The organism is Microbacterium sp. SLBN-111 (assembly GCF_049739645.1).
Taxonomy (GTDB): domain Bacteria; phylum Actinomycetota; class Actinomycetes; order Actinomycetales; family Microbacteriaceae; genus Microbacterium.
In genome coordinates this window covers 1-114,390 of the sequence record NZ_JBMGQH010000001.1, presented here as the reverse complement: position 1 = coordinate 114,390, position 114,390 = coordinate 1, and the positions used below count along the sequence as shown (strand labels likewise).

The window sequence follows — 114,390 nt, the reverse complement described above, 5'->3', positions numbered from 1 at the left end:
GGCCGCCGGCTTCGACGTGTTGTACGACGACCGCCCCAAGGTCTCGCCGGGCGTGAAGTTCGGCGACGCCGAGCTCGTCGGCATCCCGCGCATCCTCATCGTGGGCCGCGGCGCCGCCGACGGAGAGGTCGAGCTGTGGGACCGCCGGACGGGCGAGCGCGACACGCTCCCCGTCACCGAGGCGCTCGCACGCCTGCAGGGCTGACGCGGCGAGGCCCGACGACTCCCGGCGGCGGATAGCGTGGATGCCATGATCGCAGCGCCCCGCGTGCCCCTGTCCGACGGCTCCTCGATTCCGCAGCTCGGTGTCGGGACGTACAAGGTGCCCGCCGAGGTCACCGCCGATCTGGTGGCCGGTGCGCTCGCCGCGGGGTACCGGCACGTGGACACGGCCGCGCTGTACGGCAACGAGCGCGAGGTCGGCGAGGGCCTCCGGGCGTCGGGTCTCGCGCGCGAGGACGTCTTCGTCACGACCAAGGTGTGGAACGACGACCAGGGGTTCGACGAGACGCTCCGCGCGTTCGACGCGAGCGCCGAGCGCCTCGGTCTGGACCGCGTCGATCTCTACCTCATCCACTGGCCCATCCCGAGCGCCGACCGCTACGTCGACACCTGGCGCGCCCTGGTGCGTCTGCGGGAGGAGGGTCGCGTCACCTCGATCGGCGTGAGCAACTTCTCGCCCGTGCACATCGAGCGTCTGCGTGACAAGACCGGCGTGCTCCCCGTGATCGACCAGGTGGAGCTGCACCCCCGATTCCCACAGCACGAGCTCGTCGAGTGGAACACGCAGCACGGGATCGTCACCGAGTCGTGGGCGCCCCTGGCCCGGGGCGGCCTGCTCGACGCGCCGGTGCTCGCCGAGATCGCTTCACGACACGGCAAGACGCCGGCCCAGGTCGTGATCCGATGGCACCTCGATCGCGGCCTCGTCGTGTTCCCCAAGTCGGTGTCGCTCGATCGTCTCCGTGAGAACGGCGACGTGTTCGACTTCACCCTGGATGCCGACGACCACGCGCGCATCGCGACGCTCGACACGGGCGAGCGCACCGGACGCAACCCCGACCTCGACTGAGTTCCGTCGTCCGGTTGCGACCGACCGGACGTGCGGCGGCGGGGTGAAGATCCTGTGTCGATCCCGTTGCCTCTTGGCGCGCGCGGGCGGTTCTGATTACGGTCGAACCGTGCCCGACAACTCTTCCTCCGCGTCCGAGCTCCGCCTGACTCACCCGCTCGCTCTCGCCCCCGTGGCGGCGCCTCCGGCGTCCGTCGACGGCTTCGTCCGCCGCTTCCTGCAGAACCTCAATTTCGATCAGGGCGTGGCGCTGTCGGCATCCGACGACAACGACCGCTACCTGGCGCTGGCGGGAACCGTCCGCGACTACCTGATGGCCCGCTGGCTCGACGATCAGGCGCAGCAGAGCCGTCAGCAGTCGAAGACGGTCTGCTACCTCTCGGCCGAATACCTGCTCGGGCGCCAGCTCGACAACAACCTCCTCGCCGCGCGCCTGACCGACATCGCGACCGAGGCCCTCGCGCAGTGCGGCATCGACATCGACGAGCTCCGCGCGCTCGAGATCGAGCCCGGGCTCGGCAACGGCGGTCTCGGTCGCCTCGCCGCGTGCTTCATCGACTCGCTCGCGACGATGAGCATCCCGACGATCGGGTACGGCATCCGGTACGAGTACGGCATCTTCCGTCAGGCCTTCGCCGACGGCCAGCAGGTCGAGCAGCCCGACGCGTGGCTCCGCCTCGGCTCGCCGTGGGACTTCCCGCACCCCGAGGCGGCGCAGACCATCTCGTTCGGCGGCCGCACCGAGACGTACGACGACGAGGGCGTGGAGCGCACCCGCTGGGTGCCGGACTGGAACGTGCTCGCCGTGCCGTACAACATGATGGTGCCCGGCTACCACAACGGCCGCGTCAACACCCTCCGCCTGTGGCGCGCGGTGGCCACCAACGCCTTCGACCTCCACACCTTCAACTCGGGCGACTACGTCGAGTCTGTCCGCGCGCAGACATTCGCCGAGAACATCTCCAAGGTCCTCTACCCCGAGGACTCCACTCCCCAGGGCAAGGAACTGCGCCTCCAGCAGCAGTACTTCTTCGTCGCGGCATCCATCGCCGACTTCGTCGAGAACGTCCTCCCGGAGGGCTTCGACCTCGAGAAGCTCCCGGATCGCGTCATCTTCCAGCTCAACGACACCCACCCCGTGATCGGCGTGCCCGAGCTCATGCGCGTGCTTGTCGACGAGAAGCACATGGAATGGGATGCCGCGTGGGCGATCACGCAGAAGTGCTTCGCGTACACGTGCCACACGCTGCTGCCGGAAGCGCTCGAGGTGTGGTCGGTCGACCTGCTGGGGCGTCTGCTCCCGCGCCACCTGGAGATCATCTACCGCATCAACGACGAGTTCCTCCTCGAGGTGCGCGAGCGCTTCGGCGACGACGAGATGCTCATCCGCGACATGTCGATCATCGGCGAGCACCCGTTCCGTTCGGTGCGGATGGCCTACCTCGCCACGGTCGCGGGGTCGAAGGTCAACGGCGTCGCGGAGCTGCACTCGCAGCTCCTGCGCGACAACGTGCTGAAGGACTTCGCGCGCATGTGGCCGGAGAAGTTCACCAACGTCACCAACGGCGTGACGCCGCGCCGCTTCCTGCGGCTGGCGAACCCCGACCTGTCGGAGCTCATCACCGAGACCCTCGGCGCCGGGTGGACGGTCGACCTCGAGCGCCTCCGCGGTCTCGAGGCGTTCGCCGACGACCCCGAGTTCCGCGAGCGGTTCGCCGCGGTCAAGGCGGCGAACAAGCGACGCCTCAGCCGGGTCCTGGAAGCACGCGACGGCTCCACGCTCGCCGACGACCACCTGCTCGACGTCATGATCAAGCGCCTGCACGAGTACAAGCGCCAGACGCTCAAGGTCCTACACATCGTCAGTTCCTACGACGGCATCGTCTCGGGTCGTGTCCCGGTCGAGGACGTCCAGCCGCGCACGTTCCTCTTCGGCGCCAAGGCCGCCCCCGGCTACGCGATGGCGAAGCACATCATCCACCTCATCAACGCCGTCGGCGAGGTCGTCAACGCCGACCCTCGCATCGAGGGGCGCCTGAAGGTCCTGTACCCCGCGAACTACAATGTGACGCTCGCCGAGAGCATCATCCCGGCGGCCGACCTGTCCGAGCAGATCTCGCTCGCGGGCAAGGAGGCGTCCGGCACGGGCAACATGAAGCTCGCGCTGAACGGTGCGCTCACGATCGGCACGGACGACGGCGCGAACGTCGAGATCCGCCAGCTCGTGGGCGACGACAACTTCTTCCTGTTCGGCATGAGCGAGCCCGAGGTCGAAGCGCTGTGGGCCGAGGGCTACCGACCCGCCGACTTCTACCACGAGGACGAGCGCCTCCGCCGCGCGATCGACCTGATCGCGGCGGGCGCGTTCTCCGGCGGCGACCGCACGGTGTTCGAGCCCCTCATCTCAAACCTCCTGTACGACGACCGCTTCATGGCGCTGGCCGACTTCGGCTCGTACCTCGACGCGCAGGAGCGGGTCGACCTCGCCTACGCCGACAAGGACGCGTGGGTGCGGTCGGCGATCCTCAACGTCGCGCGCAGTGGCTTCTTCTCCTCCGACCGGGCGATGCGCGACTACCTCGACCGCATCTGGCACGCCACTCCGGTCAACTGAGCACCGGATGCCACGGCCCCCGGGTCGTGGCATCCGTCGTTCCGGGGTGTTCCGGGTTGGCGGGAAGCCGGCGGAAGGTGGCCGTCCCGCGCGGGTGCGCGGTGGCTGTGAGCGGAAGAGTGGGAACCCCACCCCAGGAGGTCCCGTGCGCATCGCCGACATCCGCGTCCCCGACACCCTCGCCGGCCGCGGCGCTCTCGCGCTCGCCGAGGAGTACCAGTCACCCGCGATCACCGCGCACGCGCTGCGGTCCTGGCTGTGGGCCGAGGCGTTCGCGCTCGTCGACGGCATCTCGGGCATCGACCACGAACTTCTCTACGTCTCGGCGGTGCTGCACGACGTCGGCACCGTGACGGAGTTCGACAACCACACGCTGTCCTACGAGCACGCGGGCGGTCACGTCGGCATCGCCCTCACGGCCGGGGCCGGGTGGGAGCGCGCGCGACGGGAGCGCGTGCTCGACGTCATCGTGCGGCACAACTGGCCCAGCGTCGACCCGGACATGGATGCCGAGGGCTACCTGCTCGAGACCGCGACCGGACTCGACATCTCAGGGGCGCGGCCCGACGCGCTGCCGCGGGAGTTCGTGCGGGAGGTGCTTACCGCGTATCCACGGGGCGCGCTCGCGGCGGAGTTCGGCGCGTGCGTCGTCGATCAGGCGCGACGCAAGCCCGACACCGCGGCGCGGCGCCTCGTCGACGGGGGAGTGCTCGACAAGCTGGCCGCCAATCCGCTGGAGCGCGTGGCCGGGGAAGGTCGCGGGGGAGTCGGCATCCGGGTATCGTAGGAGGGTTGTCGGCGCCGTTCGCGCCGACGAGAGCTGAATACGGAGGGTCTTGTGGACATCGATCTCGCACTTCTGAAGACGATCGAACGCGAGAAGGAGATCCCCTTCGACGAACTCGCGCGGATCATCGAGCAGGCGATCCTCACCGCCTACGCCAAGCACATCTCGCCCAGCGGCGAGATCGCGGCCGGCGCGCGCGCCGAGCTCGACCGCAAGACCGGTCACGTCGGCATCTTCACGCCCGTCCTCGACGACGAGGGTGCCGTCATCGGCGAGGAGGAGCAGGCTCCCGACGACTTCGGCCGCATCGCCGCGTTCGCCGCGAAGCAGGTCATCAGCCAGCGCCTGCGCGACATCGCCGACGACGCCGTGCTCGGCGAGTTCAAGGGCAAGGAAGGCGACATCGTCGCCGGCGTCGTGCAGCAGGGGCCGAACCCGCGCATGGTGCACGTCGACCTCGGCACCGTCGAGGCGATCCTCCCTCCCGAGGAGCAGGTTCCGGGCGAGACGTACGCGCACGGTTCGCGCCTGCGCGTCTACGTGACGTCGGTCGCCAAGGGCAACAAGGGTCCGCAGATCACCGTGTCGCGCACGCACCCGGGCCTGGTCCGCAAGCTCTTCGCCCTCGAGGTGCCCGAGATCGCCGCGGGCCTCGTCGAGATCGTCTCGCTCGCCCGCGAGGCCGGGCACCGCACGAAGATGGCCGTGAAGGCCAACGACCCGACCGTCAACGCCAAGGGCGCCTGCATCGGCGAGCTCGGCCGCCGCGTGCGCGCCGTCACCGAGGAGCTGGCCGGCGAGAAGATCGACATCATCGACTACGACGCCGACCTGCCGAAGTTCGTCGCGAACGCGCTGTCGCCGGCGAAGGTGACCTCGAGCTTCGTCCTGGATGCCACGACCAAGGCCGTGCGCGCCCTGGTGCCCGACTACCAGCTGTCCCTGGCGATCGGCAAGGAAGGTCAGAACGCCCGTCTGGCGGCCAAGCTGACCGGCGCGAAGATCGACATCCAGCCCGACAGCATCCTCGAAGACAACTGAGCGTCCGTCGTCCGGACGACGGCGAGGTGTACGATGGAACCTGTACGAACGTGCGTCGGATGCCGCGCACGTGCCCCCCGATCATCGCTCCTGCGCGTGGTCGCGGAGGGGTCGGTGCTCGTCAGAGACGAGCGGGCGATCCTGCCGGGACGGGGTGCGTGGGTGCACGAGACGGACGCGTGCGTCGGGAAAGCTCTCGCGCGCCGCGCCTTCGTACGAGCATTGCGTGTGTCAGGCCCGCTTGACACGCAGACCTTCGAATCAACCCTCCAGCGAAACGGCTGAACGGCTATGGACACGAAGTGAACGGCTCGAAATGAGACCCGTCCGCAACTAACGGTCTGCCCTGTCCGGGGTAGGCCCTCAGACAGGAGAATTGTGGCAAAACCACGCGTGCACGAGATCGCTTCCGAGCTCGGCGTCGACAGCAAGGTCGCGCTTGCGAAGCTCAAGGAGCTCGGCGAATTCGTCAAGAGCCCCTCATCGACCATCGAACCCCCGGTCGCCCGTAAGCTCCGCGCTGCCTTCGCGGCGGAGGGTGCGTCGGGATCCTCGGATGCCAAGCCCGCCGCCGCTGCGGCGCGCCCCGGCGCCCGTCCCGGCCCGGCTCGCCCCGCGGCGACCCCCGGTGCCCGTCCGTCCGGCCCCACGCCCGGCCCGGCTCGCCCGGCGGCTCCCCAGAGCACTCCGGCTCCGGCCGCGCCCGCGGCATCCGCCCCGGCTCCGGCTGCTCCGGCGGCCTCCACGCCCGCTGCTCCGGCCAAGCCCGCCTCGTCGGCTCCGGCTCCGTCGGCTCCCACGGCGCAGACCCCCGCGTCGCAGGCGCCCAAGCCCGGCGGTCCGAAGCCCGGCCCCAGCGCGCCCCCGCGTCCGGGTGGCGCACGCCCCGGCAACAACCCCTTCGCCTCGTCGCAGGGCATGGGTCAGCGTCCCGCCGGCCCGCGTCCGGGTAACAACCCCTTCGCATCCGCGCAGGGCATGGGCCAGCGCCCGACCCCCGGCAACATCCCCCGCCCGCAGGCTCCGCGTCCCGGTGCCCCCCGTCCCGGCGCTCCGCGCCCGGGTGGTGCGGGTCGTCCCGGCGGCGGCGGTCGTTCCGGCGCTCCGTTCCAGCAGCGTCCCGGCGGCCCCGGTCGTCCCGGCGGTGCCGGTGGCGGGTTCCAGCGTCCCGGTGGCGCTCCCGGTGCTCCGGGTGGCGGCGGTTTCGCCGGTCGTCCCGGCGGTGGTGGCGGTCGGGGCCGCGGTCCCGGCGGTGGTACCGCGGGTGCCTTCGGTAAGGGCGGCGGCAAGTCCAAGCAGCGCAAGTCGCGTCGGGCGAAGCGGCAGGAATTCGAGATGCGGTCGGCGCCGGTCGTCGGCGGCGTCAACGTCTCGAAGGGCAACGGCGAGATCATCCGCCTGCGTCGTGGCGCGTCGATCGCCGACTTCGCCGACAAGCTCGAGGCCCTGCGCGGTTACACCGTGCAGCCCGGCACGCTCGTGACCATCCTGTTCAACCTGGGCGAGATGGCCACCGCGACCGAGTCGCTCGACGAGGCCACGTTCGAGGTGCTCGGCGCCGAGCTCGGCTACAAGATCCAGATGGTCTCGCCCGAGGACGAGGACAAAGAGCTCCTCGAGGGCTTCGGTCTCGATCTCGACGCCGAACTGGAGGCCGAGAGCGAGGACGACCTCGAGATCCGTCCTCCCGTGGTCACCGTCATGGGCCACGTCGACCACGGTAAGACGCGACTGCTCGACGCCATCCGCCAGACGAACGTCGTGGCGGGCGAGGCCGGCGGCATCACGCAGCACATCGGTGCGTACCAGGTCTGGACCGAGCACGAGGGCATCGAGCGCGCCATCACCTTCATCGACACCCCGGGTCACGAGGCGTTCACCGCCATGCGTGCCCGTGGTGCGCAGGTGACCGACATCGCGATCCTCGTGGTCGCGGCCGACGACGGCATCATGCCCCAGACGGTCGAGGCCCTGAACCACGCCCAGGCGGCGAACGTGCCGATCGTGGTCGCGGTCAACAAGGTCGACAAGCCGGATGCCAACCCCGCCAAGGTGCGCCAGCAGCTCACCGAGTACGGTCTGGTCGCCGAGGAGTACGGCGGCGACGTCATGTTCGTCGACGTCTCGGCCCGTCAGGGCACGAACATCCAGGAGCTCCTGGACGCCGTGCTGCTGACCGCTGACGCCGGACTCGACCTGACGGCCAACCCGAACAAGGCGGCGCGCGGTGTCGCGATCGAAGCGAAGCTCGACAAGGGCCGCGGTTCGGTGGCCACGGTGCTCATCCAGTCCGGAACGCTGCGCGTCGGCGACGCGATCGTCGCGGGTACGGCCTACGGCCGCGTCCGCGCGATGATCGACGAGAACGGCGACGCGGTCGAGGAGGCCTATCCCTCGCGTCCGGTGCAGGTGCAGGGTCTCAACTCGGTCCCGCGTGCCGGCGACGTCTTCATCGTCACCGAGGAAGACCGCACCGCGCGTCAGATCGCCGAGAAGCGCGAAGCCGCCGAGCGCAACGCCCAGCTGGCCAAGGCCCGCAAGCGCATCTCGCTCGAGGACTTCACCCGCGCTCTCGAAGAGGGCAAGGTCGAGTCGCTCAACCTCATCATCAAGGGTGACGTTTCGGGTGCCGTCGAGGCGCTCGAGGAGTCGCTGCTCAAGATCGAGGTCGACGACAGCGTCCAGCTGCGCATCATCCACCGCGGCGTGGGTGCGATCACCGAGTCGGACATCAACCTGGCCACGATCGACAACGCGATCGTCATCGGCTTCAACGTCCGCCCCGACACCAAGGCCCGTGAGCGTGCCGCCCGCGAGGGTGTGGACGTCCGGTTCTACTCGGTCATCTACAACGCGATCGACGACGTCGAGCAGTCGCTCAAGGGCCTGCTCAAGCCGGAGTTCGAAGAGGTGCAGTCGGGTGTCGCCGAGATCCGCGAGGTGTTCCGCTCCTCGAAGTTCGGCAACATCGCCGGTGTCATCGTCCGCTCGGGCACGATCACGCGCAACGCCAAGGCGCGCGTCATCCGCGACGGCGTGGTGCTGGCCGACGGTCTGCAGATCGAGTCGCTCCGCCGGTTCAAGGACGACGTCACCGAGGTCCGCACGGACTTCGAGGCCGGTATCGGACTGGGCAAGTACAACGACATCCAGATCGGCGACGAGATCGAGACCACGGAAATGGTCGAGAAGCCGCGAGGCTGATCAAATCGGGCGGGGGTCGCATCTTCTGATGCGGCTCCCGCTTCGGCCTGCGGGGTGTGCATCTCCGAGAGCAGAGCAGGGCCCCTACCCCGATGCTCTCGGAGATGCACACCCCTCCGGCCTACGCTGGGGCGGCGTCCTCGATGGGACGCCCACCCGCTGCACCATCCGCGGCGGCATGAGAGAAGGAGAAGGCAGTGGCAGGGGAACGACAGGCACGGGTGGCCGACCGCATCCGCGTGGTTCTGGCGGAGCGCCTCGAGAGAGGGCTGCGCGACCCGCGGCTCGGATTCGTCACCATCACCGACGTCCGCGTGACGGGCGACCTGCAGCGCGCGTCGGTGTTCTACACCGTCATGGGCGATGAAGCGCACCGCGCCGACACCGCGGCCGCGCTGAAGTCGGCGACGGGGATGCTGCGCAGCGAGGTCGGCAAGAACCTCAACACGCGGCTGACCCCCACGCTCGAGTTCATCCTCGACGCGATCCCCGAGAACGCCGACCACATCTCGGCGCTCCTGCGCGAAGCGCGTGAGCGCGACGAGTCGGTCGCCGGTCTCGCCGCGAGCGCGTCGTACGCCGGCGACGCCGACCCGTACCTCAAGCCCCGCGACCTCGACGACGATGAGGACGACCTCGACGACGATGAGGACGACGACGAAGACGAGGACGACGAGCGCGACTGACGCACGACGTTTCGACGGCCGGATGCCACCCCGCACGGGGTCGCGTCCGGCCGTTCGTCCTTCCGGCTGACGGTGGAACGGCATTCTCCGTCGTACGGGGGAGGTCGTGGCATCCGGGAATTCCTAGGCTCGGGACATGACCGCTTCGTCTCGCCCGGACTGGGTCTCCATCGGTGTCTTCGCGGTGACCTCCGTCGCCCTGTCGTGGCTCGTGGCACTGCCGCTGTGGATGCGGGGACAGGGTCTCGCGGATCCGTTCCTCGGACTCGTCGCCGCCGCGATGATGTTCACGCCCACGCTCGGTGTGCTCGCCGCGCTCCTCGTGCAGCGGCGCACGCGCGGGCGCCGCGGTGCCCGGGCGGTGCTGCGGGAACTCGGGATGTGGCCGCTGCGCCCGGCCGCGCGGACGATCTGGACCTGCGTCGCGGTGATCGTCGCCACTCCGCTGCTCATCGCGCTCGGGCTCGTCGTGGTCGGGGCGCTGGGGCTCGCGACCTTCGACCCGGTCGGGTTCTCCGGCTTCCAGAAGACGCTCGAGGCCGCCGTCCCGCCCGGGACCCCGCTCCCGCCGGTCGCGGTGCTCGCCGCAGTCCAGCTGGCGATGATCCCGGTCGGGGCGATCATCAACGCGCCCTTCGCGTTCGGCGAGGAGCTCGGGTGGCGGGGCTTCCTCCTGCCGGCGCTGCGACCGCTCGGCGTGTGGCCGGCCCTGATCATCTCGGGCGCGTTCTGGGGGTTCTGGCACGCGCCCCTGATCCTGCTGGGATACAACTTCCTCGAACCCAACGCCTTCGGCGTCGTCCTGATGATCGCGGCCTGCGTGCTGTTCGGCATCCTGCTCGGGTGGACGCGGTTGCGCACGGCATCCGTCTGGCCCGCGGTCTTCGCGCATGGGGCGTTCAACGCCTCGGCCGGCCTCGGCGCCCTCGTCGTCGCCGCCGATTCGGCGACCCCGTCGCCGGTGGTCGCGGGACCGCTGGGCCTGATCATGTGGGGCGTGTTCGCGGTCGTGATCGCGGTGCTCGCGCTCACCGGTCAGTTCCGCGCGGACCGTCTCGACGTCCGGCTCGGGCCGGACCCGGTCGTCGCACCGGCGCCCGCGGCGGCCTAGCGGGGGAGGAGGAGGGCGCCGCCCTCGGCTTCGGCGAGTCCGTCGGCGATCAGCGAGTCGATCGCGCGGTCGCGCTGCACCGGGTCGGGCCAGTCGGGCACGACGTCGTCGAGCGGCACGGCAGCCGGCGCCGCCTCGCGCAGCACCTTCAGCACCGCGCCGCGGGCTTGGCGGTCGCTGCCCTCGTACTTCGCCTGGCGTCGGCGCCGATCCTCGGATGCCGGATACCCGGCCGCCCGCCACGCGCACTGCGCCGCGAGAGGGCAGATCCCGCACTTCGGCGTCCGTGCGGTGCACACGATCGCCCCGAGCTCCATCGCGGCGGCGTTCACGATCGCGGCCTCGCCGATGTCGGCGGGCAGCTCGGCCGTTTTTTCATGCGGGCGAGGTCGGACTTCCCCGGCGGCCCCGGCTGCGCGACGCCGTCCACGACCCGCGCGAGGACGCGGCGAGTGTTCGTGTCGACGACCGGATGCCGATCCCCGTACGCGAACACCGCGACGGCGCGGGCGGTGTAGTCGCCGATCCCGGTGAGCGCGAGCAGCGCGTCGACGTCGCGCGGGACGACGCCGTCGTGCCGGTCGCGGATCTCGACGGCCGCGCGGTGCAGCCAGAGTGCGCGCCGCGGGTACCCCAGGTTCGCCCACTGCGTCACAGCCTCCGCGGGGGCGGCGGCGGCGAGGTCGGTGGGGGTCGGCCACCGTCCCAGCCACGCTTCGAGGTGCGGGATGACGCGGGCCACGGGCGTCTGCTGCAGCATGAACTCGCTCACGAGCGTGCCCCACGCTCCGAATCCGGGCCGACGCCACGGCAGATCCCGCGCGTTGTCGCGGTACCAGGCGATGAGCGGCGCGGCGATCCCTGGCATCCCTCCACCCTATGAGCCCGCGCGACCGCCCCGCGCCTCTGCTGGGCAGCGTCGCGGCGTGCGTCCGCGCCCCCCACTCACACCGATAAACGCGATCCGCGGGTGGAAACGCGCTGCCGCGCCGTCTCTCCCCGTGGATCGCGTTTATCGCGGGGAGGGGCGGGGGCATCGCGGCAGTGGCAGAGCAGGCGGCGGCGGCGGCTCGGGGCGGGGCACAGCGGACGACCGTAGGCTGGAGGCATGTCGAGCGAGAACCCCGTCGAGACCCTGCAGCGGAGCCTGCGCGACCTCCTGCGTCAGAACGCGGGCAACGGACGTCTCGTCGTGGCGATCGACGCGCTGGATGCCACGGCCGCCACGGCCTTCGCGGACGGTTTCGCCGCGGCGGTCGGCGAGGACGGCACGGCGGTGTTCCGCGCGACCCTCGCCGACGACGCCGGCGACGTGCGCGAGCGACTCGTCGTACCCTTCCGCGCGGGCGAGCCGTTCGACGGCAGCAGCACGCCCGCTCCCGAGCGCGCGGTTCTCGTCGTCGACGGCCGCTTCCTCCACGCCTCGGGTCTCCGGGGCCTGTGGAACTGGTCGGTGTGGCTCGAGTCGAACCCGCCGATCGGCGCTCCGCGCCCGGAGCTCCCGGATGCCGAGAAGCAGTACGTCCGCACCGCGCGGCCGCGGGTCGCGGCATCCGTCATCGTCGAGAACTCCGACCCCGCGCACCCGGTGCAGGTGTTCGGCGACTTCTGCTGATGGTGCGCGCCGGCATCCTCCTGGTCGACAAGCCGGGAGGCATCACCAGCCATGACGTCGTGGCGCGAGCGCGCCGCGCGCTGGGCACCCGCAAGATCGGGCACGCCGGGACGCTCGACCCGATGGCCACGGGCCTGCTCGTGCTCGGCGTCGAGGGCGCGACGCGTCTGCTCACCTACATCGTGGGCGCCGACAAGACCTACGAGGCGACGATCCTCCTCGGTGTCTCGACCGACAGCGACGACGCCGACGGTGAGGAGACGGCACGGTCGGATGCCACGGCCGTCGACGCCGTGACCGACGAGGCGATCGCCGCCGGCATCGCCGACCTCACCGGCGAGATCGCGCAGGTGCCCAGCACGGTCTCCGCGATCAAGGTGCAGGGCCGCCGCGCGTACGACCTCGCTCGCGCCGGCGAGACCGTGGAACTGAAGGCCCGCCGCGTGACGGTGTCGCGGTTCGACGTGCGCGCGACGCGACGCGAGGGCGGGACGATCGCGCTCGACGTCGTCGTCGACTGCTCGAGCGGCACCTACATCCGCGCGCTCGCGCGCGACCTCGGTGCCGCGCTCGGCGTGGGCGGGCACCTCACCGCACTCCGCCGCACCCGCATCGGGTCCTTCGACGTCGGCTCCGCGGCATCCGTCGACGACATCGCCGAGGCCGCGCTCGTGAACCCCGCCACCGCCGCGGCGACCGTGGTCGGCGCGCTCGCGGTCGGCGCCGACGACGCGCGCGACCTGCGCCACGGCAAGCGGATCGAGGGCGGTGGACGTCTCACGGGGGAGCGCGCCGCGGCGATCGATCCGGACGGGCGTCTGGTCGGGATCGTGGAGCGGCGGGGGAGTCAGCTGAAGAGCGTCATGAACATGCCCGAGGAGGTCGCGGGATGATCCTGTGGTTCACACTCACGCAGGTGGGCGTCGCGGTCCTCGCGGGGCTCATCGCCGTCGTCGCCGGCCTCGCCGGGCGCCGCCCGTCCGACCTCACCGTCGGCGCGCTCGCGCTCATCGAGTTGCTGCTCATCGTGCAGATCGTCGTCGCGATCGTGTCGCCGTTCGCCGGCAACCCGCCGTCGGGCAGCCTCCTGGAGTACTGGACGTACCTCGTGTCGGCCGCGCTCCTGCCGCCCGCGGGCGCGGCGTGGGCGCTCATCGAGCGCAGCCGGTGGAGCACCGTCATCATGGGCGCGGTCGCCCTCGCGGTCGCGGTCATGGTGTGGCGCATGCACGTCATCTGGACGATCCAGCTCGCCTGACACGGCCCCGAGCGCCCGAGGCGGCGCGACGCCGACCGAACTAGACTCGGAAGGTCATGGCATCCACCACTCCCGCCCGCACCCGCGGAATGACCGGCATCGGCCGGGTCCTCGTGATCGTCTACGGCATCATGGCGCTCGCCGCCACCGGCCGCTCGTTCGTGCAGATCGTGCGCGAGTTCGACGACGCGCCCGTCGCGTACACGCTCTCGGCGCTCGCCGCGGTGGTCTACATCGTCGCGACGCTCGCGCTGATCTTCTCGGCGCGGCCCGCGTGGTACCGCGTGGCGTGGGTGGCCATCGGTTTCGAGCTCGTGGGCGTGCTGGTCGTCGGCACCCTCAGCCTCGCGCTGCCGTCGCTGTTCCAGCACCCGACGGTGTGGTCGGTGTACGGCATCGGCTACGTGTTCATCCCGCTCGTGCTGCCGTTCCTGGGCCTCTGGTGGCTCGTGCGGCACCGTGGAACGGCGTCGTGATCGTCTTCCGCGATCCCGCCGAGGTCCCCGCGGGGTTCGGGCCGTCGGTCGTCGCGATCGGCAAGTTCGACGGCGTGCATACCGGCCACCGCGCCGTGATCGATCGCGCGCGAGTCGAGGCGGCCGACGGCGCGCAGGTCGTGGCCGTGACGTTCGACCGCAACCCCTTGAGCGTCCTCCGGCCGGAGAAGTGCCCGCCCGACGTCATCGGTCCGCACCAGAAGCTCGAGCTGCTCGACCGGGCCGGAGTGGATGCCACCCTCCTGCTGACCTTCGATGAGACGCGGGCTGCGCAGCCCGCGGCGGACTTCGTCCGAGAGGTGCTCGTCGACGCTCTCGCGGCCCGGACCGTGCTGGTGGGGCGCGACTTCCGCTTCGGCGCCGGGGGAGCGGGCGACCCCGACCTGCTCGTCCGACTGGGGCACGAGTACGGCTTCCGCGTGGAGGTCGTGGACGACGTGCGCGCCGTTCACGCCGACCGCCGGGTGTCGTCGACGTGGATCCGCGAGGCGCTCGCCGCCGGCGACATCGCCACGGCCGCGCGACTGCTCGGCCGCGCGCCGTCGGTATGGGGCGAGGTCGTGCACGGGCTCCAGCGCGGACGCGAGCTCGGCTACCCCACGGCGAACCTGTCGCCCGATCTCGAAGGGTTCGTGCCCGCGGACGGCGTGTACGCCGGCTGGCTCGTCGACGTCGACGGGTCGCGACGGATCACGTATCCCGCGGCCATCAGCATCGGGACGAACCCCACGTTCGACGACGTGCACGCGCGGCAGGTCGAGGTGTACGTGCTCGACGAGACGGGCCTCGACCTCTACGGGCACCACGTCGAGGTGCGCTTCGTCGAACGCATCCGCGGCATGGCGGCCTTCGACGGCATCGACGCCCTGCTCGTGCAGATGGCCGACGACGTCGAGCGCGTCCGCGGCATCCTGTGCTGACGTTCACGGCGTCCGCCAGGGGCCTCCGAGCGCGTCCGCGGCATCCTGCGCTGAGGTTCGCGTCCGGTCTGGTCGGGGCGCGACCTCTCGCGCTGCAGCGCGCCCCGGCGTGAGCCCGCGCAGCCCGCCGTCAGTCGCGTCGCGACAGGTGGTTACGGATGCCGAGGAACGACGTCGCGGCCCCGAGGAGCATCAGCACGGCGGTGAAGATCGCGGCGCGGTGGAAGCCGTCGAGGTTCAGCGCGCCGCCCGCGACGGCCGACACCGCCGCGATGGAGAGCAGCCCGGCGATGCGCGACACGGCGTTGTTGACGGCGGAGGCGATGCCGGAGCGTTCCGGGTCGATCGCACCGAGCACCGCGGCGGTCAGCGGTGACACGGTCGTGGTCACGCCCAGGCCGAAGATCAGCACCGCGGGGAAGACCTGCGTCCAGTAGTCGAACTCGGGGCGGACGAGGAGGAGCAGCAGCGCTCCCACCGCCATGAGCGCGGGGCCGAGCGTCATGAACAGGCGCGGTCCGAAGCGGCCCGAGAGCGCCCCCGCCCGCGAGCTCAGGGCGATGGAGATGAGCGTCGCCGGTAGCGACGCGAGGCCCGCGAGGGTGGCCGGTAGCCCGGCGCCCTGCTGCAGGTAGACGCTGAGGACGAAGCCGTACAGCGAGAGCGCCGCGTAGACGAACATCGTCGTGAGGTTGCCCGCCCAGAAGTTGCGCGAACGGAACAGGTCCAGCGGCATCATGGGTTGGCGGGCGACCCGCTGGCGCAGGAGGAACCCCGCGAACGACAGGACGCCGACGGCCGCCGGCGCCCAGATGACCGGCGACCCCCAGCCGAGGTTCGGCTGCTCGATGAGGGCGAACACGACGCCGCCCAGGCCCACGGCGCACAGGACCGCGCCGAGGAGGTCGACGCGTGCGCCCGGGCGGCGGTGATCGGGCTGCGAACGCCGGGCGAGCAGCCACAGCGTCACCGCGATGGGGAGGACGTTGACGAGGAACACCAGCCGCCACGACAGCGCGTCGACGAACACACCGCCGATCACGGGCCCGGCGAGCATCGCCACGGTGGTCGCGCCCGTCCAGATGCCGATCGCGCGCGCCTGGCCGGCGCCGCGGAACGTCGACGTGATGAGCGCCAGCGAACTCGGCACGAGCAGCGCGCCCGCGACGCCCTGCAGCGCCCGCGCCACGATCAGGAACTCGGCCGTGGGCGCCGCGGCGATCGCGACCGATGTCACGCCGAACCCGATCAGTCCGATCCGCAGGACGAGCGTGCGGCCCAGCACGTCGCTCATCGACCCGGCGACGAGGATGAAGGCGCCGAGCGTGACGAGATACGCGTCGACGACCCATTGCTGCGTCGACAGCCCGCCACCCAGGTCCCTCGAGATCGCGGGAAGCGCCACGTTCACGACGGTGCCGTCGAGGAACGACACGAAGGATGCCAGAACCGCGACGGTGAGCACCACGCGCTGGTCGCGCGACATCGGTTCGGCCATCGCACCAGCGTAGGCGTCGCGGAATCGCCGGGGGAGGGGTACGGCAGGACCACCCACCGACGCGCTAGACTGGTGGCGGCCCCGTCACCCGCCTCCTTGCGAGCCGTTCCGGTGAAGACGCGTTGCGGGTCGCAGACGCTGCCGCTCCGGCGGTGAGTCTCGCGGCATTCTCCGGGGTCACTGATCCACCGGCCATGGGCCGGGACGTTCCGGACACATCCGGACGACACGCTCAGGAGGAGCATGCCGACCACGGCAACCGCCGCCCGAAGCTCGAGCCAACGGCGCCGCAAGACCTCGTCATCCCGTCGGGACGACGAGGCCCCCGTCATCCCCATCCTCGCCCGCAAGGTGCGCGAGGTCGAAGCCAAGGCCCAGCGCGGCAAGCTCGGCCCGACCAACCGGGTGAAGTTCCAGGTGATCGCCTTCCTCGTCCGCGAGGAGCGCGCCCGCGTCAAGGCCGACACCGAGATCACCGACGCCGCCCGCGCCGAGCTGCTCAAGCGCCTCGACGGCGTGGCCACGATCCTGGCCAAGACCGCCGCGCGCGACACGTCGCTCATCCAGCTGCTCGAGGTCGACCAGGCCACGTCTCCGGTCGCCCGCCGCATGCGCCGCGACTGGCTGCTGGAATCCGGCGCCGAGTTGCCGCCGGACGAGCTCATCATCACCGACAGCGCTCCGGCCACGGCTCCCGTCGTGCCCGCGGCGCTCGCCGAGAAGCAGGTCATCCCGCCCTCCATCGAGGCGCGCCAGATGGCGAACCCGTTCCTCGCGCCCGACCTCACGCCGCGCCCCACCGGTGACGCGCCGCGTCGGCGCCTCGACGGCTGGGAGCTCATGGGCCCGCTGTACAAGGCGTTCGAGACCGGCGCCGGCGGCTCGGCCGCCAGCATGGACCTGCCGCCCGTCCCCGAGTTCGACCGCGTCTCGCCGCGCGGACTCGAGGTCATGCCCCACCAGTCCCGGTTCCTCGAAGCCGTCCGGCAGGGCCACCGTCAGTTCCTGCTCGCCGACGAGCCCGGTCTCGGCAAGACCGCCGAGTCGGTGCTCGCGGCCTCGGTCGCCGACGCCTACCCGCTGCTGGTCGTCGTGCCCAACGTCGTGAAGATGAACTGGGCGCGCGAGGTGCAGCGCTGGACGCCGCACCGCCGGGCGACCGTGATCTCCGGCAGCGGCGCCGACATCGACGCCTTCGCCGACGTGTTCATCGTCAACTACGAAATCCTCGACCGGCACCTGTCGTGGCTGTCGTCCATCGGCCTCAAGGGCATCGCGGTCGACGAGGCGCACTTCATCAAGAATCTGTCGTCGCAGCGTTCGCAGAACGTTCTCGCGCTGGCATCCCGTGTCCGCCAGCAGACGCGCGATCCGCTGCTCCTGGCCCTCACGGGTACCCCGCTGATCAACGACGTCGAGGACTTCGACGCCATCTGGCGCTTCCTCGGCTGGACGAACGGCGAGAAGCCGGGTCCGGAGCTGATGGAGAAGCTGGATGCCACGGGCCTCACGCCCGCGGACAAGGCGTTCTATCCCGAGGCGCGCGAGGCCGTGATCTCCATGGGCATCGTCCGTCGGAAGAAGAAGGACGTCGCCGCCGACCTGCCCGACAAGCTCATCGCCGACCTCCCCGTCGAGCTCGACGACGAGTACGGCCGGTCGATCCGTCACGCCGAGCGCGAGCTGGGCGCCCGCCTCGCGGCGAAGTACCGTCGCATCATCGAGGCGCGCGGCGATCGCGGGCTCGCGCCGGGCGAGATCGACGAGGACATCGTGCGCCTCGTCGCCCACGGCGAGCTCGAGGAGAGCAAGGCCGCCGGCACCGGGTCGGAGAACGTCTTCACGATGGTCCGCCGCATCGGTCAGGCGAAGGCCCAACTCGCCGCGGACTACGCCGTGCAGCTCCAGCGCTCGGTCGGCAAGGTGGTCTTCTTCGCCAAGCACATCGACGTGATGGATGCCGCGGAGGCCCACTTCAAGGCATCCGGTCTGAAGGCGGTGTCGGTGCGCGGAGACCAGACCTCGACCGCGCGCCAGGCGGCGATCGACGCGTTCAACACCGACCCGTCCGTCGGAATCGCGGTGTGTTCGCTCACCGCCGCCGGCGTGGGGCTCAACATGCAGGCCGCGTCCAACGTCGTGCTCGCCGAGCTGTCCTGGACGGCCGCGGAGCAGACGCAGGCGATCGACCGCGTGCACCGCATCGGTCAGGAAGAGCCCGTGACCGCGTGGCGCATCATCGCCGCGCACACGATCGACACGAAGATCGCCGAGCTCATCGACTCGAAGGAGGGCCTGGCGCAGCGCGCGCTGGACGGCCTCGCCATCGAGCCGGGGTCCAGCGACTCGGTGCAGCTGTCGGCGCTCATGCACCTGCTGCGGCAGGCGCTCGGGGCCTGACCCGTCCCCTCACGAACGCCCCGGTCTCGCCGGGGCGTTCGTGCGTTGCCGCGTCGTGAGCTGTCCCCCATTTGGCGAGCGCGCCGGGTGGGGCACTAATGTCGAACGCGGCAGCGTCGCCGACTCGATCATCCCCAATAGCGAGGTTCCAGCATGAAGATCGGCATCCTGACCAGCGGCGGAGACTGCCCCGGGCTGAACGCCGTCATCCGTGGCGTCGTGCTCAAGGGCACCACGAATCACGACATCGAGTTCGTCGGCATCCGCGACGGATGGCGCGGCGTCGTCGACGGTGACTTCTTCCCCCTGACGCGCCACGAGGTGAAGGGCCTGTCGAAGGTGGGCGGCACGATCCTCGGCACGAGCCGCACCAACCCGTACGAGGGCGTGCGCGGCGGAGCCGAGAACATCTCCAAGACGCTGTACGGGCACCGCATCGACGGCATCCTGGCCATCGGTGGCGAAGGCACGCTCGCGGCGGCCGACCGCCTGTCGAACGACGGCATCAACGTCATCGGAGTCCCCAAGACGATCGACAACGACCTGCGCGCCACCGACTACTCCTTCGGTTTCGACACCGCGGTGAACATCGCGACGGATGCCATGGACCGCCTCCGCACCACCGGCGACTCGCACCAGCGCTGCATGGTCGCCGAGGTCATGGGCCGTCACGTCGGCTGGATCGCGCTGCACGCCGGCATCGCCGCGGGCGCGCACGTCATCTGCATCCCCGAGGTGCCGATGTCGATCGACGAGATCGTCGAGCAGGTCACGCGTGCGCACGACCGCGGCCGCGCACCGCTCGTCGTCGTGTCCGAGGGCTTCAAGCTCACCGGCATGGAGGAGGCCTTCAGCGACAAGGGCCTGGATGCCTTCAACCGCCCCCGCCTCGGCGGCATCGGCGAACTGCTGGCCCCCGAGATCGAGCGTCGTACCGGCATCGAGACCCGCGCGACAGTTCTGGGACACATCCAGCGCGGCGGTTCGCCGTCGGCGTTCGACCGCGTGCTCGCCACCCGCCTGGGGCTGCACGCCGCCGACGCGCTCGCCGACGAGGCCTGGGGCCAGATGGTCGCGATGCGCGGCACCGACATCATCCGCGTCCCGTTCGCCGACGCCCTCGGCGAGCTCAACAGCGTCCCGCTGTACCGGTACGAAGAGGCCGCCGCGCTCTTCGGCTGAGCCGCGCTTCCGTCGCCCCGTCCCGCCGCCGCGGGGCGGGGCGTCGTGTTTTCGGTGCCGGCGCGTCTTGCGGCTCGGCGTCGCGGGCAGCGCCGTTGCATGTCCCACTTATGGCGGTGCTCGTCCCAGTTGTGCCGATGCATGTCCCACTTCTGGCTGGTTGGTGGGCTCCAAGACCGCAATAAATGGGACATGCATTCTGCAGCGACCGGAGAGACGTCTCCTCCACAGCCGCCACACGAACGAAAAGCGTTGTGGACAACCCGGAATCGCGTCGACGCGTCCGGGACCCTGGAGCATGACTCGACCTCGCCCGCTTCCCACCGATCTCCCCGAGCGCTTCCATGTCGCCCATGCTCTGGGGAAGGGAGTGAGTCGCGCTCGATTGCGCGCCTCCGACCTCGCGGTGCCCTTCCACGGCGTGCGATCCCGCTCCCTCGGCGATGATGGTGGATCGCTCGTCGATCTATGTCGCGCGTACGCACCCAGACTCACGCCCGGACAGTTCTTCAGTCACGAGACGGTGTTCGCGTTGCGGGGCCTCAGCACGCCCGAGTGGCCCTACTCACCTCGCATCCATGTGTCGACCCACCGGCCCGCGCGAGAACCACGCACCGACGGCGTCGTGGGCCATCGGTTGCAGACGCGCGAGCCAGCCATCCAGATCGGACCTCACGGGATGCCGATGGAGAATGCGGTGCGAGCATGGCGACAGTGTGGTCGGCTCTGGCATCTCGATGACCTCGTGGCGGGTGCCGACGCGCTCCTAGGGGGTCGACGGCCGCTCGCCACCATCGACGAACTGGAGGCTGAGGTGGCTCTCATGGGGGATGTACGTCGCGGCATCCTGCGCCACGCCCTCGCTTTGGCGCGGCCCGGCGTGCGCTCTCCGAAAGAGACGCAGCTGCGCTTGCTGCTCGTTCGGGCCGGACTTCCGGAACCGGAGGTCAACGCCGACATCTTCTCGACGGAGGGCGAGTTCGTCGCGGAGATCGATCTGGCGTTCCGTGCGTGGAAGGTCGCTGCCGAGTACGACGGCCGTGTGCATGCGGAGGACCCGCGTCAGTTCGCGCGAGACGCCGATCGGTGGGCGGCGATCCGGGACGCGGGGTGGGACCACGTCCGCATTCTGAACCACCATCTTCGCGACGGTGGCGGTTCGGCCGTGGCGATGGTGCGCGATGCGCTGATCAGAGCAGGGTGGCGGCCGGGGCTCTGACTCGCATGTCCCACTTATGGCTGTCGCCGAAGGCTCTGGGCAGCAACCCTCGGGACATGCACCCGCCAAAACTGGGACATGCACCGCCATAAGTGTGACGCGTGCGCCGCCGGCAACCGCCCCTACTCCGCCAGGCCCAGGACGTCGAGCAGCCACGCCAGTTCGTACGCGCGCTCGCGCCAGGCGTTGTAGCGGCCGCTGACGCCGCCGTGGCCGGCGACCATCTCGCATTTCAGCAGCGCATCGGCGCCGACCTCGCGCAGGCGCTGCACCCACTTGGCGGGCTCCACGTACAGCACGCGGGTGTCGTTGAGGGAGGTGACGGCGAGGATCCGCGGGTACGCGACCCCCTCGCGCACGTTCTCGTACGGCGAGTACGACTTCATGTACGCGTAGACGTCGGCGTCGTGCAGCGGGTCGCCCCACTCGTCCCACTCGATGACCGTGAGCGGGAGCGACGGGTCGAGGATCGTGGTCAGGGCGTCGACGAACGGCACATCGGCGAGGATCCCGGCGAACAGCTCGGGCGCGAGGTTCGCGACGGCGCCCATGAGGAGACCTCCCGCACTTCCCCCCTCTGCCACGAGGCGGTCGGGCGTGGTGTATCCGGATGCCACGAGGTGACGCGCGACCGCGACGAAGTCCGTGAACGTATTTCGCTTGGCCTGCAGCTTGCCGTCCTCGTACCACTGGCGGCCCATCTCGCCGCCGCCGCGGACGTGCGCCACCGCGAAGACCACTCCCCGGTCGAGCAGCGACAGGCGCGGCACCGAGAACCCGGGCTCGATCGAGTGCTCGTACGAGCCGTATCCGTACAGGTGGACGGGCCGCAGGGACGCCCCGGGCTCTCCGAACGAGCGCTTCCACACGAGCGAGATGGGAACCTGCGTGCCGTCGTCGGCCGTCGCCCACGCGCGTGCCTGGCCGTAGTCCTCGGGGTCGAAGCCGCCGAGCACCGGCTGCCGCTTGCGGAGCAGCAGCTCGCCGGTCTCGATGACGTAGTCGTACACCGTGCCGGGCGTAACGAACGAGCCGTAGCCCACGCGGAGCACGGGCGGTGCCCACTCGGGGTTGCCGCCGGTGCCGACGCTGTAGAGCGGCTCGTCGAACGCGATCTCGGTGACCGCTCCGTCGGTGTACGACAGCAGGCCGAGACGCGCGAGCCCGTCGCGGCGGTAGGCGACGACGCCCCAGTCGCGGAACGTGTCGACGCCGAGCAGGCGCTCGCCGGCGCGGTGGGGGATCACCGTCTCGCGGGCGCCTTGCGGGTCGGATGCCGACACCCGGACGAGCTCGAAATCGAGAGCGCCGTCGTTGTGCAGGATGTACAGCACGTCCTCGCCGTCGACGACGGCGTGCTCGCTCGAGTACTCGACGCCCTCTCGCCGCGGCCAGACCACGCGGGCTTCGCCGCGGAGGTCGTCGGCGTCGATGAGTCGCTCTTCCGAGGTGATCGAGGATCCGACGCCGATCACGAGGAACCGGTCGCTGCGGGTGAAGTCGGCGCCGACCCAGTACCGCTCGTCGGGTTCGTGGAACAGCTGCACGTCGGCATCCACTCCCGTCCCGATCTCGTGCAGCCACACGGTGTCGGGGCGCCACGCGTCGTCGACGGTGGTGTACACGATGAAGCGGCCGTCGGGGGAGAAGGTCGCGCCCGAGAAGGTGCCGGGGATCTCGTCGGCGAGCGTCTCGCCGGTCACGAGGTCGCGGACGCGCACGGTGTACCGCTCGTCGCCCGCGACGTCGATGCCGTAGAGCATGCGCGCGCCGTCGTTCGAGACCTCGAAGCTCCCGAGCGAGAAGAAGTCGGTGCCCTCGGCCTCGACGTTGCCGTCGAACAGCACCTGCTCGCCGGGGACGGGCTCGTCGGGCGAGAGCACGGGCGGGGTCCAGTCGTCCGGGGACGCCAGGGGAGCGCGGCACTGGATGCCGTACTGCGCGCCGGCGACGGTGCGGCCGTAGTACCACCAGTCGCCGCGGCGGGCGGGCACGGACAGGTCGGTCTCGAGCGTGCGGCCCTTGATCTCGCCGAAGATCTCGTCGCGGAGGGATGCCAGGTGCGCGGTGCGCGCGTCCGTGTACGCGTTCTCGGCCTCGAGGTGTGCGATCACCTCGGCGTCGTCCTTGGCGCGGAGCCACTCGTACGGGTCGTCGAACGTGTCGCCGTGGTGAACACGGGGAGTGGGGCGGCGGGCGGCGACGGGGGCGGATTCAGCGGAGTCGGTCACCGTTCCACGCTAGTCGGCTCCCACCGTCCCGGTCCCGGTCTCGGGCCCCCCGTTTGACCGACGACGGTGCCGATGAAATGATGTCGTCGGCCCGGTGAACGCGGGTCTAACGTCAGGTGAACTCTTCGTTCTCCGCGCCGATCCCGTCGGCATCCCTCCCTTCCCCCTTACGGAAAGCGATCGGTGGAGAGCGCAGCCCTCATCATCGTGCTGGTCATCGTCCTGGCACTGTTCTTCGATTTCACCAACGGGTTCCACGACACCGCCAACGCGATGGCGACGCCGATCGCGACGGGCGCGCTGAAGCCCAAGGTCGCCGTTCTGCTCGCGGCGAGCCTCAACCTCGTGGGGGCGTTTCTGTCGACGGAGGTCGCGAAGACGATCTCGGGCGGGATGATCCGCGAGGACCAGTTGAGTCCCGACATCTTCCCGCCGATCATCTTCGCCGGCCTCATCGGCGCGATCACGTGGAACATGCTCACGTGGCTGCTGGGGCTGCCCTCGAGCTCGTCGCACGCCCTCTTCGGCGGTCTCATCGGCGCGACGCTCGTGGGCGTCGGAGCGTCGGCGATCGACACCGGCGTGGTGCTCAGCAAGGTGATTCTGCCGGCGCTGATCGCCCCGCTCACCGCCGGCATCATCGCGTTCACGGTGACCAAGATCGCCTACGGCGTCACGCGCCGCTACGACATGAAGGCGGACGGCCGCGACGGCTTCCGGTGGGGGCAGATCTTCACGTCGTCGCTCGTCGCTCTGGCGCACGGTACCAACGACGCCCAGAAGACGATGGGTGTCATCACCCTCGCCCTCATCACGGTCGGCTGGCAGTCGGCATCCGAACCCGATCCGCAGATCTGGGTCGTGCTGGCGTGTGCGCTCACGATCGCGCTCGGCACCTACATGGGCGGCTGGCGCATCATCCGCACGCTCGGCAAGGGCCTCACCGACGTCAAGCCGGCGCAGGGCTTCTCCGCCGAGACGTCCACGGCCGCGACGATCCTGGCATCCAGCGCGCTCGGCTTCGCGCTCTCGACCACGCAGGTCGCCTCGGGATCCGTGATCGGCTCGGGCCTCGGTCGGCGCGGGTCGACGGTGCGCTGGGGGACCGTGGGGCGCATCACCGTCGGGTGGGTGCTCACCCTCCCCGCGGCGGGCGCCGTCGGAGCCGCCGCAGCGCTCATCGTCGTGTGGCTGGGGGGCTGGGGCGTGGCGGTCGACGCCGTCCTCGCCGTCGCTATCATCCTCGGCCTGTTCCTGCGCTCGCGCCGCGACGAGGTGACGTCCGCGAACGCCATGAGCGAGGTCGCCGATTCGGGGGCCGCGGTGAAGGTGCCGCGCAAGCCCGGTCCGACGCGTCGGCAGCTGCGCCTCGAGCGCGCCCAGGCAGGGAAGGACAGCGACGCATGATCATCAACTGGGAAGCCTTCCTGCACGTCTTCGTCGCCGCCCTCCTGGGCGCCGCGATCGTCGTGACGTTCTACGCCCTGGGCCTCCGGCTCCTCGTGCGGGGCGGGCGTCCGCCGCTGGTCGCGCCCGCGGAGTTCACGGATGCCATCACCGTGCTCACCGACAAGCAGAAGCGCCGCGCCGAGAAGGCGGTGGCCAAGGCGGCGGCGCGCAATCCGCTCAGCACGGGCCAGAAGCGGCTCGCGCTCGCCGCGGCGTACGCGTGCTTCGCGGTGTGCGCCGCGGCGGTCCTCGCGGCGCTGCTGCTGATCCTGTTCCACTGACGCGGCTGTCGGTGCCCCCTCGTAGGCTGAGGGCATGGCATCGGTGCAGTTCGGTCAGCACACGCCCGCGCGGCGCGTGATCCTCCATCTCAGCGACACGCATCTGCTGGCCGGCGACCGGCTGCTGGGTGAGCGCTACGACACCGCAGCGCATTTGCGGCGGACCCTCGAGGCCGCCGAGGCGACGGGCGTCCGTCCGGATGCCGTGGTCTTCACCGGCGATCTCACCGACCTCGGCGAGCCCGACGCGTATCGCGCGCTGCGCGAGGCCGTCGAGCCGTGGGCCGCGCGCCTGGGCGCGCCGGTGGTGTGGGTCGCGGGCAACCACGACGAGCGTCCCGCTCTGCGGGCGGGTCTGCTCGACGGGGAACCGACCGAGGAACCCGTCACGGGCTTGTGGGACCTCGACGGCCTCCGCCTGATCGCGCTCGACTCCAGCGTCCCGGGGTGGCACCACGGCGACCTCGACGCCGCTCAGCTGGAGTGGCTGCGCGCCGAACTGGCCGAACCCGCGCCGTTGGGCACCATCCTCGCGCTGCACCACCCGCCGCTGCCGACCCACATCCCGTTCTTCGACATCCTCGAGCTGCGCGATCAGCCGGGCCTCGCCGCGGCGATCGCGGGCAGCGACGTCCGGGCGATCCTCGCCGGGCACCTGCATTACTCGACATCCGGCACGTTCGCCGGGGTGCCCGTGAGCGTCTCGGCCGCCTCCTGTTACACGATGGATCTCGCGCGGCCCGCCGACGAGGTCAACGGCATGGATGCCGGGCAGTCCTTCCACCTCGTCCACGTGTGGGACGACACGATCACCCACGCGGTCGTGCCGGTGGTGGATGCCGAGCCGGCCGGGTATTTCACGCCCGAGTGGACCGCGCGGATGGCCGCCCTGACCCCCGACGAACGTCTCGAGGCCTTCTCGCGCAAGCGGTGAGACGCTGTACGCCGGGGAGGGGAGGAACCCGGCGACAGGCCGTGGCGTCCAGCGACGCTCGTGCGGGCGGTGGTTAGGCTCGGGGGATCCCTGACCGCCGTGAACGACCCACGAGGACATCCCCCATGGCTTTGGACGCAATGACGCGCACCCGCATCGAGACCGACTCCCTCGGCTCGCTCGAGATCCCCGCCGATGCCTATTGGGGCATCCACACGGCGCGGGCTCTGGAGAACTTCCCCATCGCGAAGCGACCCATCTCGGTCTACCCCGATCTCGTCGTGGCTCTCGCGATGGTGAAGCAGGCCTCGGCGCGCGCGAACCGTCAGATCGGCGTCCTCGACCCGGGCAAGGCCGATCTCATCGATCGGGCCGCGCAGCGCGTGATCGACGGCGAGTTCCACGACCAGTTCACCGTCGGCGTGATCCAGGGCGGCGCGGGCACGTCGACCAACATGAACGCGAACGAGGTCATCACCAACATCGCGCTCGAGATGGCGGGGCGGGAGAAGGGCGACTACGCCTTCCTGTCGCCGATCGACGACACCAACCGCAGCCAGTCGACCAATGACGTCTACCCGACCGCGATCAAGATCGGTCTGTCGCTGACGCTGCGGAGCCTGCTGGAGGAACTCGCGCTTCTGCGACAGTCGTTCCTCGGCAAGGCCGAGGAGTTCCACGACGTCCTCAAGGTCGGACGCACGCAGCTCCAGGATGCCGTGCCCATGACGCTCGGGCAGGAGTTCCACGGTTTCGCCACGACGCTCGGCGAGGACTACAGCCGTCTGACCGAGAACGCGTACCTGCTGTTCGAGATCAACATGGGCGCGACGGCCATCGGCACCGGCATCACCGCGCACCCCGAGTACGGTCCGGCGGTGCTGCGTCACCTCCGTGAGATCACCGAGCTCGACCTCGCGACGGCCACCGACCTGGTGGAGTCGACGAGCGACACCGGCGCGTTCATGTCGTTCTCGGCATCCCTCAAGCGGAACGCGATCAAGCTCTCGAAGATCTGCAACGACCTGCGGCTGCTCTCCAGCGGTCCGCAGGCGGGTCTGGGGGAGATCAACCTCCCCGCACGTCAGGCGGGGTCGAGCATCATGCCCGGCAAGGTGAACCCGGTGATCCCCGAGGTCGTGAACCAGGTGGCGTTCGCCGTCGCCGGCGCCGACCTCACCGTGACGATGGCGGTCGAGGGCGGCCAGCTCCAGCTCAACGCGTTCGAGCCGGTGATCGCGCATTCGATCTTCCAGTCGATCACCTGGATGCGTCAGGCCATGTGGACGCTGCGCGTCAATTGCATCGACGGCATCACCGCGAACCGCGAGCGTCTCGGCGCGATGGTCGGGTCGTCGGTCGGCGTCGTGACCGCCCTGACGCCCTTCATCTGGGTACGCCGCGGCCGCCGCGCTCGCCAAGACCGCGCTCCTCACGCACCGCAACGTCGCGGACCTGGTCGTGGAGGCCGGCCTCATGACCCGGGACGAGGTCATGAAGCAGATCTCACCCGCACGCCTGTCGGGTCTGCAGGCGATCACCGAGGCGATCCCGGTGATCCGCGCGGCCGACAGCGTCGTCGAGGACTGAGCGCCGCGGGGCGCTGCGCCGCGCCGCCGCGCCGCGCCGCCGCGCTGCGCCGCCGCCGCTCTGCCCGCGAGACTGCATCCGCCTGACATCTCCACTGCACGCTGCAATGGTCTTGTCAGCCGGATGCAGTCTCGGCGATCGGGGCCCGGGATGCCGCGGGCGCGGCGCCGCGACGCGAGCGCGGGGTCAGCCCAGGATGCGGCAGTGCGTCGTGAGCTCGCCGATGCCGTCGATGCCGACGGTCACGGTCGAACGGTCGCGGAGGAAGATCTGCGGATCGCGGGAGTAGCCGGCGCCGCCGGGGCTTCCCGTCGAGATGAGCGTGCCGGGGAGCAGCGTCGCCGACTCGGACAGCTTGTGGATGAGGGTCGCGACCGACCGCACCATCTGTCCCGTCGAGGCATCCTGCACCGTGTGGCCGTCGACGACCGTCCAGATGTGGAGGTCCTGCGGGTCGGGGATCTCGTCGGCCGTGACGACGAAGGGGCCGGTCGGGGTGAAGCCGTCGAACGACTTGCAGCGCGACCACTGCGCCTCCGAGAACTGGATATTCCGCGCCGTGATGTCGTTCACGACGGTGTAGCCCCAGACATGGTCGAGGGCGTCGGCTTCGGCCACGTCACGCCCGGGGCGCCCGATGATCACGCCGAGTTCGGCCTCGTAGTCCACGGCCTCGCTCAGGGTGCGGGGCCACGAGGTCGTGCCTTCGTGCGCGGTCAACGAGTTCGGCCACAGCACGAACACGGTGGGTCCGGCATCCGTCTTCAGCCCGAGCTCGCCGGAGTGCGCGGCGTAGTTGAGCCCCACGGCGAGGATCGTCGGGGGAGCGAGTACCGCGGAGGCGAAGGTCACGCCCGGGAGGGGATGCCGCGCCCCGGCGTCCGCGCTCTCCCGTACGCGCGCGAGCAGGTCGTCGCCGCCGGCGATGAGCTGCTCCAGGGTCGACGGAGCGCCCGGGAAGAGTTCGTCGACGAACGCGTACTCCTCGCCGTGCACGGTGATCAAGCGAGGGGCATCCGCCGCCTCCGGGGAACGGACGTGGGCGAAACGCATGCCTCCACGCTACCGGTCCGGTCGGCGCGGGATGCCGTTCCCGGCTGCCGCAACCCTCCCCGGGCCGCTCCGCCGACGCCCCTAGGCTGTCCGCATGAGCTACCCCTCGCCCCTGTGGCAGCCGGGTCCGGGTGAGCCCGCCCGCATCGCCGACGCGCCGGCCTCCGCGACCGCCGCCGCCGTCCCTCCGCGCCCCCGCCGCGGCGGGGCCATCCTGTGGGTCGCAGCGGCACTCCTGGTGCCGGTGCTGGCTCTGCTCGTGCTGTACTTCCTGCGGTTCCTCGGGCCCGCGGCATCCATCGTCGGGATGATCCTCGCGGTGGTGCCGTTCGTGATCGTGTGGTTCGCTGTGCGGCTCATCGACCGATGGGAACCGGAACCGCGCCGACTCCTCGTGTTCGCCGTCGCGTGGGGCGCCATCGCCGCCGTCGCGATCGCCCTGGGCGTCGACGCGCTGCTGTCGTTCCTCACCGGAGGCCTCGGCGACGTGTTCCGCTCCGTCGTGCAAGCTCCGATCGTCGAGGAGATCGCAAAGGGGCTGGGGCTCCTCCTGCTGTACGCGGGTGCCCGCCGGTACCTGGACGGTCCCGTCGACGGCATCGTCTACGGGGCCCTCATCGGCGCCGGATTCGCGTTCACCGAGAACATCCAGTACTTCGCCGTGAGCTTCATCGAGGGCGGGACGGTGCAGGTCGTGAGCGTGTTCTTCCTGCGGGCCGTCCTGTCGCCGTTCGCGCACGTGATGTTCACGAGCCTCACGGGCTTCGCGTTCGGGCTGGCCGCACGTCGAGCGCTGCGCACCGGGCCCGCGATGCGGTACGCCCTCCCCGGACTGGTCGGCGCGATGCTGCTGCACGCGCTGTGGAACGGCTCGGCGACGTTCTTCAACTTCTTCGAGGTCTACGCCACGCTGCAGGTGCCCCTGTTCGTGCTGTTCATCCTCGGCATCCTGGCCCTCCGTCGCGAGGAGGCGCGGCTCACCCGGGCGCGCCTGGGGGAGTACGCCGCGGCGGGCTGGTTCACGCCGCAGGAGGTCGACATGCTCGCGACCGGCCCCGGGCGCCGGTCGTCGGTCGCGTGGGCGCGTTCTCTGCCGGGCGATCGGTCGGCGGTGATGAAGACCTTCATCCGGGATGCCACGGCGCTCGCCGCCGCGCGACAGCGCGCGCTCTCCGGTCGAGACGCCACCGCGCCCGCCCAGGAGCGTGAACTGCTCCAGCGCACCACCGCGGCCCGGGCCGCGCTCCTCGCCCGCTGAGCGGGGGTCTTGACACACGTCGGGGAGCGGGCGCACCATCGTTGTAGGCCAACTCAGCGCCCGGGAGACACGCAGGCATCGCCGCGGCACCGGGCGCTGAGTCTTTGTCCAGGGGGTTCGCGGGTGCGCAGTGCGTGCTTGGATGGTGTCATGACTGATCGCACCAAGCCGGAGTTCGACGCTCCCAGCGGCCCCGCCCCCTCCGACCTCGTTATCCGCGACATCATCGTCGGCGACGGCGACGAGGCCAAGCCCGGTGACACCGTCACCGTGCACTACGCCGGAGTCGAGTACGAGTCGGGCGAGGAGTTCGACTCGTCCTGGGGTCGCGGCGAGAGTATCCAGTTCCCGCTGCGCGGCCTGATCCAGGGCTGGCAGGACGGCATCCCGGGCATGAAGGTCGGCGGACGCCGCGAGCTCGTGATCCCCCCGCACCTCGCGTACGGTCCCGCCGGCGGCCACTTCCTCGGCGGCAAGACCCTCATCTTCATCATCGACCTGCTGAAGGTCGGCTGACCGAGCGTTTCACCGCCTGTTCACGCACCCGAGGGAGCTCCGGCCCCCTCGGGTTCGTGTTTTTCGGGAATCGTGGAATACATTCGGATGAATGCGAGTTGGACCCCGGCAGGACGCCGATCTGGCTCCCCAGACCTCAAGGAGTGACATGACCGACACGACCACGCTCGAGATCCCCGGCTACAAGGCGGGCACCTGGGTGCTCGACCCCTCGCACAGCGAGGTGACCTTCACGGTCCGCCACATGATGATCTCCAAGGTGCGCGGCACCTTCGGCATGAAGAGCGCCACCCTGGTCGCCCCTGAGAACCCGCTCGAGGCCACGGTCGAGGCGTCCGTCGACGTCACCTCGGTCGACACCAAGGACGAGGGTCGCGACCAGCACCTCCGCTCGGCCGAGTTCTTCGACACCGAGACCTACCCCACCATGGACTTCCGCTCGACCGGTGCCCGCGTCGAGAACGGCGACTTCCTCGTCGACGGCGAGCTCACCATCCGCGGCGTCAGCAAGCCCGCCACCTTCGCCATCGACTTCGGTGGCTTCGGCACCGACCCGTGGGGCAACTACAAGGCCGGCGCGACCGCCAAGACGGTCATCAACCGCGAGGACTACGGCCTCACGTGGAACGCCGCCCTCGAGACCGGCGGCGTGCTGGTCGGCAAGGACGTCACCATCGAGCTCGACCTGCAGTTCGCCCTCCAGGCCTGATCGCTCGACCCTTCACGACGGCCCCGGATGCTTCGGCATCCGGGGCCGTCGTCGTTTCCGGGTGTGCGGGGGCGCGGCTGTCCGGCGCGGGCGCGGCCCCGAGGCGCCGCGGTCAGGCGTGTGCCCGGCGCCCGAAGCGCACGCGCTCCTGCACGAGCAGGATGCCGAGGAACACGATGACCGCACCCGTGGGCTCGTTCCACGTGAGCCGCTCGTTCAGGACCAGGATGCCGAGGGCGACCCCGACGACCGGGGTGATGTAGGTCACGGTCGATGCGCGGGTCGGCCCCCACGCGCGCAGCGTGTTCTGGTTCCAGACGTAGGCGAGGCCCGTGCCGAGGACGCCGAGCGCGACGATGCTCCCGATCACCGCGGGAGTGAGGGTCATCGGCTCGGCGAGGATCAGCGGCGACAGCAGCAGCATGAGGAGCGCGGCCGGGCCGATGTAGCCGAAGGCGAACGCGATGCCCGACAGCCCGGCGTTCCCGAGGAACCGGCGCATGTACGCGAGGCTGAACCCGTAGCAGGCGGTGGCGCCGAGGAGCGCGAGCTGCGCGACCGTGCTGCCACCGAGGTCGGCGAGCGCGCCCGGGGCGATGATGACGACGACCCCCAGGATGCCGAGCGCGATCCCCGCGAGCTGGCCCGCCCGGAGTCGCTCGACGCGGAACACCGCCCACGCCATGATCGCCGTCATGATCGGCGTGGTGGCGTTGAAGATGCTCGCGAGTCCCGACGACACGTGCTGCTCCGCCCAGGCGAACAGCAGGAAGGGCACGACGCAGAACGTCACGCCGAGCACGCACAGGTGCGCCCAGATCCGCAGGTCCCGTGGCATCCGTTCCCGCCGGATCGCGACGACCGCCGCCAGGGCGAGCGCGCCGAAGAGCAGACGGCCGCCGGCGACCTGCGCGGGCGTCATGCCGGTGAGGGCGACGGCGATGAAGAGGAAGCTCGACCCCCACACGATGCCGGTGAGGACGAACTGCACCGTTACGGAGACGGGAGAGGGGGACGGAGCGGATGTCACGATCCCGACCCTAGGCCCGGGCTCCGACACGTGCCGGGGCGGCCGGCTCAGACGTCCGGAATCCGCCGGTCGTTGACCTTACGGCACCGGGTTCAGGGCGTCGTACTCGCGGAACCGCGGCGAGAAGCGCACGAGCACGCCGACGAGGGCGAGGATCAGGATGCCACCGAACAGCGGCGGCACCCACAGCGACGTGAGGGTCGCGAGCGTGCCGGCGTAGAGCGCGCCGACGCGGGGACCGCCGGCGACCACGACGATGAAGATGCCCTGGAGGCGTCCGCGCATGGCATCCGGAACCGCCGCCTGCATCATCGTCGAGCGATAGATGGCGCTGACGTTGTCGGATGCCCCGGAGACCGCCAGGACGATCGCCGCGAGCACGATCAGCACGACCGCGCCGGCGTTCTCGCCGGTGTCTGCCGGGCGCATCCACCCGAGCGTCGCGGCGAGGAGGATCACGCCGAACACCCCGATCGACAGACCGTAGACCTGGATCGCCCGCTCGATTCCGAGACCCTGACGGCGGACGCGGCCGACCGGTCCGGAGAAGAGGCTGGACAGGAACGCCCCCGCCGCGATCGCCGCGGTGAGGATACCGGTCGTGATCGCGCCGCCGCCGAGGAGGACCGCACCGATCGCGGGGAACAGGGCGATCGGTTGGCCGAACGTCATCGCGATGATGTCGAGCAGGTACTGCAGGCGGATGTTCGGGGCGCGGCGCAGGAACCGGACGCCGTCGCGGAACGACTCCAGGCCCGGCCGGACGATCTCACCCTCGGGCCGCAGGCGCGGCAGCGACCACAGGCCGAGGAACAGCGAGGTCATCAGCAGCACGTCGAGCGAGTAGGTCCACGCGTAGCCCGCGAACGCGACGAGGACGCCCGCGAGCGCCGGACCGGCCATCACCATGATCCCGACCGTGACGCCCTGCAGGGCCGCCGCGGCGGGCAGGAGGTTGCGGGGGAGGAGGCGAGGCGTGATCGCCGAGCGCGTGGCCATGACGATCGAGTTCGCGGCCGAGTTGACGACGCTGAGGACGAAGAGGGATGCCACGTTCTCCATGCCCGTCCACGCCAGGGCCGCGAGCAGAGCGGTGGACAGGAACGTCACGGAGGCGGCGAGGAGGGCCACGGTGCGACGGTCGAAGGCATCCGCGAGCATGCCGCCGTAGAGCCCCGCGAGGACCATCGGGACCAGGCCCGCGACGGCGATCATCGACACCGCGAACGTGCTCTGCGTCAACTCGAACACGTGCAGCATGACCGCGACGACCGTGAGCTGTCCGCCCATGCCCGACAACGTGGAACCGATCCACAGGCGCGCGAACGCCGGTGAGGAGGTGAGGGGGCGCAGGTCGATCAGCGCGCCGCCCCGGCTCACTCTCCGACCTCGACGCGCTTCACGCGGGCGGTGTGGCCGCGCAGGATCTCGACGTCGCGCGGCGGGACGCCGAAGTGTTCCGCGAGGGCGCGGACGACGCCCGCGTTCGCCGCACCGTCGGCGGCGCGCTCCCGCACGTGCACGAGGAGGCCGTCGGGTCCGTCCTCGACGAGGGGGCCGCGCCGGCTGCCGGGCTTCACGCGGACGGTGATCTGCACCCATCGAGGCTACGGCACCCCCGGGGCGTAGGGTTCGCGGACGGGTGGGTGGTGGCATCCGGATGCTGGTAGACTCATGCGGTTGCCGTTCGATCGGCCGCGGATAAAGAGAGCCCACGCATCAGGCGTCGGGCGCCGCGCAACGAAGAGGAAGGGGATCACCTATGGCACTGGAAGCAGACGTCAAGAAGGCGATCATCGAAGAGTACGCGACGCACCCCGGTGACACCGGATCCCCCGAGGTGCAGGTCGCGATGCTGACGCAGCGCATCAAGGACCTCACCGAGCACCTCAAGGCACACAAGCACGACCACCACTCGCGCCGTGGCCTGTTCCTGCTCGTCGGTCAGCGCCGTCGCCTGCTGGGTTACCTGCAGGAGGTCGACATCAACCGTTACCGCTCGCTCATCGAGCGTCTCGGTCTGCGTCGCTAATCGCACCAGCGTTCAATCGCGCAAAACATTCTTGGAAGGCCGCCCCACGGTGTGGGGCGGCCTTCGTCATTCCCGGGCGGCGTTGCGAAGCGCGTGCGCGGCGTTGCGAAGCGCGTGTGCGGCGCGATGTCGTCGCGCTGCGCAGCGCGTGCACGCTGTGCGCGTGCGACGGCGCCGGGTCGGTGGCATCCATCGATAAACGCGATCCACGGGCAGAAACGCGTCGTCAGCGCGTTTTCTCCCGTGGATCGCGTTTATCGGTAAGGGGGGCGGGAGTCTCAGGATGCCGCGCGGGCGGCGACCAGGTCCGGATGCCAGCGCTCGGCGACGTCGGGGTGGGCGCGCAGCCGCGACTTGAGGGCGTTCTCGCCGTAGGTGGCGTGGATCGGGTTCGTCGGGTCGTCCTCGACGCCGCGGGCCTCGGCGGCCAGCTCCGCGGGCAGGTCGATGATCGGGAGGACCGCGTCCAGGGCGGGGTTGAAGAAGAACGGCACCGAGATGCGCTCGTCGGGGAACCGCGGCGAGACGACGCGGTGGTTCGTCGCCGTCAGGTACCCCTGCGTGGCGTACTCGAGCAGCTCGCCGATGTTGACGACGAACGCGCCGGGCACCGGGGGAGCGTCCACCCACTCGCCGTCCCGGAGGACCTGGAGCCCGCCCTTGCCCGGCTCGACCCACAGCAGCGTGAGGACGCCGGAGTCCTTGTGCGCGCCGACGCCCTGCTGCGGCGTCGGGTCGTCCTTGCCGGGGTACCGCACGATCTTGATGAGCGTCTGCGGGTCGCCGAAGTGGCGGTCGAAGTACTCCTCCTCGGCGCCGAGGGAGAGCGCCCACGCGCGCAGGAGCGTCCGCGCGATCTCGGTCAGACGGTCGTGCCACTCGGTCACGACGTCGCGGAGCTCGGGCTGCGCGGCGGGCCACAGGTTGGGCCCGACGAGCCGGTTGTAGCCCGGGCCGTCCGGGTCGTTGATGGCCTCGCGCTCGGGACCGATGTCGATCTGCTCGCGCCAGTCGACGCGGCCCTGCGTCAGCTCGCCGCCGACCCGCGTGTATCCGCGGAAGTGGGGGCTCGTGACATTCTCGATCGCGAGCTTCTCCTCCTCCGGCAGGGCGAAGAAGTCCTTCGCGGCCTGGAGGAGCCGCGCTTCGAGTTCGGGGCTGATCCCGGTGCCCGTCAGGTAGAAGAAGCCCACGTCGCGCGTCGCGGTGCGCAGTTCGTCGCGGAAGCGGGCGGCGGCCTCGGGCCCCTGGTCGAGGAGCGAGAGGTCGAGGATCGGGAGGTTCAGCTCGGACATGGTTCGAGGCTAGGTCGGCCCGCGCCGACCTCGGGCGAATGTTGCCGACGGTTACCGCTTTCCGGTTGTCCGACGGCTGACCCGCCGGGCGGCGGGGTGCGAGGAGGGGCCGACATTGCGTAATCTAGACGAGTCAGGTGAGGCTGTCCTTACCTTCCGCGATTCCGCGGTCCCCACTCGAAACTCCGAAAGTCGGTCTTCGCCCGTGCTTGCCTCCTTCTTCGCCCCGTTCATCATCGGGCTGCGCGAGGGGCTGGAAGCTGCCCTCGTCGTGGGCATTCTGGTCGCCTACCTCACCAAGCTCGGGCGGCGCGACGCCCTGCCCCGGCTGTGGGTCGGCGTGGGCCTCGCGATCGCCCTGGCCGTGGTCATCGGCGCGATCTTCACGTTCGGCGCCTACGCCCTCACGACCCAGGCTCAGGAGCTCATCGGCGGCGGCCTCTCGGTGCTCGCGGTGGCGATGGTGACCTGGATGATCTTCTGGATGCAGAAGGCCGGGCGCACGCTGAAGTCGGGGCTCGAGGGCGGCATCGACCGTGCGCTGCAGGGCAGCGTGTGGGCGCTCGTTCTCGTCGGTTTCGTCTCGGTCGCCCGCGAGGGAGTCGAAACCACGCTGCTGCTGTGGTCGATGGTCCAGGGCCTCGGGAGCGAACCGCTCGCTCTCCTTGGAGCCCTCATCGGTCTGATCGCCGCGGCGCTGCTGGGCTGGCTCATCGCCCGCGGGATGCTGCGGCTGAACATCGGGCGGTTCTTCACCTGGACCGGCGCGTTCCTCGTCGTCGTCGCAGCGGGCGTGCTCGCGTACGCGGCGCACGATCTGCAGGAGGGCGGTGCCCTTCCCGGTCCGTTCGGAGCCGGCGCCCCGATCGACCCCGCCACCGGCGCCGTCGCGATCGGCTGGGCCGGATTCCCCTTCGGCTGGGCCTTCGACCTGTCCGGTGTCATCGCCCCGAGCGGCGGACTCGCCGCCCTCCTCCAGGCGACCGTCGGGTTCATGCCCCAGATGACCTGGCTCCAGGTCATCGCGTGGGTCGTGTACGTCGCCGTCGTGGTCCCCCTCTTCATCCGCGGTGTACGGGCGGGTCGTCGTCCCGCCGCGGTCGCCCCCTCCGCGCCCGCCTCCGCCGCAACCGCCCCCACCGCGGCCGCCCAGACTCCGGATGCCGCGCCCGCCGTGGCATCCACCGCCCACCCGAACGGAGCATCATGAACCCGACACGCCTCCTCGCGGCCACCGCCGCGGCCGGCGCGGCCGTCCTCGTCCTCTCGGGCTGCGTCGCCAAGACCGACGCCGCCTCCGCCGGAGCCCTCACCGTCACCTCGACGGCGGACGGCTGCGACGTCTCCGCAGCGACCGCGAGCAGCGGCACGCTCGCGTTCGACGTGGTGAACAAGGGCGACCAGGTCACCGAGTTCTATCTGCTCGCCTCGGACGGTCTGCGCATCGTCGGTGAGGTCGAGAACGTCGCTCCGGGAGCGTCGCGCAGCCTCACGGTGACGGCGCAGCCGGGCGATTACTTCACGCTCTGCAAGCCGGGCATGGTCGGCGACGGGGTCGGGAAGGCCGGCTTCACGGTCACCGGCGACGCGGTGGCGATCGACGGCGCCGACGCCGAGCAGAAGCAGCAGGCCATCGACCTGTACGCCGCGTTCGTGAAGGACCAGGTCGGGCAGCTGCTCCCGGCGGTGCAGACGTTCGCCGGCGTCTACGAGTCCGGTGACGATGCGGCCGCGCGCGACCAGTACCCCCGCGTGCGCGCGTACTACGAGCGCATCGAGCCGATCGCCGAGGCGCTGGGCGACCTCGACCCGCGCATCGACTACCGCGAAGTCGACGCGGCCGCCGAGGGACTGTCGTGGACCGGCTTCCACCGCATCGAGAAGGACCTGTGGGTTCCCGCGCAGGACGCGCTGAACGCCGACGGTGAGACCCCGGCCTGGAAGAACTGGGCGCCGTCCACCCCCGACGAGCGCGCGACCTACGGCCAGACCCTGATCAAGGACACGCAGGAGCTCTACGACTACGTCCACTCCGACGCGTTCGAGCAGGCGCTCACCGACCAGGGCGTTGCGGGCATCTCCAACGGCGCCATCGCGCTCCTCGACGAGGTCGCGACCGGCAAGATCAGCGGGGAAGAGGACTGGTGGTCGCACACCGACCTGTACGACTTCGCCGCCAACGTCGAGGGCTCGAAGATGGCCTTCTCGCTCGTGCGCGACTTCGCCGAGTCCAAGGGCGACAAGGGCGCCTCGCTCGTCACGCGGATCGACACCGGATACGCCGATCTCGAGGCCGCCCTGGCCAAATACGGCTCGGCCGACGCCGGCTTCGTGCCTTACACGCAGCTGACCGACGCGGACAAGCGCCAGCTCACTGATCTCATCAACGCGCTCGCCGAGCCGCTGTCGCAGCTCACCTCCACCGTCCTGGAGTGACCGTGACCGAAGAGCAGCCCGAGAAGGATGCCGATGGCGGCGTGTCCCGGCGCGACCTGATCGGCCTCGCGCTCGGCGCAAGTGCCACGAGTCTCGTCGTGGGCGCCGGCGCGGGTCTGGTCGGTGGCGCCGCCTACGGCCAGACGCAGGCGCGACAGGCGATGGATGCCGTGGCCTCGGCATCCGGCATCCATCAGCCGGGCATCACCACGCCGGTGCAGGAGCACCTGCACTTCGCGGCGTACGACATGATGGCGCGGACGACGCGCGACGACCTCGCGTCGCTGCTGTCGGACTGGACGTACGCGGCGACGCGCATGATGCAGGGTCTCGAGGTGAGCGCGACCGGTGCGGTCGGGGGCTCGCCCGAGGCTCCGCCGGACGACACGGGCGAGGCGCAGGGGTTGCCCGCCAGCAACCTGACGATCACGTTCGGGTTCGGCCCGTCGCTGTTCGACGACCGCTTCGGTCTCGCGGCGCAGCGTCCCGCCGGGCTCGAGCGTCTGCCCGCGTTCCTCGGCGACGACCTCGACCCCGAGCGTTCGGACGGGGATCTCTGCATCCAGGCGTGCGCCGACGACCCGCAGGTTGCGGTCCATGCGATCCGCAACCTCAGCCGCATCGCCTTCGGGCGCGCGAGCATCCGGTGGTCGCAGCTCGGGTTCGGCCGCACGTCGAAGACCACGGCCGACCAGTCGACCCCGCGCAACCTGTTCGGGTTCAAGGACGGCACGGCGAACATCCTCGCGAACGACGCCGCCGCCCTCGACGAGAACGTCTGGGTCCCGGCATCCGAGGGTCCGGCGTGGCTCGCGGGCGGGTCGTACCTGGTCGCGCGGCGCATCGCAATGCTCATCGAGACGTGGGACCGGACGCGCCTCGCCGAACAGGACCGGGTCGTCGGACGCGACAAAGCGCAGGGTGCTCCGCTCTCCGGCGGCGACGAGTTCGCGGCGCCCGATTTCACCGCGACGGATGCCACGGGCAAAACCCGCATCGACGCGCGCAGCCATGTGCGACTCGCGCATCCCGACATGAACAACGGCATCCGGATCCTCCGTCGCGGCTACAACTTCGTCGACGGGACCACGGATCTCGGGCGGCTGAACGCGGGTCTGTTCTTCCTGTCGTTCCAGCGGAGTCCCGACCGCTACATCACGCTGCAGAAGTCCCTGGCCACCGACGCGATGGGGGAGTACCTCAAGCACGTCGGCTCGGGTCTGTGGGCCGTGCCGCCCGCCCCGCAGGCCGGCGCGTCGATCGGCGCGGGGCTGCTCGGCGCCTGAGGCTGGGGCTCTCTTTCTCTCGCATAAACGCTCGGGCTCGGCGGAAACGCCGCGTCCGAGCGTTTCTGCTGAGCGGGAGCGTTTACGCAGGGGTGCCGGCGACCACCGGGAATAGATCTCGCGGTTCTGCGTTTCACGATGTATATTCAGATGCATACAAACAAGAGGGGCTCTGAACACGATGAACGCAGCGAACGAGACGAACAACTGGCCCGGGATGCAGTTCGGTGTCATGACGGTGAGCGACATCACCCAGGACCCGACCACCGGCAAGACCCCGAGCGAAGCCCAGCGCATCAAGGACACGCTCACGATCGCGAAGCACACCGAAGAGGTGGGGCTCGACGTCTTCGCGCTCGGCGAGCACCACAACCCGCCGTTCTGGTCGTCGTCGCCGACCACGACGCTCGCGTACATCGCGGCCCAGACCGAGCGTCTGATCCTCACGACCTCCACGACCCTCATCACCACGAACGACCCGGTGAAGATCGCCGAAGACTTCGCGATGCTGCAGCATGTGTCGGGCGGTCGCGCCGACCTCATGCTCGGCCGCGGAAACACCGGCCCGGTCTACCCCTGGTTCGGCAAGGACATCCGTCAGGGCCTGCCGCTGACCATCGAGAACTACGACCTGCTCCACAAGCTGTGGCGTGAGGACGTCGTCGACTGGGAGGGCAAGTTCCGCACCCCGCTGCAGGGCTTCACCTCGACCCCGCGTCCGCTGGACGGCGTTCCGCCGTTCGTCTGGCACGGGTCGATCCGTACGCCCGAGATCGCCGAGCAGGCCGCCTTCTACGGCAACGGCTTCTTCGCGAACAACATCTTCTGGCCCAAGGAGCACTACCAGCGCCTGATCATGCTGTACCGCGAGCGCTTCGCGCACTACGGTCACGGCACGCCGCAGCAGGCGATCGTCGGTCTCGGCGGCCAGGTGTTCATGCGGTCGAACTCGCAGGACGCCGTCAAGGAGTTCCGCCCGTACTTCGACAACGCGCCCGTCTACGGCCACGGCCCGAGCCTCGAGGACTTCAGCGAGATGACCCCGCTGACCGTCGGCTCGCCGCAGCAGATCATCGACCGCTACGCCGCCATGCGCGACACGTTCGGCGACTACCAGCGGCAGCTGTTCCTCATCGACCACGCCGGACTCCCGACCAAGACGGTGCTCGAGCAGCTCGACATCCTCGGTGGCGAGGTCGTGCCCGTGCTCCGCAAGGAGCTGCAGAAGAACCGTCCGGCCGAAGTGCCCGACGCTCCGACGCACGCGAACCTCGTCGAGAAGATCTACGCCGGCGCCGCTCCGCGCCAGGCCGTGCCCGGCGCGAACCGCGGTGACAACCTGACCGCCGGCAGCCCCTACCAGGACGCCCCGGCCAAGGCCGGCAGCTCCTTCGGTGCCGCCGCGACGCGAGTGGGGGCCTGACATGACCGCCCGTCGTATCGCGGTCGTGACCGCGGGACTCTCGACCCCCTCCTCGACGCGCATGCTGGGCGACCGGCTCGCACACGCGGCGCTCACCGAGCTCCGCGCGCGCGGGATCGACGCCACGAGCGACGTGTTCGAGCTGCGGGACTTCGCGCACGACCTGACCGACAACCTGCTGACGGGGTTCGCCCCGCCGGCACTCGAGCAGATGATCAACTCCGTGGTCTCGGCCGACGGCCTGATCGTCGTGACGCCGATCTTCTCGACGAGCTACTCGGGCCTGTTCAAGTCCTTCATCGACGTGCTCGACCCGCAGGCCCTGAGCGGCACGCCGGTCCTGCTCGGAGCGAACGCGGGCACCGCCCGCCACTCGCTCGCGATCGACTACGCCATCCGCCCCCTCTTCACCTACCTGCACGCGAACCCGGTTCCGACCGGGGTGTTCGCGGCATCCAGTGACTGGGGGTCCAACGCGGACGAGGTCGCGCCGCTGGGCGCGCGCGTCGACCGCGCCGCTCGGGAGTTCGCCGACGCGATCGCCGCGCGCGAGCCCGTGCAGGATGCCGACCCCTACGACCCCGCGTCGTACCTCGGCGCCGGCAAGTCCTTCGGTCACCTGCTCGGCGGTCTCGCCGGGGAGTGACCCGTTCGAAGCCCCGCTCTCCTCCGGGAGGGCGGGGCTTCGTGCTGCGCGTGATGCGCGTGCTGCACGGGCTGCACGGGCTGCGCGGGCGGCGCTGGCTCAGCCATCCGCGCAGCTTCGTCCGGTCGCGGGGATGCGGGCTGAGGTCGTGCGAATCGCTGAGCTTGTGCGGCCGAAGGGGGCGTCGCACGGATCACCCAGGTCCCGCGGCGGCCCTAGGGTGAGGGCATGGATGCCGCGCAGTGGGACGAGCGCTATCGAGCCTCGGCCGGAGGGGTGTGGGCGAGCGAGCCGCCCGCCGTCGTGCGGGAGATCGCCGCGCCGTTGACGCCGGGGACGGCCATCGACGTGGCTACGGGCGACGGGCGGACGGCGCTGTGGCTGGCCGCGCGCGGCTGGGACGTCACGGGCGTCGACTTCTCGGCCGAGGCCCTCGCGATTGCGGCGGACCGACTCGGTGGCGACGCCGTGTCGTGGGTCCGCGCCGATGTCCACGCGTGGGAGCCGGTGGCATCCGTCGATCTCGTGGTGTCGTGCTACCTGCACCTGAACGACAACGCCGCGGCGATCGCTCGCATCGCCGAGTGGGTGACGGTCGGCGGGACGCTCGTCGTCGTGGGACACGACGTCGAGAACATCGCCGCAGGCGGGCACGGACCGTCCGACCCCGCGATCCTCTACACGCCCGAGTTGTTGCGCGGGGCGCTCGGCGACCGGTTCCGCCTCGAGCGCTGCGAGCGCCTCACCCGCGACACGGCCGACGCCGAGCTCCGGGGCGGCCACGCCCATCCCGCGATCGACACGCTGCTTCACGCGGTGCGGGTGGGCTGAGCCGCGGCGCCCGCTCAGAGCACGATGTCGTCCGCGTCGCGCAGCTCGCGCACGCCGGTCGGCCGGACGCCCGGTCGCGCGAGGACGTCCGCGCCGGCGAGCTGCCCGACGTCCACGCGTGCCTCGACCGCGATGTCGCGGATCGGCACCTGGAAAGTCCGGAACGCGCCGAGCGGCGGCACGCGCAGCCCTCGCCGGGTGTCGACGAGCGCGCTCTGGTCGAGCACGAACCCGGCGGCGGCGAGCCCCGCGTCCGACCGCCAGGCCGCGATCTTCCAGAATCGCAGCGGAACCCGGATGCCACGGTACGGCGGATCGTCCGGACCGAGTACCGGCGCGGTGAACACCGCGAGCCGCTGATCGGTGCTCTCGGCGTAGGTGAGGACGTGATCCTCGAGCCCCAGCCACAGCTCCTTCGACTGATTGAAGCCCGCCGCCTGCGGGGCCGCGTTCGGATAGACGAACGTCGCGGCCGTGGCATCCCGAGCCTCCGCCACCGTGCCCCAGCCAGGGTCGCGACGGCGCACGAGATGCCCGCGGTCGAGGTCGTTGTCGGCGTACACCGCCGGACCCGCCTGCGCGTCGACGGCGACCCGCGGGTCGAGGTGCCACTCGCCGGTGCGCGGGAGGTCCTGCACGGTAGACCCGTCGATCACGACGCCCGTGACCGCGGCGAAGCGCCGCGCGGGGTCGAGCAGCACGGAGAACCGGGGGTAGTCGAGCCGTACCGTCTCGACGGCGGGGGAGGGAAGGGGCAGGGGGATGCCGAGGAACTCGGGGTCGAAGCCGTCGCTCATCGCTCCATCGTGCCCGGGCCCTCCGACATCGCGACAGACTGGGGCGATGGAACGGCTGGTGAAGACCCGGGACGACGCCCCCGCGGGATTCTTCGCGGCGGAGGCCGCGGGACTCGCGTGGCTCGCCGCCGCGGGCGGTGTCCGAACCGTCGAGGTGCTCGAGAGCGGGCCGACGCGAATCGTCCTCGAGCGCGTCGAGACCGTGCGCCCCACCGCGGCCGCCGCCGAGGAGTTCGGTGCCGCTCTCGCCGCGACCCACGATGCCGGCGCCCCCGCCTTCGGCACGCCACCGCCGGGATGGACGGGCGACATCTTCATCGGTCGCCGGACGCAGCCGGCGCGGCCCGCGCCGACGTGGGGCGCGTTCTACGCGGCCCAGCGCGTCGAGCCGTTCCTCGCTCCCGCCGTCGCGGCCGGGAACCTCACGGCATCCGGTGCCGAGGTCGTCCGGCGGGCGTGCGCGCTGATCGCCGCCGGGGCCTTCGACGACGCGGACGCCCCCGCGCGCCTGCACGGCGACCTGTGGGCGGGAAACGTGCTGTGGTCGGCCGAGGGTGTCGTGCTCATCGACCCCGCGGCGCACGGCGGCCACCGCGAGACCGACCTCGCGATGCTCGCGCTCTTCGGCTGCCCGTTCCTCGACCGCATTCTCGCGGCGTACGACGCTCGGCATCCGCTCCGTCCGGGCTGGCGCGAGCGCGTGCCCGTGCACCAGCTGCATCCGCTCGCGGTGCACGCGGCGGGGCACGGTCCGGCGTACGGCGACGAACTGGTCGATGCCGCCGAGCGCACGCTCGCGCTGGGGTGAGCCCGCTCCTGCTCGCAGGATCCGTGGTTCTTCGCAGCTTCGCGCCGAAATCCTGCGAAGAACGTGCGATTCTGCGAACTTCGGCGGCGAGACTCGAGCGGCCCTACGCCGATACGCCCCGCGCGGCCCGGCGCCGCGCGCGCCGCGCGAGCAGGAGGTCGATGCCGACGCCGATCCCCACGGCGACCACGATCGACACGATCACCGCGACCACCGGTCCGCCCGGGACGAGGGCGGCCACCACCGCGCCGATGACCGCCTGGTACGCGGCCCACGCCATCGCAGCGATCGCCGCCACTCCGAGGTACCGCGCGGGATTCACCCGCGCCGCACCCGCGGCGAGGTTGACCGCGAGCCGGGCGAACGGCACGAACCGGGCCGTGAACAGCACGACCGCGGCGTTGCGCTCCAGGCGGGCGCGCGCCCATTCCAGAGCGGAACGCACGCGCGGTCCGCGCATCCACGCCCAGCGTTCGACGCCGACGGCACGCCCGACGAGGTAGCAGCACAGGTCGCCGCAGAAGGCCGCCGCGCCCGCGACGAGGATGACCGCGAAGAGCGGGGGAGTGCCGTTGGCGACGGCCAGCGCGCCGAACGCGGTGACGGCCGCCTCACCCGGGATCACCACCAGGAACGCGTCCGCGAACACCAGCGCGGCCATGGCCGGCAGCGCCCACGGGCTCGCCGCGATCAGCCCGAGCCACGCATCGATCCCGTCCACGACGTCACTCTCCGTCGCGAATCGAGACGGGATGCCGACCGTGCGGTGACCCGGCGCGGAGCATCCGGTGAACATCGCGAACGTCGGGCCGCGATCGACGCCGCGGCGAGTCGCGGGGTCCCACCCTGGATGCGTGAGAGTCGCGCTGCTGGCCGAGTCCTTCCTCCCGCACATGAACGGGGTCACCGGTTCCGTTCTGCACGTCCTCCGCCATCTGGCGGAGGCCGGTCACGAGACGCTCGTGATCGCCCCGAAGTCCGGAGACGTCACCGCCGATCTGCACGGTGCCCGCGCCGAGCTCCTCCGCTCCGTGCCGCTGCCGTCGTACCCCGAGGTCCGCGTGGTGTTCGCACGCGCGGCACGCCTCGGCGCGCTGCTGCGGGAGTTCCGCCCCGACGTGGTGCATCTGGCATCCCCGTTCGTGCTCGGCTGGCAGGGACTCGCCGCCGCCGAAGCGCTGAAGATCCCGTCGGTCGCGGTGTACCAGACCGACGTCATCGCTTACGCGCAGAAGTATGGCCTGCCTCAGGCCACGGCGCTCGTCGCCGGACACGTCACGCGGCTCCACCGCCGTGCGACGCTCACCCTCGCGCCGTCCTCCGCGTCGTCGCGGCAGCTCGAGGAACTGGGCGTCGACCGGATCCGTCGCTGGGGCAGGGGAGTGGATGCCATCCGCTTCGCGCCCGAACACCGCGATGAGGCCTGGCGCGCCGAGGTCGCGCCGAACGGCGAGCGCATCGTCGGGTACGTCGGCCGTCTCGCGCCCGAGAAGCAGGTCGACGACCTGCGTGCGCTCGCCGATCTCCCGGGCACGCGTCTGGTGATCGTGGGCGACGGCCCGTCGCGTCCTGCCCTGGAGAAGGCGATCCCGGATGCCGTTTTCACCGGCCATCTGTCGGGCGGCGATCTCGCGCAGGCGATGGCGGGCTTCGACGTCTTCGTGCACCCCGGTGAGAGCGAGACCTTCGGTCAGACGATCCAGGAGGCGCTCGCGAGCGGCGTCCCCGTCGTCGCAACCGGTGTCGGCGGTCCCCTCGACCTCGTCCGCTCGAGCGTCGACGGGTGGCTGTACAAGCCGGGCGACCTCGACGACCTCCGCGACCGTGTCGCCGACCTCGTCGGTGACGAGTCCAAGCGGCAGGCGTTCGCGCGCGCGGCGCGGGAGGCGGTGGCGGGTCGCACGTGGGAGGCCCTCACCCGCGATCTCGTCGGGTACTACCGCGAAGCGGCGGCGCTGCGCGCGATGGACGAGGGCATGCTCGTCCGCGGCGGCGAGCGGCCCGAGGTGCCCGTGCAGCGGACCCGCGGACGGTGGACGCGCTTCGTGGCGCTCGGGGATTCGCTGACCGAGGGGCTGTGCGACGCGTCCCGGATGCCGTCGGGGCAGTTCCGCGGCTGGGCGGACCGCCTCGCGGAGCTCCTCGCGCACACGAGCGACGAGGGAACGTTCCAGTACGCCAACCTCGCGGTCCGCAGTCGTCGCGTGCGGCACCTCATCGACGAGCAGATCCCCGCCGCGCTGGCGATGCGGCCCGACCTCGTCTCGATCCTCATCGGGGCGAACGATCTCGTCGGACCCGCGCCGGTCATTCCGGCGCTCGTCGCCGAGGTCGAGTCGGCGGTGCGGGCGGTGCGCCGGACGGGCGCCGACGTGCTGCTCGTGACGACGTTCCTCCCGCGCCGGGCGGCCGCACGGATCTTCGCCCGCCGCTTCTCGGCCTACAACGTCGAGCTGCGGCGCATCGCTCGCGCGCACGGCGCGATCCTGCTCGACCTCGAGGCCGTGGCCGAGATCGGCGATCTCCCGCTGTGGGCCGACGACCTCGTGCACCTCCGTTCCCGCGGGCACCGGCTCGTGGCGTACCGCGCGGCCGAGGCGCTGGGCGTCCCCGACGCCGATGCGCTGCTCGGCCTCGACGAAGCGCTGCACGCCGACGACGACGTCCCGCAGGGCGGCTGGCTGATGCGCGACGCGCTGCCGTGGGTGTGGCGCCGGGTGCGCGGCCGCACCGCCGGCGACGGCATCCTGCCCAAGCATGACGGATACGTCGAGCTGCCCACGCGCGGTGACCGCCAGCGCCAGCGCGCGACGTCCTGAGGCGTGCCGACCGCTCAGTACCAGCCGGTCGCCTCGGAGTGCGCCCACGCACCGCACGGGGAGCCGTAGCGAGACCTGATGTACGACAGGCCCCAGGCGATCTGCGTCGCGGCGTTCGTCCGCCAATCGGGACCGGCGGCGGCCATCTTGTCTCCGGGAAGAGCCTGAGGGATGCCATAGGCACCGCTTCCGGGGTTGTAGGCGTCCGCGCGCCAGCCGGATTCGCGGTTCCACAGCGAGACCAGGCACGAGAACTGGTCGTCGCCCCAGCCGTAGCCGCCGAGCGCGCCTCGCGCGTAGTCGCGCGCCTGGGCGGGGCTCATCGTCGGACCCGCCGGCGCCGTGGACCCGCCGCCCCCGCCCGAGCCGGAACCCCCGCCGGAGCCGGAACCGGAGCCCCCGCCCGAGCCGGAGCCCCCGCCGGAACCGGAGCCGCCCGAGCCCGACCCGTCGCCGGAACCCGACCCGCTCGAGCCCCCGCCCGACGAAGCCCCGCCCCCCGACGAAGCCCCGCCACCCGACGAAGACCCGCCCCCGGAAGTCGCGGCCCCGCCGCCGGTCGCGCCCCCGGGCTGGGCCGCCTGTGCGGCGGTCTGCTGGGCCAGCCGGGCCGCGCGCTCCTGTGCGGCCGTGGTCTCGCGCAGCGCCGCGAGCTGCGCGAACAGCGCGTCGAGCCGGCCCTGGGTCTCCGTGACGACGGATGCTTCGGCATCCGCTTCCGTGTTCGCCGCGGCGGCGGTCGTCTCCGCCTCGGTCGCGAGCCGCGCGGCCTCGGCCCGCGCGTCCTCCGCCTGCGTGCGGAGCGACGTCGCGACATCGGCGGCGCTGCGCGCCTCCCCGACGGTGCGCGCCGTCAGCGTCGTCACCCGATCCAGGATGCCGAGCCGGTCGAGCAGCGAATCGGGGTCGGCCGTCGTCAGCAACTGCGCCACGAGCGGGCCGTCGACGGTCGAGCGGTAGAGCCGGGACGCACTCGCGCCGGCGCGGGCGCTCGCCGCGGCGAGGGCGGAGTCGGCCGCGGTGCTCTGCGCGGTGAGGGCGTCGGCGCGTGCGGCCGTGCTCGCGGCGAGCTCCCGCGCGCGTTCGGCGGCGGCGGAGGCGTCCAGCGCCCGGCTCGACGCCGCCGCGGCCTGGGTCTGAGCGGCATCCAACTGCTGTTCGATCGCGCGGACGGCGGGATCGTCGTCATCGGCCGCGGTCACGTGCAGGGGAGTGGCCGTCGCGCCGCCCGCGGGGGTCGCCACAAGGGCTCCGCACACGAGCACACACGCGGCCAGCGTGTGACGCGTGTGACGTCTGAGGCCCATGAGGCGAGGGTACGGCACTCCCGCGAGCCGAACCAGCCGGGAAAGCGGGGCACTGATAGGCTCTCGGAGGGTGCCGCCATGGCATCCGCTCAATTACACATGAGCTCACGGAGCAGGCCGGCAGACGCTGGTCCCCTGTGGTGGACTCCCCGTCAGATGCCGGGTGGTCGTCTACTGGTGGCCAGTCGCCGGGATTTCCGGGCCGACGAGTCGGCGCGCCCTTTCTGCCTGTTCCTGCTCCTTCGCATGTCAGCTCGTCGCCCACACGGGGCGCCGAGCCTAAACAAAGAAGGAGGGACCTCTTGGAAGGTCCAGAAATCACCGCCGCTGAAGCCGTTCTCGACAACGGCCGCTTCGGCACCCGCACCGTTCGCTTCGAAACCGGTCGTCTCGCGCAGCAGGCGCAGGGCTCGGTCGCCGCGTACCTCGACGAAGAGACCATGCTTCTCTCGGCCACCAGCGCCGGAAAGCACCCGCGTGAAGGCTTCGACTTCTTCCCGCTGACCGTGGACGTCGAGGAGCGCTCCTACGCCGCCGGCAAGATCCCCGGCTCGTTCTTCCGCCGCGAGGGTCGCCCGTCCACCGAGGCCATCCTCGTGTGCCGTCTCATCGACCGCCCGCTGCGTCCGTCGTTCGTCGACGGTCTCCGCAACGAGGTCCAGATCGTCGTGACCGTGCTCTCGATCGCGCCGGGCGAGTTCTACGACGCCCTCGCCATCAACGCCGCGTCGCTGTCGACTCAGATCTCGGGTCTGCCGTTCTCGGGCCCGATCGCGGGTGTCCGTCTCGCGCTCATCCCCGGTCACGGCGAGCACGCCGACCAGTGGGTCGCGTTCCCGACCGCCGCGCAGCTCGAGGACGCCGTCTTCGACCTGATCGTCGCCGGTCGCGTCCTGGAGGACGGCGACGTCGCGATCATGATGGTCGAGGCCGAGGCCACCGAAGGCAGCTGGAACCTCATCAAGGGCGGCGCCACCAAGCCGAACGAGCAGGTCGTGGCCGAGGGCCTCGAGGCCTCGAAGCCCTTCATCCGCGAGCTCGTCGCCGCGCAGAACGTCGTGGCGAACACCGCGGCGAAGGAGATCCAGCCGTACCCGGTCTTCCCCGCGTACAGCTCCGAGGTCTACGACTTCGTCGCCGGCCGCTCCTACGACGACCTCGTGGGCGTGTACCAGATCGCCGACAAGCAGGAGCGTCAGAACGCCGACGACGCCGTCAAGGACCGCGTCAAGGCCGAGCTGATCGCCGCCGTCGAGGCGGGCGAGCTGCCCGCCGGGGCTCCGCTGGAGTTCGCCGGCGCGTACAAGTCGGTCACGAAGAAGATCGTGCGCGGTCGCATCCTCACCGAGGGCGTCCGCATCGACGGCCGCGGTCTGGCCGACATCCGTCCGCTCGACGCCGAGGTGCAGGTCATCCCGCGCGTCCACGGTTCGGCGATCTTCCAGCGCGGCGAGACCCAGATCCTGGGCGTCACCACGCTGAACATGCTCAAGATGGAGCAGCAGATCGACTCGCTGTCGCCCGTGACGCACAAGCGTTACATGCACCACTACAACTTCCCGCCGTACTCGACCGGTGAGACCGGTCGCGTGGGTTCGCCGAAGCGTCGCGAGATCGGGCACGGCTTCCTCGCCGAGCGCGCCCTCGTCCCGGTTCTGCCGAGCCGCGAGGAGTTCCCGTACGCGATCCGTCAGGTCTCCGAGGCGCTGGGCTCCAACGGCTCGACCTCGATGGGCTCGGTGTGCGCCTCGACCCTGTCGCTGCTGAACGCGGGTGTGCCGCTGCGCGCGCCCGTCGCCGGTATCGCGATGGGTCTCGTGTCCGACGAGGTCGACGGCCAGACGCGCTACGCCGCGCTGACCGACATCCTCGGCGCCGAGGACGCCCTCGGCGACATGGACTTCAAGGTCGCGGGCACGAGCGAGTTCGTCACGGCGATCCAGCTCGACACCAAGCTCGACGGCATCCCGTCGTCCGTGCTGACCGCCGCGCTGCAGCAGGCCCGTGAGGCGCGCCTCACGATCCTCAGCGTCCTCAACGCCGCGATCGACGCTCCCGACGAGATGGCGCCGACCGCGCCGCGCGTCATCAGCGTGCAGATCCCGGTCGACAAGATCGGCGAGCTGATCGGCCCCAAGGGCAAGACGATCAACGCGATCCAGGACGAGACCGGCGCCGACATCTCCATCGAGGAGGACGGCACCGTCTACATCGGCGCGACCGACGGCCCCTCGGCCGAGGCCGCCCGCGCCCAGGTCAACGCGATCGCCAACCCCACCAACCCCGAGGTCGGCGAGCAGTTCCTGGGTACGGTCGTCAAGATTGCGACCTTCGGTGCGTTCATCTCGCTCCTGCCCGGCAAGGACGGCCTGCTGCACGTCAGCGAGGTCCGCAAGCTTGCCGGTGGCAAGCGCGTCGAGAACGTCGAGGACGTCCTGTCCGTCGGCCGCAAGATCCTGGTGCGCATCACCAAGATCGACGACCGCGGCAAGCTGTCGCTCGAGCCCGTGCTCGACGAGGCCGCCACGACGCCCGAGCCCGCGGACACGCAGAGCTCGGCCGCCGCGAGCGAGGGCCCGGAGGCTCCCGCCGAGGGCTGATCCCTCTTCACCGGATGCCCGTCCCGCTTCGCGCGGGGCGGGCATCCGTGCATTTCGCCCTCTTCGCGGCCGATGCTCCCGCCGGAACCAAGCGTTATGCAATGTTTACCGCCGAGCCGGGCGAATCGGGAGCGGTCGTCCGGGGAGGCCCTACCCTCGAACTACGCGTCGGGGGGCGCAGCGGGTGCCGTCGGCATCCCGTCCCCGGCGCATCGAGGAGAGGCCCATGAGCGGCTCGGGCGTCGAGGAGACGACCCCGCCGCCCCTGCGCCGGAACCGGGTGGTGCAGCCGCCCGCCCCCGCTCCTCACCCCTCCGCGCCCGTGACCCTCCAGGGCCCAGGTCTCGGCTCGCACGTCCGGGTCGCACTCGGCGAGACCGGTTTCGACGTCTTCCCCCTGTTCCTCGGGGGCGGCGAGTTCGGCTGGAACGTCGACGCGTCGGCGAGCCACGAGATCCTCGACACGTACGTCGAACTCGGCGGCAACGCGATCCACACGGCCGACAGCTACGCGGCGGGCCGCAGCGAGCACATCATCGGTTCCTGGATGAAGGACCGCCGCATGCGCGACGACATCGTGCTCGCGGTGCGTGTCGGGCGGCATCCGGACAATCCCGGACTCGGCTCGGTGAACCTGGTCCGCGCCGTTGAGGCGTCGCTGAGTCGCCTGGGCACCGACCGCATCGACGTCCTCTCGCTGGATGCCGTCCGCGGCGACACCGCGGTGCTCGAGGACACTCTCGCGACGTGCGAGTGGCTCGTCGAGAGCGGCAAGGTCCGCGCGATCGGCGCGCACGGCTACACCGCGTCGCAGTTGGTGGAGGCCCGCATCCTGTCCTCGGCGGGGTACCCGCGCGTGACGGTGCTCGACGTGCCGTACAACGTGCTGCGGCGCGAGGAGTTCGACGGGGATCTCCGACTCATCGCCTCGGCGCAGGGCATCGCCGTGACGCCCTCGCACCCGCTCGCCCACGGCTTCCTCGCGGGCGAGACGCGCACGCGCGGCCAGCGCGCCACCTCGGTGCGCGGTTCGCAGCTCGCCGCCCACCTGAACCGTCGCGGCTCCCGCGTCCTGCGCGCGCTCGACGCGATCGGCGACGAACTGGGGATCCCGGATGCCGCCGTCGCGATGGCGTGGTTGCTCGCGCAGAAGGCGGTCACCGCTCCGATCGTGAACGCGTTCGCGCCGCGCCACGTCGTGGAGTGCATGCGGGCCGTGGGCGTGCGGCTCAGCCGCGCCCAGCTGTCGGACATCGCTCGCGCCGCCGAGTGAACGGCCGTCGGTCGGGGGCGTGACGTAGGCTGGAAGTGTTCTGCGGGGGGCCCGCACACTGACAACGAGGTGAGCCGACGTGACGCATTACATCTACCTGGTGCGCCATGGTGAGCACCAGGATGCCGAGCACGGGCTCACCGACGGGCCGCTGTCGCCGCGCGGACAGCGTCAAGCCGCGCTCCTCGCCGACCGCCTGTCCGGACTCCCGCTGGATGCCGTGTGGCACTCGCCCCTCGAGCGTGCCGCGCAGACCGCCCGTGCGGTCGCCGAACGTCTCCCGTCCGTCACGCCCGAGGCATCCGCTCTGCTCTTCGACTGCGTTCCGACGGGCATGACGCCCGAGACGCCCGCGGCGTACGAGCCGTTCTTCGGCGGCGTGACCGAGGCCGAGATCGAGGCCGGGCGCGCGCAGATGGAGGATGCCACGGCCGAATTCCTCGCGCGGAAGACGGGCGAGGTGCACGAGCTGCTGATCACGCACAACTTCGTGATCGCCTGGTTCGTGCGCGAGGTCCTGCAGGCCCCGGACTGGCGTTGGATGACGATCAACCAGGCCTACTGCGGTCTCACCGTCATCGCGCAGAAGAAGGGCCGCCCCTGGACGCTGCTGTCGCACAACGACCTGGCGCACCTCCCCGTGGAGCTGCGCACGGGTCTCGTGGACCCGCTCCCGGTCTGAGCGGGCGAGGGAACTCGCAGAATCCGACGAAAATCGCAGCATTCGCCGCGAGATCTGCGAAGTTCGGGCGAATCTGCGAATTTCGCTGTCAGGCCAGCAGCTTCCCGTACCAGCGCGTCGCGTTGGCGTTGTCGTTGTACGGCGGGATCGCCTCGAACCCCGACCGCGCGTAGAGGCCGCCCGCGGCCTCGAGCGTGTGGTGGGTGTCGAGGACGAGTTCCGCGGCGCCGCGCTCGCGGGCCCGGCGCTCGAGGTCGTCGAGGATCACGCGGCCCCAGCCGCGTCCGCGTCCGCTGTCGCGGACGAACAGGTGCTTGACCTCGTCGCGCGGGCCGTGCGGGCCGTCCTCGATCCGGCGGATGCCACCGCACCCGGCGGGTCGGCCCTCATCGTCGTCCAGCACGACGAAGACGCCGGCCGGCTCCGCGAACGTCGCCGAGGAGGGGAACACCGTGCGGTACGCCCCGCCGGGGAAGATCGCGGCGCGCAGGCCGAAGTACTCCTCGAGGAGCGCGTGCGCGTCGGGGGCGTCGACGGGAGACGTACGAATCGAGACCATCCGTCGATGCTAGGCGAGCGGCACCCCGGCGCGTCTGTGGACAGCGCCGCTCCCGGCATCCCCCGTCCGCCTAGGCTGGCTGCATGACCACACGCGTTGCCATCGTGGGCGGAACCGGAAAGCTCGGCGGAGTCATCCGCGAGGTCGTCGAGGCCGAAGAGGGGTACGAAGTCTCGGCGGTGCTCGGTTCGGGCTCCGACTTCTCCGAGCTCGATGGTGCCGACCTCGTGATCGACGCGTCCACGCCGGCGGTGTCGATCGACGTGGTGCGGGCTGCCATCGAGCGCGGGATCAACGTGCTCGTCGGCACGTCGGGCTGGTCGAACGAGCGCATCGCCCTCGTCCGTCCTCTCGTGGATGCCAGCGGCACGGGCGCCGTGTTCATCCCGAACTTCTCGCTGGGATCCGTGATCGGCAGCGCGCTCGCCGCCGCTGCCGCGCCGTTCTTCCCGTCGATCGAGATCGTCGAGGCGCACCGCGAGTCCAAGGTGGACTCGCCGAGCGGCACCGCTGTCCGCACGGCGGAGCTCATCGCCGCCGCGCGCGAGAAGGTCGGTCCGGTGCAGTCGCCGCACGTGGACCAGCGCGCACGCGGGCAGCAGGTCGCCTCGGTCGCGATCCACTCCCTGCGCCGCCCGGGTGTCGTCGCGCGTCAGGAGACGATCCTCTCCGGCGCGGGCGAGTCGCTCACGATCGTCCACGACACCATCGACCCGACCGCGGCGTACGCGCCCGGCATCCGGATCGCCATCGCCGCCGCTCGCGAGGCGCGGGGCGTCGTCGTCGGACTCGACAGCTTCATCGACATCGGCGTGCGGACGCGTCCGGCCCGCCCCGAGGCGCCCATCGCCGACGGGGACGTGTCCGGCCAGGTCGCGGGCGTCACCAGCGCATGAGGACGCGCGTCGCCGTCGCGGTCATGACGGTGCTGCTCCTGCTCTACATCGTGCTGGCCGGCCAGCGCGCGGTGATCCTCCTCACCAGCGGAGACGGCGTCGCCGTGGCGATGGGCCTCGCGCTCATCGTGCTGCCGCTCATCGCCCTGTGGGCCATCGGCCGAGAGCTCTGGTTCGGTGTGCGCGCGCAGAAGCTGGGGGAGACCCTGGATGCCGAGGGCGGCCTGCCCGAGGAAGAGATCGAGGTGCGTCCGAGCGGTCGTGCCACCCGCGACGACGCCGACGCGCTGTTCCCGACGTACCGGGCCGACGTGGAGGCGCACCCCGCGGACTGGCGGGCCTGGTACCGGCTCGGGCTCGCGTACGACGCGGCGGGTGACCGCCGTCGTGCCCGCGCGGCGGTCCGAAGAGCGATCGCGCTCGAGACCGCGGACCGCCGGGCCGCCTGAGCTCGTCGGAACGCTCGGGGCGATCCGGGGAGTCGGGCGACCCGGGCCGAGCCGCGGTCAGCGCGCGGCGGGAACCGCGGACGCCACGGCGTCCTCGACGGTCTCGTGCAGGAACGTGAAGCCGCTGTCCTGCAGCACGGCGGGGCGCACGTCGGCATCCGAGGTCAGCAGCGCCTCCGTCGCGTCGCGGCCGAGGGCGAGCTTCATGGCCCACACCGGTGCGCGCAGAACATAGGGCCGGTTCATCCGCCGGGCCAGCGCGAATCCGAGGTCGTTCGCCGTCGCACGGGTGGGACCGGTGAGGTTCACCGGACCGTCCAGGTCGGAGTCGATGACGTGGCGGATGGCGCGCACCTCGTCCTCGAGCGTGATCCACGGCCACACCTGGGTGCCACGCCCGATCGGACCGGACGCGCCGAGCTTCGTGAGCAGCAGCAGCGGCTTGAGGACACCCTGTTCGTGGACGATCGGCGCCGTCCGGAGCAGAGCGACCCGGGCGCGGGAGCCGGCGTCGCGCGCGGCGTGCTCCCACTCGACGCAGATGTCCACGAGGAGCCCTTCGCCGCGCGGCGAGGATTCGGTCAGAACGGCGCCCGGCTGCGAGCCGTAGAACCCGGTCGCCGAGGCGTTCACCAGGGCGGGGGCGTCATCGCCGAGTTCGCGGATCGCCGCGGCGAGCGTCCGCGTCGGGGTGATCCGCGACCACAGCAGCTGACTCTTGTACGCCGGCGTCCACGGGAATCGCCCGATAGAGGCGCCGTTGAGGCACACGACCGCGTCGGCGCCGGCCAGGACGCCCGGATCGAGCGGGGTGGCATCCTGCAACCACTGCACCTCGTGGGACCCGGATGCCGGATGCCGCACGAGCGACGTGACCTCGATGCCGTCGGCCCGAAGCGACTCCGCGAGGGCGGAACCGATGAGGCCCGACGCGCCGGCGAGGACGATGCGTCGGGCCCCTCCGGCAGTGGGCTCAGGCAAGCGTCGCCTCGAGCGTGATGTGGATGCCCGCGAGCGCCTGCGAGACCGGGCAGTTCGCCTTGGCATCGTTCGCGATCTTCTCGAACGTCGCGGCGTCCAGGCCGGGGACGACGGCGTTGACGTTCAGGTGGCTGCCGGTGATGCCGGTGCCGGGCTTGAAGGTGACCGAGGCGGTCGCGTGGATCGACTCGGGCGGGGTGCCGTTCTCGGCGAGGGCGTTCGAGAGCGCCATGCTGAAGCACGACGAGTGCGCACCGGCCAGGAGTTCTTCAGGGGTGGTGACCGAGCTGGAGCCCTCGCTGCGGGCCTTCCAGTTCACGTCGAACGTGCCGATCCCCGACGAGGTGAAGGTGACCTCACCCGATCCCTCGAACAGGCTGCCCTTCCAGGCTGTCGTGGCTTCGCTCGTGACGGACATTCGAACCTCCGCGGTTTCCGCGCAGCCCGGGATGGCTGCCGCGGAAGTCAGCCTAGCCAGGGGCTCCGACCCGTCGGGGGTCTTGACAGCAGCTCCAGAAGAAGGGCGTCAGGCGGCCGACGGACGGCGTCGCCCGATGAGCCCGGCACGCTGCAGGAGCAGGTAGAGCTGGCATCCGAGGCACAGTCCGAAGACCGCGTTGAGGAAGGCCGCGATGAATGCCGCGGCCGCGGCGATCGGCAGCGCCCACGGCACGCCCGCGAGGTGGAGGAGCAGGCCGACGACGGTGACGAACAGGCCGACGCCCTGAGCGAAGCGCGGCGGGCGGGGGTCTTCGAACTCGGTCGGGGGAGCGAGGCGCGGCTGCACGACGCGACGGTAGAGGACGCCCCACGGCGCGGTGCGGGGAGAGACGACGCCCCACAGGAACAGCGCGGCGATCACGAGCACGAGGAGGAACCCCGGGTCGGCGACGCGGGCGCCGAGGGACGCCGACGCGACGGCCCAGGTGTCGATTCCGTAGGTCTTATCGGCCAGGGGCTGGTACGCGAAGAACCCGGTGGCGCGCTGGGTGGAGATACCGATCAGCGACAAGAACGTCGCTATCAAGAGCAGGACCGCGGTGATGGATGCCGCGAACCGCGGGCCTCGGACATCGATGCGCTGGACCTCAGGCACGGGCGGACTCCTCTTGCAGGCGGGTCAGTTCGAGTTCGACCACGGCGCGACCGGGCGTGCCGCCGAAGCGGGTGCGGATCGCGCCGTTCCGGTCGAGGACGAGGGTGGTGGGGGTCTGCAGCACGCGGAAGTGCTGAGCGATGTCGGGGCGGTGGGTGAGGTCGACGTCGAGGTGACGCACGCCGTCGCGGCCGTCGGCGATGTCGGACAGCATGCGGTGGACACCGGGGCAGCGCGAGCACATCTCGGTGCTGAACTGCAGGAGTGTGGCTTCTTCGCCCAGCCCGTCGGCACCCAGACGGCGCGGGTCGACGACCTCGGCGGAGTCCACGGTGCGGGCACGGCCCTGGGTGCGGCGGTAGACGACGCCGGCGCCCACGGCGACCACGACGAGCGCTGCGGTCACGAGGAGAGCGATGGTCAGGTCCACGACCGACAACGCTAACGCGCGCACGGAAGACAGGGGCCGATGAGTCGCCGAATGACGCTCCTGCCCGGTGTTTCCGCAGCCATCGCTCAGACAACGCGGCCGACACCCGGGCAGAGCAGCCGCGCGCTCCGCCCCGGTGTCGGAGGACCCCGGTATCGTGAGGGCCGTGACCGCCGACATCCCCACGCCGTACGAAGACCTCCTCCGCGACGTCCTCGAGACGGGCGTGCACAAGTCCGATCGCACCGGCACCGGCACCACCAGCGTGTTCGGTCGCCAGATCCGGTTCGACCTGGCGAAGGGATTCCCGCTCGTCACGACCAAGCGGGTGCACCTCAAGTCGATCGTCTACGAACTGCTGTGGTTCCTGCGCGGCGAGTCCAACGTCGCGTGGCTGCAGGAGAACGGGGTGACCATCTGGGACGAGTGGGCGGATGCCGCCGGCGAGCTGGGACCGGTCTACGGCGTGCAGTGGCGCTCCTGGCCGACCGCGGACGGCGGCGAGATCGACCAGATCTCGCAGGTCATCGAGCAGATCCGCCGCGACCCCGACTCGCGTCGCCTCATCGTCTCGGCGTGGAACCCGGCCGACATCCCCGACATGGCGCTCGCGCCGTGCCACGCGCTGTTCCAGTTCTACGTCGCCGACGGCAAGCTCTCGTGCCAGCTGTACCAGCGCAGCGCCGACATGTTCCTCGGGGTGCCGTTCAACATCGCGTCCTACGCGCTCCTCACGCTCATGATCGCGCAGCAGACCGGGCTCGAACCGGGCGAGTTCGTCTGGACCGGCGGCGACTGCCACGTCTACGACAACCACCGCGAGCAGGTGCAGGAGCAGCTCTCGCGTGACCCGTACCCGTACCCAACGCTGCGGTTCGCGCGGAAGCCCGCGTCGATCTTCGACTACACCTACGACGACATCGTCGTCGAGGGGTACCAGCACCACCCCGCCATCCGAGCGGCCGTCGCGGTATGACGACGCTGGGGCTCGTCTGGGCGCAGGCTCACGGCGGTGTCATCGGCGCCGAGGGCGGGATGCCCTGGCACGTGCCCGAGGATCTCGCGCACTTCCGCGCGGTGACGGGGGAGTCCGACGTCATCATGGGGCGCCGCACGTGGGAGTCGCTCCCGCCCCGATTCCGTCCCCTGCCCGGTCGTCGGAACATCGTCGTCTCCCGCTCGGCGGACTGGGCGGACGAGGGCGCGGAACGCGCCGATTCGCTGGATGCCGCCCGCGCGCTGTCGACCACACCCGAGGTGTGGGTGATGGGCGGCGGGCGCCTGTACGCCGAGGCCATCGGGCAGGCGGACGTCCTCGAGGTCACTCAGCTCGATCTCGAGGTCGACGGCGACACGTTCGCTCCGCCCCTCGCGGGTTGGACCCGGACCGCCGCCGACCCGGTCGACGGCTGGCACGTCTCGCGCACCGGCATCCGGTACCGCTTCGAGACCTACGCACCGGCGGAGCGTCCATGACGCGCACCGCGCTCATCACCGGCGCGAGCTCCGGCCTCGGCGCCGAGTTCGCGCGTCAGCTCGCCGCCCGCGGCGCGGACGTCGTCCTCGTCGCGCGCGACCGCGAGGCGCTCGCCGCGGTGGCCGACGGCATCCGCGCCCTCTCCCGCAGCCGGGTCGAGATCCTCCCCGCCGATCTGCTCGACGACGCCGATCGCGCGGCGGTCGAAGCGCGCCTCGCCACCGGCGTCGACGTCCTCGTCAACAACGCCGGATTCGGCCTCGACCTGGCCTTCGAGAAGAACGACGTCGCCGACGAGGTGCGGCACCTCCGGCTGCACGTCGAGGTCGCGATGCGGCTCATGCGCGCAGCGTTGCCCGCGATGCTCGAGCGCGGTGGCGGCCGCATCGTCAACGTCGCGTCGGTCGCCGGGTTCGTCCCGCGGGGCACCTACGGCGCCGTCAAGGGCTGGCTGATCTCCTTCAGCCGCTGGGCGAACGTGACCTACGCCCCGCGCGGAGTCACCGTCACCGCGGTCTGCCCCGGATTCGTGCACACGAACTTCCACGAGCGCCTCGGACTCCCGCCGGGGGAGGAGGGCGTGCCGCCGGGCATGTGGCTCGACGCCGAGACCGTGGTGCGCGAGGGCCTGCGCGACGCCGCCCGCGGCCGGGCCGTGTCGATCCCGTCGTGGCGGTACAAGCTCCTCGTCGCCGCGTCGGGGCTCCTGCCCGACGCGACCGTCGTGCGCGCCGCGTCCCGAGGGCGCTGAGCTCAGTGGAAGCGACCGGCGTGGATGCCGGCGAACGCCAGCGCCGCGATCGTCTCGCCGTCGGTGATGGTGCCGTCGGCGATGAGCCCGAGCGCCTCGGCGAACGGCACCCAGCGCACGGCCTCGATGCCTTCCTCGCGCTGCGAGGACGTGGCATCCGCGATGCTCAGGTCGCGCGCGAGGAACACGTGCTCCGGCGCGTCGGCGATGCCGTTGAGCGCGTTCATCCGGCCCAGGTAGTCCCAGCGCGCGGCGGTCACGCCGCTCTCCTCCCGGAGTTCGCGCTGCGCGGCGACGAGCGGGTCCTCGCCGTCGCTCCCGCCCGCGGGCACCTCGAGCGAGCGTCCCGTCGTGTAGCGCTCGAGTTCGACGAGGCAGACACGGTCGTCGTCGTCCAGCGCGACGACGAACACGGCGGGTTGCTGCATCTGCACGACGCCGTAGATCCCGTCGCCGTCGGGCCCGGTCACCTCGTCCTCGCGCACGCGGATCCAGCGGTTCTCGTACACGGTGCGGGAGGAGCGGGTCGACCAGGCCATGAGCCGAGCCTAGGGCGGGGCGGGTCCTCGTTCCTCCCTCGAACGCGACAGGCCGGAGGGAGGGGTGCCCGAACCGATAACCTGAGAGCATGACGCACTCCGGCAACCCCTTCGGTCAGGTGCTCGTCGCGCTCGTCACTCCGATGACGGCCGACGGCGAGGTCGATTGGCCCGCCGTCGAGAAGCACATCGACGACGTCGTCAGCGCGGGCGCCGACGGTGTCGTCGTCACGGGCACGACGGGCGAGACCTCGACGCTCACCGACCCCGAGAAGCTCCGTCTCGTCGAGGTCGGCAAGGACGTCGCGGCCGGCCGCGCCAAGATCATCACCGGTGGCGGGTCGAACGAGACCGCGCACGCCATCGAGCTGTACAAGGCGAGCGAGAAGGCCGGCGCCGACGGCATCATGATCGTCACGCCGTACTACAACAAGCCCACCCAGGCCGGCATCCTCACCCACTTCCGTCTCGTCGCGGATGCCACCGACCTCCCGGTGATCCTCTACGACATCCCCGGCCGCACCGGCGTCGAGATCAAGTACGAGACGATCCTGCGCCTCGCGAAGCATCCGAACATCCTCGCCGTGAAGGACGCCAAGGGCGACTTCAGCGAGGTCAGCCGCGTGCTCAACCAGACCGACCTCATGTACTTCTCCGGCGATGACGCCAACGTGCTGCCGCACCTGGCGATCGGCGCCGCCGGTCTCATCGGCGTCACGGCGAACATCACGGCCACGCCCTATCGGACGATCGTGGATGCCGTGAACCGCGGTGACCTCGCCACGGCCACCGCCGAGCACAAGCGCCTCGAGCCGCTCGTCCGCGCCGTCATGACGCACGTTCCGGGTACGGTCGCGGCGAAGTACATCCTGCACGGCCTCGGCCGCATCGGCAGCCCGCGCGTGCGCCTGCCGCTGGTCGGCCCGGAGGAGTGGGAGGCCGCGACCATCGAGGATGAGCTGGCGCTGGTCCGCGACGTCCCGGGCGCCGACTTCTCCAACTTCCGTCCCGACCGCAACGCGGCGGCCGGCGGTGCTCTGCCCAAGGTGCATGGCACCACGAGATAAGACATCGGCGTCCGCCGAACCGCGGCCAGGGACGCCACACGAAGGGATGCCGCACGGCGGCATCCGAGGAGGCACCATATGCCCACGACCGTTTACGATCCCCCCGCCCTCGCCCCCGGAACCCTCCGCGTCGTCCCGCTCGGCGGGCTCGGCGAGGTCGGTCGCAACATGACCGTGTTCGAGTTCGAGGGCAAGCTCCTCATCGTCGACTGCGGCGTGCTGTTCCCCGAGGAGCACCAGCCCGGGGTGGATCTGATCCTCCCGGACTTCGACCCGATCCGGCACCGTCTCGACGACGTCGTGGGCGTCGTGCTCACGCACGGTCACGAAGACCACATCGGCGCCGTCCCCTACCTGCTCAAGCTCAAGAGCGACATCCCCCTCATCGGCTCCGGCCTGACGCTCGCGCTCATCGAGGCGAAGCTCAAGGAGCATCGCATCCGCCCCTACACCCTCACGGTGAAGGAGGGTCAGCGCGAGCAGGTCGGTCCGTTCGACCTCGAGTTCGTCGCGGTGAACCACTCGATCCCGGATGCCTTGGCCGTCGCGATCCGCACCCCGGCGGGCCTGGTCCTCGCCACCGGCGACTTCAAGATGGACCAGCTGCCGCTCGACGGCCGGATCACCGACCTGCGCGCGTTCGCGCGGCTCGGCGAGGAGGGCGTGGACCTGTTCCTCGTCGACTCCACCAACGCCGACGTCCCCGGATTCACGCCCACCGAGCGCGCGATCGGTCCGGTCCTCGACCAGGTGATCGCTCGCGCCCCGCGGCGCGTGGTGGTGGCGAGCTTCTCGAGCCACGTGCACCGCGTGCAGCAGGTTCTCGACGCCGCGCACGCCAACGGCCGCCGGGTGGCGCTGCTCGGACGCAGCATGGTGCGCAACATGGGCATCGCCGCCGACCTCGGCTACCTCAACGTGCCGGACGGTGTCCTCATCGACTACAAGAAGGCGCGCGACCTGCCCGACGACAAGATCGTGTACATGTCGACCGGGTCGCAGGGCGAGCCGATGGCCGTGCTCAGCCGCATGGCGAACCTCGACCACGCGATCGAGCCCGGCGAGGGCGACACCGTGATCCTGGCATCCAGCCTCATCCCGGGGAACGAGAACGCGGTGTACCGCGTGATCGACGGGCTCACGAAGCTCGGTGCCACGGTCGTGCACAAGGGCAACGCCAAGGTCCACGTCTCGGGCCATGCCGCGGCCGGCGAGCTGCTGTACTGCTACAACATCCTGAAGCCCAAGAACGTGCTTGCCCGTCCACGGGGAGTTCCGTCACCTCATGGCCAACGCGAAGCTCGCACAGGAGACGGGGATCCCGGCGGAGAAAACGATCCTCGGCGAGAACGGCACGGTCGTCGACCTCCGCGACGGTCACGCCCAGGTCGTCGGTCAGCTCGACATCGGTTTCGTCTACGTCGACGGATCGTCGGTGGGCGAGATCACGGATGCCGACCTCAAGGACCGCCGGATCCTCGGCGAGGAGGGCTTCATCTCGGTGATCGTCGTGGTCGACCGCCAGACCGGCAAGATCATCTCCGGCCCCGAGGTGCACGCGCGCGGGTTCGCCGAGGATGCCGCGGTGTTCGAGAGCGTGAAGCCCAAGATCGCGGCCGCGCTCGCTGAGGCGGCGCAGTCGGGAGTGCGCGACACCCACGCGCTGTCGCAGGTCGTGCGCCGCACGATCGGCCGCTGGGTCAACCAGTCGCTGCGTCGTCGGCCGATGATCGTTCCCCTCGTCATCGAGGCGTGAGGTTCCGGTCCGCTCCTCTGCACAGGTGGGGGAGCGGACCCGCGGGGCGACCGCGCGGATCGGTATCATGCGGGCATGCCCGCCATCCCGATCCGCGCGGCGCTCCCGTCCGACGGCGCATTCCTCGCCGACATGACGGTCGAGGCCGCGAACTGGCGCGCCGGCAGCGCCCGGCCGCGTCACGAGGTGCTCAGCAGCCCCGACCACGTGCGGTACATCGCGGGCTGGCAACGGCCGGGGGACGCCGGTTTCGTCGCGGAGTCGCCGGCGGGCGAGGCGATCGGCGCAGCCTGGTACCGCATGCTGCCGCGCAGCGAGCCCGGATTCGGGTGGGTCGGCACGGGCGTTCCCGAGCTGATCATCGGGGTGCGTCCGGTGTGGCGCGCGCACGGGGTGGGGCGGGCGCTCCTGCAGCGCCTCGTGGCCCACGCCCGCGACCAGGGCTATTCGCGCATCAGCCTGAGCGTCGAGCGCGACAACTTCGCCCGCACCTTCTACCGCAGCGAGGGTTTCGCCGTCACCCGGGCCGGACAGGGTCGTGACGTCATGGTGAGAACCCTCCGCTGAGGGGATCCTTCCGACGAACCCCGCGTCGGTCCGTGCGAATGTCGGGGGCTCGGCCTACCGTGGGGGAATGCCCCGCAGTTCGTCCACGTCCGGCGGTCGCGCCCCCGCGAAGGGACAGGCGCGACCGAAAGCGTCGGCACCCGCGCCCAAGCGGTACGTCGACGAGCCCGAGAAGCCCCCGGTCGCCGTCCGCGCCTGGACGGCGCTCGCTCACGGAGTCGGCGGCATGTTCCGCGTCTTCGGCCCCGAGACCCTCGAGCGCGACCAGCGGCGCGACGGGTTCCCGTTCTTCCTCGTCGTCCTCGCCGTCCTCGGCGCGGTCGTCGAGTGGTTCTTCATCGGCAACGACGTGGCCGCGGCGATCAGCGCCTACAGCTTCGGTGGGCTCATCGGGCGGGTGGCGTTCGTCTTCCCCGTGCTGCTCCTGCTCCTCGCGGGGTGGCTGTTCCGGCATCCCTCATCGGTCCACGACAACGGCCGCATCGGCATCGGCTTCGCGCTGTTCGTCCTCTCGATGGCTGGGTTCTGTCACGTCGCGGGTGGCGGACCTGCTCCGAGTGAGGGGCTGCCGCGCCTGAGCCTGGCCGGCGGGCTCGCCGGGTGGCTGCTCGGTGAGCCGCTGTCGCTGCTCACCGACGTCGGCGCCTACATCGCGCTCTCGGTCCTGACGCTCCTCAGCGTCCTCATCCTCACGAAGACCCCGCCGAATCGGATCGGTCAGCGCCTCGGCGACCTCTACGCGTGGATGTTCGGCGCCGAGCGCGTCGAGAAGGACGCCGCGACGCCGGTCCTCCCGGTGGATGCCGAAGACGAAACGCCCGCCGAGAAGTCGCTGCCGTGGTGGCGCCGGAACAAGTCGGGCCGCGAGGAGGACGCCGATGGCGACCTCGGGTCCGACGACCTGACCGCTCTGCTCACGCCCGGAACCCCGCAGGGCGGGTTCGAGTCGGCGTTCGTCGCGCCCGCCGGACCCGCCGCGCCCCCGGTGCGCCCGCCGCTGCCGCCGGCTCCGGACGCGCTCACCGAGATCATCGACCCGTCCGCGCTCGCGGGCCTCCCGACCGGTCGCGGACTGCGCGACGACTCGCCCGCCGAAGACGAGGGCGACGACGACCTCCCCGGCATCTCCGGTCTCGGCGGCGACAACGCGGGCCTCCCGCCGTCGGCGAACTACCGTCTGCCGTCGGTGACCGCCCTGGCGGCGGGAACCCCGCCGAAGGAGCGCTCCGCCGCGAACGACGCGGTCGTCGCCGCCATCGAGAGCGTCATGGAGCAGTTCAAGGTCGACGCACGCGTCACCGGCTTCTCCCGCGGCCCGACAGTGACGCAGTACGAGATCGAGGTCGGTCCGGGCGTGAAGGTCGAGCGCATCACCGCGCTCACCAACAACATCGCTTACGCGGTCGCCTCCAACGAGGTGCGCATCCTCGCGCCCATCCCGGGCAAGAGCGCGATCGGTGTCGAGATCCCGAACGCCGACCGCGAGATCGTGACCCTCGGTGACATCCTCCGGTCGGATGCCGCGACCGGCTCGACCCATCCGATGACGATCGGTGTCGGAAAAGACGTGGGCGGCGGGTTCGTCGTGGCGAACCTCGCCAAGATGCCGCACCTCCTGGTCGCCGGTTCCACGGGTTCCGGTAAGTCGAGCTTCGTCAACTCGATGATCACGAGCCTCCTCATGCGGGCGAAGCCGTCCGAGGTGCGGATGGTGCTCATCGACCCGAAACGCGTGGAGCTCACCTCCTACGCGGGCGTGCCCCACCTCATCACCCCCATCATCACGAACCCCAAGAAGGCCGCCGAGGCGTTGCAGTGGGTCGTGAAAGAGATGGACATGCGGTACGACGATCTCGCGTCGTTCGGCTTCCGCCACATCGACGACTTCAACAAGGCCGTCGTCGCCGGCGAGATCCAGCTGCCGGCCGGCAGCGAACGGGTCCTCAAGCCGTACCCGTATCTGCTCGTCGTGGTCGACGAGCTCGCCGACCTGATGATGGTCGCCCCTCGCGACGTCGAGGACTCGATCGTCCGCATCACGCAGCTGGCCCGCGCCAGTGGCATCCACCTGGTCCTGGCGACCCAGCGTCCCTCGGTCGACGTGGTCACCGGTCTCATCAAGGCCAACGTGCCGTCGCGCCTCGCGTTCGCGGTCACGAGCGTCACGGACTCCCGCGTCATCCTCGACCAGCCGGGCGCCGATCGCCTGATCGGTCAGGGTGACGGTCTGTTCCTGCCGATGGGCGCCTCGAAGGCTCTGCGCGTGCAGGGCGCCTGGGTGAGCGAGCAGGAGATCGAACGCGTCGTCGCCCACGTGACGCAGCAGGCGCGGCCGGAGTACCGGTCCGACGTCCAGGCCGCGGCCGAGAAGAAGGAGATCGACGCCGACATCGGGGACGACCTCGAGCTGCTCCTGGCCGCCGCCGAGCTGGTCGTCTCGACGCAGTTCGGATCGACGTCGATGCTGCAGCGCAAGCTGCGCGTCGGCTTCGCGAAGGCGGGGCGTCTGATGGACCTCCTCGAGTCCCGCGAGATCGTCGGACCCTCGGAGGGTTCCAAGGCCCGCGACGTGCTCGTCACGAACGAGCAGCTTCCCGCCGTCCTCGCGCGTCTCCGTGGCGAGGAGCCGCCGGCCGGTGCGGACGACGACCCCTACGGTCCCGACCCCGTCGAGGCCCAGTTCGACGGTCTTCCCGTCGTCGGCGACGACGAGGACTCCGAAGACGCCTGGCAGCTGACGGGACGCGACTGATGGCGGTGCACCCGCAGCTTCCCAACGCGATCACGATCGCGCGGATCCTGTGTGCGCCGGTCTTCCTGTGGCTGCTGCTCGCGGACGCGGGCGCCGGGGGAGGGCTGCGCTGGGCCGCGGGGATCGTCTTCATCGTGGCGATCGCCACCGACGGCGTCGACGGGTACATCGCCCGTCGTTACGAGATCGTCAGCGATCTCGGCAAACTCCTCGACCCGATCGCGGACAAGGCGCTCACCGGCGTCGCGTTCGTCGGGCTGTCGATCCTCGGGGAACTGCCCTGGTGGGTGACGATCATCGTGCTCGTCCGCGAGATCGGCATCACCATCTATCGCTTCCTGGTCGTCAGCGACCATGTCCTCGCGGCAGCCTGGATGGGCAAGCTCAAGACCGTGGCGCAGGCCGTGGCCCTCTCGATCGCGCTCCTGCCGCTGGCATCCCTCTCGGATGCCACCGCCTGGCACGCCATCGTGTGGTGGGCCGGGACGGTGACGATGACCATCGCGGTGATTCTCACGATCGCGTCGGGCATCGACTACGTCGTCTCGGAGGTTCGCGGGGCCCGCGCGAAGCGGGCGCGCGGATGATCGACGGCGTGCCCGACGATCTCGACGAGACCGTCGTGCGCGTTCCGCGCGAGAGCGCGGCCGTGCTCCTCGAGCGCCTCGTCGAACTCGGCTGGACGGTCGCCGTCGCGGAGTCGCTCACGGGCGGGATGGTGGTGTCTTCGCTCGTCGACATCCCGGGTGCCTCCCGCGCCGTCCGGGGCGGTGTCGTGGCCTACGCGACCGACCTCAAGCACAGCGTGCTCGGCGTCGATCCCGCTCTCCTCGAGGCGCACGGCGCCGTGCACCCGCGCGTCGCCCGCCAGATGGCCCGCGGTGTCCGTGACGTCCTCGGGCGTGACGGCACCCCCGCCGACGTCGGCATCGCGACGACGGGAGTGGCAGGACCGGAGCCTCAGGACGGACAGCCGGTCGGGACGGTCCACATCGCGGTCTCGACGCCGCTCGGCACCCGGGTGGACTCGCTCGTCATCGCGGGGGACCGCGATCGCATCCGCCGCGAGGCCACGCACATCGCGATCCGCCGCGCTCTCGCTGCGTTGTGAGGTCGAGCCGGCGACGGCTCCCGCGGGGGAACAAATGATGACACACCGGGGTTGTTCCCAGCGATTCCCATCCAGTGCCCAGCGCGCGGCATTAGGGTGACCTGAAACGGTGTTGTACCGTTGTCCACCCGGGCAGCGGGGGAATCGGTAGTGAGGAGGGGTTCACATGATCCTGGTCCGTCAAGAGATCGGCGAGGTCCTGCGTGAGCTCCGCCAGCAGAAGGGCCGTACCCTTCGTCAGGTCGCGAGCCGTGCGAGCGTCGCACTCGGTTACCTGAGCGAGGTCGAGCGCGGCCAGAAGGAAGCGTCGAGCGAGATCCTCGCGTCCGTCGCCGAAGCCCTCGATGTTCCCATCTCGACGATCATGCGCGAGGTCGGCGATCGGCTTTCGGTTCTCGAGGGTCTGCAGACCTTCCCCGACGTCGTTCCCGACGACCTGGTCGCGGCGGTCGAGCCCGAGCTCTCCCTTCGCTGATCCCGGAGTATGCGTCGTAGCGAATTCGAGCGCGCCGTCGCCGACGAGTTCGGTCCGCGTGGCGGATCGCTTCTGACCGATCTCGTGCTGTCGGCCGTCGGCGGGCGGACGAGCGTGGATGCTCTCGCCGCCGGGGTCGACCCGCGCGAGGTGTGGCTCGCTCTGTGCGAGGAGACCGACGTCCCTTTCGAGCGTCGGTACGGCGTGGGTCGTCTCGACCCGCGGCGCCGCTGAGCCAGGCGCTGCCGTTCTCGCTCGGCGCGGAGCCGCGAAGAGTTCGGGACTCCGGCCATGACACGCGGCGTGTCATCGAATCTTCGTTCGATTTCGGCGTAGGCTCCTGCACATCGGAGTTTCGGGCGTTTTCGTCCACAGAAGACCGGGTTCCTCCCACCGATGTCGGAGGCCCTCTCTAATGTGAGCGATGTCGAACGACACTCTGAACGCCTTGTCGGGCATCGCCACCGTCGGTGGTGAGCGCGACAGCCTATAGGCGACGGAACGCGAGCAGAAAGAAGACGTCATGCCCTCACCCGCAGAGCGCGAGAAGGCCCTCGAATCGGCCCTCGCCCAGATCGACCGGCAGTTCGGAAAGGGCTCGGTCATGCGACTGGGCAGCGACGAGCGTGCGCCCATCGAGACGATCCCGACCGGATCCATCGCCCTCGATGCGGCGCTGGGGATCGGCGGGCTCCCGCGCGGTCGCATCATCGAGATCTACGGCCCGGAGTCCTCGGGTAAGACCACGCTGACCCTGCACGCGATCGCCAACGCCCAGCGCGCGGGCGGTATCGCGGCGTTCATCGACGCCGAGCACGCGCTCGACCCCGAGTACGCCAAGAAGCTCGGCGTCGACATCGATGCCCTGCTCGTTTCGCAGCCCGACACGGGCGAGCAGGCGCTCGAGATCGCCGACATGCTGATCCGCTCCGGCGCCATCGACCTCGTCGTCATCGACTCCGTGGCCGCTCTCGTCCCCGAGGCCGAGATCAAGGGCGAGATGGGCGATTCCCACGTGGGTCTCCAGGCCCGACTGATGTCGCAGGCGCTTCGCAAGCTCACGGGTGGACTGAACACCACCAAGACCACGGCGATCTTCATCAACCAGTTGCGCGAGAAGATCGGCGTGTTCTTCGGTTCCCCCGAGACCACCGCCGGCGGAAAGGCGCTGAAGTTCTACGCGTCGGTCCGTCTCGACATCCGCCGCATCGAAACGCTGAAGGACGGCACCGAGGCCGTGGGCAACCGCACCCGCGTCAAGGTCGTCAAGAACAAGATGGCTCCGCCCTTCAAGCAGGCCGAGTTCGACATCATCTACGGTGTCGGCATATCGCGCGAGGGGAGCCTCATCGACTTCGGCGTCGAGCACGGCATCGTCAAGAAGTCGGGTGCGTGGTACACCTACGACGGCGAACAGCTGGGACAGGGCAAGGAGAACGCCCGGGGCTTCCTCACCAAGAACCCCGACGTCGCGGCTGAGATCGAGTCGAAGATCAAGACCAAGCTCGGGATCGGTGCCCCCGCCGTTACCGCGGCCCCGACGACCGACGAGCTGGCCGCCCGCCGTCCGGCCTGATGACCGACGACGCACGCCGTCCGGGTCGCCGCTCCGCTCCATCGGGGAGCGACTCGGACGGCGCCGCGCCCGCGGACGACCTTGCGCCGGTGATCCCGCTGTTCGGAGCCCGCACGCCGACGGAGCGACCGTCGTCCGCGCATCCGGCCGGTCGCACACGACCGGCCGTCGCCGGGCTCGCCTCGTCCGCGACCGGCGACGGCCGAACGGCGGTCTTCCCATCGCGGTGGTCGTCGCCCGACGATGAGCGGAGTGACGCGGCTGCGGAGTGGGCGCGACCGGGCTCGGATGCCGGGCCATCCGAGGAGTCACCCGACGAGACCCGCGACCGCGCCGAGGCGATGCTTCTGCGCAGGCTCCGCGGCCGGTCCCTCTCGCTCGCGGAGGCTCGGACGGCCCTCGGCGGTGTCGATGGCGTCGATGACGTCCTGATCGACGAGGTCCTGGCGAAGTTCGTCGACCTCGGCTACCTGAACGACGAGGCGTTCGCGGAGCAGCTCGCGATGTCGGCCATCGAGCGACGTGGTCAGGGGCGCCGCGCCGTTGTGCAGACGCTCCGCAAGCGCGGCATCTCGCGCGAGGTGGCCGACGCGGCGATCGCCGAGCTCCCCGACGACGATGCCGAACGTGCGCTGGAGTTCGCCCGCTCGAAGGCGCGCAGCGTCGGGGGCAAGGACTACGACGCGAGCCTGCGTCGGCTTGCCGGTCAGCTCGCTCGGAGGGGGTACTCGTCGTCCGTGTCGCTCGACGCCGCACGCCAGGCCCTCGCCGAGGCGGGCGTGCGGCGCGCGCCGTTCTCCCGACCCGCGCCGTCCAGCGGCGTCCGGTTCACTCCGGACGAGTAGCCCGGGTCCCTCCCGCCGACGAGTCCGCGGCTCCGGCGTTGGCGGAGGCGCTTGTCCGCGTCTCCCAGCGGCGGGGCCCGTGCGGCGGAGGGGAGACGTTGATCCGCCACGAGGGCGAGCGAACCCCTGCGGCGCGGTGGGAGGCGTCCATCCGCCCACCCCGGCGGGCGAACCCCTGCGGTGCGGTGGGAGGCGTCCATCCGCCCACCCCGGCGGGCGGGCGGACCCCTGCGGCGCGGCGCAGGCGCCGATCCGCCCACCCCGCTCCTCTCCACACCGGCGCTTAGAATGGCACGCATCATGACCACCCCTGTAGCCACGCCGACGCTCATCGCGCCCTCCCTCGCCGCTCGCACGGCCGACGGACGCGCGCGCACCTACGAGGTGCGGACATTCGGCTGTCAGATGAACGTGCACGATTCCGAGCGCCTGTCCGGCTCGCTGGAGAGCGCCGGCTATGTCCGCGCGGAGGCCGGTACCGACGCCGACGTCGTCGTGATCAACACGTGCGCGGTCCGCGACAACGCCGCGGGCAAGCTCTATGGCACGCTCGGCCACCTGAAGTCGCGCAAGGATCACCATGACGGTATGCAGATCGCCGTGGGTGGCTGCCTCGCGCAGATGGACAAGGAGGCGGTGCAGCAGAAGGCGCCGTGGGTCGACGTCGTCTTCGGCACCCACAACATGGGGTCGCTCCCGGGCATGCTCGAGCGCGCGCGCCACAACGGCGAGGCCGAGCTCGAGATCCTCGAGTCGCTCGAGATCTTCCCCTCGACGCTCCCCACGAAGCGCGACTCGGTCCACAGCGGATGGGTCTCCATCTCGGTCGGCTGCAACAACACCTGCACGTTCTGCATCGTGCCGAGCCTCCGGGGCAAGGAAAAGGACCGTCGCCCGGGCGACATCCTGAACGAGATCCGTCTGCTCGTCGATGACGGGGCGATCGAGGTCACCCTGCTCGGGCAGAACGTGAACTCCTACGGCGTCGAGTTCGGCGACCGCCTGGCCTTCGGCAAGCTTTTGCGCGCGGCCGGCGAGATCGAGGGGCTGGAGCGCATCCGCTTCACGAGCCCGCACCCCGCGGCCTTCACCGACGACGTCATCGCCGCGATGGCGGAGACGCCGTCCGTGATGCCGCAGCTCCACATGCCGCTGCAGTCCGGCTCGGACCGCATCCTCAAGGCCATGCGCCGCTCGTACCGCAGCGAGCGATTCCTCGGCATCCTCGACCGCGTCCGCGACCGCATTCCGCACGCCGCGATCACGACCGACATCATCGTCGGCTTCCCCGGCGAGACGGATGCCGACTTCGAAGAGACGATGCGGGTGGTCGAGGCCTCCCGCTTCGCGAGCGCCTTCACGTTCCAGTACTCCATCCGCCAGGGCACGCCTGCCGCGACGATGGAGGACCAGGTGCCCAAGGCCGTGGTCCAGGAACGCTACGAGCGCCTCATCGCACTGCAGGAGCGCATCTCGCTCGAAGAGAACCAGAAGCAGCTCGGACGTTCGCTCGAGGTGCTCGTCTCGACGGGCGAGGGCAAGAAGGACGTGACGACGCGTCGTCTCACCGGCCGCGCGGAAGACAACCGTCTTGTCCACTTCGAGGTGCCCGACGGCTCCGACCTGCCGCGCCCGGGCGATGTCGTCTCCGTGGAGGTCACGCACGCCGCGCCGTTCTACCTGCTGGCGGATGCCCCCACCGGTCAGCCGCTGCGCATTCGTCGGACGCGTGCGGGCGACGCCTGGGACCGAACGCAGGCGGAGTCCTGCGGCGTGCCCGCACCGGCCGGCGAGGCGGGCGCCCCTCGGGCCGTCTCGCTCGGGCTGCCGACACTCCGCATCGGCGGGTGACGACGGGCGATATCGCCGCGCCGCGGGTGAGCACGGGCGAGGGCGGCGCGCCGCGGCTGTGGGCGATCGTCGGAGCGACCGGAACCGGGAAGACGGGCCTGTCGCTCGACCTCGCCGATGCCCTCGCGCGCCGCGGGCGTTCTGCGGAGATCGTCAACGCGGATGCCATGCAGCTGTACCGCGGGATGGACATCGGCACCGCCAAGCTTCCCGAATCCGAGCGGCGCGGCATCCCTCATCATCTGTTCGACGTTCTTGCGGTGACGGAGGAGGCCGCGGTCGCCTGGTATCAGGGAGTCGCGCGTGAGACCGTCGCGCAGGTGCATGCGCGCGGGGCGGACGCGATCCTCGTCGGCGGCTCCGGGCTGTACGTCTCGAGCGTGCTGTGGGATTTCCGCTTCCCGCCGCGCGACCCGGCCGTGCGCGCGGAACTCGAGCGCGAGCTCGACGACCTCGGTCCCGGCGTCCTCTACGAGCGACTGCGTGCCGCCGATCCGGCCGCGGCGGAGCGCATCGACCCGCGCAACGGCCGACGTGTCGTCCGCGCGCTCGAGGTGCTCGCGCAGGGCGAGGACACCCACGGCGGTGCTCTCCCGGTGGCGCCGGAGCTGTGGCATCCGCTCACGTCCGTCATCGGCACCGCGATCGAGCGGGAGACGCTCGTCGGACTCCTCGACGCACGGGTCGAACGCATGTGGGACCAGGGGCTGCTCGACGAGGTGGCCCGGCTGCGGGCCGAGGGCATCGAGCGGGGAGTGACCGCGTCCCGTGCGATCGGCTACGCGCAGGCCCTGGCGGAAGTGCGCGGGGAGATGACGCGCGCGGAGGCGATCGCCGAGACGCAGGCGCTCACGCGACGGTACGCGCGCCGTCAGGTGTCGTGGTTCCGTCGGTATGCGGACGTGCGGTGGCTCGACCCCCGCTCCGTCCGCGCGGGGGAACTGATCGGGGAGGTCGGGGCGTGACCGTGGACATTCGTGCGTTCGCGATCGAAGACGAAGACGCGGTCGTGGCCCTGTGGGAGGAGGCGCGGCTCACCCGGCCGTGGAACGACCCGCGCGCCGACATCCGCCGCAAGCTCACCGTTCAGCCGGAGCTCTTCCTCGTCGCCGTCGACGGGGGCGTCGTCGTCGGCACCGTCATGGCCGGGTACGACGGACACCGCGGGTGGCTGTACTACCTCGCTTCGGCCGAGTCGCACCGCGGCCGCGGTGTCGGCCGCGCGCTCGTCGCCGAGGCGGAGCGCCTGCTCGAAGCGCTCGGGTGCCCCAAGGTGCAGCTGATGGTGCGCCCCGACAACGCCGGTGCGCGCGGGTTCTACGACGCGCTCGGCTACGAACCGTTCGAGACGTGGGCCACCGGGCGCCGGCTCATCGTCGACGGTCCCGAGGTGCCCGGAGTCCCCGCCGCTGCCGCCGATCACCCGCCCGCCTCCGATCCCTAGACTGGATGCCATGGCGACTCTCGCGTTCACCAAGGGGCACGGCACGGGCAACGATTTCGTGGTCGTGTCCGACCCCGACGGCGAACTCGACCTCTCCGACGAGCAGGTCGCGATCCTCTGCGACCGCCACTTCGGCATCGGCGCGGACGGTCTGCTGCGCGTCGTGCGTTCGTCGGCGATCGATGAGGGAGCGGATGCCGCGGCCTCGGGCGCGGAGTGGTTCATGGACTACCGCAACGCCGACGGGTCGAAGGCGGAGATGTGCGGCAACGGCACGCGGGTCTTCGCCCGCTACCTGACCGACACCGGGCTCGCCGACATCTCCGGCGGTCTCCGCATCGGCACCCGCGCGGGCGTCAAGACGCTGACGCGGAGTGACCGCGGCTTCGAGGTCGACCTGGGCGAGTTCCGTATCGAGCCGGGCGAGGTCCTCGTGCGCGCCAAGGGGCTGCCGGTGGCGCGCCCCGGCGTCGGGATCGACGTCGGCAACCCTCACGTCGTCGTCGCCCTCTCGTCGGAGAACGAGCTCGACGGGCTCGAGCTGGCCTATCAGCCGGTGCTCGACCCGGCGCCGGCCCGCGGCGCCAACGTCGAGTTCGTGGTCCCGGCCGATCCGCTCGTTCGCGACGGGGTGGGGGCGATCAGCATGCGCGTGTTCGAGCGCGGCGTCGGAGAGACGCTGAGCTGCGGGACCGGCGTTGCGGCGGCGGCCCTGGCCGTGCGCCACTGGGCGGGACCCGCGGCACCCGACTCGTGGATCGTCGAGACGCGGGGCGGGACGCTCGGTGTCCGCGTCGCCGACGGGCGCGTGTTCCTCTCCGGACCGGCGTCCCTCGTCTTCACCGGAGAGGTCGCGCTCGCCTGAGAGCCTTCGCGGCCGGAAGCTCAGACCGCGTCGGTGATGACGTCGATCGGTTCGCTCGGCGGCGAGCCGTGGTGGCGCACGCGCAGCACCCGGTAGCCGCGGCCAGTGGCGGCGCGGTGGATCGAGAAACCGGTCGTGAAGGTGGCGGCGAGCCACCGCTGGAGCGAGTCGGATCCGAGGTTCCGCTGCACGACGAACCATCCGTCCGAGCGCTCTTCGAGGCGCGGGATCCAGTGCTCGAGCATGCCGTGCAGTTCGTTCTTGCCGACCCGGATCGGCGGGTTCGAGCGGATCGTCCGGAAGGAGATGCCCTCGGGAACATCCTCGGGCCGGACAGCGTTGACATTGGTGAGGCCGAGGCGCTCCGCGTTCTGCCTCACGAGGTCGAGAGCTCGCTCGTTGACGTCGACCGCCCAGACCGTGGCGTGCGGCGCATCCAGGGCGAGGCTCAGCGTAATCGGCCCCCACCCGCTCCCCAGGTCGAGGAAGTTTCCACCGGCGGGCGGAGCGGGGGTGTTGGCCAGCAGCACCGAGGTGCCGGCATCCAGTCGGTCGGGGCTGAACACGCCGCCGGCGGTCACGACTTCGAGCTCACGCCCGGCGAGGGTGACGCGGAGGCGGCGGAACTGTTCGGGACTCGACGGCGACGCGCTGAAATAGTGGTCGCTCCCCATGCGGGAAGCGTACCGGACCGGAGCCTCCGACGTGGGGGCGACTAAAGTGCGAGGATGCCGCGGCACTGCTCGCGGCCGAAAGGAACACATGACCGAACAGACCACACCCCCGAGCACCGACGAGTCGCCGGTGGACCCGGTCGACCGCGTGCTCGCGCGCGCCGATGCGCACCGAGGGGTCCGGGTCTTCGGGGCGGCGCAAGCCCTTCAGGATGCCTCGACGGCGTACGGCGGATCGAGCGACGGAGATCAGTGGGATCGCGAGGAGCGCGCCGCGCTGCGGCGTGTCCCCGGTCTCTCCACCGAGCTCGAGGACGTCACCGAGGTCGAGTACCGCCAGCTGCGCCTGGAGAACGTCGTGCTCGTCGGCGTCCACCCCCAAGGGGAGCAGACGGATGCCGAGAACTCCCTCCGCGAGCTGGCCGCCCTGGCCGAGACGGCCGGTGCGGTCGTGCTCGACGGCGTGCTGCAGCGTCGGCCGCACCCCGACCCCGCGACCTACGTCGGTCGAGGAAAGGCGGAGGAGCTGCGCGACATCGTCGCGGCGGTCGGCGCGGACACCGTCATCGCCGACACCGAGCTCGCCCCCAGCCAGCGACGCGCCCTGGAGGACGTCGTCAAGGTGAAGGTCATCGACCGCACCACGGTGATCCTCGACATCTTCAGCCAGCACGCGAAGAGCCGCGAGGGCAAGGCGCAGGTCGAACTCGCGCAGCTCGAGTACCTGCTCCCGCGCCTCCGCGGCTGGGGTGACTCGATGTCGCGCCAGGCCGGTGGACAGGTCGGCGCCGGCGGCGCGGGTATGGGATCGCGCGGTCCCGGTGAGACGAAGATCGAGCTCGATCGTCGCCGCATCCGCACGCGCATGGCCCAGCTGCGCAAGCAGCTGCGCGACTTCGCGCCCGCCCGCGAGGCCAAGCGCGCCGAGCGCAAGCGCCACACGATCCCGTCCGTCGCGATCGCCGGGTACACCAACGCCGGCAAGTCGAGCCTGCTGAACCGGCTGACCAGCGCCGGTGTCCTCGTCGAGAACGCCCTGTTCGCGACCCTGGATGCCACCGTCCGCCGCTCCGAGACCACGGACGGCCGTGTGTACACGCTGACCGACACCGTGGGCTTCGTGCGCAACCTACCGCACCAGCTCGTCGAGGCGTTCCGGTCCACGTTGGAGGAGGTCGGCGGCGCCGACGTCATCCTGCACGTCGTGGACGGCTCGCACCCCGACCCGGCCGCGCAGCTGTCGACGGTGCGTGACGTCATGGGTGACGTGGATGCCGATTTCGGTCACGAGATCGTGGTGTTCAACAAGGCCGACCTGTTGAGCCCGGATGACCGGCTCGTGCTGCGCGGGCTCGCGCCGGCGGCGCTGTTCGTGTCGTCGCGAACGGGCGAGGGCATCGCCGAGCTCCGCGCCGCCATCGAGGCGGCGCTACCGCTCCCCGCGGTCGAGGTCCAGGCGGTCGTGCCGTACGACCGCGGGGACCTCGTGTCGGCGGTCCACGAAACCGGCCTCATCGTCGCGCAGGAGCACCGGGAGCAGGGCACGTTCCTGCACGCACACGTCGGGGCTCGCCTCGCCGCCGAGCTCGCACCGTTCGCCGGCTGACGCACGTTCCCCGAGGACGCCCCGCCGCACCGGCGGGGCGTCTTCGCGTCCCCGGCCCGGCGCTCAGTCCAGCGAGACCGGGGCGATCCCGGGCGTCTCGAATCCGAACACCGCGCCCAGGAAGCCGAGTTCCCGGCTGAGGGAGTCCACGACGGTCTCGGCCCGGCGGAAGCCGTGCCCCTCGCCCTCGTACAGGACGTAGGCGTGCGGGATGCCGTGCGCCGCGAGGGAGTCGCGGATGGCCTCGGCCTGGGACGGGGGCACCACCCGGTCTTCCGAGCCCTGGAGGATCAGGAGCGGCACGCGGAAGCGTTCGGGGTGCGAGAGCGGCGAGCGATCGACGTAGACGGCTTCTGCGTCGGGCAGCGGGCCGATGAGCCCGTCCAGATACCGGGCCTCGAAGTCGTGGGTGTCCTCGGCGAGGGCGCGAGCGTCGCCCACGCCGTACCGGGAGATGCCGGCCGAGAACACGTCGGTGTTCGTCACGGCCGCGAGAACGGTCCAGCCGCCCGCGGACCCGCCCTCGATCGCGAGACGTTCGGGATCGGCGAGACCCGCGGAGGCGAGAGCGGATGCCGCTGCCGCCACGTCGTCGACGTCCACGACGCCCCACTGGCCGAGGAGGCGCTCGCGGTACGCGCGGCCGTAGCCGGTCGAGCCGCCGTAGTTGACGTCGAGGACGCCGATGCCGCGGCTCGTGAAGAACGCCGTCTTCGCCGAGGGCGCCGGGCCGACGTGGGAGGTCGGACCGCCGTGCACGAAGACGACGTACGGCGGCCGCTCGCCCTCGGGAGCGACGGCGTCGGGGTGCGTGGGCGGGTAGGCGAAGGCGTGCACCGGGCCGTGCGGGCCCTCGGTGGTGAGAGCGCGGGCGGATGGCATCCATTCGGCTCCCCAGGAACCCGCGCCCCCCGTGACGAGGTCGGCGGTGCCGCTGTCGAGGTCGAGGGACCACAGGCCCGCGCTCCCGGTCGCGGTCGTGCCGGAGATCAGGGCACGCGACCCGCGGACGTCGTCGACGGCCGCGCCGGCCACAGCCGGGACGCCCGTCGGGCGGACGCCGCTCGGTGCGATCTCGACGACCTCATCGCCTCCGTCGGTGCGCACCGCGACGATGCGACCGTCCGTCGTGGCGCCGTACCACCGCGTCCCGAGGACCCAGACCGGCCCGCCCGTGTCGGCGTCGACCGGGGCGACGGGCTGCGGGTCGCCGTCGAGCGCGCGCCGGTAGAGGTTCCAGCGTCCGTCGGGGTCGTCGGCGTAGAGCAGTTCGTCGTCGCCGATCCACACCGGCTGCAGGGGCGCCCGTCGGCCGCCGCCCGTGAGGTCGTGCGTCTCGCCGGTGTCCAGGGTACGGACGCGGAGAGTCGTCGCGTCCCACGGCATGTCGGGGTGGTTCCAGGCGATCCACGCCAGGCGGCGACCGTCCGGCGAGAGCGCCGGGTGGGCGAGGAAGTCGCTCCCGTCCGCGAGCACGACGGACTCGGAACCGTCGAGCGGGATCCGGACGATGGCACGGGACGGGACACGGCCGCGCCCGTGGGTCTCACGGATGGCGAGCAGCACGCCGTGCTGCCAGGCGAGTCCGCCGTGGCGCACGTCGCCGCTCTCGGGCGTCAGAACCCGCGCGGAGCCTCCGGGGGTCAGGGCGTAGACCCGTTGATCGGCCTTCTCGACGTAGAACAGCTCACCGGCGTCGGACGCGGTCCAGGCACCGCCGCCGTACTCGTGCACGGACGAACGAGCGTTCGCCGGTGCGGGGAGGACGGTCTCGACGGACCCGTCGGCGCGGCGCCGCCGCACCGCGACGCGTCCGCCTTCGCTGGGGACGGACTCGCCCCACCACACCTCGTCGCCGACGAAGCGGGCTCCGTCCACGCGCGGCGACGACTGCGACACGGCCTCGGGCGTCAGCGGCGAGGGCCAGGATCCATAGGGGAGCGTCTGAGGCATGGCATCCACCCTACGGACCGGGTCGGACATCCCGGGGGCGGACTCCCTGGCGGCCGGACCGCTCCGACTCAGCCCCCGACGGTCTGACGCGTCACGCCCAGACGTCCCACCCAGTCGCGGATGACCTGGCGCTGGCCCGCGTCGCACGTGTAGCCGTATCCGACGCTGACCTCGTAGTACGAGTATTCGTCGATCGACACCTCATGGTCGAGAGACCAGCCGTCGAGGAACGTCAGCGCGTAGCAGTCGGCCATCGTCTCGACGTCGCCCCCGAAGGACGCGAGGGCGGCGTCCGTCGGACCCGGGTTGGTGAACTGCAGGACGTGGGCGTATTCGTGGTACGCCGCACCGGTGCGGATCCAGTCCGTCATCGTCGGATCCGCTCGCGTACCGGCCCGCACGTGGACGGTGAAGGGGTCGGTGCTCGTGACGCACGCCAGGGCCGTGTCGCCGCAGGGTGTGGCGTCGTCGAAGACGGTGGACACCCAGCCCCGTCCGAGGCTGTCGAGCGTGGCCTCCCACGCGGTGCCGGAGGCGTTCGACGCCGCCTGATCCGCCACACCCGCGGACTGTTCGGAGATCTCCGTCGTCAGCTCCTTCAGCACCTCGACGTCCTGACCGAGACCGGTGGCGTTGCGGCGGTGGTTCCACGCGCTCTCGGCGAGGTTCTCGACGCGGTTCCACGGGACGACGGTCGAGTACGGAAGCCCCACGAGCGGGTCGACCGTCGCGTACAGGTCGTCCATCGCGGCACCGAACTGTTCCTTGCGGTCGATCATCTCCTGCTGCTCGTCGAGGCGTTGCTGCTGATCCGTGATCTTCTGCTGCTGATCCTCGATCTGCGTCCGCGCCTCCTCCAGCTGCGTGACCACCCAGAAGAAGCCGAGCCCGCCGGCGACGACGACGAAGAAGAGCAGGACGGACAGGATCACGACGCTCGTCCGCGGGCGCCGCGCCCGTGCCGTCGGGGACGGTTCGCCGTTCGGCACCGCGGGCGAAGGAGTGGCGGCCGGGTCCGGCACGGGGGAGGCGGGGGAGTTCGACGACACGGGACTCGCTCTCTCGAGGTGTCCTGTCATGCTAGGGGCCGCTCACCCGGGGCCGAGATGGGCCTGTGGACAAACGCCCCGGGAACCACGAAGGCCGGATGCCGCCTCGAGGGGGCATCCGGCCTTCCGGATCGTCGTACCGACGTCAGACCGTGCGCAGGACCGCGACCACGCGCCCGAGGACGACGGCTTCGTCGCCCAGGATCGGCTCGAACGCGGAGTTGCGGGGGAGCAGCCACGTGTGCCCGTCGCGGCGGCGGAACGTCTTGACGGTCGCCTCGCCGTCGAGCATGGCCGCGACGATCTCGCCGTTCTCCGCCGTCGCCTGCGCGCGGACGACGACCCAGTCGCCGTCGCAGATGGCCGCGTCGATCATCGAGTCGCCGGACACCTTGAGCATGAACAGTTCGCCCTTGCCGACGAGCTGGCGGGGGAGCGGGAAGATCTCCTCGACCTGCTGGTCCGCCGTGATCGGGACTCCCGCGGCGATCCGCCCGACGAGGGGCACGAGGGCGGCGTCGCCCACGGCGGGTGCGGTGTCGGCGGGGTTCTCGGCAGCCGTGCCGGGCAGGTCGATCAGCACCTCCATCGCGCGCGTCTTCCCGGGGTCGCGGCGCAGGTATCCGCTCAACTCGAGCTGGTTGAGCTGGTGGGTGACGCTCGAGAGCGACTTGAGCCCCACGGCATCGCCGATCTCGCGCATGCTCGGCGGATAGCCGTGCCGTGCGATCGAGCGCTGGATCACCTCGAGGATCGCGAGCTGCTTGTCGCTGAGGCTCTTCCGGCGCCGGGTCTGCGGCCGTTCGCGGCCGGCTGCGGTCGTCGCGTCGGTCATGTGTGCTCCCCTCGCGCCGCGCTTCCGATGCGGCGGAAATTCGAATGTCGGAGGTCCGTGATGAGGTCTCCTCGTCGAAACCGTATCCGGTAGATCACTCGAACAAGGCGGAGCGCTCCGCGTGTCGCGTTCGATCGGTCTCCGAGAACCCCGGTGTTGACACTCTCACAGTATCGAAGATAGATTCGGAATACAGATTCGCACCACCGCCCTCCCGGCCGAGGGTGGGGTGCGAATCTCTCCCCACTGAGGAGCACACCATGAGCAGCATTGCCGTCACCACCCCCACGACCCGCCTGCGGCTGACCGCGCGCGGGCGCCGCGTGTTCGCCTTCCTGGCCGCGCTGCCCGTGGTCGTCGCGCTCGCCATCGCCGTCGTCGGCGGGGGAGCGGCTCTCGCCTCCAACGAGTCGGGCGCGCCGGCGGGCGCGTTCACCGAGATCACCGTCATGAGCGGCGAGACCCTGTGGTCCATCGCCGAAGACGTCGCACCGGGTTCCGATCCCCGCGACGTGGTGGCCGAGATCACCCGGTTGAACGCGCTCGAGAACGGGTCCGTCACCGCCGGCCAGCGCATCGCGATCCCCGCGGAGTACGCCCCGAGTCGGTGATCCCCGGGTACGGAGCCGCCTACGATGGGTGAGGTGACCGTTCGCCTCGATGACCTGCCTCTTCGCGACGACCTGCGGGGAATGACTCCATATGGAGCACCCCAGGCTGCGCTTCCCGTCGCTCTCAACGTGAACGAGAACACGCATCCGGTTCCCTCCGAGGTGGCCGACGACATCCTGGATGCCATCGCCCGGGCGCTGCGCGACGTCAACCGGTATCCCGACCGGGAGTTCACCGGACTCCGAGAGGCGTTCGCCGACTACCTGGGCAACGGGCTGACGCGCGAGCAGATCTGGGCGGCCAACGGCTCCAACGAGGTCCTCCAGCACATCCTGCAGGCGTTCGGCGGTCCGGGCCGACGCGCCCTCGGCTTCACTCCGACGTACTCGATGTATCCCATCCTCACCCGCGCCACCGGTGCGGAGTGGGTCGCGGCCGAGCGTGAGCACGACTACACGTTGAGCCCGGCGTTCGCCGCCGAGCAGGTGGTGCGCGAGAACCCCGACATCGTCTTCCTCTGCGCGCCCAACAACCCGACGGGAACGCCGCTCGGCCTCGACGTCATCGAGGCCGTGTACGCCGTGACCGACGGCATCGTGATCGTTGACGAGGCGTACCACGAGTTCGCGCCGCACGATGCCCCGTCCGCGGTGACACTCCTGCCCGGCCGTCCGCGTCTCGTCGTCTCCCGCACCATGAGCAAGGCGTTCGCCTTCGCCGGCGCTCGCGTGGGCTACCTCGCCGCGGATCCGGCGCTGATCGACGCGCTGCGCCTCGTGCGCCTGCCCTACCACCTGAGCGCCCTCACGCAGGCGGCGGCGACCGCTGCGCTCGGCCACGCCGAGACGATGCTGTCCATGGTCGACGAGATCGTGGCCCAGCGCGACCGTATCTCCGCCACGGTGGCGGCCCTGGGCTACGTCGCGCACGAGTCGTGGACGAACTTCGTGCTGTTCGGCGGAGTCGACGACCCCGCGGCGACGTGGAAGGCGCTGTACGACCGCGGCGTGCTCATCCGCGATGTCGGCATCCCCCACCACCTCCGCGTCACCGCCGGGACGGCGGACGAGACCACCGCGTTCCTGGACGCCCTGGCCTCGGTAGGATCGCGAGCATGACCGGCCCCGTCACGCCCCGCACCGCCACGATCGTCCGCGAGACGAGCGAGTCGCGGGTGGAGCTTTCGCTGGACCTCGACGGCACCGGTGCGAGCGAGATCTCGACGAGTGTGCCGTTCTTCGACCACATGCTCACGGCGTTCGCGAAGCACTCGCTGACCGATCTGCGCGTGACGTCGACGGGCGACACCCACATCGACGCGCACCACACGGTGGAGGACACCTCGATCGTCCTTGGCCAGGCGATCCGTCAGGCCCTCGGTGACAAGTCCGGCATCGCTCGCTACGGCGATGCGCTCGTCCCGCTGGACGAGGCGCTCGCGCAGGCCGTCGTCGACATCAGCGGTCGCCCCTACCTCGTCCACACCGGCGAGCCGGTCGGCTTCGAGCACCACCTCATCGGCGGCCACTTCACCGGGTCGCTCGTGCGTCACTCGTTCGAGGCGATCTCGATCCACGCGGCCCTGACCGTGCACGTCCGCGTCCTCGGGGGTCGTGACCCGCACCACATCGCCGAGGCCGAGTACAAGGCGCTCGCTCGTGCGTTCCGTCAGGCCAAGGCTCTCGACCCGCTCGTCGACGGCATCCCGAGCACGAAGGGTGCGCTGTGAGCAAGCCCGTCGTCGCCGTCCTCGACTACGGTTCGGGCAACGTCCACTCGGCGGTCAAGGCGCTCATCGAGGCCGGCGCCGACGCGCGTCTGACGTCCGACCGCTCCCTCCTCCTCGACGCCGACGGACTCCTCGTCCCCGGTGTCGGGGCGTTCAGCGCGGTCATGGGCGCTCTCAACGCCAGCCGTGGCGGCGAGATCATCGACCGGCGCCTCGCGGGTGGCCGTCCGGTGCTCGGCATCTGCGTCGGCATGCAGGTCATGTTCGGCCGCGGCATCGAGCGCGGCACCGACACCGAGGGACTGGGGGAGTGGCCGGGTACGGTGGCCGAGCTGTCCGCCCCCGTGCTCCCGCACATGGGCTGGAACACGGTGTCCGCGGGCGAGGGCTCGCGTCTGTTCGACGGCATCGCCGACGAGCGGTTCTACTTCGTGCACTCGTACGCGGCGCAGGAGTGGTCGCTCGAGGTGACGCCTCCGTTCCCCGAGCCCGTGCTCACGTGGTGCACGTACGGCGCTCCGTTCCTCGCGGCGGTCGAGAACGGCCCGCTCGCGGCGACGCAGTTCCACCCCGAGAAGTCGGGCGAAGCCGGCATCCGGCTCCTCGCGAATTGGATCGACGGGCTGGGCGCGACTACTGTGTGACCTCGTGCCCGGGGCTGGCGAGAGGCGCCTGCCGGCACGAGGAGCCATGAACGATTTCGCGTCCACGCCCGAGCTTGTCCTTCTCCCCGCGGTCGACGTGGCCGACGGCAAGGCCGTCCGACTGACCCAGGGAGAGGCCGGCACCGAGACCAGCTACGGCGACCCCGTGGATGCCGCGCTGGACTTCGCGCGCCAGGGTGCCGCCTGGATCCACCTCGTCGACCTGGATGCCGCCTTCGGTCGCGGCAACAACACCGCCGTGATGCGGAAGGTCATCAAGCAGGTCAAGGGTGTGCAGGTCGAGCTGTCCGGTGGCATCCGTGACGACCGCTCGCTCGAAGCCGCGCTCGAGAGCGGCGCGACGCGCATCAACCTCGGAACCGCCGCCCTGGAGAACCCCGAGTGGGCCGCCCGACGTCATCAACCGGTACGGCGAGGCCATCGCGGTGGGCCTCGACGTGCGCGGCACGACGCTCGCCGCCCGCGGCTGGACGCGTGACGGCGGCGACCTGTGGACGGTCCTCGAGCGACTCGAGGACGCGGGCTGCAGCCGTTACGTCGTCACCGACGTGACGAAGGACGGCACGCTGCGCGGCCCGAACCTGGAGCTGCTCCGCGAACTCACGCAGCGCACGCCCAAGCCGATCGTTGCGTCGGGCGGCGTGTCGAGCCTCGACGACATCGCCGCGCTCCGCGAGCTCGTGCCGCTCGGTGTCGAGGGTGCGATCGTGGGCAAGGCGCTCTACGCGGGCCAGTTCACCCTGGCCGAGGCGCTGGATGTCGCCGGACACTGACGATCCCCACGGCCACGGTCCGCACCTCGGCGGTCCGCGCGCCGATTCGGCCGGCGTCCCCTGGGAGGGGCGGCGTTTCGAGGCGAACCCGCACTCGGGCGACGACGGCTCCGCGGACCCGGCCCTGCTCGCCGCGCTCGAGGCGTTCTCTGCGGGGAGCGGTGACGCGACCGACGTCGTCGAGGCCTACCGCACCGCGCGTCTGCTGATCCCGCTCGTCGCGGAGAAGGGTGACCACGGCGTCGGACCGCACGGGCTCGAGGTCGACAAGACCCAGGAGCTTTCGATCGTCACGGTCGCCGCGCCCGACGGACGCAAGGTGCTGCCCGTGTTCAGTTCCGTCGCCGCGATGCAGCGCTGGGATGCGACAGCGCGCCCCGTTCCGGCCGACGGCCGCCGTACGGCTCTCGCCGCGGCCTCGGAGGACACCGAACTGATCGTGATCGACCCGACCTCCGACACGGAGTTCGTGCTGCGCCGACCGGCCGTGTGGGCGATCGCACAGGGCGAGTCGTGGGAGCCGGCCCACGTGGCCCCGGCCGTATTCACGGGGCTGCAGGAGAGCATCTCCGGCGAGCTCGCGGTCCTGGATCTGGCGGTCCAGCCGGGCGACCCGACGGGTCGCCTCCGCGGCCCCGAGCTGGTCGTCCATCTCCAGTTGATGTCGGGTCTGGAGCAGGAGGAGTTGGATGCCGTGCTCGCGCGTCTCGCGCGCCGTTGGGCCGCCGACGACCGCATCGCGGTGCTCGTGGATTCGCTGACGGTGAAGCTGCATCGCAGCACCGACGTCTGACGCGAGGACTCACGCGGGCGTGCGGGCGTCCGCCCATCGGGCCCACAGTCCGCGCAGCGCGGTCTCGAGCCACGCGCGGTAGCGGTCGTCGGTCCACCCCGACTTCGTGACGAAGAACGCGTGGGTCTCGGGGCCGACAAGGTGATTGAGCTCGTCCGCGGCCTGGTCCTGATCTCGCGGGTCGAGCAGGCCGCGCTGGCTCATCCAGGCGGCAGCGAGGCCGAGGTCCGCACGTCGCCGGGCGTCGAGGTCGGCGATGGCTGCCGCGGCGAGCTCGTCGGTCTCCGCGGCCACGGCCATCGCGCGCACGATCCCTGCGGTGGCCCCGGTTGGCAGCCGCGACGTAGTCCAGCCATGCGCGCACGGCATCGTCGGTGTCGGGCCGTGCCATGATCTCGGCGATCGCCGGACGCTCCGCGAGACTGTGGGGGCCATCGTCGCCGGCGAACGTCCGCTCGAACGCCGCCACGAGCAGGGCTGCTTTGGTCCCCGCGAGGTGGACCGACTGCACCGACACCCCGGCGGCCGCCGCGATGTCCTTCATGGTCGTGCGGGTGTACCCGTCCCGGGCGAAGAGCTGCGCCGCCGCGTCGAGGATGGCCGCGCGCGTACGCTGCGCCTCCGCCTGGCGGGCGGGGGAGGAATAGGGGCGCGGGGGCATGGCATCCTTCCACTATCGTTAGAGTCCAAATCTAACGAAATGGATGCGCTCATGGCGACTCTCCTCCTGGCGTCGAACCCGATTCACGGTCATGTCGGCCCGATGCTGCAGGTCGCGGGCCATCTCGTGCGCGAGGGGCACGACGTGACGATGGTCACCGGCACGCGGTTCCAGGAGCGGGTCGAGGCCGCGGGCGTGGGTTTCCGTCCCCTCGGCGGCGCGGCCGACTATGACGACCGTCGCCCCGACCTCCACCTCCCCGACCGGGCGAAGTACTCCCGGGGTGCGGCAGGCGCAGTACGACATCCGCACGATCTTCGTCGACACGATCCCGGATCAGTACGCGGCCGTGGATGCCGCGATCGACGCGACCCGTCCGGATGCCGTGCTCGTCGACGGTGCCTTCGGCGGGATCCTGCCGGTCCTCTACCGGGGTCGCGCGCGGCCGCCGGTGCTCGCCCTGGGCGTCACACCCCTGTCGCAGTCGTCGCGTGCGCTCGGACCGTACGGGATGGCGCTCCCGCCCGCACGGGGAGCGCTCGACCGCGCCCGGTACGCGGTCCTCGACGTCCTCGCGCGTCGACTCGTGTTCCGTCCGACGCAGCGGGCCGCCGTCCGGGCACTCGCCGCTTGCGGCACGCGACCGCACGGATTCGTCATGGATCTGTCGCGGCGCTTCGATCGATTCCTGCAGACCGGGCCGGCGAGCCTGGAGTATCCGCGCCCGGATCTCGCGGCGAACACGCACTTCGTCGGCGTTCTGCCGCAGGCGGGATCCGACGTGCCCGTGCCCTCCTGGTGGGGCGATCTCGACGCGGCGGAGCCGTCGTCCACGTCACGCAGGGCACGATCGACAACCACGACTTCGGGCGCCTGGTCGGCCCGACCCTGGCGGCGCTGGCCGACCGCCCGGTCACCGTGGTCGTCAGCGCGGGCGGACGCGCGGTCGAGGATCTCGGCCCGCTTCCGGCGAACGCGCGAGCCGCGAGCTACCTGCCCTATGACGCTCTGCTGCCGCGCACGGACGTCTTCGTAACGAACGGCGGGTTCGGGGGAGTGCAGGCGGCTCTCGCCGCGGGCGTTCCGGTCGTCGTGGCCGGCGACACGGAGGACAAGCCCGAGGTCGCGGCGCGCGTCGGCTGGACGGGCGCGGGCATCGACCTGCGGACGGGGACCCCGAGCCCCGCGGACGTCGCCCGGGCGGTGGACGCCGTCCTGGCCGACCGTTCCTATCGGGCGGCGGCGAGCCGTCTCGCCGCGGATGCCGCCCGCCACGACGCCCTGGCCGAGATCACGCAGCATCTCCTTGAGGCTCAGGTCCTGTAGCCACCGCTCACGTGCTGCCGCATCCGTCGGTCGCGGCCGTCGAGCGTTGTTGCTCGGGCAGATCGCGGAGGGATGCCGTCCTCCCGAGCCAAAACCCCAACCCGCCGCTCTCATGCTCCCGCGGGTGTCACCGAGGAGCCGTCCTGCGGCACAGGGCGGAGGGATGCCGTTCTCTCGAGGCAATCGGGGTAGGGGCCCTGTTCTTGCCTCGGGAGGACGGCATCCCGGAGCCCGGTACCCCAGAACGAGCGACCTAGTTGACGGGACCCGTCCACTTTTCGCCCGGCCCCTTACCGATGGGGTCGGGGATCACCGAGGCTTCACGGAAGGCGAGTTGCAGCGAGCGGAGGCCGTCGCGGAGAGAGCGCGCGTGCATGTCGCTGATCTCGGGGGCTCCGGCGGTGATGAGGCCGGCCAGGGCATTGATGAGCTTCCGGGCCTCGTCGAGGTCGATCTGCTGCTGCGGGTCGTCGGCGAGTCCGACCTTCACCGCGGCGGCACTCATGAGGTGGACGGCGGTCGTGGTGATGACCTCGACAGCGGGGACGTCGGCGATGTCGCGGGTGGCGGAGGCGGAGGCGCGCTCCTGCTCCTCCCAGCGCGCGAGGCGCTCGGGATCCTGTGCGGCGCGGGCGTCGTCGGGGGAAGTCGTGTCCACGTGGTTCTCTCTGCTAGACTATGGCGGGCTTCGGAGCGTTCTGCTCCGTACGAAAGAGGATCACATCCCACCCGCGCTTGCCGCTCCAGGCTACCGGGTTCCCGCACTCCGCTCCGTCTCGCACGGGGTTGCTCGGGTGCAGAAGCCGGTGCTCAGGGCACCGTGCCGGGTGGCGTGTACTCCTCTTCGCCCGTGGTCCCCCAGGATCGCGGCGGCCGTCATCCGCAGACAAGAGGAGTTCCGCATCAGCGATCCCCGCACCAACGAGCGCATCCGAGTCCCGGAAGTCCGACTCGTCGGACCCAACGGCGAGCAGGTCGGCATCGTCCGCATCGAAGCTGCGCTGCGTCTGGCCCAGGAAGCGGACCTCGACCTGGTCGAGGTCGCGCCGAACTCGAGGCCGCCCGTGGTCAAGATCATGGACTACGGCAAGTTCAAGTACGAGGCTGCCCAGAAGGCCAAGGAAGCGCGTCGCAACCAGGCGAACACCGTCCTCAAGGAGGTCCGGTTCCGTCTGAAGATCGAGGCGCACGACTACATCACCAAGCTCAAGCGCGCCGAGGGGTTCCTGCAGGCGGGCGACAAGGTCAAGGCGATGATCCTGTTCCGCGGTCGTGAGCAGTCCCGTCCCGAGCAGGGTGTGCGCCTGCTCCGTAAGTTCGCCGAGGACGTCGCCGAGTTCGGCACGGTCGAGTCGAACCCCACGATCGACGGCCGCAACATGGTGATGGTGATCGCGCCGCACAAGAACAAGTCCGAGGTCAAGACCGAGCAGAACGCCCAGCGCGCTGCGAACCGTGAGGCGGCCCGGAGCGCCGCCCGCGGCGACTCGGCCCCTGCGGAACAGCCCACCTCGGCACCGGCCGAGTAAGGCCCCCCGAACTCCCGCCCGGCGGGAAACACAACGAAGGAAGAGACATGCCGAAGCAGAAGACCCACTCGGGTGCCAAGAAGCGCTTCAAGGTCACCGGCAGCGGAAAGATCAAGAAGCAGCAGGCGAACCTCCGCCACAACTTCGAGGGCAAGCCCACCAAGCGCACCCGTCGTCTGTCGGCGGACAAGATCCTCGCGCCGGGTGACGCCAAGGTCGCCAAGAAGCTGCTCGGTATCTGAGCGTCCGCGAGATTTAAGGAAGATTAGTCATGGCTAGAGTCAAGCGGGCCGTCAACGCCCACAAGAAGCGTCGCGTCATCCTCGAGCGCGCCTCCGGTTACCGGGGTCAGCGTTCGCGTCTGTACCGCAAGGCGAAGGAGCAGGTCACCCACTCGCTCGTCTACGCGTACCGCGACCGTCGCAAGCGCAAGGGCGACTTCCGTCGTCTGTGGATCCAGCGCATCAACGCCGCGAGCCGCCAGAACGGCCTCACGTACAACCGCTTCATCCAGGGCCTCGGCCTCGCGGGTGTACAGGTCGACCGTCGCATGCTCGCCGAGCTCGCGGTCAACGAGCCGGCCGTGTTCGCGTCGCTCGTCGCGACGGCCAAGGCTGCGCTGCCCAGCGACGTCAACGCCGCCAAGACCGCGTAATACCGGTTTCCTGAACGGGCGTCCTCTTCGGAGGGCGCCCGTTCGGCATTTCTCCGCGGGTTCCCGGGGTTCATGCCTCTCGCGCCATACACTGGGACCGTGCTGGAGAACCCTCGTTCGCCGCGTGTGCGCGCCGTGGCCAAGCTGAGCAAACGCGCCGCTCGGCAGGAGACCGGTCTGTTCCTCCTCGAGGGTCCGCAGGCCGCGCGTGAGGCGCTCGCGTGGGCGTCGGAGACGGTGCTCGAGCTGTATGCCACTCCGACGGCTCTCGAGAAGCACACCGATGTGCGGGATGCCGCGATCGACGCCGGTGTCGACCTGCAGTACACGACCGAGGCGGTCCTGGATGCCATGGCCGACACGGTCACGCCGCAGGGCATCGTCGCGGTGGCCCGGCAGTCGCCGACGGCGCTGAAGGACATCCTCGCGGAGGGCCCGACGCTGCTGGCGATCTGCGAGGAGGTGCGTGATCCGGGGAACCTGGGCACGATCATCCGTGCGGCGGACGCCGCCGGCGCCGATGCCGTGATCCTCACGGGCCGCACCGTCGACCTGTACAACCCCAAGGTGGTGCGTTCCACCACGGGCTCGCTGTTCCACCTCCCCGTCGCGGTCGATCTCGAGCTCGCCGACGTCGTGGAGCGCGTGCACGAGGCCGGTCTGCGCGTGGTGGCGGCCGATGTCGGGGGCGATGACTTCGTGGCATCCCGAGGCCTGCTGTCTCAGCCGACGGCGTGGCTGTTCGGCAACGAGGCGCGCGGTCTCGACGAGGCCGCGCTCGCGTTCGCGGACCAGTCGTTGCGGCTCCCCATCTACGGCCGGGCGGAGTCGCTGAACCTCGCCACCGCCGCGAGCGTGTGCCTGTACGAGACCGCGTTCGCCCAGCGCGCGGGCTGAACCCCGGCTGTTACAGAACGGTTAAGGCCGACGCCACGAGGTGGCGCATTCTTATCCATCTCATAGGGTGGGTGGATGGCATCCGTTCCCCCGGCGGGCCCTGAGCCCCTTGTCGTCCTCTCCGACGCGCAGAAGCACTACGGCCAATTCCAGGCGCTGAAGGACATCGATCTCTCCGTGGACCGCGGCGAAGTCGTGGTCGTCATCGGCCCGTCCGGCTCCGGCAAGTCGACCCTGTGCCGCACGATCAACCGCCTCGAGACGATCACGAGCGGAACAATCACGATCGACGGTGCACCGCTGCCCGAAGAGGGGAAGGGGCTCGCGAAGCTGCGCGCCGATGTCGGCATGGTCTTCCAGTCCTTCAACCTCTTCGCCCACCTGACGATCCTCGAGAACGTCACGCTCGGCCCGATCAAGGTCCGCAAGATGAAGAAGGCGGATGCCGAGAAGGAGGCGCGTGCGCTCCTCGACCGGGTGGGCGTCGGGCACCAGGCCGACAAACTGCCGGCGCAGCTCTCCGGCGGTCAGCAGCAGCGCGTGGCGATCGCCCGCGCGCTGGCGATGAAGCCGAAGGTCATGCTCTTCGACGAGCCGACGTCCGCGCTCGATCCCGAGATGATCAACGAGGTCCTCGACGTCATGGTGGGTCTCGCCGCGGACGGCATGACGATGATCGTCGTCACCCACGAGATGGGCTTCGCCCGCAAGGCCGCGAACCGCGTGGTGTTCATGGCCGACGGTCAGATCGTCGAGCAGGCGACCCCCGAGCGCTTCTTCACCCAGCCCGAATCCGACCGAGCGAAGGACTTCCTCTCGAAGCTCATCACCCACTGACTCCGCGGCGGAACGACGGCGTTCCGCTGCCCGCATCGCCTCCGGCACACGTGCCATCCCCCCGTATCCCCTCCGCACAGCACACGTAACCAAGGAGACATCACATGCGTAGAACCCGGCTTCTCGCGGGCGTCGGCGTCATCGCCGCCGGCCTGCTCGCTCTCACCGCCTGCAACAGCGGCACCCCCGGTTCGCCCGACGCCGGCTCCGGCGAGGGTTCGTCCGACGCTCCCGTCTGGGGCGAGGTCGCGTCGAACGTGACGATCGACGGCAGCCCGACCTTCGAGAAGATCAGTTCGGCGGGCAAGGTCGTCATCGGTGTGAAGGAAGACCAGCCCGGTCTCGGCTACCTCGACCCGGTGACGGGCGAGCGCAAAGGCTTCGACGTCGACATCGCGCGCTGGATCGCCGCCTCGCTCGGCTACGACCCGGCCGACGAGTCGAAGGTGGAGTACAAGGCCATCGCCTCGGCCAACCGCGAGCAGGCGCTGATCAACGGCGACATCGACTACTACGTCGGCACGTACTCGATCACCGACAAGCGCAAGGAGCAGATCTCCTTCGCCGGCCCGTACTTCCTGACCGGTCAGGGTCTGCTCGTCGCGGCCGACGACGACAAGATCACCGGCAAGGATTCGCTCACCGCCGACACGACCGTCTGCTCGGTCACCGGCTCCACGCCCATCCAGCGCATCCGCGAGCAGACGCCCGCCAAGGTGGTCGAGTTCGACACCTACTCGCAGTGCGTCGAGAAACTCAAGAACGGCGAAGTGGATGCCGTCACCACCGACGAGGCCATCCTCCTCGGCTACGCCGCCCAGGACCCCGACAACCTCAAGATCGCGGGCGAGCCCTTCAGCGAGGAGCGCTACGGCGTCGGCCTCGCCAAGGGCGACACGGCGTTCCAGGAGTTCGTGAACACGCTGTTCACCGACGGCGGATCGACCTGGCAGGCGATCTTCGAGAAGAACCTCGGTGCCTCGGGCGTCGAGGGCAAGCAGCCCGCGGTCGACGCCGCCGGTTGATCACGCGGTGCGGGCGGCGTGAACGCGCCGCCCGCACCTTCGACCTCGTCGATCACAAGAAGACAGGAAGCAACCGGTGAATCAGATTTTCGACTACCCCGACCTGTGGGCGCAGGCCCTGTGGGGGACCGTCGTCCTGTTCCTGGGCGGTGGCGTCATCGCCATCGTGCTCGGGTTCGTCGTCGCGGCCATGCGCGTCTCGCCGGTGCCGATCGCGCGAGCGGTCGGCGCGGTGTACGTGAATTGGATCCGCAACACCCCGCTGACGCTGGTGCTGTTCTTCTTCGCGTTCTGCGTCCCGCTCCTAGTCGACGTTCCGCGGGGGTTCTTCCTCCCGCTCGCCGTCTGCGGCCTGGGGATCTACACCGCGACGTACGTCGCCGAGACGATCCGCTCCGGCATCAACACGGTGCCGGTCGGACAGGCCGAGGCGGCACGGGCACTCGGGCTGGGGTTCGGTCAGGTCATGACGCTCGTGGTCCTCCCGCAGGCGACCCGGTCCGTCATCCCGCCGATGGTCAGTGTCTTCATCGCCCTCCTGAAGAACACCACCGTCGCCTCGGGCTTCTCGGTGGTCAACCTCGGGAACATCCGCGCCAACATGAGCGAGAACGGCGAGAACCAGCTCGTGACGATCGTCCTGGTGATGGTGATCTTCGTCCTCCTCGTGCTGGTGTTGTCGGCTCTGCAGAGCGCCGCCGAGAAGAAGTGGAAGGTGGCCCGATGAGCTCCTCCGTCCTCTACGACCTGCCCGGCCCCCGCGCGCGGCTGCGCAACCGGGTCCTCGGCATCCTGACCCTCGTCCTCGTCGCCGCCGTCATCGCGTTCGTGGTGTGGCGCTTCGTCGACACCGGACAGTTCTCGGCCGCGAAGTGGAACGTCTTCACGTACAGCGCCATCTGGGTGCGCTTCGGCGAGGCGACGCTGGCGACCCTCGCGGCGTTCGCCGCCGCGGCGGTCGGGGCGCTCGTCCTCGGATTCGTCCTCGCGATCGGGCGTATGTCCGACCACGCGTGGGTGCGGCTCCCCGTCGGATGGATCGTCGAGATCCTCCGCGCCGTCCCGGTGCTCGTCTTCATGCTGCTGCTCTACTACGGGCTCCCGGTCATCGGCATCCGGATGTCGTCGTACTGGGCCGTCGTCATCGCCCTCATCGCGTACAACGGCTCGGTGCTGTCCGAGGTCATCCGTGCCGGCGTCGAGTCGCTGCCGCGCGGCCAGCGGGAGGCCGGCTACGCGATCGGCCTGCGCAAGGCCGGGGTCATGCGCCTCGTGCTGCTGCCGCAGGCGATCCGGGCGATGCTGCCCGTGATCATCGCTCAGCTCGTGGTCACTCTCAAGGACACCGCGCTCGGCTTCATCATCACTTATCCCGAGCTGCTGTACTTCGCGCGTCTCCTCGGCTCGAACGGCGAGTACGGCTCTCCGCTGATCCCGGCCGCCATGATCGCGAGCGTGATCTACGTCGCGATGTGCCTCGCCCTCTCGTACGCGGCTCACCGCGTCGAGGTCGGTCTGCGCCGCTCGCCGAAGGCGACCCGCGTCGCCGGCGCCGAGCCTCCCGGCCAGACGGGTACCGACACGGAGCTGATCGTCGCTCAGCGTGGGCTCGGCAAGCACGACCCCGGTTCGCCGGCGTAGTGTCCGACGGGCGGGGGAGTGTCCCCGCCCGTCGGTAGACTCGGTTCTCGTGTCTGACGCACCCGAGATCACCCCCGAGGCCGTCGCCTCCGCCGTCGATGCCGCGCTCGCGGCCGTCGCCGACGCCGCGACCACGGCCGACCTGAAGGCCGCCCGCTCCGCGCACGCCGGGGAGCAGTCGCCGCTGTCGCGACTCAACGCCCAGCTGCGCAACGTCGCCCCCGAGAACAAGGCCGAGTTCGGCAAGCTCGTCGGGCAGGCGCGGGGGCGCGTGAATCAGGCGTTCGCCGCCCGCGAGGGCGAGCTCGCCGAGGCCGAGACCGCGGCCCGGCTGGAGGCCGAGCGCGTCGACGTCACGGCCCTCCCGCAGCGCGCGCGCATCGGTGCGCGGCATCCCATCTCGCTCCTCCAGGAGCAGGTCTCCGACATCTTCGTCGGCATGGGGTGGGAGATCGCCGAGGGCCCCGAGCTCGAGCACGAGTGGTTCAACTTCGACGCGCTGAACTTCGACGTCGATCACCCGGCGCGCCAGATGCAGGACACGTTCTTCGTCGACCCCGTCGCCCGCCATCTGGTCATGCGGACGCACACGAGCCCGGTGCAGGTGCGGTCGATGCTCGAACGCGACCTCCCGATCTACGTGCTGTGCCCGGGCCGCGTCTACCGCACCGACGAGTTCGACGCGACGCACCTTCCCGTCTTCACGCAATTCGAGGGCCTCGTGATCGACAAGGGCATCACGATGGCGCACCTGAAGGGCACGCTCGACCACGCCGCGCGCGTGCTGTTCGGGCCCGAGGCCAAGACGCGTTTCCGCGCGAACTTCTTCCCGTTCACCGAACCGAGCGCCGAGCTCGACCTGTGGCACCCCTCCTTCAAGGGCGGGGCGCGCTGGATCGAGTGGGGCGGCTGCGGAATGGTGAACCCCAACGTCCTGCGGGCCGCCGGGATCGACCCCGAGGAGTACTCGGGCTTCGCGTTCGGCATGGGCATCGAGCGCACGCTCATGTTCCGCAGCGACGTCCAAGACATGCGTGACATGGCCGAGGGCGATGTCCGTTTCAGCGAGCAGTTCGGAATGGTGGTCTGATGCGCGTCCCGCTCTCCTGGTTGCGCGAGTACGTCGATGTGCCCGCGGAGGCCACGCCGGAAGACGTCCTGGCGGCTCTGGTGTCGGTCGGCTTCGAAGAAGAGGACGTGCACCGCTTCGAGCTCGAAGGACCCATCGTGGTCGGCGAGGTGAAGGAGTTCACCCCCGAGCCGCAGTCCAACGGAAAGACGATCCGGTGGTGCCAGGTCGACGTCGGCGAAGAGAACGGCGGCGTCCGCGGCATCGTGTGCGGCGCCGGCAACTTCTTCGTCGGTGACAAGGTCGTCGTGACCCTTCCGGGTGCGGTGCTCCCGGGACCGTTCCCGATCGCCGCCCGCAAGACCTACGGCCACGTGTCCGACGGCATGATCGCCTCGGCGCGCGAGCTCGGTCTCGGCGACGAGCACAACGGCATCCTGCGTCTGGTCGACCTCGGGATCGACGCCCCGGTCGGTACCGACGCGATCGCGCTGCTCGGGCTCGACGACGTCGCCGTGGAGATCAACGTCACCCCCGACCGCGGGTACGCGCTGTCCCTGCGCGGCGTCGCTCGCGAGTACTCGCACGCCACGGGCGCGGCGTTCCGTGACCCCGCCGAGCGGGCGTGGGGCGACCTCGACCCCGGTGCCGGGTTCCCGATCGCGGTCGACGACCAGGCGCCGATCCGCGGCCGCGTCGGCGCGACGGAGTTCGTCGCGCGCATCGTCCGCGACGTGGACCCCACCAAGCCGACGCCGGCGTGGATGATCGCGCGTCTGACGCTCGCCGGCATCCGGTCGCTCGGTGTCCTCATCGACATCACCAACTACGTGATGCTCGAGCTCGGCGAGCCGATCCACGGGTACGACCTCGACCGGCTGCAGGGCGGGATCACCGTGCGCCGCGCCACCGCGGGCGAGAAGCTCGAGACGCTCGACGGCAAGGTGCGCACGCTGGATGCCGAAGACCTGCTGATCACCGACGAGTCGGGCCCCATCGGCCTCGCCGGCGTCATGGGCGGCGGAACGACCGAGATGACCGATGCCACTCGCAACGTGCTCATCGAGGCCGCGATCTTCGACACCGTCTCGATCGCGCGCACCGCGCGCCGCCACAAGCTCCCGTCCGAGGCGTCGCGTCGCTTCGAGCGCGGCGTCGACCCGAAGATCCCCTTCGCCGCGGCCCGCCGCGTTGCCGACCTCATGGTCGAGTACGCCGGCGGCACGCTCGACACGACCGTCGGCGGTGCACTCTTCGCCGAGGTCCACATCGACGGCATCCCGCTCCCGGCCGGTTTCGTCCCGGGTCTCATCGGGGTGGAGTACACGGATGCCGAGATCGAGGGCGCCCTGCGCCTGATCGGCTGCACGGTCGAGCAGCGCGACGGCGACTGGCTCGTCGTGCCGCCGTCGTGGCGCCCCGACCTCACCGACAAGTGGACGCTGGCCGAAGAGGTCGCGCGTATCGAGGGATACGACCGCATCCCGTCGGTGCTCCCGACGCCGCCGTCCGGCCGCGGGCTCACCTCCGCGCAGCAGGGCCGACGCCGTGTCGCCAATGCGCTGGCCGCGGCGGGCTTCGTCGAGACGCCGTCGCTCCCGTTCACGACCGCGGAGCAGAACGCGCTGCACGGCTCGCCGTCGGGGGAGTCGCTCCCGAGCGTCAAGCTCGCCAACCCGCTCGACGGGCTGGCGCCGTTCCTGCGTCGCTCGCTCGTGCCGGGCCTCCTGCAGGTCGCGCACCGCAACCTGTCGCGCGGCATCGTCGACCTGGCGCTGTTCGAGACTGGCACGGTCTTCCTCCCGAAGCCGGGCGTGCAGTACGGCACCGCGTCGGTCCCGCCCCTCGCGGTGCGTCCGGATGCCGCGACGCTGACCGCACTGGATGCCTCGATCCCGCCGCAGCGCCGACACGTCGCGGTGCTGCTGACGGGCCACCTCGTGGCCAAGCAGCCGAGCCAGGCGGCGGTCGCGGCCGACCTCGCCGACGCCGTCGACGCCGTGCGCGTGCTGGCCGGCGCGGCGGGTGTGGACATCGAGCTCGTCCAGGCGCAGCGTGCCGCGCTGCACCCGGGCCGCGCGGCGCGCGTACTGGTCGCCGGCGTCGACGTGGGCTACGTCGGGGAGCTGCTGCCGACGGTCGCGGCGGAGGCCGACCTCCCGGGCCGTGTGCTCGTCGCCGAACTCGACCTCGACGCGCTGCTCGAGCGCGCGCAGGCGCGCGTGGTCGCGGCCTCGCTGTCCGGATTCCCGGCGGCGACGCAGGACGTGTCCGTGGTCGTGCCGGCCGAGGTCGCCGCGGGCGACGTGCGCGCTGCGCTGCTCGAGGGCGGCGCGCCGCTCATCGAGGGTGCACGCCTCGTCGACGACTACCGCGGTGCCGGAGTCTCGGACGGGTCCAAGAGCCTGACGTTCGCGCTGCGCTTCCGCGCCGACGACCGCACTCTGACGGCGGCCGAGGCGTCGGATGCCAAGTTGGCCGGTGTCGCGGTGGCGGCAGACCGGTTCGGCGCGGCGATCCGCGACGGTGACGCGGGAGCGTGAGTCGGCCGACGGCGCCGGGGCAGTGGTCTGCCCTCATCGCCGACGCGGGGGCAGTCGGAAGTGGCCGGCGATGAGGGCAGTGCCATGAGCATACCCCCAACTTGTCCCCCAAATGGGGGACAAACTGAAAGAAGTCGCTGGATCGCCTTTCGGTACGCTCCGATCGGTCGTCTGGGCCCCGGATTTGCCCCCGTCCGGCTGCTCCGGATACTCTCGCGGAATGTCGTCGAACGCCGTCCGCAACGAGGAGCTCTCCGTGAGCACCGTTGTCGTGCGTCGACGTCGGGTCGCACGCCGAGTCTCGGCGACCTCGTAACCCGCCGTCGGTCGGGCATACGGGCGTCGCCGCCCCGGTTCACGCTCATTGCAGCCACAGCCCCGACTTCTAAGGTGGATCCATGACCCTCTCGGTCGCCGTCTCCGGCGCCTCCGGCTATGCGGGCGGCGAGATCCTTCGCCTGCTCGCCGACCATCCCGACGTGGAGATCCGCACGGTCACTGCGCACGCCAACGCCGGCCAGCCGTTGATCTCCCACCAGCCGCACCTGCGCTCGCTCGCGCACCTCGAGCTGCAGGCCACGACGCCCGAGGTGCTCGCCGGTCACGACGTCGTTTTTCTCGCGCTGCCGCACGGACAGTCCGCGGCCTACACCGATGCCCTTGGCGACACGCCGCTGGTGATCGACGCGGGGGCCGACCACCGACTCACCTCCGCGTCCGACTGGGCCGCTTTCTACGGCGGCGAGCACGCCGAGCCCTGGGCCTACGGCGTGCCGGAACTCCCCGTCGGCGACGGCAAGCAGCGCGAACTGCTGCGGGGCGCGACGCGGATCGCTGCCCCCGGCTGCAACGCGTCGACGGTGTCGCTCTCCCTCGCTCCCGGCGTCGCCGCGGGCGTCATCGATCCGGGCGACATCGTGTCCGTCCTCGCGGTCGGGCCGAGCGGCGCGGGCAAGTCCGCGAAGACGAACCTCCTCGCGAGCGAGATCCTCGGCACCGCCAACCCCTACGCGGTCGGCGGCACCCACCGGCACATCCCCGAGATCCGGCAGGCCCTGGCCGCCGCCGGGGCGCCGGCGGATGGCATCCGCGTCTCCTTCACCCCGGTTCTCGTGCCCATGGCGCGCGGGATCCTCGCCACTTCCTCCGCCCCGATCCGCGAGGGGGTCTCGGATGCCGAGATCCGTGCGGCATGGGAGGACGCGTACGCCGACGAGCCGTTCGTCCACGTGCTGCCGGAGGGGACCTTCCCCCGGACGGCGGACGTGCTCGGCGCCAACACCGCGCTCCTCGGCCTCGCGATCGACCGCGCGGCGAACCGGGTGGTCGTCGTCGGCGCCGTCGACAATCTTGTGAAGGGCACGGCGGGAGCCGCGGTGCAGTCCATGAACATCGCGCTGGGTCTCCGCGAGACCACGGCGCTCCCCACGAATGGAGTCGCCCCGTGAGCGTGACCGTCCCCGCAGGGTTCGAGGCGGCCGGTGTCGCCGTCGGATTGAAGTCGACGGGCGCCCGTGACGTCGCGGTCGTCGTCAACCGCGGACCCCTCAAGGTCGGCGCCGCGGTCTTCACGTCGAACCGGGCGAAGGCCAATCCGATCCTGTGGTCCGAGCAGGTCGTCCGGGACGGCGTCGTCGAGGCGGTCGTCCTGAACTCGGGCGGCGCCAACTGCTTCACCGGGTCTTTCGGGTTCCAGACGACGCACCAGACCGCCGAGCGCGCGGCCGAGCTCCTGGGCGTCGGCGCGGGCGACGTGGTCGTGTGCTCGACGGGGCTCATCGGCACGGGCGACGAGGTGTTCCGCGCGAAGGTGCTCGACGGCGTCGAGAAGGGGGTCGCCGCCCTCTCCGCCGACGGCGGCGAGGATGCGTCGCTCGCGATCATGACCACCGACTCGCGGCCCAAGCGGGCCGAGCACCGCGGCGCGGGGTGGAGCATCGGGGGCATGGCCAAGGGTGCGGGCATGCTCGCCCCGGGCCTCGCGACGATGCTCGTGGTCCTCACGACCGACGCCGTCCTCGATTCGGCCGAGGCCGACGCCGCGCTGCGCGCCGCGACGCGCGTGAGCTTCGACCGCCTCGACTCGGACGGGTGCATGTCGACCAACGACCAGGTGACGCTCCTCGTCAGCGGTGCCAGTGGCATCCGGGTGGATGCCGACGAGTTCGCCGCCGCGCTCGCGGCGGTGTGCGACGACCTCGCGGCGCAGCTGCAGGGGGATGCCGAGGGCGCCAGCCACGACATCACGATCCGCGTCGTCGGCGCCGCGTCCGAGGAGGATGCCGTCGAGGTGGGGCGCTCGATCGCCCGGAACAACCTCTTCAAGGCCGCGATCTTCGGCAACGACCCGAACTGGGGTCGCGTGCTCGCCGCCATCGGCACCACGCAGGCGGCCTTCGACCCGTACGACGTCGACGTCTGGATGAACGGCGTGCGGGTGTGCTCGGCCGGCGGTCCCGACCGCCCGCGCGAAGAGGTCGACCTGACCCCGCGTGCGACCGACCTCCTCGTCGACCTGCGGGTCGGCGACGCCGCGGCCACGATCCGCACGAACGACCTCACGCACGACTACGTCCACGAGAACAGCGCCTACGCCTCATGAGCGACATCGACCTTCAGGACACCGATCCGGCCCAGGCGAGTGAACGGGCCGTGACGCTCGTCGAGTCGCTGCCGTGGGTGCGCAAGTACCGCGACCAGGTGGTGGTGGTGAAGTACGGCGGCAACGCCATGGTGAGCGACGAGCTCCAGGACGCGTTCGCGGCCGACATCGCCTATCTCCGTTACGTCGGGGTGAAGCCGGTCGTCGTGCACGGCGGCGGGCCGCAGATCTCCTCCATGCTGAACCGGCTCGACATTCCGAGCGAGTTCCGCGGGGGCTACCGCGTCACCTCGACCGAGGCGATCGGTGTCGTGCGCATGGTGCTGACCGGGCAGATCAACCCGCAGCTCGTCGCCAAGGTCAACGCCCACGGCCCGCTCGCGACCGGGCTCAGCGGAGAGGATGCCGGACTCTTCGGCGGCCGTCGCCGCGGCGTCGTCGTCGACGGCGTGGAGCACGACCTCGGCCGCGTGGGCGACGTCGTCACGGTCGACCCGCAGCCGGTCCTCGATCACCTCGCCGCCGGCCGCGTGCCGATCGTCTCGTCGATCGCGCCCGACCTGGACAACCCGGGCACCTCGCTGAACGTCAACGCGGACGCCGCGGCGGCCGCGCTCGCTGTCGCGCTCAACGCGAAGAAGCTCGTCGTCCTCACGGACGTGCCCGGGCTGTACGCGGATTGGCCGAACCGTGATTCGCTCGTGTCGCACCTGACGTCGACCGAGCTGCGCGCGATGGTCCCGAAGCTCGAGTCGGGCATGATCCCGAAGATGCAGGCGTGCCTCGACGCGGTCGACGGGGGAGTGCCCACGGCCGCCATCATCGACGGGCGAGTGCCGCACTCGGTGCTCGTCGAACTCTTCACCAGTAAAGGAATCGGAACGGAGGTGGTCGCGTGAACGCGGACACGACACAGGAATCCCAGGGCTCGCGCGGCCCGTCCTGGCAGGAGGATGCCGGACGCGACCTCGTCCGCAGCTTCGGCGACCGCATGGCCCTGTTCGTCCGCGGTGAGGGCGCGTACGTGTGGGACGGCGACGGCAAGAAGTACCTCGATTTCCTCGCGGGCATCGCGGTCGACTCGCTCGGCCACGCCCACCCGGCGTTCGTCGAGGCCGTGTCGACGCAGGCCGCGACCCTCGCGCACGTCTCCAACTACTTCGCGACGCCCCCGCAGCTCGCGCTCGCCGCGCGTCTCAAGCGGCTCGCCGGCACGGAGGATTCCGGGCGCGTGTATTTCGCCAACTCGGGCGCCGAGGCGAACGAAGCGGCGTTCAAGCTGGCCCGGCTGCATGGGCGTGGCACCGACCGGACCCGCATCCTGACGCTCAAGGGCGGGTTCCACGGTCGCACGATGGGTGCCCTCGCGCTCACCGGCAAGCCCGCGCTCCAAGCGGACTTCCTCCCGATGATCGCCGGCGTCGAGCACATCGACCCGACGATCGAGGCTCTCGAGGCCGCGGTGGACGAGCACGTCGCCGCGTTCATCGTCGAGCCGATCCAGGGCGAGGCCGGTGTGGTCGAACTGCCCGAGGGGTACCTCGAGGCGGCCCGGGAGATCACCGCGCGCCACGGCGCACTGCTGATCGTCGACGAGATCCAGACCGGCGCGGGCCGCACCGGCGCGTGGTTCGCGTTCCAGCACGCGGGGATCGTCCCGGATGCCATCACGGTGGCGAAAGGCATCGGCGGCGGGTTCCCGATCGGCGCCCTCATCACGTTCGGCGCGGCCAGCGACCTGTTCTTCCCGGGTACCCACGGCTCGACGTTCGGTGGCAACGCGCTCGGCACCGCCGTGGCGGGGGCCGTCCTGCAGGAGATCGAGTCCGCGGACCTCGTCGGCAACGCCGCGAAGCGCGAGGCGCAGCTGCGCGACGGCATCGCCGCCCTCGGCTCGCCGCTCGTCGCCGGTGTGCGCGGCCGGGGTCTCCTCCTCGGCGTGGCACTGACCCACCCGGTCGCGAAGGCCGTGGTGGCCGCGGCGCAGGAGCACGGGCTCATCGTCAACGCCGCGAACGACGAGACGATCCGCCTCGCCCCGCCGCTCATCATCGGGGATGCCGAGATCACCGAGTTCCTGGCGCTCTTCGGCGCCGCGCTGGCCACCGTGGCCGATGCCCTCATCATCGAAGGAGTTCCCGCGTGACCCGCCACCTGCTGCGCGACGACGACCTGTCCCCGGCCGAGCAGGCCGAGATCCTGGATCTCGCGATCGAGCTGAAGAAGGACCGCTGGGCCCAGAAGCCGCTGGCGGGTCCGCAGACCGTCGCCGTGATCTTCGACAAGTCCTCGACCCGCACGCGCGTGTCCTTCGCGGTCGGCATCGCCGATCTGGGCGGTTCGCCGCTCATCATCTCCACCGCGAACAGTCAGCTCGGCGGCAAGGAGACCCCCTCCGACACGGCGCGCGTCCTCGAGCGGCAGGTCGCCGCGATCGTGTGGCGCACCTACGCGCAGGCGGGCCTCGAGGAGATGGCCCGCGGGACCCGCGTCCCGGTCGTGAACGCTCTGAGCGATGACTTCCACCCGTGCCAGCTGCTCGCCGATCTGCTCACGATCCGTGAGCACAAGGGCGAGCTGAAGGGTCTCACGCTCTCGTTCTTCGGCGACGGCCAGAGCAACATGGCGCACTCCTACGTGCTCGCCGGGGTCACCGCCGGCATGCACGTCCGCGTCGCGTCGCCCGCCGACTACGCGCCCCGCCCGGACGTGATCGCGGATGCCGAGCGCATCGCCGCCACGACCGGCGGTTCGATCACGTTGATCGACGACCCCGCGGCCGCGGCATCCGGGGCCGATGTCGTCGTCACCGACACGTGGGTGTCGATGGGCAAGGAGGAGGAGAAGATCGCGCGCATCCGCGATCTCGGCGGATTCAAGGTCACCGCCGACCTCATGTCGCGCGCCGACGAGGACGCGATCTTCATCCACTGCCTCCCCGCCGACCGGGGCTACGAGGTCGAGGCCGAGGTCATCGACGGCCCGCAGAGCGTCGTGTGGGACGAGGCCGAGAACCGGCTGCACGCCCAGAAGGCGCTGCTGGTGTGGCTGCTGCGCCAGGACTGAGGTCGCGCGCGAACCGGGCGTGGCGCCGTTTCGACGGCCCCGCCCGGCTCGTCGGGATCGATCTGGCCCGCGGACTCGCGGTGCTCGGCATGTTCGCCGCGCACCTGCTGACGATCGACGAGGCGTTCGCTCCGGACGATCCCGCGACGTGGCTCGACGTCGTGAACGGTCGCTCGTCGATCCTGTTCGCGACTCTCGCGGGCCTGTCGATCGCGCTCGTCACCGGTGGTACGCGTCCGCTCGAGGGGCCCGCGCGCACCCGCGCGTCGGCCCGCCTGGCGATGCGCGGCGGGTTGCTGTGGGGGATCGGGATCCTGCTGGTGATGACCGGGGTCCCGGTCTACGTGATCCTCCCGGCCTACGCCCTGTTGTTCGCGCTGTCGTTGCCGTTCCTGGGCCTGCGGTCGAGCCGGTTGTTCCTCGCCGCGGCGATCGTCGCGGTGGTGATGCCGTGGATCCAGCCCTTGCTCGACGCCGCACCGATCTGGTCGGGCCCGGGAGGAGACGACCTCGCCGCGTTCGTGGGCTGGCACTATCCGTTCCCGGTGTGGATCGCGTTCCTCCTCGCCGGGATGGGCGTGGGCCGCCTCGACCTCCACCGGATGCGCGTCCAGCTGCTGGTCGCGGTGGTCGGGATCGCGGTGTCCGCGCTCGGCTACGGCCTGGCCCTGGTCGCTCGTCCGGCAACCCCCTACCTCGCGGGGGTCGTGACCGCGGAGGCGCATTCCTCGGGACTGGGCGAGGTCATCGGCTCCGGCGGCTTCGCGATCGCGGTGATCGGGCTGTGCCTGCTGATCTGCCGCACGCCGGCGCGGTGGGTGGCGATTCCCCTGCGCGCGGTCGGCTCCCTGCCGCTGACCGCGTACGTGGCGCACATCGTCGTCTGGGCCGTCTTCGCGGCCACCGTTCTCGGCGACGCCTCCGACCTGTCGGGCGTGCGGGAGGCGGGACTCTTCCTCCCGCTGACCGTGGGGATCGTCGCGGGCTGCACGGTGTGGGCTCTTCTCGTCGGCCGCGGACCGCTCGAGGCCGTGATCGACGGATTCGTGCGTCGCGTCGTGGGGCCACCCACCCGATCGGATGCCACGCCCCCGACGCCCGCGGTCTGAGCGGCCGGGTGGTGTCCGCCGCTCTCGCTAGGCTGGGAGCATGAGCAGTGAGACCGGTCAGGGCACGAACGAGGGTGCGCTGTGGGGCGCCCGTTTCTCCGGCGGGCCGTCTCCCGAGCTCGCCGCGCTGAGCCGCTCCACCCACTTCGACTGGGACCTCGCGCTCTACGACATCGCCGGGTCGCACGCGCACGCCGCGGCCCTCGAAGCCGCGGGCTATCTGTCCGCCGATGAGGCCCGTGACATGCACGCCGGTCTCGACGCTCTCGCCGATCGCGTGCGGGCGGGCACGCTCGTCGCCGCCCCCGGCGACGAAGACGTGCACGGTGCGCTCGAGCGCGTGCTGATCGAGACGGTGGGAGCAGCCCTGGGCGGCAAGCTCCGCGCGGGTCGCAGCCGCAACGACCAGATCGCGACGCTCGTGCGCCTCTACCTGCTCGATCACGCGCGCACGATCACGCGCGAACTCCTTCGGCTCATCGACGCGCTCGTGGCCCAGGCGACCGCGCACGAGTCGGCCATCATGCCCGGGCGCACGCACCTGCAGCACGCACAGCCGGTGCTCCTCGCGCACCATCTCCAGGCCTACGGCTGGGCGTTCGTGCGCGGTATCGAGCGTCTGCGCGACTGGTCCGTGCGCGCCTCCGTCTCGCCGTACGGCGGTGGGGCGCTCGCCGGGGCGACGCTCGGTCTCGATCCGCAGCTGGTCGCCGACCGGCTCGGCCTCGCGCGCCCGGCCGAGAACTCGCTCGACGGCACGGCCTCGCGCGATGTCGTGGCCGAGTTCGCCTTCATCGCGGCGATGATCGGCGTCGACCTGTCCCGGCTCGCCGAAGACGTGATCCTGTGGAACACGCGAGAGTTCGGCTTCGTGACCCTCGACGACGCGTACTCCACCGGGTCGAGCATCATGCCGCAGAAGAAGAACCCCGACATCGCGGAGCTGGCGCGCGGCAAGGCCGGCCGGTTGATCGGCAACCTCTCGGGCCTGCTTGCAACGCTGAAGGGCCTCCCGCTCGCGTACAACCGCGACCTCCAGGAGGACAAAGAGCCGGTGTTCGACTCCGTGCGCACCCTGGAGCTCGTCCTTCCGGCCTTCTCCGGCATGATCTCCACCCTCCGCTTCCACACCGAGCGCATGGCGGAGCTCGCTCCGCAGGGCTTCTCGCTCGCGACGGACGTCGCCGAGTGGCTGGTGCGGCAGGGAGTGGCGTTCCGCGACGCCCACGAGATCTCGGGCGCTCTGGTCCGTGCGTGCGAGGAGCGCGGGATCGGTCTCGAGGATGCCGATGACGCCCTCCTGGCATCCGTCTCCCCGTCCCTCACGCCGGACGTGCGCGGAGTCCTGACCATCGAGGGGTCGGTCGCGAGCCGGACGGGTGCGGGCGGCACGGCCCCCGAACGCGTGGCGGAACAGCGCACCGAACTGGTCGCCCGGGCGCAGTCCGCGGCACACGCCCTGTCCCTCTGATTAGCCAAACACTTATAAACCCGCCCCCATAAGCAATACGCTTATCCCATGACCGCCGCCGTGATCGCCGATATCGTCCGCTCGCGAGAGTTGGACGATCGGACGGCCGCGCAGCGCGCGATCGAGACGGCGGTCGCCCGTGCGGAGGCCGACGTCCCGCTCGCCGTCGCCCCTCTCACAGCCGTCGTCGGCGACGAGCTGCAGGCCGAGTATCCGACGGTCGCCGCCGCGGCGGCGGCGCTGCTCCTCGTGCGCCTGAACCTGCCGGACGGGGTCGAGTGCCGTTTCGGCGTGGGCGTCGGCGACGTCCGCCCCGTGGAACTGGGGGACCGGACGATCCCCGAGGGGCCCGCGTGGTGGGCAGCGCGCGCCGCGATCGAGCGGATCGAGGCCGTGCAGCAGCGCGTCGCGCCGCTCGCGCGCACCTGGTTCGAGGCGCAGGAGGGAGCGGATGCCGAGGTGCGGCAGAGCGTCGCGCTCGCGAACGCCTACGCGCTGTCCCGCGATCAGCTCGTCTCGTCGATGAGCGAACGCGCGCGGCGCTTGACGTACGGCCGCTGCCTGGGCCGGTCGCAGCGCGAGCTCGCCGGAGACGAGGGCATCACCCAGTCCGCCGTGTCCCAGGCCCTGGCATCCGCCGGATCCGCCGCCGTCGTCGAGGGATTCCTCGCCCTGACCGGGGGAGGCGCCGCATGATCGCCGCTGCACTGCTCCTCGTCGCCGTCGGCGGAGTCGACCTGCTGCGTCGACTCATCGTCGGGCGTCGACGCATCGCGTTCGCCATCGCGGGCGTCGTGCTCGTGGCTGTCTCGGCGGGAGCGGATGCCATCGTCGCCGGTCTCCTCGCGGTCGCCGTCGCCGCGATCTGGACGTGGGTGGTGCCGGAGAGCGGTCCCGCCCGCGCGGGGCTGTGGCCGGTCGGTCTGCTCGGCGTCGCGGTGGCGGCGTGCGTGGTTGTCGCGCCCGCCCGCCCGCATCCCGGCATCCTGGGAGCGGCGTGGGAAGCGTACGGTCCGCGCGCCGGCCTCTCGCTGGACGTCGTGCTCCTGGTCGCGGGCTGTCTGCTGTTCCTCCTCGAGTCCGGGAACGCCGTCGTCCGCATCGCCCTCCGCGGCGAGATGGGGGAGCGGGTGCTGCCCGACGCGGGCGACGCACCGACGACGCTCAAGGGCGGCCGTCTCATCGGCCCGCTCGAGCGGATCCTCGTCTTCGCGCTCACTCTGGCGGGTGCCTATCCGCTGCTGGCCGCGGTTCTCGCGGCGAAGGGCATCGTGCGTTTCCCGGAGATCTCGCGCGACGGCGACGGCGGCGATCGCGCGGAGTATTTCCTCATCGGCAGTCTCGTCAGCTGGGTCACCGGGCTGGCGGCGGCGTTCGTCGTGTGGTGGAGCCTGCACGCGGCGTGAGCCGGCCGGCATCCGGGCCGACGCGCTGCCGCTGATAGCCTGGAAGGGTGTCCGCGCCCTCCGAAGAGCTCTCCGTTCGCGCCGTCGCGCCCGCCAATGATCCCGCTTTCGCCTCGGTGTGGGACGAGCTCGTCTGGCGCGGCCTGATCCACGTCTCGACCGACCAGGACGAGCTGCGCGACCTGCTTTCCGGGCCTCCCATCGTCTTCTACTGCGGCTTCGACCCGACGGCGCCCAGCCTCCACCTCGGCAACCTGGTCCAGCTGCTGACGATGCGTCGACTGCAGCTCGCGGGGCACCGCCCCCTGGGCCTGGTGGGCGGCTCGACCGGTCTCATCGGTGATCCCCGTCCCACGGCGGAGCGCACGCTCAACACGCGCGAGACCGTCGCGGAGTGGGTCGATCGGCTGCGGACCCAGGTGGAGCGCTTCCTGAGCTTCGAAGGTGACAGCGCGGCGCGCATGGTCAACAACCTCGACTGGACCGCCCCGCTCAGCGCGATCGATTTCCTCCGCGAGATCGGCAAGCACTTCCGGGTCGGGACGATGCTGAAGAAGGATGCCGTGAGCGCCCGCCTCAATTCCGAGGCCGGCATCAGCTACACCGAGTTCAGCTACCAGATCCTCCAGGGCCTGGACTACCTCGAGCTGTTCCGCGCCTACGGCTGCGTCTTGCAGACCGGCGGCAGCGACCAGTGGGGCAACCTCACCAGCGGCACCGACCTCGTGCGCCGCGTCGAGGGTGCCTCGGTCCACGCCATCGGCACCCCGCTCATCACGAACAGCGACGGGACGAAGTTCGGCAAGAGCGAGGGCAATGCGATCTGGCTGGATGCCGAGATGTGCAGCCCGTGGGCGATGTACCAGTTCTGGCTCAACACCGACGACCGTGATGTCGTCGAGCGCCTGAAGGTGTTCACGTTCCTCACCCGCGCCGAGATCGAGGAGTATGAGCGCCTCGTCGCGGACGAACCGTTCCGGCGCGCCGCGCAGAAGCGTCTGGCGCGCGAGGTCGTGACGACGGTGCACGGCACGGAGGCGACCGAGGCCGTCATCGCGGCCACCGAGGCTCTCTTCGGCCAGGGCGATCTCATGGCTCTGGATGCGGCGACCCTGCGCAGCGCGCTCGACGAACTGCCGCACGCGGTGCTGCCGCCCGGGTCGACCGTGGTCGACGCTCTCACCGCCACGGGGCTGGTCAGCAGCTTGAGCGAGGCGCGCCGAGCGATCGCGCAGGGCGGTGTCTCGCTCGACGGCGAGAAGGTCTCGTCCGATGACGCGGTGGTGACGGGCCTGCTCCCCGGCGGAGTGTCGGTCCTGCGCCGAGGGAAGAAGACCTTGGCCGGAGTGTTCGTCGGCTGATGCCCTTCACGCCGAGCCATGCCGTCGTCGCGCTCCCTTTCGTGCGCACACGGCTGGTGCCGGCGGCGATCGCCATCGGGGCGATGACCCCCGACCTGCCGTTGTTCCTCCGCGGCATGTGGCCCGACTACTCGATGACGCACGACCCCGCGTGGGTGGTCGTCACCTCGGGACTCGCGCTCGTGCTGTTCCTGCTCTGGCGGTGCGCCCTCCGGCCGGCCGTCCGCGAGCTGTCCCCGCGCGCTGTCGCCGAGCGTCTTCCCGCACGGTGGGATGCCGGCTTCCGCGAGGGGCTTCGTGAGTCGCTCAGCGGGGGAGGGGTGGCACTGATCTGGCTCATCGTCTCGCTGGCGCTCGGAGTCCTGACCCATATCGCGTGGGATCTCTTCACGCACGAGGGACGACTCGGGGTGGAGCTGATGCCCGCGCTCGAGGATCAGTGGGGACTTCTTCCCGGAGTGAAGTGGCTGCAATACGGGTCGAGCGCGTTCGGGCTGATCGTCCTCGCCGTCTACGGCCTCACCTGGGTGGCGCGGCGGAGCACAGCCCCGGTGCGTCGGGTGCTGCCCGATGCCGTTCGGATCATCTGGTGGGTATCTCTGCCGGTGGCTCTCATCACCGGCGGAGTGATCGCGGTCTCCGTGAGTACATCCCTCGGTGCCGCGATGACGCCGACCGCGCTGGTCTACGGCGTTCTGACGCGTATCGCTGCCGCATGGGCGATCGTGTCGGTTCTGCTCGCTGTCACGGTCCAGATCGTGCGGCGGCCCTAGATCCGCGTTTTTCCGGGGTTTTGGGCTCGCGACACGCCCGGGATGAGGCGCTGATTGGACGAGTCGGTCAGATCCGCGTAACTTATTACTTGTTCGCCCCACAGGGGAGAGCGGAGCGGCCGGAAGGCCCCGCGTCCTCTCAAGCGGTGAACCACCCCGATCAGAACTTGTGAGCTTCGGCTTCTGGGTCTAAGATCGGATTCTGCCACTCGGCGATTGTCTTCCATGACTGAATCTTCTGATTCGATTCGTGTGTTGTGACGTGCGTGTGGCGTATAAGGTAGTGAGGTTGCCTCACGGGTACGGTCTAGCGGCTGGTTCTGTGGGTGCGTCCGTTCCTTGAGAACTCAACAGCGTGCACTTGTCAAATGCCAATTTATTCCTCGTCGGTCCGTTTTTCGGATTGCGAGAAATTCCTTTGGATCAAAGTCCAACCCTTTGGGGTTGGCATTCGGATCGTCAGTAATGATGTTTCGTTTTGGTCAGATTGAACTCGTCTGTCCCGGCCTTATTCCGGTTGGGTGGGCATTTTTCTTTTACGGAGAGTTTGATCCTGGCTCAGGATGAACGCTGGCGGCGTGCTTAACACATGCAAGTCGAACGGTGAAGCCAAGCTTGCTTGGTGGATCAGTGGCGAACGGGTGAGTAACACGTGAGCAACCTGCCCTGGACTCTGGGATAAGCGCTGGAAACGGCGTCTAATACTGGATATGAGCTCTCATCGCATGGTGGGGGTTGGAAAGATTTTTTGGTCTGGGATGGGCTCGCGGCCTATCAGCTTGTTGGTGAGGTAATGGCTCACCAAGGCGTCGACGGGTAGCCGGCCTGAGAGGGTGACCGGCCACACTGGGACTGAGACACGGCCCAGACTCCTACGGGAGGCAGCAGTGGGGAATATTGCACAATGGGCGGAAGCCTGATGCAGCAACGCCGCGTGAGGGATGACGGCCTTCGGGTTGTAAACCTCTTTTAGCAGGGAAGAAGCGAGAGTGACGGTACCTGCAGAAAAAGCGCCGGCTAACTACGTGCCAGCAGCCGCGGTAATACGTAGGGCGCAAGCGTTATCCGGAATTATTGGGCGTAAAGAGCTCGTAGGCGGTTTGTCGCGTCTGCTGTGAAATCCCGAGGCTCAACCTCGGGCCTGCAGTGGGTACGGGCAGACTAGAGTGCGGTAGGGGAGATTGGAATTCCTGGTGTAGCGGTGGAATGCGCAGATATCAGGAGGAACACCGATGGCGAAGGCAGATCTCTGGGCCGTAACTGACGCTGAGGAGCGAAAGGGTGGGGAGCAAACAGGCTTAGATACCCTGGTAGTCCACCCCGTAAACGTTGGGAACTAGTTGTGGGGACCATTCCACGGTTTCCGTGACGCAGCTAACGCATTAAGTTCCCCGCCTGGGGAGTACGGCCGCAAGGCTAAAACTCAAAGGAATTGACGGGGACCCGCACAAGCGGCGGAGCATGCGGATTAATTCGATGCAACGCGAAGAACCTTACCAAGGCTTGACATACACCAGAACACCGTAGAAATACGGGACTCTTTGGACACTGGTGAACAGGTGGTGCATGGTTGTCGTCAGCTCGTGTCGTGAGATGTTGGGTTAAGTCCCGCAACGAGCGCAACCCTCGTTCTATGTTGCCAGCACGTAATGGTGGGAACTCATGGGATACTGCCGGGGTCAACTCGGAGGAAGGTGGGGATGACGTCAAATCATCATGCCCCTTATGTCTTGGGCTTCACGCATGCTACAATGGCCGGTACAAAGGGCTGCAATACCGTGAGGTGGAGCGAATCCCAAAAAGCCGGTCCCAGTTCGGATTGAGGTCTGCAACTCGACCTCATGAAGTCGGAGTCGCTAGTAATCGCAGATCAGCAACGCTGCGGTGAATACGTTCCCGGGTCTTGTACACACCGCCCGTCAAGTCATGAAAGTCGGTAACACCTGAAGCCGGTGGCCTAACCCTTGTGGAGGGAGCCGTCGAAGGTGGGATCGGTAATTAGGACTAAGTCGTAACAAGGTAGCCGTACCGGAAGGTGCGGCTGGATCACCTCCTTTCTAAGGAGCATCTGACGCCCTGTAATGGGGTTGTTCAGGCGCCGGATCAGACCGAATGTGTCTGCCGGTTAGCTCATGGGTGGAACGTTTGACGAGGTGCTCATGCCGGTGGTTCGGGTCTAGTACGCAGCTTGCTGCAGGAACGGTTCGTGTCATGGGGGTGGGTACGTGCACGCTGTTGGGTCCTGAGGGGCCGGGCGCTGATCGTGGGGTTTTCGGATCCTGGTGGTTGGTGGCTGTTCCTCGAGGGCCTTTTCTGGTGTCACGGTTGTGGCATGCGGGAGAGGTACCGCCCGTACTTTGAGAACTACACAGTGGACGCGAGCATCTTCCATGCAACCTTCGGGTTGTGTGGTGTAGATGATCTTAAAGATCATTAGTCAATTTTTTGACGATTCAACTCATGTGATTTCAAGTCTTTAAGAGCAAACGGTGGATGCCTTGGCATCTGGAGCCGAAGAAGGACGTAGCAATCTGCGATAAGCCTCGGGGAACTGATAAGCGAGTTTTGATCCGAGGGTGTCCGAATGGGGAAACCCCGCCAGGGCGCGTGCGTACCTGGTGACTCCCGCCTGAATATATAGGGCGGGTAGAGGGAACGTGGGGAAGTGAAACATCTCAGTACCCACAGGAAGAGAAAGCAACAGCGATTCCGTGAGTAGTGGCGAGCGAAACCGGAAGAGGCTAAACCTAGCGTGTGTGATAGCCGGCAGGCGTTGCATGTTGGGGGTTGTGGGACTTTTCTGATTGTTCTGCCGAGCAGTCGACGTGACAAGAGGGTATAGACGAACGGTTTTGAATGGCCGGTCATAGAGGGTGCGAACCCCGTAGTCGAAATGCCTGTTCTTGGCGTGAAGAGTATCCCAAGTAGCACGGGGCCCGAGAAATCCCGTGTGAATCTGTCAGGACCACCTGATAAGCCTAAATACTCCCAGATGACCGATAGCGGACAAGTACCGTGAGGGAAAGGTGAAAAGTACCCCGGGAGGGGAGTGAAATAGTACCTGAAACCGTTTGCTTACAAACCGTTGGAGCACCCCTGGTAGGTGTGACAGCGTGCCTTTTGAAGAATGAGCCTGCGAGTTAGCGATACGTGGCGAGGTTAACCCGTGTGGGGTAGCCGTAGCGAAAGCGAGTCTGAATAGGGCGATTCAGTCGCGTGTCCTAGACCCGAAGCGAAGTGATCTATCCATGGCCAGGTTGAAGCGACGGTAAGACGTCGTGGAGGACCGAACCCACTTAGGTTGAAAACTGAGGGGATGAGCTGTGGATAGGGGTGAAAGGCCAATCAAACTTCGTGATAGCTGGTTCTCTCCGAAATGCATTTAGGTGCAGCGTTGCGTGTTTCTTGCCGGAGGTAGAGCTACTGGATGGCCGATGGGCCCTACAAGGTTACTGACGTCAGCCAAACTCCGAATGCCGGTAAGTGAGAGCGCAGCAGTGAGACTGTGGGGGATAAGCTTCATAGTCGAGAGGGAAACAACCCAGACCACCATCTAAGGTCCCTAAGCGCGTGCTAAGTGGGAAAGGATGTGGAGTTGCTTAGACAACCAGGAGGTTGGCTTAGAAGCAGCCACCCTTGAAAGAGTGCGTAATAGCTCACTGGTCAAGTGATTCCGCGCCGACAATGTAACGGGGCTCAAGCACGCCACCGAAGTTGTGGCATTGACATTTTTGGTAGGCCTTCGTGGTCCAGCCGTGTTGATGGGTAGGAGAGCGTCGTGTCGCGAGTGAAGCGGCGGGGTGACCCAGCCGTGGACGCGACACGAGTGAGAATGCAGGCATGAGTAGCGAAAGACGTGTGAGAAACACGTCCTCCGAAAGACCAAGGGTTCCAGGGTCAAGCTAATCTTCCCTGGGTAAGTCGGGACCTAAGGCGAGGCCGACAGGCGTAGTCGATGGACAACGGGTTGATATTCCCGTACCGGCGAAGAACCGCCCAAGCTAATCCAGTGGTGCTAAGAGTCCTAGCACGGAATTTTCCGGATCCCTTCGGGGTGATGGTTGTCTGTGTGAACGCTCGACCCCATGCTGGTGCGGCTAGCGTATTAACAGGTGTGACGCAGGAAGGTAGCCCAAGCCAGGCGATGGTTGTCCTGGTGCAAGTGCGTAGGCCGAGTGATAGGCAAATCCGTCACTCATTGAGGCTGAGACACGATGCGGATAAAAAGTGGGTGATCCTATGCTGCCGAGAAAAGCATCGACGCGAGGTTCTAGCTGCCCGTACCCCAAACCGACTCAGGTGGTCAGGTAGAGAATACCAAGGAGATCGAGAGAATCGTGGTTAAGGAACTCGGCAAAATGCCCCCGTAACTTCGGGAGAAGGGGGGCCATCCACTTATTAGGACTTGCTCCGAAAGGGTGTGGTGGCCGCAGAGACTAGTGGGTAGCGACTGTTTACTAAAAACACAGGTCCGTGCCAAGTCGCAAGACGATGTATACGGACTGACGCCTGCCCGGTGCTGGAAGGTTAAGAGGACCGGTTAGCCGCAAGGCGAAGCTGAGAATTTAAGCCCCAGTAAACGGCGGTGGTAACTATAACCATCCTAAGGTAGCGAAATTCCTTGTCGGGTAAGTTCCGACCTGCACGAATGGCGTAACGACTTCCCAACTGTCTCAACCGCGAACTCGGCGAAATTGCATTACGAGTAAAGATGCTCGTTACGCGCAGCAGGACGGAAAGACCCCGTGACCTTTACTACAGCTTGGTATTGGTGTTCGGTGTGGCTTGTGTAGGATAGGTGGGAGACTGTGAAGCGGACACGCCAGTGTTCGTGGAGTCATTGTTGAAATACCACTCTGGTCACTCTGGATATCTAACTTAGGACCGTGATCCGGTTCAGGGACAGTGCCTGGTGGGTAGTTTAACTGGGGCGGTTGCCTCCCAAAATGTAACGGAGGCGCCCAAAGGTTCCCTCAACCTGGTTGGCAATCAGGTGGCGAGTGTAAGTGCACAAGGGAGCTTGACTGTGAGACTGACAGGTCGAGCAGGGACGAAAGTCGGGACTAGTGATCCGGCAGTGGCTTGTGGAAGCGCTGTCGCTCAACGGATAAAAGGTACCTCGGGGATAACAGGCTGATCTTGCCCAAGAGTCCATATCGACGGCATGGTTTGGCACCTCGATGTCGGCTCGTCGCATCCTGGGGCTGGAGTAGGTCCCAAGGGTTGGGCTGTTCGCCCATTAAAGCGGTACGCGAGCTGGGTTTAGAACGTCGTGAGACAGTTCGGTCCCTATCCGCTGCGCGCGTAGGAAGTTTGAGAGGATCTGACCCTAGTACGAGAGGACCGGGTTGGACGAACCTCTGGTGTGTCAGTTGTTCCGCCAGGAGCACCGCTGATTAGCTACGTTCGGGATGGATAACCGCTGAAAGCATCTAAGCGGGAAGCCGGCCTCAAGATGAGACTTCCATACCATTTATGGTGAGAGGCTCCCAGCCAGACTACTGGGTTGATAGGCCGGATGTGGAAGCGTAGTAATACGTGAAGCTGACCGGTACTAATAAGCCGATGACTTGATAACACACCGTTTTTGGTGCTTGCGTCCACTGAGTGGTTCTCGATGTACGGTCGGGAACACAACAATGACAATCGTTGTTGGTTTTTGAAACATCAATAGTGTTTCGGCGGCCATAGCGAGAGGGAAACGCCCGGTTACATTCCGAACCCGGAAGCTAAGCCTCTCAGCGCCGATGGTACTGCAGGGGGGACCCTGTGGGAGAGTAGGACACCGCCGGACTTCCTTTACACGAAATGGCCACCCAACGCTGGGTGGCCATTTCGCATATACGGACACAT

The 114,390-nt window shown here is 70.0% G+C and carries 104 protein-coding genes, 3 rRNA genes and 5 pseudogenes (1 of these 112 only partly in view); 87 read left to right on the top strand and 25 right to left on the bottom strand.

Annotated features, from left to right (window positions below):
- The 9 genes from RKD05_RS00560 to RKD05_RS00520 form a co-directional block, all read left to right on the top strand.
- A protein-coding gene (locus RKD05_RS00560; protein WP_424707377.1) for a proline--tRNA ligase crosses the window boundary here: on the top strand, window positions 1–205 show its 3' end. Its footprint begins 1,592 nt before the window's first position; the window shows 205 of its 1,797 coding nt (coding positions 1,593–1,797); its start codon lies beyond the left edge, outside the window; its stop codon occupies window positions 203–205.
- A gap of 45 nt (window positions 206–250) precedes the next feature.
- On the top strand, window positions 251–1,072 hold the full coding sequence (locus RKD05_RS00555; protein ID WP_424707375.1) for an aldo/keto reductase: 822 nt from the start codon (window positions 251–253) through the stop codon (window positions 1,070–1,072).
- A gap of 109 nt (window positions 1,073–1,181) precedes the next feature.
- Complete coding sequence (locus tag RKD05_RS00550) at window positions 1,182–3,686, top strand: glycogen/starch/alpha-glucan phosphorylase (protein ID WP_424707374.1); 2,505 nt, start codon at window positions 1,182–1,184, stop codon at window positions 3,684–3,686.
- 145 nt (window positions 3,687–3,831) lie between these two features.
- Window positions 3,832–4,473, top strand: coding sequence for an HD domain-containing protein (locus RKD05_RS00545; RefSeq protein WP_424707373.1), 642 nt, complete (start codon window positions 3,832–3,834; stop codon window positions 4,471–4,473).
- Window positions 4,474–4,524: 51 nt separating this feature from the next.
- Window positions 4,525–5,514 carry a transcription termination factor NusA gene (gene nusA, locus RKD05_RS00540; RefSeq protein ID WP_424707372.1) on the top strand — a complete coding sequence of 330 codons (990 nt, stop codon included), beginning with the start codon at window positions 4,525–4,527 and terminating at the stop codon, window positions 5,512–5,514.
- 33 nt (window positions 5,515–5,547) lie between these two features.
- Window positions 5,548–5,799, top strand: coding sequence for a YlxR family protein (locus RKD05_RS00535; protein WP_082822921.1), 252 nt, complete (start codon window positions 5,548–5,550; stop codon window positions 5,797–5,799).
- A gap of 93 nt (window positions 5,800–5,892) precedes the next feature.
- On the top strand, window positions 5,893–8,718 hold the full coding sequence (infB, locus tag RKD05_RS00530; protein ID WP_424707371.1) for a translation initiation factor IF-2: 2,826 nt from the start codon (window positions 5,893–5,895) through the stop codon (window positions 8,716–8,718).
- 197 nt (window positions 8,719–8,915) lie between these two features.
- On the top strand, window positions 8,916–9,404 hold the full coding sequence (rbfA, locus tag RKD05_RS00525; RefSeq protein WP_424707369.1) for a 30S ribosome-binding factor RbfA: 489 nt from the start codon (window positions 8,916–8,918) through the stop codon (window positions 9,402–9,404).
- Window positions 9,405–9,540: 136 nt separating this feature from the next.
- The gene (locus tag RKD05_RS00520) at window positions 9,541–10,515 is read left to right on the top strand and encodes a lysostaphin resistance A-like protein (RefSeq protein WP_424707368.1); all 975 of its coding nucleotides are present in this window, start codon (window positions 9,541–9,543) and stop codon (window positions 10,513–10,515) included.
- On the opposite strand, the pseudogene RKD05_RS00515 reads toward RKD05_RS00520, so the two are convergent.
- Window positions 10,512–11,383, bottom strand: a pseudogene (locus tag RKD05_RS00515) (A/G-specific adenine glycosylase). The gene RKD05_RS00520 and the pseudogene RKD05_RS00515 sit on opposite strands and share 4 nt — an antisense overlap.
- Before the next feature lie 240 nt (window positions 11,384–11,623).
- On the opposite strand from RKD05_RS00515, the gene RKD05_RS00510 reads away from it, so the two are divergent.
- Genes RKD05_RS00510 through RKD05_RS00490 form a run of 5 tightly spaced genes read left to right on the top strand, consistent with a single transcriptional unit; the run spans window position 11,624 to window position 14,805 of the window.
- Window positions 11,624–12,130: a hypothetical protein gene (locus RKD05_RS00510; RefSeq protein WP_424707366.1), complete on the top strand. Its 507-nt coding sequence runs from the start codon at window positions 11,624–11,626 to the stop codon at window positions 12,128–12,130.
- A complete protein-coding gene (truB, locus tag RKD05_RS00505; protein WP_424707364.1) occupies window positions 12,130–13,023 on the top strand; it encodes a tRNA pseudouridine(55) synthase TruB in 894 nt (297 codons plus the stop codon). The genes RKD05_RS00510 and truB overlap by 1 nt, the downstream gene beginning before the upstream one ends.
- The gene (locus tag RKD05_RS00500) at window positions 13,020–13,388 is read left to right on the top strand and encodes a hypothetical protein (RefSeq protein WP_022879258.1); all 369 of its coding nucleotides are present in this window, start codon (window positions 13,020–13,022) and stop codon (window positions 13,386–13,388) included. Before truB ends, RKD05_RS00500 begins: the two co-directional genes overlap by 4 nt.
- A gap of 56 nt (window positions 13,389–13,444) precedes the next feature.
- Window positions 13,445–13,864, top strand: a complete 420-nt coding sequence (locus tag RKD05_RS00495; RefSeq protein ID WP_424707363.1) for a hypothetical protein — start codon at window positions 13,445–13,447, stop codon at window positions 13,862–13,864.
- Entirely contained in the window at window positions 13,861–14,805 is a 945-nt protein-coding gene (locus tag RKD05_RS00490) for a bifunctional riboflavin kinase/FAD synthetase (protein WP_424711749.1), read from the top strand. The genes RKD05_RS00495 and RKD05_RS00490 overlap by 4 nt, the downstream gene beginning before the upstream one ends.
- Window positions 14,806–14,935: 130 nt before the next feature.
- On the opposite strand, the gene RKD05_RS00485 is transcribed toward RKD05_RS00490, so the two are convergent.
- On the bottom strand, window positions 14,936–16,303 hold the full coding sequence (locus RKD05_RS00485) for an MFS transporter (protein ID WP_424707361.1): 1,368 nt from the start codon (window positions 16,301–16,303) through the stop codon (window positions 14,936–14,938).
- 243 nt (window positions 16,304–16,546) lie between these two features.
- Here RKD05_RS00485 and RKD05_RS00480 point away from each other — a divergent pair, with 243 nt between their 5' ends.
- From RKD05_RS00480 to RKD05_RS00470, 3 genes are all read left to right on the top strand, one after another.
- Window positions 16,547–18,703, top strand: a complete 2,157-nt coding sequence (locus RKD05_RS00480) for a DEAD/DEAH box helicase (protein ID WP_063257999.1) — start codon at window positions 16,547–16,549, stop codon at window positions 18,701–18,703.
- A 153-nt stretch (window positions 18,704–18,856) separates the two neighbouring features.
- Entirely contained in the window at window positions 18,857–19,885 is a 1,029-nt protein-coding gene (locus RKD05_RS00475; protein WP_022879797.1) for a 6-phosphofructokinase, read from the top strand.
- 385 nt (window positions 19,886–20,270) lie between these two features.
- Window positions 20,271–21,104 carry a hypothetical protein gene (locus tag RKD05_RS00470; protein ID WP_424707360.1) on the top strand — a complete coding sequence of 278 codons (834 nt, stop codon included), beginning with the start codon at window positions 20,271–20,273 and terminating at the stop codon, window positions 21,102–21,104.
- 122 nt (window positions 21,105–21,226) lie between these two features.
- On the opposite strand, the gene RKD05_RS00465 is transcribed toward RKD05_RS00470, so the two are convergent.
- A complete protein-coding gene (locus RKD05_RS00465) occupies window positions 21,227–23,335 on the bottom strand; it encodes a S9 family peptidase (protein ID WP_424707359.1) in 2,109 nt (702 codons plus the stop codon).
- A 183-nt stretch (window positions 23,336–23,518) separates the two neighbouring features.
- Between RKD05_RS00465 and RKD05_RS00460 the strand changes: the two genes are divergently transcribed.
- The 4 genes and pseudogenes from RKD05_RS00460 (at window position 23,519) to RKD05_RS00445 (ending at window position 27,589) form a co-directional block, all read left to right on the top strand.
- Window positions 23,519–24,742 (top strand): anion permease, encoded by a 1,224-nt coding sequence (locus RKD05_RS00460; protein WP_424707357.1) that lies wholly within the window; start codon window positions 23,519–23,521, stop codon window positions 24,740–24,742.
- On the top strand, window positions 24,739–25,065 hold the full coding sequence (locus tag RKD05_RS00455; RefSeq protein WP_424707356.1) for a peptidase: 327 nt from the start codon (window positions 24,739–24,741) through the stop codon (window positions 25,063–25,065). The genes RKD05_RS00460 and RKD05_RS00455 overlap by 4 nt, the downstream gene beginning before the upstream one ends.
- A gap of 34 nt (window positions 25,066–25,099) precedes the next feature.
- Complete coding sequence (locus tag RKD05_RS00450; RefSeq protein WP_424707354.1) at window positions 25,100–25,999, top strand: phosphodiesterase; 900 nt, start codon at window positions 25,100–25,102, stop codon at window positions 25,997–25,999.
- Between the two features lie 125 nt (window positions 26,000–26,124).
- Window positions 26,125–27,589, top strand: a pseudogene (locus RKD05_RS00445) (aspartate ammonia-lyase).
- Between the two features lie 186 nt (window positions 27,590–27,775).
- Here the strand turns inward: RKD05_RS00445 and RKD05_RS00440 are convergent.
- Window positions 27,776–28,642: a fumarylacetoacetate hydrolase family protein gene (locus RKD05_RS00440; protein WP_424707352.1), complete on the bottom strand. Its 867-nt coding sequence runs from the start codon at window positions 28,640–28,642 to the stop codon at window positions 27,776–27,778.
- Window positions 28,643–28,736: 94 nt separating this feature from the next.
- On the opposite strand from RKD05_RS00440, the gene RKD05_RS00435 reads away from it, so the two are divergent.
- The 3 genes from RKD05_RS00435 to RKD05_RS00425 all read left to right on the top strand — a co-directional run bounded on the left by RKD05_RS00435 (window position 28,737) and on the right by RKD05_RS00425 (window position 31,125).
- Complete coding sequence (locus RKD05_RS00435; protein WP_424707350.1) at window positions 28,737–29,900, top strand: PrsW family intramembrane metalloprotease; 1,164 nt, start codon at window positions 28,737–28,739, stop codon at window positions 29,898–29,900.
- A 150-nt stretch (window positions 29,901–30,050) separates the two neighbouring features.
- The gene (locus RKD05_RS00430) at window positions 30,051–30,416 is read left to right on the top strand and encodes an FKBP-type peptidyl-prolyl cis-trans isomerase (RefSeq protein ID WP_013583439.1); all 366 of its coding nucleotides are present in this window, start codon (window positions 30,051–30,053) and stop codon (window positions 30,414–30,416) included.
- A gap of 148 nt (window positions 30,417–30,564) precedes the next feature.
- On the top strand, window positions 30,565–31,125 hold the full coding sequence (locus RKD05_RS00425) for a YceI family protein (protein WP_022879808.1): 561 nt from the start codon (window positions 30,565–30,567) through the stop codon (window positions 31,123–31,125).
- Between the two features lie 112 nt (window positions 31,126–31,237).
- Here the strand turns inward: RKD05_RS00425 and RKD05_RS00420 are convergent, their stop codons facing one another.
- The 3 genes from RKD05_RS00420 to RKD05_RS00410 all read right to left on the bottom strand — a co-directional run bounded on the left by RKD05_RS00420 (window position 31,238) and on the right by RKD05_RS00410 (window position 33,753).
- Window positions 31,238–32,155 carry a DMT family transporter gene (locus RKD05_RS00420; RefSeq protein ID WP_424707348.1) on the bottom strand — a complete coding sequence of 306 codons (918 nt, stop codon included), beginning with the start codon at window positions 32,153–32,155 and terminating at the stop codon, window positions 31,238–31,240.
- Window positions 32,156–32,233: 78 nt separating this feature from the next.
- Complete coding sequence (locus RKD05_RS00415; protein ID WP_424707347.1) at window positions 32,234–33,535, bottom strand: MFS transporter; 1,302 nt, start codon at window positions 33,533–33,535, stop codon at window positions 32,234–32,236.
- Complete coding sequence (locus tag RKD05_RS00410) at window positions 33,532–33,753, bottom strand: DUF167 domain-containing protein (RefSeq protein WP_424707345.1); 222 nt, start codon at window positions 33,751–33,753, stop codon at window positions 33,532–33,534. Before RKD05_RS00410 ends, RKD05_RS00415 begins: the two co-directional genes overlap by 4 nt.
- A 164-nt stretch (window positions 33,754–33,917) precedes the next feature.
- On the opposite strand from RKD05_RS00410, the gene rpsO reads away from it, so the two are divergent.
- Window positions 33,918–34,187 (top strand): 30S ribosomal protein S15, encoded by a 270-nt coding sequence (gene rpsO / locus RKD05_RS00405; protein WP_058598104.1) that lies wholly within the window; start codon window positions 33,918–33,920, stop codon window positions 34,185–34,187.
- A 278-nt stretch (window positions 34,188–34,465) separates the two neighbouring features.
- Here rpsO and RKD05_RS00400 read toward each other — a convergent pair whose 3' ends face one another.
- A complete protein-coding gene (locus tag RKD05_RS00400) occupies window positions 34,466–35,482 on the bottom strand; it encodes an isopenicillin N synthase family dioxygenase (RefSeq protein WP_063257983.1) in 1,017 nt (338 codons plus the stop codon).
- Between the two features lie 205 nt (window positions 35,483–35,687).
- Here RKD05_RS00400 and efeU point away from each other — a divergent pair, with 205 nt between their 5' ends.
- From efeU to RKD05_RS00370, 6 genes are all read left to right on the top strand, one after another.
- The gene (gene efeU, locus RKD05_RS00395) at window positions 35,688–36,692 is read left to right on the top strand and encodes an iron uptake transporter permease EfeU (RefSeq protein ID WP_424707344.1); all 1,005 of its coding nucleotides are present in this window, start codon (window positions 35,688–35,690) and stop codon (window positions 36,690–36,692) included.
- Window positions 36,689–37,918: an iron uptake system protein EfeO gene (gene efeO / locus RKD05_RS00390; protein WP_424707343.1), complete on the top strand. Its 1,230-nt coding sequence runs from the start codon at window positions 36,689–36,691 to the stop codon at window positions 37,916–37,918. The genes efeU and efeO overlap by 4 nt, the downstream gene beginning before the upstream one ends.
- Complete coding sequence (efeB, locus tag RKD05_RS00385; protein WP_424707342.1) at window positions 37,915–39,204, top strand: iron uptake transporter deferrochelatase/peroxidase subunit; 1,290 nt, start codon at window positions 37,915–37,917, stop codon at window positions 39,202–39,204. Before efeO ends, efeB begins: the two co-directional genes overlap by 4 nt.
- 217 nt (window positions 39,205–39,421) lie before the next feature.
- Complete coding sequence (locus RKD05_RS00380; RefSeq protein WP_156496061.1) at window positions 39,422–40,627, top strand: LLM class flavin-dependent oxidoreductase; 1,206 nt, start codon at window positions 39,422–39,424, stop codon at window positions 40,625–40,627.
- Between the two features lies 1 nt (window position 40,628).
- Entirely contained in the window at window positions 40,629–41,273 is a 645-nt protein-coding gene (locus tag RKD05_RS00375) for a CE1759 family FMN reductase (RefSeq protein ID WP_063257978.1), read from the top strand.
- Window positions 41,274–41,501: 228 nt separating this feature from the next.
- Window positions 41,502–42,104 carry a class I SAM-dependent methyltransferase gene (locus RKD05_RS00370; RefSeq protein WP_424707340.1) on the top strand — a complete coding sequence of 201 codons (603 nt, stop codon included), beginning with the start codon at window positions 41,502–41,504 and terminating at the stop codon, window positions 42,102–42,104.
- Window positions 42,105–42,118: 14 nt separating this feature from the next.
- On the opposite strand, the gene RKD05_RS00365 is transcribed toward RKD05_RS00370, so the two are convergent.
- The gene (locus RKD05_RS00365) at window positions 42,119–42,901 is read right to left on the bottom strand and encodes a DNA/RNA non-specific endonuclease (RefSeq protein WP_424707338.1); all 783 of its coding nucleotides are present in this window, start codon (window positions 42,899–42,901) and stop codon (window positions 42,119–42,121) included.
- Between the two features lie 46 nt (window positions 42,902–42,947).
- On the opposite strand from RKD05_RS00365, the gene RKD05_RS00360 reads away from it, so the two are divergent.
- Complete coding sequence (locus RKD05_RS00360; protein WP_424707336.1) at window positions 42,948–43,709, top strand: fructosamine kinase family protein; 762 nt, start codon at window positions 42,948–42,950, stop codon at window positions 43,707–43,709.
- 103 nt (window positions 43,710–43,812) lie between these two features.
- Here RKD05_RS00360 and RKD05_RS00355 read toward each other — a convergent pair whose 3' ends face one another.
- Complete coding sequence (locus RKD05_RS00355) at window positions 43,813–44,430, bottom strand: DedA family protein (RefSeq protein ID WP_424707334.1); 618 nt, start codon at window positions 44,428–44,430, stop codon at window positions 43,813–43,815.
- A gap of 133 nt (window positions 44,431–44,563) precedes the next feature.
- On the opposite strand from RKD05_RS00355, the gene RKD05_RS00350 reads away from it, so the two are divergent.
- Complete coding sequence (locus RKD05_RS00350) at window positions 44,564–46,528, top strand: glycosyltransferase (protein ID WP_424707333.1); 1,965 nt, start codon at window positions 44,564–44,566, stop codon at window positions 46,526–46,528.
- Between the two features lie 14 nt (window positions 46,529–46,542).
- Here RKD05_RS00350 and RKD05_RS00345 read toward each other — a convergent pair whose 3' ends face one another.
- Complete coding sequence (locus tag RKD05_RS00345; protein ID WP_424707332.1) at window positions 46,543–47,835, bottom strand: hypothetical protein; 1,293 nt, start codon at window positions 47,833–47,835, stop codon at window positions 46,543–46,545.
- A gap of 302 nt (window positions 47,836–48,137) precedes the next feature.
- Here RKD05_RS00345 and RKD05_RS00340 point away from each other — a divergent pair, with 302 nt between their 5' ends.
- The 3 genes from RKD05_RS00340 to RKD05_RS00330 all read left to right on the top strand — a co-directional run bounded on the left by RKD05_RS00340 (window position 48,138) and on the right by RKD05_RS00330 (window position 52,390).
- The gene (locus RKD05_RS00340) at window positions 48,138–50,435 is read left to right on the top strand and encodes a polyribonucleotide nucleotidyltransferase (RefSeq protein WP_022877226.1); all 2,298 of its coding nucleotides are present in this window, start codon (window positions 48,138–48,140) and stop codon (window positions 50,433–50,435) included.
- 226 nt (window positions 50,436–50,661) lie between these two features.
- On the top strand, window positions 50,662–51,708 hold the full coding sequence (locus RKD05_RS00335; protein ID WP_424707330.1) for an aldo/keto reductase: 1,047 nt from the start codon (window positions 50,662–50,664) through the stop codon (window positions 51,706–51,708).
- Window positions 51,709–51,787: 79 nt separating this feature from the next.
- Window positions 51,788–52,390, top strand: a complete 603-nt coding sequence (locus RKD05_RS00330; RefSeq protein ID WP_022877228.1) for a histidine phosphatase family protein — start codon at window positions 51,788–51,790, stop codon at window positions 52,388–52,390.
- Window positions 52,391–52,478: 88 nt separating this feature from the next.
- Here the strand turns inward: RKD05_RS00330 and RKD05_RS00325 are convergent, their stop codons facing one another.
- A complete protein-coding gene (locus RKD05_RS00325) occupies window positions 52,479–52,949 on the bottom strand; it encodes a GNAT family N-acetyltransferase (protein ID WP_424707328.1) in 471 nt (156 codons plus the stop codon).
- A gap of 83 nt (window positions 52,950–53,032) precedes the next feature.
- Here RKD05_RS00325 and dapB point away from each other — a divergent pair, with 83 nt between their 5' ends.
- Window positions 53,033–53,845 carry a 4-hydroxy-tetrahydrodipicolinate reductase gene (dapB, locus tag RKD05_RS00320; protein WP_424707326.1) on the top strand — a complete coding sequence of 271 codons (813 nt, stop codon included), beginning with the start codon at window positions 53,033–53,035 and terminating at the stop codon, window positions 53,843–53,845.
- On the top strand, window positions 53,842–54,294 hold the full coding sequence (locus RKD05_RS00315) for a hypothetical protein (RefSeq protein ID WP_424707324.1): 453 nt from the start codon (window positions 53,842–53,844) through the stop codon (window positions 54,292–54,294). Before dapB ends, RKD05_RS00315 begins: the two co-directional genes overlap by 4 nt.
- Before the next feature lie 57 nt (window positions 54,295–54,351).
- Here RKD05_RS00315 and RKD05_RS00310 read toward each other — a convergent pair whose 3' ends face one another.
- The 4 genes from RKD05_RS00310 to RKD05_RS00295 form a co-directional block, all read right to left on the bottom strand.
- Window positions 54,352–55,275, bottom strand: a complete 924-nt coding sequence (locus tag RKD05_RS00310; RefSeq protein WP_424707322.1) for a TIGR01777 family oxidoreductase — start codon at window positions 55,273–55,275, stop codon at window positions 54,352–54,354.
- On the bottom strand, window positions 55,268–55,693 hold the full coding sequence (locus RKD05_RS00305; RefSeq protein WP_424707321.1) for an OsmC family peroxiredoxin: 426 nt from the start codon (window positions 55,691–55,693) through the stop codon (window positions 55,268–55,270). Before RKD05_RS00305 ends, RKD05_RS00310 begins: the two co-directional genes overlap by 8 nt.
- A gap of 108 nt (window positions 55,694–55,801) precedes the next feature.
- On the bottom strand, window positions 55,802–56,371 hold the full coding sequence (locus tag RKD05_RS00300) for a DUF4395 domain-containing protein (protein WP_424707320.1): 570 nt from the start codon (window positions 56,369–56,371) through the stop codon (window positions 55,802–55,804).
- Window positions 56,364–56,801: a TlpA family protein disulfide reductase gene (locus tag RKD05_RS00295; RefSeq protein ID WP_424707319.1), complete on the bottom strand. Its 438-nt coding sequence runs from the start codon at window positions 56,799–56,801 to the stop codon at window positions 56,364–56,366. Before RKD05_RS00295 ends, RKD05_RS00300 begins: the two co-directional genes overlap by 8 nt.
- A gap of 166 nt (window positions 56,802–56,967) precedes the next feature.
- On the opposite strand from RKD05_RS00295, the gene RKD05_RS00290 reads away from it, so the two are divergent.
- The 3 genes from RKD05_RS00290 to RKD05_RS00280 are packed head-to-tail and all read left to right on the top strand — an operon-like array spanning window position 56,968 to window position 59,029.
- A complete protein-coding gene (locus tag RKD05_RS00290; RefSeq protein WP_424707317.1) occupies window positions 56,968–57,777 on the top strand; it encodes a thymidylate synthase in 810 nt (269 codons plus the stop codon).
- Entirely contained in the window at window positions 57,774–58,277 is a 504-nt protein-coding gene (locus RKD05_RS00285) for a dihydrofolate reductase (protein WP_424707315.1), read from the top strand. The genes RKD05_RS00290 and RKD05_RS00285 overlap by 4 nt, the downstream gene beginning before the upstream one ends.
- On the top strand, window positions 58,274–59,029 hold the full coding sequence (locus RKD05_RS00280) for an SDR family NAD(P)-dependent oxidoreductase (RefSeq protein WP_424707314.1): 756 nt from the start codon (window positions 58,274–58,276) through the stop codon (window positions 59,027–59,029). Before RKD05_RS00285 ends, RKD05_RS00280 begins: the two co-directional genes overlap by 4 nt.
- Window positions 59,030–59,031: 2 nt before the next feature.
- On the opposite strand, the gene RKD05_RS00275 is transcribed toward RKD05_RS00280, so the two are convergent.
- Window positions 59,032–59,568: an NUDIX domain-containing protein gene (locus RKD05_RS00275; RefSeq protein ID WP_424707313.1), complete on the bottom strand. Its 537-nt coding sequence runs from the start codon at window positions 59,566–59,568 to the stop codon at window positions 59,032–59,034.
- An 89-nt stretch (window positions 59,569–59,657) separates the two neighbouring features.
- Here RKD05_RS00275 and dapA point away from each other — a divergent pair, with 89 nt between their 5' ends.
- From dapA to dapF, 14 genes and pseudogenes are all read left to right on the top strand, one after another.
- Complete coding sequence (gene dapA / locus RKD05_RS00270) at window positions 59,658–60,635, top strand: 4-hydroxy-tetrahydrodipicolinate synthase (RefSeq protein WP_022878057.1); 978 nt, start codon at window positions 59,658–59,660, stop codon at window positions 60,633–60,635.
- A 78-nt stretch (window positions 60,636–60,713) separates the two neighbouring features.
- A pseudogene (locus RKD05_RS00265) lies at window positions 60,714–62,391 on the top strand (ribonuclease J).
- A 75-nt stretch (window positions 62,392–62,466) separates the two neighbouring features.
- Complete coding sequence (locus tag RKD05_RS00260; RefSeq protein ID WP_022879762.1) at window positions 62,467–62,958, top strand: GNAT family N-acetyltransferase; 492 nt, start codon at window positions 62,467–62,469, stop codon at window positions 62,956–62,958.
- Between the two features lie 67 nt (window positions 62,959–63,025).
- Complete coding sequence (locus RKD05_RS00255; protein ID WP_424707312.1) at window positions 63,026–65,710, top strand: DNA translocase FtsK; 2,685 nt, start codon at window positions 63,026–63,028, stop codon at window positions 65,708–65,710.
- A complete protein-coding gene (pgsA, locus tag RKD05_RS00250) occupies window positions 65,710–66,297 on the top strand; it encodes a CDP-diacylglycerol--glycerol-3-phosphate 3-phosphatidyltransferase (RefSeq protein WP_424707311.1) in 588 nt (195 codons plus the stop codon). Before RKD05_RS00255 ends, pgsA begins: the two co-directional genes overlap by 1 nt.
- Window positions 66,294–66,821, top strand: a complete 528-nt coding sequence (locus tag RKD05_RS00245) for a CinA family protein (protein WP_424707310.1) — start codon at window positions 66,294–66,296, stop codon at window positions 66,819–66,821. The genes pgsA and RKD05_RS00245 overlap by 4 nt, the downstream gene beginning before the upstream one ends.
- A 166-nt stretch (window positions 66,822–66,987) precedes the next feature.
- Window positions 66,988–67,296, top strand: a complete 309-nt coding sequence (locus tag RKD05_RS00240; RefSeq protein WP_022879758.1) for a helix-turn-helix domain-containing protein — start codon at window positions 66,988–66,990, stop codon at window positions 67,294–67,296.
- A gap of 9 nt (window positions 67,297–67,305) precedes the next feature.
- On the top strand, window positions 67,306–67,530 hold the full coding sequence (locus RKD05_RS00235) for a DUF3046 domain-containing protein (protein ID WP_424707308.1): 225 nt from the start codon (window positions 67,306–67,308) through the stop codon (window positions 67,528–67,530).
- A gap of 289 nt (window positions 67,531–67,819) precedes the next feature.
- A complete protein-coding gene (gene recA / locus RKD05_RS00230) occupies window positions 67,820–68,872 on the top strand; it encodes a recombinase RecA (protein ID WP_424707307.1) in 1,053 nt (350 codons plus the stop codon).
- On the top strand, window positions 68,872–69,717 hold the full coding sequence (locus tag RKD05_RS00225; RefSeq protein WP_424707305.1) for a regulatory protein RecX: 846 nt from the start codon (window positions 68,872–68,874) through the stop codon (window positions 69,715–69,717). The genes recA and RKD05_RS00225 overlap by 1 nt, the downstream gene beginning before the upstream one ends.
- Before the next feature lie 300 nt (window positions 69,718–70,017).
- Window positions 70,018–71,568: a tRNA (N6-isopentenyl adenosine(37)-C2)-methylthiotransferase MiaB gene (gene miaB / locus RKD05_RS00220; RefSeq protein ID WP_424707303.1), complete on the top strand. Its 1,551-nt coding sequence runs from the start codon at window positions 70,018–70,020 to the stop codon at window positions 71,566–71,568.
- Entirely contained in the window at window positions 71,565–72,533 is a 969-nt protein-coding gene (gene miaA, locus RKD05_RS00215) for a tRNA (adenosine(37)-N6)-dimethylallyltransferase MiaA (RefSeq protein ID WP_424707301.1), read from the top strand. The genes miaB and miaA overlap by 4 nt, the downstream gene beginning before the upstream one ends.
- On the top strand, window positions 72,530–73,012 hold the full coding sequence (locus RKD05_RS00210; RefSeq protein WP_424707300.1) for a GNAT family acetyltransferase: 483 nt from the start codon (window positions 72,530–72,532) through the stop codon (window positions 73,010–73,012). The genes miaA and RKD05_RS00210 overlap by 4 nt, the downstream gene beginning before the upstream one ends.
- Before the next feature lie 10 nt (window positions 73,013–73,022).
- Window positions 73,023–73,877: a diaminopimelate epimerase gene (gene dapF, locus RKD05_RS00205; RefSeq protein WP_424707298.1), complete on the top strand. Its 855-nt coding sequence runs from the start codon at window positions 73,023–73,025 to the stop codon at window positions 73,875–73,877.
- A gap of 20 nt (window positions 73,878–73,897) precedes the next feature.
- Here the strand turns inward: dapF and RKD05_RS00200 are convergent, their stop codons facing one another.
- Window positions 73,898–74,551 (bottom strand): class I SAM-dependent methyltransferase, encoded by a 654-nt coding sequence (locus RKD05_RS00200; RefSeq protein WP_424707297.1) that lies wholly within the window; start codon window positions 74,549–74,551, stop codon window positions 73,898–73,900.
- 277 nt (window positions 74,552–74,828) lie between these two features.
- On the opposite strand from RKD05_RS00200, the gene hflX reads away from it, so the two are divergent.
- A complete protein-coding gene (gene hflX, locus RKD05_RS00195; RefSeq protein WP_424711747.1) occupies window positions 74,829–76,157 on the top strand; it encodes a GTPase HflX in 1,329 nt (442 codons plus the stop codon).
- Between the two features lie 63 nt (window positions 76,158–76,220).
- Here the strand turns inward: hflX and RKD05_RS00190 are convergent, their stop codons facing one another.
- The 3 genes from RKD05_RS00190 to lexA all read right to left on the bottom strand — a co-directional run bounded on the left by RKD05_RS00190 (window position 76,221) and on the right by lexA (window position 79,994).
- Complete coding sequence (locus RKD05_RS00190) at window positions 76,221–78,110, bottom strand: S9 family peptidase (protein ID WP_424707296.1); 1,890 nt, start codon at window positions 78,108–78,110, stop codon at window positions 76,221–76,223.
- Between the two features lie 68 nt (window positions 78,111–78,178).
- Window positions 78,179–79,042 carry a hypothetical protein gene (locus tag RKD05_RS00185; protein WP_424707294.1) on the bottom strand — a complete coding sequence of 288 codons (864 nt, stop codon included), beginning with the start codon at window positions 79,040–79,042 and terminating at the stop codon, window positions 78,179–78,181.
- Window positions 79,043–79,304: 262 nt separating this feature from the next.
- Entirely contained in the window at window positions 79,305–79,994 is a 690-nt protein-coding gene (gene lexA, locus RKD05_RS00180; protein ID WP_424707292.1) for a transcriptional repressor LexA, read from the bottom strand.
- Between the two features lie 260 nt (window positions 79,995–80,254).
- Here lexA and RKD05_RS00175 point away from each other — a divergent pair, with 260 nt between their 5' ends.
- From RKD05_RS00175 to RKD05_RS00150, 6 genes and pseudogenes are all read left to right on the top strand, one after another.
- Entirely contained in the window at window positions 80,255–80,605 is a 351-nt protein-coding gene (locus RKD05_RS00175) for a LysM peptidoglycan-binding domain-containing protein (RefSeq protein WP_424707290.1), read from the top strand.
- Between the two features lie 24 nt (window positions 80,606–80,629).
- Entirely contained in the window at window positions 80,630–81,724 is a 1,095-nt protein-coding gene (locus RKD05_RS00170) for a histidinol-phosphate transaminase (protein ID WP_424707288.1), read from the top strand.
- Window positions 81,721–82,335, top strand: coding sequence for an imidazoleglycerol-phosphate dehydratase HisB (gene hisB, locus RKD05_RS00165; RefSeq protein ID WP_022879029.1), 615 nt, complete (start codon window positions 81,721–81,723; stop codon window positions 82,333–82,335). Before RKD05_RS00170 ends, hisB begins: the two co-directional genes overlap by 4 nt.
- Window positions 82,332–82,979, top strand: coding sequence for an imidazole glycerol phosphate synthase subunit HisH (gene hisH, locus RKD05_RS00160; protein ID WP_424707287.1), 648 nt, complete (start codon window positions 82,332–82,334; stop codon window positions 82,977–82,979). Before hisB ends, hisH begins: the two co-directional genes overlap by 4 nt.
- Before the next feature lie 46 nt (window positions 82,980–83,025).
- Window positions 83,026–83,773: pseudogene (priA, locus tag RKD05_RS00155) on the top strand (bifunctional 1-(5-phosphoribosyl)-5-((5-phosphoribosylamino)methylideneamino)imidazole-4-carboxamide isomerase/phosphoribosylanthranilate isomerase PriA).
- Complete coding sequence (locus RKD05_RS00150; RefSeq protein ID WP_424707286.1) at window positions 83,757–84,566, top strand: SseB family protein; 810 nt, start codon at window positions 83,757–83,759, stop codon at window positions 84,564–84,566. Before priA ends, RKD05_RS00150 begins: the two are co-directional and overlap by 17 nt.
- 9 nt (window positions 84,567–84,575) lie before the next feature.
- Here the strand turns inward: RKD05_RS00150 and RKD05_RS00145 are convergent, their stop codons facing one another.
- From RKD05_RS00145 to RKD05_RS00135, 3 genes and pseudogenes are all read right to left on the bottom strand, one after another.
- Window positions 84,576–84,866, bottom strand: a complete 291-nt coding sequence (locus tag RKD05_RS00145) for a hypothetical protein (protein WP_424707285.1) — start codon at window positions 84,864–84,866, stop codon at window positions 84,576–84,578.
- A 175-nt stretch (window positions 84,867–85,041) separates the two neighbouring features.
- Window positions 85,042–85,227: pseudogene (locus RKD05_RS00140) on the bottom strand (TetR family transcriptional regulator); the annotation flags it as partial.
- 18 nt (window positions 85,228–85,245) lie between these two features.
- On the bottom strand, window positions 85,246–85,554 hold the full coding sequence (locus RKD05_RS00135) for a hypothetical protein (RefSeq protein WP_424707284.1): 309 nt from the start codon (window positions 85,552–85,554) through the stop codon (window positions 85,246–85,248).
- 471 nt (window positions 85,555–86,025) lie between these two features.
- Here RKD05_RS00135 and RKD05_RS00130 point away from each other — a divergent pair, with 471 nt between their 5' ends.
- Window positions 86,026–86,553 carry a glycosyltransferase gene (locus RKD05_RS00130; protein WP_424707282.1) on the top strand — a complete coding sequence of 176 codons (528 nt, stop codon included), beginning with the start codon at window positions 86,026–86,028 and terminating at the stop codon, window positions 86,551–86,553.
- A 253-nt stretch (window positions 86,554–86,806) separates the two neighbouring features.
- Here RKD05_RS00130 and RKD05_RS00125 read toward each other — a convergent pair whose 3' ends face one another.
- A complete protein-coding gene (locus RKD05_RS00125) occupies window positions 86,807–87,211 on the bottom strand; it encodes a DUF1844 domain-containing protein (protein ID WP_063257943.1) in 405 nt (134 codons plus the stop codon).
- A 244-nt stretch (window positions 87,212–87,455) separates the two neighbouring features.
- Between RKD05_RS00125 and infC the strand changes: the two genes are divergently transcribed.
- The 24 genes from infC (at window position 87,456) to rrf (ending at window position 114,331) form a co-directional block, all read left to right on the top strand.
- A complete protein-coding gene (gene infC / locus RKD05_RS00120) occupies window positions 87,456–88,082 on the top strand; it encodes a translation initiation factor IF-3 (protein WP_424711745.1) in 627 nt (208 codons plus the stop codon).
- 47 nt (window positions 88,083–88,129) lie between these two features.
- A complete protein-coding gene (gene rpmI / locus RKD05_RS00115) occupies window positions 88,130–88,324 on the top strand; it encodes a 50S ribosomal protein L35 (RefSeq protein WP_005048908.1) in 195 nt (64 codons plus the stop codon).
- Between the two features lie 29 nt (window positions 88,325–88,353).
- On the top strand, window positions 88,354–88,737 hold the full coding sequence (gene rplT / locus RKD05_RS00110) for a 50S ribosomal protein L20 (RefSeq protein ID WP_063257942.1): 384 nt from the start codon (window positions 88,354–88,356) through the stop codon (window positions 88,735–88,737).
- A 99-nt stretch (window positions 88,738–88,836) separates the two neighbouring features.
- Window positions 88,837–89,634 (top strand): TrmH family RNA methyltransferase, encoded by a 798-nt coding sequence (locus tag RKD05_RS00105; RefSeq protein WP_424707280.1) that lies wholly within the window; start codon window positions 88,837–88,839, stop codon window positions 89,632–89,634.
- A gap of 75 nt (window positions 89,635–89,709) precedes the next feature.
- Window positions 89,710–90,471, top strand: a complete 762-nt coding sequence (locus tag RKD05_RS00100; protein ID WP_424707278.1) for an amino acid ABC transporter ATP-binding protein — start codon at window positions 89,710–89,712, stop codon at window positions 90,469–90,471.
- A gap of 104 nt (window positions 90,472–90,575) precedes the next feature.
- A complete protein-coding gene (locus tag RKD05_RS00095) occupies window positions 90,576–91,496 on the top strand; it encodes a glutamate ABC transporter substrate-binding protein (RefSeq protein ID WP_424707276.1) in 921 nt (306 codons plus the stop codon).
- A 76-nt stretch (window positions 91,497–91,572) separates the two neighbouring features.
- Window positions 91,573–92,223, top strand: coding sequence for an amino acid ABC transporter permease (locus tag RKD05_RS00090; RefSeq protein ID WP_424707275.1), 651 nt, complete (start codon window positions 91,573–91,575; stop codon window positions 92,221–92,223).
- On the top strand, window positions 92,220–93,137 hold the full coding sequence (locus RKD05_RS00085; RefSeq protein ID WP_424707274.1) for an amino acid ABC transporter permease: 918 nt from the start codon (window positions 92,220–92,222) through the stop codon (window positions 93,135–93,137). The genes RKD05_RS00090 and RKD05_RS00085 overlap by 4 nt, the downstream gene beginning before the upstream one ends.
- Window positions 93,138–93,186: 49 nt before the next feature.
- Entirely contained in the window at window positions 93,187–94,227 is a 1,041-nt protein-coding gene (pheS, locus tag RKD05_RS00080; protein WP_424707272.1) for a phenylalanine--tRNA ligase subunit alpha, read from the top strand.
- Window positions 94,227–96,749, top strand: coding sequence for a phenylalanine--tRNA ligase subunit beta (gene pheT / locus RKD05_RS00075; RefSeq protein WP_424707271.1), 2,523 nt, complete (start codon window positions 94,227–94,229; stop codon window positions 96,747–96,749). Before pheS ends, pheT begins: the two co-directional genes overlap by 1 nt.
- A gap of 398 nt (window positions 96,750–97,147) precedes the next feature.
- Complete coding sequence (gene argC, locus RKD05_RS00070) at window positions 97,148–98,197, top strand: N-acetyl-gamma-glutamyl-phosphate reductase (RefSeq protein WP_424707269.1); 1,050 nt, start codon at window positions 97,148–97,150, stop codon at window positions 98,195–98,197.
- The gene (gene argJ, locus RKD05_RS00065; protein WP_424707267.1) at window positions 98,194–99,351 is read left to right on the top strand and encodes a bifunctional glutamate N-acetyltransferase/amino-acid acetyltransferase ArgJ; all 1,158 of its coding nucleotides are present in this window, start codon (window positions 98,194–98,196) and stop codon (window positions 99,349–99,351) included. Before argC ends, argJ begins: the two co-directional genes overlap by 4 nt.
- On the top strand, window positions 99,348–100,250 hold the full coding sequence (gene argB, locus RKD05_RS00060) for an acetylglutamate kinase (RefSeq protein ID WP_022879121.1): 903 nt from the start codon (window positions 99,348–99,350) through the stop codon (window positions 100,248–100,250). The genes argJ and argB overlap by 4 nt, the downstream gene beginning before the upstream one ends.
- A complete protein-coding gene (locus RKD05_RS00055) occupies window positions 100,247–101,497 on the top strand; it encodes an acetylornithine transaminase (RefSeq protein ID WP_424707266.1) in 1,251 nt (416 codons plus the stop codon). Before argB ends, RKD05_RS00055 begins: the two co-directional genes overlap by 4 nt.
- A complete protein-coding gene (gene argF, locus RKD05_RS00050) occupies window positions 101,494–102,417 on the top strand; it encodes an ornithine carbamoyltransferase (protein ID WP_022879119.1) in 924 nt (307 codons plus the stop codon). The genes RKD05_RS00055 and argF overlap by 4 nt, the downstream gene beginning before the upstream one ends.
- The gene (locus RKD05_RS00045; protein WP_424707265.1) at window positions 102,396–103,526 is read left to right on the top strand and encodes a heparan-alpha-glucosaminide N-acetyltransferase domain-containing protein; all 1,131 of its coding nucleotides are present in this window, start codon (window positions 102,396–102,398) and stop codon (window positions 103,524–103,526) included. Before argF ends, RKD05_RS00045 begins: the two co-directional genes overlap by 22 nt.
- Window positions 103,527–103,566: 40 nt before the next feature.
- On the top strand, window positions 103,567–104,997 hold the full coding sequence (gene argH, locus RKD05_RS00040; RefSeq protein ID WP_424707264.1) for an argininosuccinate lyase: 1,431 nt from the start codon (window positions 103,567–103,569) through the stop codon (window positions 104,995–104,997).
- 48 nt (window positions 104,998–105,045) lie between these two features.
- Window positions 105,046–105,693, top strand: coding sequence for a SatD family protein (locus RKD05_RS00035; RefSeq protein WP_063257931.1), 648 nt, complete (start codon window positions 105,046–105,048; stop codon window positions 105,691–105,693).
- Window positions 105,690–106,403: a hypothetical protein gene (locus RKD05_RS00030; RefSeq protein WP_424707263.1), complete on the top strand. Its 714-nt coding sequence runs from the start codon at window positions 105,690–105,692 to the stop codon at window positions 106,401–106,403. The genes RKD05_RS00035 and RKD05_RS00030 overlap by 4 nt, the downstream gene beginning before the upstream one ends.
- A 47-nt stretch (window positions 106,404–106,450) precedes the next feature.
- A complete protein-coding gene (tyrS, locus tag RKD05_RS00025) occupies window positions 106,451–107,764 on the top strand; it encodes a tyrosine--tRNA ligase (RefSeq protein ID WP_424707261.1) in 1,314 nt (437 codons plus the stop codon).
- Window positions 107,764–108,537: a DUF4184 family protein gene (locus RKD05_RS00020; protein ID WP_424707259.1), complete on the top strand. Its 774-nt coding sequence runs from the start codon at window positions 107,764–107,766 to the stop codon at window positions 108,535–108,537. Before tyrS ends, RKD05_RS00020 begins: the two co-directional genes overlap by 1 nt.
- Window positions 108,538–109,072: 535 nt before the next feature.
- A 16S ribosomal RNA gene (locus tag RKD05_RS00015) occupies window positions 109,073–110,594 on the top strand.
- 409 nt (window positions 110,595–111,003) lie between these two features.
- Window positions 111,004–114,115, top strand: a 23S ribosomal RNA gene (locus RKD05_RS00010).
- 99 nt (window positions 114,116–114,214) lie between these two features.
- A 5S ribosomal RNA gene (gene rrf, locus RKD05_RS00005) occupies window positions 114,215–114,331 on the top strand.
- Together the 16S, 23S and 5S rRNA genes form the textbook arrangement of a ribosomal RNA operon.
- Window positions 114,332–114,390: the final 59 nt, after the last annotated feature.

Coding starts and splice junctions, on each gene's coding strand:
- RKD05_RS00455 (WP_424707356.1), top strand. CDS start 24,739: ATGATCATCAACTGGGAAGCCTTCCTGCACGTCTTCGTCGCCGCCCTC.
- RKD05_RS00245 (WP_424707310.1), top strand. CDS start 66,294: ATGATCGACGGCGTGCCCGACGATCTCGACGAGACCGTCGTGCGCGTT.
- dapB (WP_424707326.1), top strand. CDS start 53,033: ATGACCACACGCGTTGCCATCGTGGGCGGAACCGGAAAGCTCGGCGGA.
- RKD05_RS00345 (WP_424707332.1), bottom strand. CDS start 47,835: ATGGGCCTCAGACGTCACACGCGTCACACGCTGGCCGCGTGTGTGCTC.
- RKD05_RS00535 (WP_082822921.1), top strand. CDS start 5,548: ATGGAACCTGTACGAACGTGCGTCGGATGCCGCGCACGTGCCCCCCGA.
- dapF (WP_424707298.1), top strand. CDS start 73,023: ATGGCGACTCTCGCGTTCACCAAGGGGCACGGCACGGGCAACGATTTC.
- hisB (WP_022879029.1), top strand. CDS start 81,721: ATGACCGGCCCCGTCACGCCCCGCACCGCCACGATCGTCCGCGAGACG.
- rplT (WP_063257942.1), top strand. CDS start 88,354: ATGGCTAGAGTCAAGCGGGCCGTCAACGCCCACAAGAAGCGTCGCGTC.
- RKD05_RS00500 (WP_022879258.1), top strand. CDS start 13,020: ATGATCCTGTGGTTCACACTCACGCAGGTGGGCGTCGCGGTCCTCGCG.
- RKD05_RS00425 (WP_022879808.1), top strand. CDS start 30,565: ATGACCGACACGACCACGCTCGAGATCCCCGGCTACAAGGCGGGCACC.
- RKD05_RS00315 (WP_424707324.1), top strand. CDS start 53,842: ATGAGGACGCGCGTCGCCGTCGCGGTCATGACGGTGCTGCTCCTGCTC.
- RKD05_RS00020 (WP_424707259.1), top strand. CDS start 107,764: ATGCCCTTCACGCCGAGCCATGCCGTCGTCGCGCTCCCTTTCGTGCGC.
- RKD05_RS00170 (WP_424707288.1), top strand. CDS start 80,630: ATGGGTGAGGTGACCGTTCGCCTCGATGACCTGCCTCTTCGCGACGAC.
- RKD05_RS00275 (WP_424707313.1), bottom strand. CDS start 59,568: ATGGCCTGGTCGACCCGCTCCTCCCGCACCGTGTACGAGAACCGCTGG.
- rpmI (WP_005048908.1), top strand. CDS start 88,130: ATGCCGAAGCAGAAGACCCACTCGGGTGCCAAGAAGCGCTTCAAGGTC.
- efeO (WP_424707343.1), top strand. CDS start 36,689: ATGAACCCGACACGCCTCCTCGCGGCCACCGCCGCGGCCGGCGCGGCC.
- pgsA (WP_424707311.1), top strand. CDS start 65,710: ATGGCGGTGCACCCGCAGCTTCCCAACGCGATCACGATCGCGCGGATC.
- rpsO (WP_058598104.1), top strand. CDS start 33,918: ATGGCACTGGAAGCAGACGTCAAGAAGGCGATCATCGAAGAGTACGCG.
- RKD05_RS00365 (WP_424707338.1), bottom strand. CDS start 42,901: ATGAGCGACGGCTTCGACCCCGAGTTCCTCGGCATCCCCCTGCCCCTT.
- RKD05_RS00200 (WP_424707297.1), bottom strand. CDS start 74,551: ATGGGGAGCGACCACTATTTCAGCGCGTCGCCGTCGAGTCCCGAACAG.
- pheT (WP_424707271.1), top strand. CDS start 94,227: ATGCGCGTCCCGCTCTCCTGGTTGCGCGAGTACGTCGATGTGCCCGCG.
- RKD05_RS00380 (WP_156496061.1), top strand. CDS start 39,422: ATGCAGTTCGGTGTCATGACGGTGAGCGACATCACCCAGGACCCGACC.
- RKD05_RS00225 (WP_424707305.1), top strand. CDS start 68,872: ATGACCGACGACGCACGCCGTCCGGGTCGCCGCTCCGCTCCATCGGGG.
- RKD05_RS00100 (WP_424707278.1), top strand. CDS start 89,710: ATGGCATCCGTTCCCCCGGCGGGCCCTGAGCCCCTTGTCGTCCTCTCC.
- argC (WP_424707269.1), top strand. CDS start 97,148: ATGACCCTCTCGGTCGCCGTCTCCGGCGCCTCCGGCTATGCGGGCGGC.
- RKD05_RS00145 (WP_424707285.1), bottom strand. CDS start 84,866: ATGGCCGTGGCCGCGGAGACCGACGAGCTCGCCGCGGCAGCCATCGCC.
- RKD05_RS00360 (WP_424707336.1), top strand. CDS start 42,948: ATGGAACGGCTGGTGAAGACCCGGGACGACGCCCCCGCGGGATTCTTC.
- RKD05_RS00240 (WP_022879758.1), top strand. CDS start 66,988: ATGATCCTGGTCCGTCAAGAGATCGGCGAGGTCCTGCGTGAGCTCCGC.
- RKD05_RS00095 (WP_424707276.1), top strand. CDS start 90,576: ATGCGTAGAACCCGGCTTCTCGCGGGCGTCGGCGTCATCGCCGCCGGC.
- argB (WP_022879121.1), top strand. CDS start 99,348: ATGAGCGACATCGACCTTCAGGACACCGATCCGGCCCAGGCGAGTGAA.
- RKD05_RS00510 (WP_424707366.1), top strand. CDS start 11,624: ATGTCGAGCGAGAACCCCGTCGAGACCCTGCAGCGGAGCCTGCGCGAC.
- truB (WP_424707364.1), top strand. CDS start 12,130: ATGGTGCGCGCCGGCATCCTCCTGGTCGACAAGCCGGGAGGCATCACC.
- RKD05_RS00280 (WP_424707314.1), top strand. CDS start 58,274: ATGACGCGCACCGCGCTCATCACCGGCGCGAGCTCCGGCCTCGGCGCC.
- RKD05_RS00260 (WP_022879762.1), top strand. CDS start 62,467: ATGCCCGCCATCCCGATCCGCGCGGCGCTCCCGTCCGACGGCGCATTC.
- RKD05_RS00475 (WP_022879797.1), top strand. CDS start 18,857: ATGAAGATCGGCATCCTGACCAGCGGCGGAGACTGCCCCGGGCTGAAC.
- RKD05_RS00030 (WP_424707263.1), top strand. CDS start 105,690: ATGATCGCCGCTGCACTGCTCCTCGTCGCCGTCGGCGGAGTCGACCTG.
- RKD05_RS00495 (WP_424707363.1), top strand. CDS start 13,445: ATGGCATCCACCACTCCCGCCCGCACCCGCGGAATGACCGGCATCGGC.
- argH (WP_424707264.1), top strand. CDS start 103,567: ATGAGCAGTGAGACCGGTCAGGGCACGAACGAGGGTGCGCTGTGGGGC.
- RKD05_RS00555 (WP_424707375.1), top strand. CDS start 251: ATGATCGCAGCGCCCCGCGTGCCCCTGTCCGACGGCTCCTCGATTCCG.
- RKD05_RS00035 (WP_063257931.1), top strand. CDS start 105,046: ATGACCGCCGCCGTGATCGCCGATATCGTCCGCTCGCGAGAGTTGGAC.
- RKD05_RS00440 (WP_424707352.1), bottom strand. CDS start 28,642: ATGCGTTTCGCCCACGTCCGTTCCCCGGAGGCGGCGGATGCCCCTCGC.
- RKD05_RS00325 (WP_424707328.1), bottom strand. CDS start 52,949: ATGGTCTCGATTCGTACGTCTCCCGTCGACGCCCCCGACGCGCACGCG.
- recA (WP_424707307.1), top strand. CDS start 67,820: ATGCCCTCACCCGCAGAGCGCGAGAAGGCCCTCGAATCGGCCCTCGCC.
- miaB (WP_424707303.1), top strand. CDS start 70,018: ATGACCACCCCTGTAGCCACGCCGACGCTCATCGCGCCCTCCCTCGCC.
- dapA (WP_022878057.1), top strand. CDS start 59,658: ATGACGCACTCCGGCAACCCCTTCGGTCAGGTGCTCGTCGCGCTCGTC.
- RKD05_RS00255 (WP_424707312.1), top strand. CDS start 63,026: ATGCCCCGCAGTTCGTCCACGTCCGGCGGTCGCGCCCCCGCGAAGGGA.
- RKD05_RS00175 (WP_424707290.1), top strand. CDS start 80,255: ATGAGCAGCATTGCCGTCACCACCCCCACGACCCGCCTGCGGCTGACC.
- lexA (WP_424707292.1), bottom strand. CDS start 79,994: ATGACCGACGCGACGACCGCAGCCGGCCGCGAACGGCCGCAGACCCGG.
- RKD05_RS00190 (WP_424707296.1), bottom strand. CDS start 78,110: ATGCCTCAGACGCTCCCCTATGGATCCTGGCCCTCGCCGCTGACGCCC.
- RKD05_RS00335 (WP_424707330.1), top strand. CDS start 50,662: ATGAGCGGCTCGGGCGTCGAGGAGACGACCCCGCCGCCCCTGCGCCGG.
- RKD05_RS00450 (WP_424707354.1), top strand. CDS start 25,100: ATGGCATCGGTGCAGTTCGGTCAGCACACGCCCGCGCGGCGCGTGATC.
- RKD05_RS00305 (WP_424707321.1), bottom strand. CDS start 55,693: ATGTCCGTCACGAGCGAAGCCACGACAGCCTGGAAGGGCAGCCTGTTC.
- RKD05_RS00520 (WP_424707368.1), top strand. CDS start 9,541: ATGACCGCTTCGTCTCGCCCGGACTGGGTCTCCATCGGTGTCTTCGCG.
- RKD05_RS00370 (WP_424707340.1), top strand. CDS start 41,502: ATGGATGCCGCGCAGTGGGACGAGCGCTATCGAGCCTCGGCCGGAGGG.
- RKD05_RS00485 (WP_424707361.1), bottom strand. CDS start 16,303: ATGGCCGAACCGATGTCGCGCGACCAGCGCGTGGTGCTCACCGTCGCG.
- RKD05_RS00435 (WP_424707350.1), top strand. CDS start 28,737: ATGAGCTACCCCTCGCCCCTGTGGCAGCCGGGTCCGGGTGAGCCCGCC.
- RKD05_RS00285 (WP_424707315.1), top strand. CDS start 57,774: ATGACGACGCTGGGGCTCGTCTGGGCGCAGGCTCACGGCGGTGTCATC.
- RKD05_RS00375 (WP_063257978.1), top strand. CDS start 40,629: ATGACCGCCCGTCGTATCGCGGTCGTGACCGCGGGACTCTCGACCCCC.
- RKD05_RS00150 (WP_424707286.1), top strand. CDS start 83,757: ATGTCGCCGGACACTGACGATCCCCACGGCCACGGTCCGCACCTCGGC.
- RKD05_RS00400 (WP_063257983.1), bottom strand. CDS start 35,482: ATGTCCGAGCTGAACCTCCCGATCCTCGACCTCTCGCTCCTCGACCAG.
- RKD05_RS00430 (WP_013583439.1), top strand. CDS start 30,051: ATGACTGATCGCACCAAGCCGGAGTTCGACGCTCCCAGCGGCCCCGCC.
- RKD05_RS00480 (WP_063257999.1), top strand. CDS start 16,547: ATGCCGACCACGGCAACCGCCGCCCGAAGCTCGAGCCAACGGCGCCGC.
- RKD05_RS00085 (WP_424707274.1), top strand. CDS start 92,220: ATGAGCTCCTCCGTCCTCTACGACCTGCCCGGCCCCCGCGCGCGGCTG.
- RKD05_RS00235 (WP_424707308.1), top strand. CDS start 67,306: ATGCGTCGTAGCGAATTCGAGCGCGCCGTCGCCGACGAGTTCGGTCCG.